This window comes from Prosthecobacter sp., assembly GCF_044236155.1.
Lineage (GTDB): Bacteria > Verrucomicrobiota > Verrucomicrobiia > Verrucomicrobiales > Verrucomicrobiaceae > Prosthecobacter.
Genome location: NZ_JBIIHA010000016.1, coordinates 1 through 115,343, shown reverse-complemented (window position 1 = coordinate 115,343; position 115,343 = coordinate 1). Strand labels below are relative to the sequence as shown.

Genomic DNA, 115,343 nt, shown 5'->3' with positions numbered 1-115,343 from the left:
CTCCAGTTTCACATCCGGCGCATGCATGAGGAAGCCCTTCGCGGCGGGTGGCACATGCACGCGCACGCGACCGCTCACACAACGCGCTTCCCAAGCCGAGAGGATTTCGATCTGCGTGGCCCCCTCGATCAACACCGTCGCGCCACTGAAGAACTCGATCTGCGCCAGGCCTTTGTTCAAGGTCAGTATTCCCGGCGCAATGGTATCTCCACTGCGCACTGCAGTTTCAGCAAAGTCAGCATCCAAGGTGTCACTGACCATCGCGACTCCATTGGACGTCGCCTCTTGATCCACCGCCGCGCGAGGCCAGACGATGAATGCCAGCAGGACAATCGCCGCCGCCGAAGCAATGAGCGCAGATGTCCGCCACCGCACCGTTCGACTGATGAGCGATGGCTGCTTGAGCCTGCCGGTGTTCACCACTGGCTGCTGGAGCAAACGCGCATGTTGATCGGCGAGTTCCAAATAAAGGCGTCGCGCCTGCCAGTCATCGCGCAGCAGAGCTTCGAGTTGCGCGTGTTGCTCCGGCGTAATTTCGCCGTCGAGCTTGGCGTGGATGAGTGATTCAAGATTCATGAGAGTCCCTCCGATTGAAGCTGGCGTGTCACGCACTCGTGCAGCCGCTGGCGTAGTAGTTCCAGGTTGCGAAACAACGTGCGGCGGCTCATCGCAAACCGCTGCATCATCTCCTCTGCGCCCTGACGCATCGCGTATCGGCTGGTGACCAGTTCCTTGTCCTGCGGCGTCAGTTTGGCCAGACACCCGTCCAACAACTGAAGCCGCTGATCGAGTTCCGGCTCCATCCGTTCCCGATCATGCGCCAGCAAATCCATGACATCCTCGCCAAACAAGAGTGGCGACCGCGCTGCCTTCTCGCGATGCTTCTGCACCTGCAAATAGGCAAACCGATAGGCCCACGGCAAAAACGGCCGCGATGCATCATACGCATCGAACTTCCGATACAGCGCCAAACTGGTCTCCTGCAGAATATCCCGCGCATCCGCCTCGCAAGCCACGAGGCTGAAGATGTAACGAAACAACGGCTCCTGATGCTGGGTCAGCAGTAGGACAAGCTGTTCGGTGCGTGGGACAGATTCAGAACTCATGAGCGTGGATCACCTGTAATCCCGCGCATCTCGCTCTGAGTGCCAAAATTGTTTTCAGATGATGAGCTTTTTCATGGGTGAATGAAGTTGCTGATGGTTCACGGCACCACACGCACACTCAAAGCGGTGACCGTGACACTGGCTGCTGACGTGAAGGTGAAGTCGTTGGTGCCGCGCTTGAGTGATGGCTTCAGAGCGGCAGAGGAAAGCGTGAGGGTGAAGCCCTCTTTGACGCGTGTGGATTTCATTTCTTGGAGCGGTTGACCGTTGAGGGTGATGGCGGGTGCTGCGGTCTCGCCTTCGCTTTTGAAAAGGATCTCCAAGCTGGCTTCCTTGGCCTTCGCAGGATCGTCGGCGATGACCAGATGCACGGTGGCGGGAGTGCCGGGCTTTAATGCCAGCGGGAGCGGGCCGCCGCTCTTGGTCAGGTCGCCGTCGCCGCCGGATTCGAGGAAATATTCCTTCGGCAATCCCGCCAGCAGCGCACGGTCAGCGAACTCGTCGAGCAGTGGCATCTCGTCGCGGATGTAGAAGTTGAAGAAGTAGAGCCCGTCTGCGCCTTTCTCCCAGAGCGTGGCGATGGCGGCCCGCAATGTTTCGGGGCTGCCGTAGCGAGGAACGTTATTCCGGTTCTGCCGCTCCATCGATCCATAGACGGGAACGCCATGCCGGTGTGCGAGGTCAACCCAGCGCTCCAACGGGCACGAGGAAAAACTCGTGCCGGGACCGGCGATGACGGCGTCCAGCCAGCCCGCCTTCAGCCAGGCCTCCACGTCCAGACCGATGGAGAGCGCCTGCTCTGGCGTCACGGGCACACGGGCCAGCAGTCGCAGGGGATGCCCGCGCCGCTTGGCCGTTTCATCGAGAACGGCCCGCACATCGCGAACGAAGGCAGTCATGATTGCCACATCGACCTCACCCTTGCGGAAGAGGTCGGGAAAGCGCAGCCAGTCGAGTTCAACGCCGTCCAGATCATAGCGACGGCAGGCTTCGCGCAGCGTTTCGAGGTAATACGTCCGCACCTCGGCCCGCGAGTAGTCGAAGGCCACCGATGAAGTGCTGATGGCTGGCCTCTTGCTGGTCTTGCCTTCGAACCATGGCAGAAACTCGGTCTCCCACTCCTTGCCCGTTGGCGGCTTGAGAAACAGATGCCGCTGCGACCTGTGGAAGTCAGACCACAGGTGCGCCCAGTTGAACCACGCATGATGGATGTCATTCATGCGCATCGAGAAGAAGAAGGTGCGACCATCACGCTTCCAAAACTGAAGGATCGGCTGCAGCGGATCATCCCCAAGCGCGGCGATGTGATCACGCTTCAGTTCCCAGATGGGCAGGCCGAAGTTGCCGCAATACGAGAGGCCCTGCGTTTTTGTTTTGGCCAGCGGCCCGATGCGCGGCGCGAGCGCATCGTCGAGCGAGTGGATCTTCGGGAGCGGCAGGTATTTGCCCGCAGGCACCCAGAGACCATTGGCATGATGCTCCGGGTAGGCAGGCCACTTCAAGTCATCGCTGTCGTTGTTGAACAGGATGCGCGGCAGGCCGCGACTTTCGAGCGAGGCACCTGGGCTTGCTTCCGCAGCTACGGACAGGCTGGCGACTGGAATCACTGCCAGCTCCGCGCTGTTATTGTTCCAGAGTTCGCGACCGGTGCCGACTCGGGTGGACTTGTCGCCGCTGTTCGAGTAGCCGACGTAAAGCTTGCCGTCATGCTCAACCGCATACGGGTAGGAGAGCGCGGCACCTTTGTTTGACTCGCCGGGGCCGCCGGGAAACTCGGCGTGGCGGATGACGAACACTTTGCTGAACAAGGTCTCGCCAGGCCTGCTGACAGCGATGGTCAAAGGCGAGCGCCGTTTGCCGCTGTCCGCGGTGGTGGTGCAGACGAGGTAGCGCTGACCGGTGCTCAAGGTGCCAGCGATGGGCTTGCTCGTGGCCATCGGCAGATTGCTGGGGCGCATCTCGCTCCAGGTGCGACCGTAGTCCTCGCTGGTGGCGATGAGGGCCTCCGCTCCGCCGCCGTAGCGCGAGAGGCTCGTGACCCGCTTGCCATTCACAATGACGGTGGACTCGCCCCACATCTTCTTGAGGTCCTTCGACTGCGGGATCGGCACCACCTCCCAGTGGGTGAAATCTTCGCCGTGACTGATGGCGACGACGGCAGGATTACCCGCGCCGACCTTCAGCCCGGCCATGATCCAATTGCCGTCCTCCATCTTCTGCGGCTCCTGCATGGGCCAGAAGCCGCCTTCGATCACCGTGCCCTTCGACTGCCATTGCTGCGTGGTTTCATCGAGCACATAAGCTCGCGTGTGAACGCCCTTCATCGTGCCCGTGTAGGCTCCGTGAAAGGCCCAGAGCGTTCCCTTGTGCGAAAGGAAGGCACCATGGCTCACCCCGACGGGGCCTTCCCCAGCGTCCATCGTGCGCACCTCGCCCCAGGTCTTGCCATCGTCTTGGCTCACACAAAACCGCGCCTCCTCCGTGTCAGTGTTTTCGCCGCCTTGGTTATGGCCGAAGGAGGCGTAGAGCCGCCCCTTGTGAAAACCAAGCGCCACGCCATGCAGGAAGCGGTAGCCGTCCTTGTTGAACTCGTAGGGCTTGATGACGGAGAACCGCGCATCCTGAAGCACCGGGAGTTCAGCGGTTTTGAGCAAAGGCACACGCTCATCCCAGAGCGGCGCGGCAGGTTCTGCAGCCATCAATGAGGTGGCAGCGAGGAAGAGTGTGAGGGCGAGTTTCATGATTGAGGACATAAGAGAGAGTTACTTGCCGCTGGAGCCGTGATTCATCCCCAGCTTGCTTTTGACGAGGTTCTTCAGCGCGGCGTGTTGGCTGATGAGTTTCCCGGCCTGCACGTCTTCCTCGCGGAAGCGGGCGAAGAGGATCTCTGCTGCGCCGGTGCGCTCGCGATCATAATGGACGTAGATGTCGCCGTTCGGAGACTGCGCGATGTCGGGGTAGGAGACGTTGGCGCGTTCGTCGAGCAGCAGCTTGCCGGACCAGGTCTTGCCATCGTCGGTGGAGAGGAAGGCGGTGAGTTCTTTGCGACCATCGGTGGCCTTTGTCATGTCCTGGCCGTGACGAATGACGAGCAGGTTACCCGATTGCAGGCGGCGGATGACGGCCTTGCTGTTCACATGCGGAAAGGCGATGGACTGCGGCTCCCAGGTCTTGCCGCCATCGGCGGAGAAGCTCTGGAAGGTTTCCTTCATGCCGCGCGAGAGCATCCAGAGACGTCCGTCGTTCAACTCGGCCACGGTGTGCTCGTTGAAGCAACTGTCCTTGTAGATGATCCCACCGCGATAGCGCCAGTGGCCGCCTTCGTCATCGGAGACGAAGACGTTTGAGCCGCGCACGGCATCGAGTTCGTGGTAGCAATCCGCGAAGGGCTTGTCGATGTGCCAGCGCTCCCACAACGACACGGGCAGAATCCATTCGCCGTTCTTGCGCACGATGGGTTTGTTGATGGACGCGCCGAAGCCGATGTAAACCGGCTGCGTCCACACGGGCTTATCCGCATCGGGATCATCGCAGCGGACGAACCAGTTGCTGCAACTGCCATCGAACATGCCGACGGACTGATGGAAAAACAGCCAGAGCCGACCCTTCGGATCACACCAGAAGGAGCCGAGCCGCGTGCCCATCTTCAACCCCTGCGCCTGCGGGTCGATGACGAACACGGGATCACGCCACGATTTGCCCTGGTCATCGCTGTAGCTCGCCAGCAGGTAGGCATTCGGTCCGTCTTGCCCGCCCGCCCAACAGGTCCAGAGGCGGCCTTTCTTCGTGGACTCCATGCTCGCCGCCATCGCGAAGGGCAGATACTTTTGCCCATAGGCGGGCATCGGATCGAAGATGAGCTTCGGCGTGACGTGGATGCTGTTGAGAAGCTCCTGAGTAACTTTGACGGCGGGCTTTAAAGCATCAGCAGCATGCAGTGCAGCGAGTGGTGCAAGGAGCACGGCGGTGAGGAGGGAGAGAGTGTGTTTCATGTTAGTTTTTGAGCGTCAGCTTCCCAAAGCGAATCGAGCGGCGGTGACGCTTCTCGTCACAGCTGTCCCACACGGCGCGGAACTCGCCGGGCTCTGTTTCAATGAGCGTGGGATAGGAGTTGTGGATGCCAGAGTCGAAGAACGTTCGCTCGTCGCTCCAGGTTCTGCTCGCGGGCTTCACCTTGTAGCGCAGCGCCATGCGGCTGAAGGCGGGTCCGTCGTTGTAGATGTAGAGCTGAGTGCCGGTGCGCGACTGGCCGAACCATGCTTCCGATACGGTGTTCCAAAGCTCCGGCTCCTCCTGGGCGATGCTCCACGTCTTGCCGCCATCGGTGCTGGTGCTGGACCAGGCGCTGGGAGGATTTAGCGCACCGCCATCGAGCAGATCGCCCTCCTTTCGCCCCACAGAGGTCCGCATGACCATCTTGAGATGCTGCTGCTCGTTGATGACTGCGATCTGGCCTTCGTGCAGGAAGATTTTCCCCGGCTCGGGCTGCGGCACATAACCGCCGAGATGCCAATCAAGCAGGCTGGTGCTGCGCAGCACAAAATGCTCGCGCTGTCCGAGCGGATCGGCGCGCTTCGTGTTGCGATGCGCGGGCAGCAAATAGACCGGCTGGCCGTTTTCGATGATGCGCTGGATTTCACCGAGAATGACGAGCGGCCCCGTGTAGTGCATGGCCAGTTCGACGGGATTCCACGAGCGGCCACCATCGCCACTGTAGGCAGCGGCGAGATGCGAGTCCTCGCTGTCGGCATAGTTCAACGGGCAGCGCATGGCAAAGCACCACAGCACCTCCTGCCCGGGCGGATGGTAGAGCACCGCATTGCAATAGCCGAACTGCATCGCGCCATGCCGTTGCTCGTGGTCGAAGATCGTGCTCGGGATGCTCCAGGAGTCGCCGTCGTTGCTGGAAACGATGGCGTCGATGCTTCCCATATCGGTCTTGCCCGCGATGCCTTTTTGATAAGCCACAACGAGGTGCTTCTCCTTCCACAAGGCGATGCTCGGCTGCCCAAGCAAGGATGCACGTGGCTCTTGGTCGGCAGTGCGGACAACGCGCACGTCACGGACATCGCCAGTGGTGGCGGCGTTGGCGACTTGGTCTTTGGCGTGCAGCCCGGCCAGCGGCGCGAGCAGCAGAGCGCTGATGAGTGTGAGGGCGAGTTTCATTCAGGTTGGGTGGTTTGATCTTCGTGATTGGCGGGGCGCTTCCTCCACCATGAGGCGAGCGCGGAACTGGTGATGGCGCTCCATGGGCCGAACACCGCAGCTCCGAGCGCTGCGGCGGGACTTTGCAGGACATTGAAGGCGAGGCCGGTGGCCATGCCGCCGTTTTGGATGCCGACTTCGAGGGCGCAGGTGCGGGCATCGGTTTCATTGAGTCCGCTCAAGCGCCCGCCCCAGTAGCCGAGCAGGTAGCCGGTGGCGTTGTGACAAGCGGCGGCGGCGAAGACGGCGAGGCCGACGGAGAGGAGTTGCTCACGCGATAGCGCGATAGTGACGCCGATGATGGTGCAGATGGCAAACATCGCCACATACGGCAGCACGCGCACGAGTCTCTTCGCCACGCCGGGCAGGAGGCGTTGCACACTGAGTCCGATGAGCAACGGCACGATGACCATTTTCAAAATGGAAAACATCATCGCTCCGGCATCGATGGGCACTTCCGCGCCAGCGAGCCACTTCATCGCAAACGGCGTGATCAGCGGCGAGATGAGCGTGGACACGGCCGTGACCGTGACGGAGAGCGGCACATTCACACGGGCGAGCAGTGAGATGACATTCGACGACGTGCCGCTGGGCACCGAGCCGATGAGGATCAACCCCGTTGCCACTGCGCCGTGCAGACCAAACAGATGCGCAAAGCACCAACCGCCAAGCGGCATGATGGTGTAATGCAGCACGCAGCAGAGAATGACTCCGCGCGGCATGGTGAACACGCGGCCAAAGTCATCCAGCGTGAGCGTGAGTCCCATGCCGAGCAGGATGACCTGCACGAGCGGTGTGATGGCGGACTTCAACTCAAAATCTCCCCATGAGATGAAGGCCGCAGGAAACGTCATCGCCGCCGCCCCCGTCGCCAGCACCACGAACGTGAACCCTAGCCCCTTCATCACGCCCACCGAGCGCGAGGCCACGGCGAGCGCGATGAACAGCAGGATGAGCGTGATGCCGACGAGGGGTGACATGAGTGGCGAATCCGAAACGGGTTAGCTGAGCGAGTCAGCAAGCTTCAGCACCGCCTCCAGCGCGGGCTTGATCTTTGCCTGTTGTGCCTCAGTGGCTGGGCGCATCGGCATGCGCGGGAAGCCAGCATCCACTCCTTGCAACGACTGCGCATAACGGATGCACGCGGGCAGATTGTAATGATCGGTAGCATTCCAGAAGCGCAGGATCGCCTCGTGAAGCAGCCGCGCATTGGCGTGATCGCCCTTCGCCACCGCATCACGCAGCAGGGCCGTCGCACGCGGAATGCCGGAAGGCGTGGCCGCAATCACGCCCGGCGTGCCGAGGCAGAACGAGGGATACATCAGCGCATCCACCGCGCTGTAAATTTTGCGATCCTTCGGCGCATTGATCATGAGATCGGCGAAGAGCTTCAAGTCGCCCGCGCTTTGTTTGATGCCCATCACACCCGGCACCTCATTCATCAGGCGCACCGTCAGTTCCGGCGAGAGATAGCACCAGTGCACCACATTGTAGATGATGAGCGGCATGCCCGTCTCCTCGTGGATCACGCGGAAGTGCTCGATCATCATCTCATCATCCGGACGGAAGAGGTAATGCACCGGCGTGAGCTGAATGGCGTCCACGCCGAGACCTGCCACCGCCTTGATGCTGCGAATCGCCTGGCGAGTGCTGTCGCAAATAGTGCTGGCGACGAGCGGCATGTCCGCTGGCATTGCCTCGCGCACCTCGCTCACGCAGGCGCGGAGTTCATCGGCGTCCAAGGTCTGGCCTTCGCCAGTCGAACCACCGACCGCGAGGCTGTCGGCCCGCTCACGAACGAGGAACTCCACCTGGCTGCGGATGGACTTCGGCATCAGTTCGCCGGAGGAAGAAAAGGGCGTCGTCATCGGAGCGATGACACCAAAGGGGACTTTGTCGGGCATGATCATGGGTGGTTGCGGTGAGATGTTTGATTTGGCATAAGTAGGCGCCATCGGAATGATCAAACGTGTCGAGAATCACGTTTTCAATTCATACAGACAGCGCTGCCTACCTTTGACCTCTGCCGCATACCCAGAAGCCCGATTTCGCATATTGTAGCCATGACCACCACTGAACAGCGCCGACTCTCCGAACTCCGTTCCTTGCTGGAAGGCTTCGCCGCCCGCCATGCGGCCACTCACGCCGCCACCTCTCCCGAGAAGCTCAAGCAACTGCGCTCCATCTTGAAACGGCTCACCAAAGCCCTGCGTGCCCGCGACTACAGCGGCTTTCGTCACGCGGACCTCGAACTTCACGAAACCATCGTCAGCCTCGCCGACGTTCCCATGCTCAAAGAAACGTGGCGCATCGTCTGGGACAGCCTCCGAGCCCTTCACAAGCAGGGTTTTGACGATTGCTTCCCGGACTCCCGAACCATCGCAGAGGAACACGAGCATCTCGTCGAAACGATTGCCCTCGGTGATCCCGCCGCCGCCGAAGATGCAGCCCGCACCCACGTCGAAGCCGTGTGGTTCCGCCTCGCCGAGCAAACCAAGTCCACCACCGAACCCGAAGGCGATCCACTCCAACGCGCCGTCGCGCATCTCGTCTTCCGTCTGCATTGCCCGCTGAAGCTCACCCACGTCGCCAGCAAGATCGCCTTTACCAGCCCCGGCAATCTCTCCCGACTCTTCCGCCAACAGCACGGCCTCAGCTTCCAAGCCTACCTGCAAAGACTCCGCCTCGAAAAAGCAGCCGAACTCCTCCGCACCACCCGACTCCCCATCGCCCGCATCGCCAAACGCGTCGGCTACCGCGACGTCTCCCGCTTCGGCCAGCACTTCAAACGCCTGTTTGGAGCAACGCCCGCTGCGTATCGAGTTGCCGAACAACGGTGACGAACGGCTGAGCACGTGCGCGTGTCGGATTGGTCGTGGTTGCCCGGCGTGGTGGGCATAGTGGGTCACTCGCGGAGAAGTAGCAGATGCTTGGGCAGGTCAGCCACACGCTCGCAGCCAATCTGCTCCATGACCTGGCGAAGCTGTCGCTTGAGCATGATCAAGGTGTGATCACCTCCTCGGGGTCCCAGAGCGCCCACGCCATACATGAAGCTGCGGCCCATGAAGACAAACTTGGCCCCTGAGGCGAGGGCGCAGGCGACATCCGGGCCGCTACGAACGCCGCTGTCGAGCATCAAAGTGGTGCGGCAGCCAAACTCGCGCTGCAAGCCTGCGAGGGACCGGATGGTGGAGTCCCCGGCGTCGAGCTGGCGGCCGCCGTGGTTGGAGACGATGAGCCCATCGGCACCGAGTTGGAGAGCCAGTTCCGCATCCTCGGGTGTGACGATGCCTTTGACGACCAGTTTACCCGGCCAGCGCTCGCGGATGGCTTTGATCTTGTCCGCGCTGAGGCGGCCTGAGAAGGTTCGGTTCATGAACAGACCCAGATGCTTCATGTTCAGCCCTTTCGGGATGTAGGGCTTCATGGTCTGGAACTGCGGTGCGCCTGCCGCGAGCTGACCAAGGCACCAACTCGGGCGCATCATCATCTGGACGATATTGCGCAAGGACATGCGCGGCGGGATGGAGAGTCCGTTGCGGATTTCTTTGGGCCGGTAGGCAAAGGTGGGAGTATCCGCGAGGATGACGAGCACCGGAAAGCCCGCCTCGCGCGCACGGTCGAGGAGCTTGTCCCGCAACTCGGGCTCGGCCGGATGATAGAGCTGAAACCAGGCCTTGCCGCCTGTGATCTCAGCCACAGTCTCGATGCTGGCGGTAGCCACGGTGCTGAGGATGAAGGGCACCTGATGCTGGGATGTTGCCTTGGCGAGAATCTCCGTGGCGCGCGGCCAGACGAGCCCCTGCAGGCCGATGGGGGCAACGCCAAACGGAGCCTCATAAGTTTGGCCAAAAATCTCGGTCCGCAAATCAGCGCCTGCGTAGTCGCGGAGATACCACGGGTGCAGACGCACCTCGCGGATTTCCTCGGTGTTGCGGCGGAGATTCACCTCTGAGAAGCAACCGCCTTCCAGATACTCAAACGCAAAGCGCGGCACCCGCCGCCGCGCCCGCTCGCGCAGGTGCTCGATGGAGGGATACTGGGAATGGAAGGCTGAGGAATCAGGCTCAGGCAGGGATTTTTGGCTCATGAAGGAGTGAGGGAGCACCGGAGCGCAAACGCCATCGGTCTGCAATGATCAGCGCGTGCTGAACGGAATCGGGCACTGAGATTGTTTGGTTTCAGGCTTAAAAATCACGGCTGTAGCCCGCGAGCCAGCCACCATCGACGGGGATGATGGCGCCGTTGAGGTAGGAGCTTTCGGGGGCGGCGAGGAAGAGGACGGCGTGGGCGATTTCCTCGGGCTGGCCGGGGCGGCCGAGGGGGACGTGGGCGAGCATGGCCTGGACGCGGTCGTTGAACTGGCCGTTCTCGCCGTAGAAGAGCTGCTTCGTGCCTTCGCTGAGGATGGAGCCGGGGGCGATGCAGTTGGTGAGGATGCCCTGCGAGCCGAGTTCGATGGCCATGGTGCGGGTGAGGTTGACGACGCCTGCCTTGGCGGCGGTGTAGGCGCATTGGAGGCGCGCGGGCACAAGGCCCATGACGGAGGAGATGTTGATGATGCGTCCGGATTTGCGCTGGAGCATGCGGCGCGAGGCGGCTTTGCTGACGAGGAAGAGGCCGGTGAGGTCCACGCGGAGGATGCGGTCCCACTCCTCAGTGGGAAAGGAGTCGATGTTCACGCGGTGGGCCATGGTGTTGATGCCGGCGTTGTTGACGAGGATGTCGAGGCGACCGTGCGCGGCGATGATTTCGCTGATGGCTGATTCGATCTGTTTTTCATCGGTGACATCCATGCGTAGCGCCATGGCTCCGGGCGTGGCAGCAGCGAGCTGGCGGGCACCTTCGAGGTTGATGTCGGCATAGACGACTTTGGCACCGTTGGCGGCGAGCGATGCGCAGATGGCTTGGCCGATGGCTCCGGCGGCTCCGGTGACGAGGGCGACTTGGTCTTTGAGTTGGACTTTCATGAGTGAGGATAGGTTTATACGAGCCCGAGGAGAGGGTGTTCGATGAGGTGGCGGAGGGTTTGCAGAAAGCGCGCGGCGGCGGCACCGTCATTCACGCGATGATCAAAGGTGAGGCTGAGCGTGAGGCGGTCACGCGCGGTGAAGGTGCCGTCATCGAGCGGCACGGCCTCGCGCACGATGGCGCCGATGCCGAGGATGGCGGACTCGGGGGGATTGATGACCGGGGTGAAGGCTTCGACGCCGAGGCTGCCGAGATTGCTGAGCGTGAAGCAAGCGCCCTCCATGTCTGCGACAGCGAGCTGACCGGAGCTGGCGGCGGCGATAAGTCTCTGCGATTGTGCGGCGATCTGGGTGAGCGTGGAAGTGCCTACGTCGCGGATGACGGGGACGAGCAGGCCTGCCTCGGTGTCCACAGCGATGCCGAGATGGATGCTTTCAGGGAGCAGGAGATGATCCTCCGCCCAAGTGGCGGCGAGCATGGGATGCTGTCGCAAGGCGGCGGCGGTGAGTTTGACGAGGATGTCGTTGATGGTGGGGACGACCGGGATGGAGTGTTGGAGTGAGGGAGTGATGGATTTGAGCTGCTGACGAAAGTCGAGCAGCGCGGTGGCATCGCAGCGGGCGGTGATGGTGACTGGAACAGTGGTCTGGCGGCTGTGCATGAGCCGTGCGGCGATGGTGCGCCGCATTTGCGTGAGCGGCACCTGTTTCATACCGGAGGTCGAGGTAGAAGTGGCTGCGGCGAGGACATCGCGCTCGCGGATGCGGCCGCCTTTGCCGGTGGGTGCGAGTGTGGCGAGATCAACGCGGTGCTCTTTGGCGGCTCGGCGTGCGCGGGGACTGGCGGGTGTCTCAGCGGTGGATTTTGTCGGTAGGAGAATGGCAGCAGGAGAATGAATGAGTTTTTTCTCCTCCAATTGGGGCGGCTCGATCAACTGGCAGGTCCTGATCTCAGGTTGACTGGAAACCGGTGCGCTCTCGCCTTCGGCGAGCAAGTAGCCGAGCACGTGCCCAACTTTGATGGTGTCGCCAGGCTTGGGGCCATCAAGCGGGATGCGCAAAATCCCGCAGTCGATAGCTTCGACTTCTTGCGCGGCTTTGTCGCTTTCGAGGGTAAAGATGGGATCTCCCTCTTTGATGAAGTCGCCATCCTGCTTCAGCCATGCCAGGAACTTGCCTTCCTCCATGGACCAGCCAAGCCGGGGTAATGTGATGTTAATGGGCATGGCGTTGTCTATTCAGCGCAAAGTTCGCGGATGGCCTGCGCAATGGATTCGACATTCGGCACTACCGCTGCCTCAAGTGTGGGACTGTAGGGCGTGGGTGAGGGTTTGCCGTTGAGACGGCGGATGGGCGCGTCGAGTTCGTCGAAGCCGCGGTCGGCGAGTTGCGCGGCGATCTCTGCTCCGATGCCGCAGTGGGCGAAGTCTTCGTCCACAATGATAAGTCGGCCTGTCTTTGATACGGACTGAATGATGGTTTCCACATCAAGTGGCGCGACGGTGCGCGGATCAATGAGTTCAACGGAGATGCCTTCCTTTGCAAGGGTCTCACACGCCGCGAAAGTCTTGTGAACCATGAGTGCGAGCGCAACGACGGTGATGTCGCTGCCTTCGCGCACGATGGCGGCTTTACCGAAGTCGATGAAGTATTCTTCTTCGGGCACGGGGCCTTTCACGGTCATGAGTTCGCGATGTTCGAGGAAGAGGACGGGATCATCGCAAGTAAGCGCGGTTTTGAGCAGGCCTTTCGCATCGCGTGGTGACGAAGGCACAACGACGCGCAGGCCGGGGAAATGCGCATACATCGAGTAGTAGCTGCCGCTGTGATGGGTGGCAGCGTTGTGCCCAATGCCGATGCAGCCGCGCATCAGCACGGGCATCTTCAAGCGTCCGCTGCTCATGTATTGCATCTTGGCGATCTGATTGATGATCTCGCCAACGGAATCGAGCACGAAGTCGGCGAACATGAAGTCCACCACGGGTCGCGTGCCGGTCATCGCTGCGCCACCCGCGAGTCCTACAAAGCCACGCTCGCAGATCGGAGTATCGCGCAATCGTTCGGGGCCATGGATGGCAAACAAGCCACTGGTGGTGGCGAAGTTTCCGCCGCGCACGCCGATGCCTTCACCCATGACGAAGATCTTCGAATCACGCGCCATCTCCTCGGTCAGCGCTTCGAGCGTGGCCTTCATGAAGGTCAACTCGCGAGTGCTGGCGCTTGAGGCAGGCACATCACGTAGTGGTCCACTGCGTGGGGCTGCATAGACGTGCGTGGTGGCGCTCTCTGCGGTTGGGTAGGCGCTCTTTTCGGCAAACTCATGCGCTGACTCCGTGAGCGTGGCGACTTCCTGCTCGATGGCGCTGAGTTCAGCATCGCTGGCGATTTTTTGATCGAGCAAATGCTTCTTCAGTCGAGCAATTGGGCAACGTGTTTTCCACTGCTCCACGTCTTCACGCGTGCGGTAAGTGAAGTCACCCATACCTTCGGCGTGCGCGCGAGTGCGGTAGGTTTTGCACTCGATGAGTGTCGGGCCTTCAACGTTGCGGGCACGCTTCACGGCCTCGCGGGCCACGGCTTCCACCGCCATCACATCGTTGCCATCCACTTCAAAGCTTGCGATGCCATAAGCTGCTCCACGCGCTGCTACGCTAGGATTGCCCGCAACGCTGGAAAACGGAACCTCGGTGGCGAACTGGTTGTTCTCGCACACGAACAACACCGGCAGCTTCCAGATGGTCGCCATGTTCAGGCCTTCGTGAAACGCGCCGTTGTTCGCCGCCCCATCGCCGAAGAAGGCGACCCCGATATTGCCTGTCTTCATGATCAAAGAACTGTAGCCCGCGCCGGTCGCTTGCAGGATGCAGGGACCGACGATGCCGCTGGTGCCCATCATGCCAATCTCGGGCGCAAAGAGATGCATGGAGCCGCCACGACCGCGCGAGCATCCTGTCTCGCGACCATAGAGTTCTGCCATGAGTTGGCGTGGCTCCATGCCTTTGGCGAGGGCGTGACCGTGACCGCGATGTGTGCTGAAGACAGCATCCGCTTCATGCAAATGAGCGCACACACCCGTGGCGATGGCTTCCTCGCCAACATAGGTGTGGCAGGCTCCGGGGATGAGCCCGCGCTGATGCGACTTTGCGAGCCGCTCCTCCACCATGCGGATCGTGAGCATGGTGCGGTAAAGTTGAAGGGGGGATGATTGGTTCGTGATGGAACTCATGCTGATTTAGGTTTGAGACGCAGAAAGCTGATGATGATGCCGCCGACGATGAAGCAGGCGGCGAGGAAGTGGAGGCACTGCATTTCGCCGTAGCCGTGTGTGCGCAGCCAGCCGGTGACGTGGTTGCCTGCGTAGCCGGCGAGGTTCGCACCCATGTTGATCAAACCGGTGGCCACTGCAGCGGCTGAGGCGGTGAGCGTGAGCGATGGCAGCGTCCAAAACGGTGCGATCCAGAAGAACGCGCCCAGCGCGGTGAGGCAAAGCCAGATCATCTGTGTGCCGAAGCCTTGCCCCGGAATCGTGCTGCACAGGAGGAAGATGCCGGTGGCGACCATGCCGCCCGCCGCGTGCCATTTGCGATCTCCCGTGCGATCCGCCGTCTGGCCGGAGATGAGCACGCTGAGGATACCGCAACTGTAGTAGAGGCCGCTGTAGAGCAGTGTCATTTGATCAGAGCCGCCAGAAAGATTCTTCACTGTGGTCGGCAACCAAAAACTGAGTGCATAGCCACCGCTGTTGCCCACCAGCACACCGATCACGAGCAGCCACACCGCAGGCAATCGCAGCGTCTGCCAGACGGATATCTTGCCAGTCGCTTCTTTTGCCGCCGCTTCAGCAGCGAGCACACCTTCGAGATGATCGCGCTCTGCTTGAGTGAGCCACGTTGCATTTCGAGGTCGATCCGTGAGAAAGGCAAGAACAACAAAGCCCAGCACCACCGCAGGCAGTCCCTCCACGATGAAAAGCCACTGCCAGCCATCGAGTCCGAACCATTTCACATCCAGCAGCATCGACGACACCGGCGCACCGAGCGCCAGACTGAACGGCACGGCCACGAGCAAGCCCGACAGTGCCCGCGAGCGATCATTCTGCGCAAACCAGTGTGTGAAATACACGATGATGCCGGGAAAAAATCCAGCCTCCGCCACGCCGAGGAAGAACCGCGCGCAGTAGAACTGCGACGGCGTTTTCACGAAGGCCATCGCCGCCGAAATGAAGCCCCAAGTAATCAGAATGCGCGCGAACCACTTCCGCGCACTCCATCGCTCCACCAGCAATGCACCGGGAATCTCCAGGAACAGATAACCGATGAAGAAAACGCCAATGCCGAAGCCGAACACATCTTCCGAAAATCCCAGCGTCTCGCCCATGCGCAGTTTGGCAAAGGCCACGTTCGCACGGTCGAGGTAAGAGATGATGTAGAGCAGGATGACCAAAGGCAGAACACGCCACGCGACCTTGCGGCGAAGAGCGATGGGATCGATGGCGGAAGAGTCGGTCATAGAGTGGTGGGCGGTTGGCGTGATGCCTCTCAGGACTATGCGTTCGACTCGGCCACGACGGGATTGGTGAGCGCACCAATCTTTTCGATGTCGATGGTGACGGTGTCTCCGGGTTGGAGGAAGACAGGTGGCTTCATCGCAGCACCGACGCCTTGAGGCGTGCCGGTGAGGATGACAGTGCCGGGCAGCAGCGTGGTGCTGCCGCTGAGGAACTCGATGAGTGTGGGCACGTCAAAGATCATGTCGTTCGTGTTCCAGTCTTGCATCGTTTTGCCATTGAGGATGGTCTGGATGCGCAGCACGTTCGGATCAGCGATCTCGTCCTTGAGCACCAGACATGGGCCAAGCGGCGCGAAGGTGTCGAAGGTCTTGCCACGGCACCATTGGCTGCCACCGCGCTTGATCTGCCAATCGCGGGCGCTCACGTCGTTGGCGCAGGTGTAGCCGAGCACATAATCAAGCGCGTTCGCTTTCGAGACGTTTTTGCAGGCCTTTCCGATGACGACAGCCAACTCGCACTCGTAGTCCACTTCATCGCTCTGCAAATGACGCGGCAGCACGATGGCATCGCCGGGATGCTGCACCGCACCCGGCGATTTCATGAAGAGCACCGGAAACTGCGGGATGGCAGCGTTGCTCTCCTCCGCGTGCTTGCGGTAGTTCAGGCCGATGCAAAAGATGGCCGTAGGCTGAAGCGGCGCGAGGAGTTTGCCCGGCGTGATGATTTCATCAGTGACGCGGAAGTCGCCGAAAAGATCGCCCTCGATGCGGCGGGCGGTGCCGTCGGGTTGAAGGTCTGCGTGCTGGATGGTGCCATTGTTGGCTTGGTGGCGGATGAGTTTCATTAGAGGATGGGGAGATTCGTTTAGTGCTTGGTTTGAACGTTGTAGCCGAGGTCGCGGAGCAGTGTGGCGAGGGTCTCGTGGAACTCTGCGGGCAAAGGAAGCACCGGGGGCGATGGGTCGCCGACTTCGGGGCCTATCATGTTGAGTCCTGCCTTCATGACACTGAACCAATGGGCTCCGTCGCCTCCGTTGTGGTAGGCGCTGAACTGCAAGCGCATGAGTGGCGCAAGCTTAGCCCATATCTGCCTAGCGGAGACCAGATCCCCCTTCACCGAGATCGCTTGATAAAGCTTCACCGCAGCGGCTGGCACCATACTTGGGATACCGGAGATCCATCCATGGGCTCCATGGCAAAGCCCCTCAAAAGCTACCGAATCGATGCCCGCATAGACAGAGAGCTGCCCATCGGTCTCTTGCAGCAGCGAGCAAATGCGGTCGGGCTCGGCATTGGACATCTTGACGCCTTTGATGGCACCCTCGCGGAAAAGCTGGGCAAGGTGCGAAGTGCGAAGATTAACCCCGGTCAGCGGAATATTGTGATAGAGGACCACCGGGATGGAAACGGCCTCTGCGATTCGCCGAAAGTGGTCCATGGTCTGGGCCGGTGTGGGTGCCATGTAATAAGGCGGCACGATGAGCAACGCATCCGCCCCCACGCTCTCCGCGTGCTTGGAGAGTTCGATGGTCAAACGCGTGGAGACATGATGGGTGCCTGCGACGGTCGGCACCCTGCCTGCGCAGGCTTCAATGGATGCTTCCATCACGCGCTTGCGGTCGTCTGATTCCATGCCGGCAAACTCTCCCGAACTGCCAAGCGGGGAAATGGCGCTGACGCCTTCGTCAATCAACCAGTCGATGTGTGGCTTGAGCCGGGCAAGGGCGAACGTGCCGTCCGCATTGAATGGAGTGATGGAAGAAGCGCAAACGCCGCGAAAGAGTGGCTTGTGCTTGGCTGGAGTGAGGGTGTCAGGGTTGCTCATGGTGGTGTGTAGTTGACGGAATGATTGGTTGGTTAGTTTGGGGATGGAGTTGCAGCCGTTCTGTGGCTTCACGACTGGTTTTCTCGAACAGGGCAGCATGACCGGACTGCTTCAGGTCTTGGTCAAAGGTGGGGATCATCCGCCTCATGCGCTCCCGGCCCTCAGCGCTGGCAAGCAGATGCGGCAGGCAGGTCTGGACGACTTCGAGGGCGATGTTCACCGAGACCGATGCACCCGGCGAAGCGCCCAGCAGCGCAGCGATCGAATGGTCTTTGGACGGGAACACTTCGGTGCCGAAATGCACCGCGCCGCGGTCCGCTTTCTTGATGGCCTGCACACGGATGCCCGCCTGCACAAGCCTCCAGTGCTCCGAGCGGGCATTGGGGTAAAACTCGCGCACGGCGTCCATGCGGCTCTCCATGCTTTGCAGACCCTGGGTGACGAGATACTTCACCAGCGAGAGGTTGCGCATGCCGGTCTGCAGCAGCGCGCCGAGATTGTTCGCGCGAATCGAGAGCGGCAGGTCGCTCCAGTGTCCGTGTTTAAGGAAACGCGTCGTCCATGAAGCAAACGGGCCGAAGAGAAGCTGGCGCTGGCCATTGAGCCTTCGCACATCGAGGTGTCCCGCGCCGAGGCTGGGTGATGAGGGCGGCGTGGCACCATAAACCTTCGCTTCATGCCTTGCGCAGATCGAAGGCTCGTCGCACACAAGCCACTGACCGCCGATGGGAAATCCGCCAAGTCCAGCGACTTCGGCGAGACCGGTGGATTGCAGCAAAGGCAAGCTGCCGCCGCCCGCTCCAACGAAGACGAACTTCGCACGTTGCTTGCGCTCTTCACCGGAAGCCATGCATCGAAGGTCGAGATGCCACTCCCCTGCCCCACGCTGGAGTTTCGTCACCTTCCATCCGGCGGCGATGCCGCAATGCTCCTGCTCCGCCAGCCAACCGCAAAGACGGCGGGCCAGCAGGCCGTAGTCCACTTCCGTGCCGTTGCCGGAGGTGGCCGCGACCGGACCAGGGCCGCGACCCTCCATCACCAGCGGGGCCCACTGCTGGATCATCGACGGATCGGTCGTGAACGTCATGCTGCGGAAGAAATGATGCTCCGCCATCGCGGTGTGGCGTGCGCGCAAGAAGTCCACATCTTCCCGACCCTTCACGAAGCAGACATGCGGCACCGCATGGATGAAATCCGCAGCAGCTCCCACCATGCCTTCAGCAGTCGCGGAGCCCCAGAACTGCTTCGAGTGCTCGAACTGCTCAAAGATGCGCAACGCCCTTGTGATCGGCACGCCACCGCATTGATCGCGTGCCGGGGTATAGCTGAGTTCGCAAATACCGGCGTGACCCGTGCCTGCGTTGTTCCAACCATTCGAGGCTTCCTGCGCGAGTTCACTCGTGATTTCGACCATCTGGATGCGGAGATGCGGATCGAGCCGCTTGAGCATCACTGCCAGCGTCGCGGACATGATCCCACTGCCGACAAGCACGATGTCGGGGGCTTCGAGGATGCGGGCATCCATGTCCGGTGGCGTTGGCATCAGTTCAGGGGGCGATTATCAGCACCAATGAGCGCCGATGGCCTCGACATGCACGGCATACAGACTGCGGCTCGCAGTCATGAAGAGGCGATTGCGGCGCGGGCCGCCGAAGCACACATTGCTGCACACTTCCGGCAGCACGATCTGGCCGATGCGTTTGCCCTCGGGTGAGAAGATCTGCACGCCATCGTAGCCTTCGCCCACCCAACCGGATCCGGCCCAGATGTTGCCGTCTTTGTCGCAACGAATGCCGTCAGCAAGTCCGGCGACTTCCTTGCCATTGAGGTCCATTTTCATGGAGGCAAACTCGCGGCCGTTCTTCAGCTTCGCACCATCGATGTCCCAGACCTTGATGTTCTTCGGTGCCTCGGGGTAATGCGTCGCGCCGGTGTCGGCCACAAACACCTTCTTGTAGTCGGGCGAGAAACAGAGGCCGTTGGGCTTGAATATTTCATCCGTGACCTTTTCCACCTTGCCGCTTGGGTCGATGCGATAGACCGCTTCTTTGAGCAAGAGGTCGCCTTTGTTGCCCTCGTAGTTGCCGAGGCTGCCGTAGCCGGGATCGGTGAACCACACGCTGCCATCGGGATGCACCGCACCGTCGTTCGGTGCGTTGAAGGGTTTGCCGTCGAACTTGTCGGCCAGCACGGTGAGGCTGTTGTCGGCCTCGTAGCGCACCACGCGACGGTTGCCGTGCTCGAAGGAAATCTGCCGACCCTCGCGGTCAAAGGTGTTGCCATTGCTGTGACCGGCGGGCTTGTGAATCGTTGTGACTTCGCCGTCGTCTTGCAACCAGCGATGCTGCACGTTGTTCGGGATGTCGCTCCACACGAGATACTGCCCCCAACCGCTCCACGCAGGCCCTTCGGCCCAATACATGCCGGTGTGCAGTCGCTCGATGGGCGCGGAGCCGATCTTGTATTTCTCGAATGCCTTATCGAGCGCGATGACATCCGGCTCGGGATAACGCACTGGCGCGGCACCGGGGCCGAAATCACGCGCCAGCAACGGCGTGGCCGCGAGTGAACTGATGGAAGTGAGGAAGGAACGACGAGTAGTCATGGTGTTGTGAATGGTTGGAGTGTTGGAGATCAAAGTATTCATGCCGTGGTCACGCCATTGACGATGTTCGGCAGCGGCTCACCGCGCACGGCCATCAGAGCGATGCGTGCGGCCGTTTCTCGCAGGGTCTTCACCGCTGGCGGACTCGCGGAGGCGATGTGCGCGGCGAGAATAACATTCGGCATTGAGCGGATCGGATGGTCGGCGGGAATCGGCTCAGGATCGAAGACATCGAGTGCGGCACCGGCGAGATGACCAGATTGCAGTGCGTCCGTGATGGCGGCGCTGTCGGCGAGATCGCCACGGCCTACGTTGATAAAGATGGAGCCTGCTTTCATCTTCGCGAACGCAGCAGCATTGAAGAGTTGCTTCGTCTTCGGTGTGGATGGGCAATGCGGTGTGACGATGTCGCTCTGCGCAAGCAGTTCATCGAACGACGCCGCGGCCACCGCTCCTGCTTTGGCGATCTCATCCGCTGCCACGACGGGATCAAACACCAGCACACGAGCCTTGAACGCGAGCAATCGTTTCACCACCTCGCGTCCGATGCGTCCAAAGCCGACGATGCCAATCGTGAGATGCTTCAGCGATGCCATCGCGGTCAACGGCGTGGCGAGGCCCCACTTGCCCGCGCGGATGTCGAGAGCGTTCGGCACCACCTGCCGCTTGATGGCGAGGATGAAGGCCAGCGTGTGATCCGCGACTTCATCAATGCAGTAGTCAGGAATGTTGCACACCGGGATGCCGCGCTCACGGGCGGCGGCGAAATCCACATTGTCGTAGCCGATGCCGTAGCGCACGATGGCTTTCGCTTTGGTCATCGCTGCGACGACTTCGGCGTTCACGGGAGCAAACTGCGCGATCACGGCATCGGCATCTCGCACGAGTTCGGCGAGTTCCGCAGGTGAACGCTTTTCTTTGAAGGAGACGATCTCGATCCCTGCGGGACGAAGCACAGCTTCCTCCAAGCTGAGGTCAGGAAAGGTGTAGTCGGTGATGGCTATTTTGGGCATGGTCGTTTGTGTGAGGTTATTCACCGATGACGCGGACGGTGGTGAGTGACTTGATGAGGCTGTGGTCGTCCCATTTCCAGACGACGCGCTTCTCCTTGTCGTGCGTGACTTCGATGGCGTGCGCGCCCTGGCCTTCCTTGCCGCGCATGAAGTTGCCGATGAGCAGGTTTCCATTCTTGAGCTGCTGAAGACTGGAGACCCAGGTTATGTTCAAATCAGGCGCGTCCTTGTCACTGAACTCCCACACGATCTGCTTGTCTGGCGTGACCTCGATCAACCGCTTCTGCGTGCCGCAGCAGATGAGTGTGTTGCCATTGGCGAGCCTTTGCGCTTCACCGGTGTTGGTGACGCCCGTATATTCCCACACCACCTTGCCGTCCGGGTCCACCTCACGCACCGCGCCCTCGCCTTCATGGGCGGCGAGGATGTTGCCGTTCGCCAGCTTGTGGACATTGCGCACCTGAAGGTGAGTTCCTTCAATGTTCGTCGTCAACGGCGTGACATGCACGATCTCACCCTTCGGATTCACTTCGACAGCCTGACACGGCCCCTGCTCTGCGACCAGCGTGTTGCCGTTCGCGAGTCGCTCACTGCCGAAGACCTGATGCGACTTGCTGACGTAATCGAAGACTGTCTCACCACGCGAAGTGATCTCGCGCACGCCCGTGGGCTGGCCACCGTAGCCAAAAAGGATGTTCCCATTCGGCAGCACATGGAAGATCACCGTGGTGCTCGGCGGCTTGAATTCCCAAACCAGCTTCCCATCGGCATCGAGTTCAACGAAACGATTGGGTCCCTTGCCATACTCCGTGAAGAGAAGGCGATGTTTGATAGGCGCGTCAGCGGCATAGCTTCGCATGCTGAATGGCAGAGCGAAGGCAAGGAAGGCTATGAAGAGGCGGGTGGTGGTGTTCATGGTTGGAGTTGAGGTTGGATTTCAGGACTCGAGAAAAGCTCAGCGCACAGGCTTCGGCAGGTGCGGCAGCAGCTTGTCGAAGAGACTCTGCTGCTCTTTCAGCACGGCGGCGTGCTCGGTCTTGCCTGCGAGATTTTCGCGTTCGAGTGGATCAGTCTGGTAGTCGTAGAGTTCGACGGACTCGACTTGATCGGTGATGCGTGGATTGTCGGTGCTGAGGTCGGCGCGGCGCCATTCGATGTAGCGGTAGCGTGGCGTGCGCAGTGTCCAACCCATCACGCCATCCTTGCTGGCGTTGGGAGTCATCTGGCTGATCGCAGCTTCGTGTAGCGTTGTCCGCACCTCGCCAAGCAAAGGCGTGAGGCTGGTGCCTTGCAAATGCGCTGGCTTCGGGAGACCGGCGAGCTCGCAGAGCGTCGGATAAACATCGAGGAACTCCGTGATGGCTTTCACCTCGGCACCCTGTCTATGGCCCGGTGCAGCGATGATGAGTGGCGCGCGGGTCGCGTCCTCGTAGTTGGTGACCTTGCCCCAATGACCGTGCTCCCCGAGGTGCCAGCCGTGGTCGCCCCAGAGGCAGACGATGGTGTTCTCAAGCGCGCCAGATTCCTCCAACGCGGCCATCAACAGGCCGACATTGGCATCGCTGTAGGATACCGAGGCGGCGTATCCGTGGATGAGTTCGCGCTGGAGCGCCTCGGGGATCGGGCCGGTCTTCGGCACATCCGACCAGGCTCGCAGCTCGCCGGAGTTGCTGTAAAAGGCGAGGTCGTGCGGGCTTCCGGTCGGCATCGTTTGAAGGGGAGCGAGCGGTAGCTTTGCCCGGTCGTAGAGGTCCCAATATTTCTTCGGCGCAATGAATGGCAGATGCGGTCGCAAGAAGCCAACCGCGAGGAAGAACGGTTGCTTTGCCTTCGCAAACTCCCGGATCTTCGCTGCTCCGGTGCGCGCCATCGCACCGTCGTAGTAGGCGTTGTCGGGAACGTCCTCGCTCTCCACCGGCGGGCCTTGCGTGCCGGGTGCGGCAGCGGTGAGGAGTTTCTGCGTGATTTTGTTTTGATAACCGGGCGGCTTACCGAGACCGCTGGGCGCTTCATCAAACCGACGCACATACGGCACCGACCACGAAGCGGTGTCATGGCCGTCGTCCACGGTTCGACCATCGAAGACCTTGCCCATGGCGCAGGTGAGGAAGCCGTTGTTTTTGAAGTGCTGCGGCAGCGTAACGATGTCCGGGAAGCGCTTGCGCAGGAGGTCGTCCTGCTTCGCGGGATTGACCACGATGTGCGTGGTATCCGGCCGCAAACCTGTGAGCAGACTAAAGCGCGAAGGCGCGCAGAATGAGACCTGGCAGTAGTTTGCCGTAAACCGCGTGCCGCGCGATGCAAGGCGATCGATGTTTGGCGACTTGATCCACGATGCGCCATAACAGCCGAGCAGAGGCTTCAGATCATCGATGGCGATGAAAAGGACGTTTGGCTTCTTCGATGATGCATCAGCGTGCACTCCAGCCATCGGAGCAAGCAGAAGCAGCGCGATGAAGACGGTGCGACAAAAAGATGGGAGACAGAAAAATGGATTTCTGTTCCTCATCTTTTTGTCTCCCATCTTTTTGTCGTTATTGATCGGAGTTGCTCAGCAAGCGCGGGGATCTGTGCTGTGGCCTCGACGGTGCCGGCGAGGTTCACCGTTTCGAGGGGGTCCGCCTGTTCGTTGTAGAGTTCCTGACCGACGACGTGGCCAGTCTTGAAGTCGCGCCACTCATGATAGCTCCAGCGGTCGGTTTTGAGCGCATAGCCCATCACTTGTGGCAAGGCCTGCGGTCCGCCTCCCCAGTAAAGTGCGGGGCGTGGATGCTGCGTGAGCGCGGCAGTTTTCACGGAGGCGCTGGCGTCCTTGAGCACAGGCACGAGGCTGGTGCCGTCCAGCTGACCTGGAGAGGGAAGACCGCTGAGGTCCGTGAGCGTGGGAAAGATGTCGATCAACTCGCTGATGGAGGTCGTCTTCGCGCCGCCCTTTCCGATGCCGGGAGCGCTGATGATCAGCGGCACTCGAGCGTCCCACCCGAACAAGGTCATCTTGCCCCAAACATCGTGCTCGCCCAGATGGAAGCCGTTGTCGCCGATGATGACGACGATGGTGTTGTCACGGAGCTTCAGTTCATCGAGCGCATCCAGCACGCGGCCAAACTGCGCGTCGGCGAAACTCATCGCCGCATAGTAGCCATGGCGGATCTCTCGCTTGGCTTCCTCATCGAGCGTGCGGTGGGCAGTCGGTTCGCCGAGGATTTCGTGGTTCGCGTGAAAGGCGATCTCGGGCGCGTTGCGAGGCCGTGCGGGCGTCTTGATGGCCGGGATGTCCTCGCGGCGATACATGTCCCAGTAGCGCTTCGGCACCTTGTAAGGCGAGTGCGGCTTGAAGATGCCCAGCGCGAGAAAGAACGGCTCCGGCTTCTTCGCGAGCGCCCGCAACTCGCAGATCGCGAGACTGGCCGACACGTTGTCAAAGCACGCTTCGTCCGGCACATCGCGATTCTCACAGAGCAGATCCTTCGCGAGGTTCGGCGGCAAAGCAGCCCCATCTGGCATCGCGAACTCATCCTTCGTTTTGCCGCCGGTGCGACGATCTGGCACGCTCAGTGTCTTGAAGTCCGCTTCCTTGCCATAACCGCCGAGGACTTTGCCAATGCTCATGGACGTGTAGCCGTGCTGCATGAACCACTGCGGCATCGTGACCGCATCTGGATGCAGATCGTAGAGATACTTCGTCATGCTCCAGATGCCCAGCGAGTCCGGCCTGCGCCCACTCATGAACGAAGCGCGTGATGGACCACAGATCGGCTGCTGACAAAAGTTCCGCGTGAATACCGTGCCACGAGCAGCAAGTCGATCAAGGTTCGGCGACTTCGCCACCGGATCGCCGTAGCAGCCAAGGCGGTTGTTCAGATCGTCGAAGACGACGAAGAGAACGTTGGGCTTTTTCGATGAAGCAGCATCGGCGGCTGGAGCGGCTTGGCACGCCAGAGCGAGAAGAATAAGGGCGCGCGTGACGGTCGACATGATCACACTTCCTCAAGCATGAGTTTCGCATCGCCGAAGGTCTTCGGGCGCACTTCCATCTTGTCCATCATCGACATAAACAGGCGGCAGAGCTGGCGGTCGGGCTTGTCTTTATAGTCGAGTGCACGTCCGCCTTTGAGTCGTCCGCCTGCGCCACCAAGGACGATGATGGGGAGCTGATCGTTGTCGTGTTTCGCCCCGGCCATCATGCTGGAGCAGTGCATGAGCATGGTGTTGTCGAGAAGCGTGCGCGGGCCTTCCTGGACGGCGTCGAGCTTGCGCGCAAGGTAGGCGAGCTGCTCCATGAAGAGCTGGTTCACCTTGAGGAAGTCCTCTCCGTCGCTGTGGCTGAGGAGGTGATGGATCATGTAGTCGATGCCGTGGCCTGGCTGCTGGATGCTGGGCAAGTTCGGAAAGCGCAGGGCGCTGTGGTCGTTATTGAGCTTCAGTGTAGTGATGCGGGTGGTGTCGGTCTGAAAGCCGAGCACAAGGATGTCGCACATGAGCTTCATGTGCTCCGCGATGTCCTGCGGGATGCCGTCGGCAGGGCGTTTGATATTTGGCTTGTCGAGCGTGGGTCGCCAGCCTTGCAGTTCGCCGCGTTTACCGGCGTTCTCGATGCGCTTCTCCACGTCACGCACGCTGTCGAGATACTCGTCGAGTTTCCGTTGGTCGCTGGCGCTGATGTCGCGGCGCAAGTCCTGCGCATCGGCGAGCACGGCATCAAGCACGCTCTTGTCGGCTGGCGAAGCTTCGTCTTTGAAGAGACGATCAAATGCGAGTGCGGGGTAAAGCTCAAGCGGTGTAGGCGTGGTCGGCGAACTCCACGAGATGTGCGAGCTGTAGAGCATCGAGTAGTTCTTGTGCACCGACGGATTCGATTTCTCGCAGGCCAGCACAAGGCTCGGCACCTTCGTGCTGCGCCCATACGTTTGTGCGAGCAACTGATCGAAGCTTGTTCCCGAACGAATCTCCCCACCGCTGGCGATGGGCGCGCCGGAGAGTATGTTGCCGGTCTGCGACGAGTGAATGTTCCCTTTGCGCGCTTCCTCATGATACAAGCCGCGCACGAAGAGCAGCTTCTCTTTGAACTCGTTCAAAGGCGCGAGCACGCGACCAAGCTCCATCGCCTTGCCTTCGCCTTTGGCCCACCACTCCTTCGATTGGAAGCCGTTGCCGGAGAAGGTCACGCAAAGACGCACCGGTGCCTCGCTGGCAGGCTTGTTCTTCTTCGGCTCATCGCCCCAAACATTGTATGACTCCAGCCAGGGCAAGGCCATGGTGACGCCTGTCCCGCGAAGGAAGGCTCGACGGTTGAATTGATGGGTTTTCATAAGCTTGAGGTTGGTTAGTTATGGACGACGAAATCTTTACCGCGCACTTCGCGGAACTGCGGGCTGCGAACGATCAACTCCATGGCGGCACCGACATTGTGATCGCCGGTTTTGAGTTGGGTGAGCATGGAAGCGATCAGTGGCTTATCTGAGAGTTGCACGCCGCGTCCGAGGGCGTAGCCGACCAGCTTGCGGCAGAACTGACGCAGGAAATCATCGCTGCGGTTGTCGAGCAGGTAACTGCGCAAGCCGTCGAGACCATCGACACGGGAGCCGTCTGGCAAAATGACTTTCGTGTCGGCTTTGCGAGCGCGTCCGATGGCGTCGAAGCCTTCGAGAGCGAAGCCGAAGGGATCAATGCGGCGGTGGCAGGCAGCGCAGTTCGCATCCGAGCTGTGCTTCTCGACGAGTTGGCGTTCGGTGAGACCTTCGGGCGGTTGCTCGGGGAGAATGGGCACACCTTTGGGTGGAACGGGAAGCTTCTCGCCGAGCACGACCTCGCAGAGCCACGCGCCGCGCAAGATGCCGCTGGTGCGCGAGGCTCCGGCTTGCTTCGCAAGTGTGGCAGCGAAGCCGAGGATGCCGCCGCGGCCTTGAGCGTGGAGACCGTCGATACGTTTCCAATCAGACGGGGAATTCGACAGGAGAATGGGGACAGGAGAATTTTTCAGAGGATTCTTTTGTCCCCATTCTTCTGTCGATAATCCGTAGTGTCGTGCCAACTCCGCATTCACGAACGTGTAATCCGCATCGAGCAGCGAGAGGATGCTGCGGTTGTTTTGGAAGAGGTCGATGAAAAAGCGGGTCACTTCTTCCTGCATCGACTCGCGCACATTCACGAAGGTGGGGAAGTGGCGCTCGCTCTTTTCATCCAACTCGGCGACTTCGCGGACGTGGAGGTATTGGCAGCCAAACTCGGTAGCGAGGCGGCGAATGCGCTCGTCCTTCATCATGCGTTTCACTTGCGCGGCGAGCACATCGGGCTCGTGGAGTTTGCCGATGGTGGCGAGTTGCGTGAGTTCGGCATCGGGCGCGGAGGACCAGAGGAAGTAGCTCAGACGTGTCGCGATCTCCCAATCGTTCACTGCCGTGGCTTTTGGTCCCGGCGCGGCTTTTTCGCCGCGATAGAGAAATGCCGGCGCCACGAGCACTCGCGCAAGCATCATACGCACGGCTTTGGCGTGCGGCATCTCCTGCGTGCGCAGCTTTTGATAAAGGGTGCGTAGTTCCTTCTGCTCAGCGTCTCTGAGCGGGCGACGCCATGCCTGTGTGGCGAAGTCGAGCACGGCTTGCACGTGTCGTGGTTCGACTTCGACTTGCAGCTTCTTGAAGGCCTCGGCTCCGCGCATGATCGGCTCACGCATCGGTTCCAGTCGTTTATCGCCATTGGGCGCGTCTGGCCCATCTTGCGAGGAGAACTGCCAGATCTGCTCAAAGGCATCCACCAGCGTGAGAGCATCCTGACTGACGAAATGCAGTTCGTCCCAGAGGCGGTCGAGCGCCGCACTTTGCGCATCATCGAGGATCAATCGCCTGAGTTGCTCGTCCTCGCGATGGAACAGGGTCAGCGTCACCACCTCATCGGCAGGCACGATCTTGGTGTAGCACAGCGCGGCGGGGAACAGGGTGCGGAAGTCATCGAAGGCCCTTTCGAACCGATGACGTGCGGCGCTTCCATCTTGCACCAGGATCGGCGAATCGAAAATCACCGGGGACTTGCTGGAGTTCCATGCGCCGCCTTCCTTGGCCGAACTCGCCACCGTAGCTTGCAATCCTGATGACGCGGCTGGCTTCGTGGTGAGCACCTGCATTTGCACACTGCCTTCCCCGCCACTGGTGGGATGCAAGCGGCCAGTGGTCACCAGTTCAGCGCCCGCCAGCAGCGATGCGGGGAGTCGCAATTCAATGACTGACGGTGCGTGCACGCAGAGGCTCGTTGCAGCAACCTCGCCGCCTTTGGGATGCTTGCCGAACATCGCGGGATCGAGTCCGTAAGGCGACGCTGGGCCATCTCCGGCCTGCGCTTTCACCGAGCGCCATGCGTCGGCGAGCAGCGGACAGTTGAACGAGAGAAGCTGGTTGCGCAGTTCGCGATCAGTCGGGCTCGCCTTCGCGGCTGCGGCGTCTTGCTGGAGCACCTGCTGCACTTGTGCAGCGATTCGTGCCCGCTCGTCGGCGTCCTTCGCTTTCCGCCATTTTGACAACAGCGAATCACTGGGGATGACGGACGATGCCGCTCCCGCTGCTGGTTGACTCAGGAAATGCCACACCGCTTTGTTGCCGTGTCGGTCGGCGTGCGGATTGCCAGCCAGGATGTCCGGCGAAACATCCTTCGCGAGATCCCACTCGGTTTTGCCATCGTTCAGGGTCAGATTCACCGGCGTGTGATCGCAGGTGTGGTCGCCATCGCGCGGATCGATGACCAGCGCAATGACATCGCCAGTCATCACGTTCACGTTTTGAAACGGTCCCATCGGAATCACCGTGGAGCCCTTGCTTTCACCGGCGGCGAGCACCTCGCGCGTCTGGCCGCGCCGCAGTTCCAGCGCATAGGTGATGCCGTTGCCACCCACCGTGTGCCCGTCCTGAACTTTGCCGCTTACTCGCAGCGTGCCGGTGACCGGACTGCGCCACGCGATGACCGATGCAAGCTTCGGCGAGGGATGTGTGGCAACGCTGTGCGGCGGCATCGTGCCAGGAATTTTCACCGTGGCATCGGAGGAGTTCGCCAGCACGCTGAGAGCATTGTCGCCGGTCCAGCCTTTGATGAACTCATAGGCCGTAGAGCGCTCCGATTTCTTCACGAGCAGCGGTTCCAATTTCACTTCGCCCGCAGTGCCAATGCCGAGATAGTTCAGCCAACCCGCGAGCACTTTGCCATCGACGTTGTGCTTCTGCGCAAGCGCGGCGAGGTCAGGACGGCCATCCGCACTCGTCGCCTCGTTCGCTGCCGCGAGACATCTCACCACGCTTTCTGTCACTGCATCGCGATGTCGCATCATCTGTTGCACGACCGAGCGCACATCGCGCAGGAGCAGTTCGCCATGTCCCGGCGTGATGAGTCGCGCTTTTTCCCAGAGGGCGAAATCGTTCGCGTTTCCATCCCCCGCATCGCTAGTGGTGAGATACAGCGTGAGATCGCCGCCGTCCGATGGAGGCTGCAACTTCATCCGCAACTCATGCTGCGCTGCGAGCGGTGTCACCGGTTCCAGCCAGGATTTCGGGCCGCCGACCTTACCCAGATGTCCAATATTGGTGAAGCGCCACAGCGCCTGCTGCCAAGCTTCGATGTCAGCCACTGCCAGACTGCCTTCGCGCCATTTCGCGCGCAGCGGATCGAGTAGCGCAGAGGGTTTGTTGTCCTGCAACATGTCCCACAGCAGCCCGAGATACTTCGCGCTCAAGCGACGTTCACGCGCGACATCGGCGATCTTCTTCGAGCCACTGGCGAGGGCTGAACGCTCCTGCAAAGTGGCCGCCAGATACTTGTCGATCGGCAGCCGACCTCCCTTGTTACTGACTTTTTCAGCACCATTGACCGCGACGGATTGCTCGGTCGTGTCACTGAACTCAGCATAGAACTCGCGAATCCTCGCCAGTGTCTCATCGGTCCAGTCACGCGATGACGTGCCAGCGGAAAACTGAATGCCTGTCGGCGTGAGCACCGCGTGGCTCGCGACATCCTTCGCCGCATCGAGATACTTCGTGAGCAACGCAGGCGACATCACCAGAGCTGCGCCCACATTGGTAAAGCCTTCACCTGCCGCACCATCAACCGGGAACTCCTTCGCCGGATCGAGCGACGGGACGCCGGTGAGATCACGGATCGAGTAAGTGTATTCCATGTTCGACAGACGCCGCAGCACCACCGGCCCCGGATCGCCCGCGCTGGCGAGCGCGATGTCATCCAGCGTGCCCTGCATCCAGTCCGTGAGCATCTTAATCTGCTCGGGTGACGGCTTGGGTTTGCCCTTCGGCGGCATCTCCTTGTCGCGGATCTGATCCAGCGAATGCTCCCACACGACGGGATCACGTTTCACGAGGTCGAGCGAAGTAAAGCGCTCCAAATCGAGATCGCCCTTCTGCTTCTTCGTCGAGTGACAGTCCAGGCAATACTGTTTCAGCACAGGCTGAATGGTTTGCTCGAAGACCTGCTTTTGATCGGCAAAGGCTGGCGCGGCCATTAACGCGACGCAGATGAGTGCGCTGAATGAAATATTCATTTTCATGCTTCCACCTCCGTCGTTGGCAGCCATTCACGCCAGCTCAGGATGTGCTGGCGCATGAGGCGTTCGCACTCGGTGGGAGACTTGGTTTTGAAAGCCTCCACCACACCGTGGTGACTGCTCACGGTCTCTGCCCGCGTGCCGCGCGTCTGGAGTTGCTTCGAGCGATGCAGCCGCCCCAGCCAAAGCTCCAATTCACTGCGTAGCGAGTGCCAAAGCTTGAGCAGTCGTGCATTCCCCGATGCCTCCAGAATGATCTCGTGGAAATCCAGATCCAATTGCGTGACTTGGAGCAAGGTGGTGGCTTTGCTGGTGGCCTTGATATTCTTCTCCAGACGCGAGCAGTCTTCGCGCAAGGCCGGCGCAGCCAATCGCGCTGCCACGGGTTCCAGTGCGAGACGCAGCACATACAGCTCTTCAAAATCATGCGGCGTCAGGTCTTTGACATAGGCCCGACCCGTGTCGCTGAACTCCACCAACCCTTCGCGTTCGAGAGTGAACAACGCCTCCCGCACTGGCACGCGACTGACGCCAAGCCGTTGCGCAACGGCAGACTCAGCGAGGAGATGGCCGGGGGAGATCTCTCCATCGAGGATTTCTTGTCGAAGACGAGAGACGGTGATGTCGGAGCGGGTAGTTGTAGGTGAAGGTAAGCTCATGCGGTATACCGTTTAAATACGGTATACTGTTAGAGCTCTTTCAATCCGGAACAAAAATCATTGATCGCTAGGGTGCAGACGTTCGTCGAACTCGAGAATGATAGCGCTGCGACTAGGCCACCGATGTTCCGACTTATTTGGGCCAATCCTGTTTCACAAAACGCAACGATCAGCGCGAGCTGAACTGATGAATGGTCGTGGTGCGATACGTCTCGCCGGGACGGAGGATGGTCGTTGGGAACTCCGCGTGATGAACGGAATCGGGATGATGCTGGGTCTCCAGGCAGAGGCCGTGGAAGCGGTCGTAGCCCGCGCCGTTTTTACCTTTGAGCGGTGTGGTGTAGGTGGCGGTGTAGAGCTGGATACCGGGTTGGTCGGTGAGGATTCGCATCACGCGTCCGCTCTTTGGCTCATGCACTTCGGCGGCGAGCGCGGGCTTGGTTTGCGGCTTGTCGGCGAGAACGAAGGCGTGGTCGTAGCCGCCGATGGAGATTTGATCAAAGCGGCTGCCAATGACCTCGCTCTTGGTGAAATCAAACGCGGTGCCCGCGACGGGTAGCAGCTTTCCCGTGGGCAAGAGGTCGGCATCGGTTTCAAGATAACGCTGCGACTGCAAGGTGAGCCGATGGTCGAGCACGGTGCCGCTGCCTGCTCCAGCGAGGTTGAAGTAAGTGTGGTTGGTGAGGTTGATGGGCGTGGCTTTGTCAGTCGCGGCCTCATACTCGATGACGAGCGCATCCTCCTCCGTGAGCACGTAGGTGACGCTGGTTTTGAGATTGCCGGGGAATCCCTGGTCGCCGTCCTTGCTGAGGTAGGTCAGGCGCAAAGCGGGTCCGCGTGGGTCGGTGACGACTTCCGCTTTCCAAATGACCTTGCTGAAACCCTTCAAGCCACCGTGCAGGTGAAAGTTGGTCTTCGGATGCAGATCCAGCGTGTAGGACTTGCCGTCGAGGTCGAACTTACCGCCCGCGATGCGATTGGCCACGCGCCCGGTGATGCAGCCGAAAAAGACGCCGCCGTTGTGCTCTTCGTATTCGGCCAAGGTGTCGAATCCGAGTGCGATGTCGGCGGTCTTGCCCGCACGGTCGGGCACATGCAGTTCGTTGATGATGCCGCCCAAGGTGATGACCTTCGCGACAAGGCCATGCTTGTTCTTCAAGGTATAGCGCTCGACGGATTCGCCATCGCGAGTGATGCCAAAGTTGTCTTTGGTGACTTCAGCATGAGCGGAAATGAGGCCGACGGATAGTAGGGTGAGGATGAGGTGTTTCATGGAGCAGTGGAATGGTGGATTATTCGTGTAGACGTTCGTCGGAGTTGATGAAGGCCCAGCAGATGGCGCCCAGGAAGTAGCTGACGGCGAAGAGACCCATGTTGATGGTCCAGTTGTTGTTCGTGGCGGCGAGCACGAGTGGCACGGCCATAGGTGCGATGGCTCCGCCGACTTGGCCCATCATGTTCATGCTGCCGGAGAGTGCGCCGGTGTGGCGTCCGCCGACGTCCATGCACGCGCCCCAGGCACCGGGCATGGCGAGATCGCTGAACAAAGCTGCGAGACCAATAGCCAGCACGGAGGCCACGGGTGTTTGAAGTTGCATTGAGATGCTCAGCATGAGACCCGCAGCGCCCATGCCGAGCACCCCAAGCCAGCGGCGCGTGCGGGCGATGCTGCCGAGCCACACATCCAACCGCGCCGAAAGCAGACCCGCGAGGATGGAGCCGATGCCTCCAAAAAACAGCGGCACACAGGCCAGCAAGGCTCGCTGCATGTCGCCCATGCCGGTGAACTGTTCCTTCAGGTAAGTGGGGAACCAGGTGATGTAAAAATACCAGGCGTAAGACATAAAGAAATACTGCGCCCAGAGCATCCAGACCGTGCGGGAGGCCAGCAGCTTGCCCCAAGGCATGGAATGGTCACCGCTGTGCAGCGTTTCCCCGATGACAGCCAACTCGGCGGCACTGACGCTGGGATGATTCTTCGGATAATCGCGGAACCAGCGGTAGAACGACAGCGCCCAGACCACGCCCAGCAGACCAAAGATCAGAAACACCCAGCGGTAATGCAGCCCGAGCCCGAACTTGCCCTCGCCACCACTCGCCAGCATCCAGCCGACTAGCAGCGGCGTGAAGGCACCACCCCAACGAGCGCTCAGCCATAAGATGCCCTGGGCTTTGACACGTTCGGCCGAGGGGAACCAATTGGTAAACGCCTTCGTGATGTTCGGAAAACAACCCGCCTCGCCCATGCCAAAGAAGAATCGACTGACCACCAGCGACCAGAGATTCCAGGCCCAACCCGTGGCCACCGTGAAGAGAGACCACATGCCCACCACCCGCATCAGCACCTTGCGCGGCCCGATACGATCTCCGAGCCAGCCACCGGGGATTTCAAACAGCGCATAAGCCCAACCAAATGCCGTGAAGGCATAACCCATCTGGATCTTCGTCAAACCCAGTTCCGCCTGCATCGCGGGAGCCGCCTGCGAAATGCAGACGCGGTCCACATAAGTGATGATCGCCAACGTCACGGCGAAGAAAAGCACGACGCGGCGTGCTTGAGAGGTAGGGGGACTAGTCATGAAAAAAGAGTGCGGTCGTGCTGTAAAGGACATACATCATCGAATCCAAATGCCTTTCCCCGTGCCGCCTTTCGGTGTGGTCTTGGGGTAGTCGGCATTGGGCTTTTGCTCGATGACTTTGACGACTTGCTCGATGGGCAAGTCTGCCTGCGAGTCACGAACACGGACCCCGGAGATGCTGACGTTGCGCGCAATGCAGTCGAGGTCAGGTGAGAAGATTTCCGTCCACTTCTCTGGCTTGCTCGGACCTCCGCTCTGGTAGGTCATGGACTTCGGGCCGATAGCGAGGAGGTGCCATTCAGGAGTGATGGGGTGATTCACGCGGACGTTGTGGATCGAGAGGGCGTCGGTGTTTGCGTGGAGTTCAATCTTGCCTGGGTGATTGAAGGTGAGGTCTTCGAGGCGGAGGTTTTTCACGGTGCCAACTCCGATGCTGAAGTCGTTGTCGCGGCCGAGTTCGAGGTTCGGCTGGTCATAGAGCTTGAACTCACGAATGTTCGTGATGCGGCGCAGCATGATGTCGCTGATGGGGCAATCGAGCGTGGTGCCATCGTCAAAACGTTTCACGCCGGGAAGGATGCGGATGGAATTGGCCGCAGGCAGACTTTCGGGCGCTCCGGTGATGTCTTCGATGACGATGCGCTCGATGGGGCCGTAGCTTGGCGCGTAGTGTTTCCATTCCCAAGCATTGAGCGCGACGTTGTCGTCATGCGAATCGCCGCGCACGCCACGAATGACGCCATCACTTGCGGGGCCGTTCACATGCACGCCGTCGCGGCAATGCTCTTCGAGGGTGATGTTTTCGACGGTGAACTCATGCGCGTTCGCCAGATGCACGCCGAAGGGCCGACTCTGGCGAATGGTGACATTCTTCACCGAGACGCGGCGCACGTTTTGCAAAAGGATGACGCCATGCGTGCCGAAAGCCGGATTCTCCTTCGCTGAATGGCCGCGCAAATTGCCGTTGGATTCAGCTCGGGACACGGCCAGTGTCGTCCAGATGCCGCCCTCAATGGTGATGTCCGAATCGAGCGGTAGGTCAGTGGGCAACGGATTGGTGTTCAAGGTGACGACATGCTCGTTGCGCACCATGCAGGTGTTGGTGCCGGGCTTTAGGCGAATCTCGGCGGTCGGATCGGCGCTGAGTTTTTGACCGGATTTCACGACGAGCGGGCCGTCCAAGTAATAGGGCTGCGCTCGCGCGGCAATGTGCAGCGTTCCCTGTGCGTCTAGTGTCGCTTGCATGGCCTGCGTCCACGCTTCGGCGGTGACGTTGCGCGTTTCGGCTTTGCCGGAAGCGTCCGGCCATTTCTCAGTCCAGGTCTCGGTGCGGACGAGTGGCTGAAAATCGGACAGCTTCTTGGCGGCCAGTATTGGCGGCTTGTCCGACGGCTTGAGATAGCCCAGCGATACGAAGAAGGTGTCCAACTCGCGGATGGTGCGGTGGAAGCATCGAGTGGCTTCCTCGCGTGGCTCGCCCTTGCCGCGCCCGGGATTGAAGAAGCCGTGCGGCTGGCCTTCGTAGGCTTTCAGTTCGCAGCGATTGCCTGCGGCGGTCATGGCCTTGGCAAAGAGTTCCACCGTGGGGAATGGCACCGCCTCATCCTTCGTGCCGTGGAAGAGGATGCTCGGAGGCAGCCCAGCACGGACGAAGTGATAAGGCGAGATCTCCTGCGGTCGTCCATCGGCGCGGGCGCGGATGTCGGCGATTTTTTCGTCAGAAAGCAGCCCAGGTTGGCCGTCCACCGGCGACAGCACCACGGCTGGATTAAACAACGCGAGAGCGTTCGGCATGGAGCTGACCTCGGTGTGATCTCCGTCCTCGAAACCCGGCACCAGCGCCACTGCAGCAGCGAGATGACCACCAGCGGATTCACCTCCGGCCACGATGCGGTCGGGGTCGATGCCGAGACGAGCGGCATTGGCACGTGCCCAACGAATCGCCGCCTTCGCATCGCGCAGGCAATCCTGCGGGAGGACCCCGTGGCGGCTCAGCACCCGGTAGTCGCACGGGATGGCGACCATGCCGCGCTGCGCGAGGTAAAGCGACTGCGGCAGGAACTGCCCCGGCGATCCGCCTTTCCATCCGCCACCAAAGAAGAACAACACCGCAGGGCGTCGATCCGAGGCTCGATGATTAGGTGGGGTGAAGATGTAGGCATTGAGCTTCACACCGTTCACCTCCCGATACACCTCCACACTCGCCCCCGGCATCTCAGGCGGGTATTTCCAACTCACGGGCGGCTCAGGAAGATCATCAGCGGCGAGCAGCGCGGCGAGCGGCGCGAGCAGCAGGGCGGTGATGAGGGAGAAGATTGGTTTCATGGCGATCTCTTGCTTTGGATGGTCCATTGACTGTTCACGGCGCGGGTGATGATGACTGCTAGGAAAATGCTTTTGGGTGCCGGAGCGAGTTGGCTCTGGATGAGGAGCAGTGACTGGGGTGAGGGGCTCGCCAGACAAGATGCATTCGGTTACTTGGCCACAAAATCGAGCATGTCCCGGTAGAGCGCGTCGAGCTCCCGGCACTGCAACGGTGTCAGTTCTACCTTCTCCAGCTTCCAGGCTTTGCCGACGCTGAAGCTTCCTCCATCAGTGACGCGTGAGTTGGTGTATTGACGCGAAACTCGATTCCTGAAAACGCCCTCTTTCTCGAGGAAATAGAGCGGGTAGCCGCGCAAGCCGGAAGGGAAGTTTCGCTGATCGCACAGGAGACGGAACATGGCGTAAGACTCGGTGAGGGGAAGACCGCGGTCGCCGCTTTCGTGGATGCGCCAGAGTTTGGCGAGCACCGGTGCAAAGGCGCAGCGCTCGGTGACGAGCCCCTCGCACCCGCAATGCCGGAGTTGGATGAGCCACTGCCAGCCGCCCCACCCCGCCATCGCGGTCTTGATGACGGGCTTGGCTGCCGAGAGCTCCGACATCCGCTCGACCGCCGCATAACCTTCGGCCTCTTCCTTCACATAGCCGTAAATCGCCGGATGTTTCTCCGCCAACCGCACGAGCAGCGCGACAGAGGGCGTCGGGGTGGCGGGCGTGCCGTAGGTCTGGAAGATGACCGGCCGCTTCGCGACCTTCGCAAGTTTGTTCCACGCCTGTTCGATGTCCGCCTCGGTGCGGACATCGTCCGGCGGACGCGAGATGATCGCCATCCTGACGCCGGGGTGCCGCTCGGCGACGCGTTCAATTTCCGCGGCGATCTCAAGCATCTGCGCGGTGTTGGTGCCGTTGGCCCCGAGCGTGAGGACGACCTTGCGCCCTTCTGCCGCCTCGGCACACGCCTCAAACCCCCGAAACTTCTCCTCGGTCGTCAACAGGTCGATGGCGTCGTTCGACTGACACCAAATGACGCCCGGACAGCCCGACTCGTCCACCCATCTTAGTTCGCGCTTGAGACCATCGTAATCGATCGATCCGTCCTCGAAATAGGGCGTGGACATGATCGGGAAGGGGCCGCGCATCTCCTTCGGCGTTGGCGCGGCACCAAGCACAGCCCCATCCGTCAGCATGAGCAGGGAAATCAAGCTGCCGAGCGCCTTGAGCGCATGGCGGCGGTCGATGAGCCAGGATTGGGTTTGGATGTTCATGTTTTTGTCAGCGATCTTTTTGTCGAGAAACCTCACGGCTGGAACTCGATCCAGTTCAGGCCGAGTTCGGTGTTATTGTCGGCGCAGCGGGCCACGACGCAGATGTCGGTGAGGCCGTTGGCGTTCGTGAGCGTGGCGGGGATGGAGAGGAACTCGCCTGCGTCAGCTTGACCGGAGGACTTCACTTCGACGCTGGCCAGCACGGGGCCGGTGGGTGAGCCGCGGCGGAGTTCGAGGGTGCCGCCCTTGGTATCGAAGCAACCGGCGCGGACGGTGAGGCGCGAGATGCCGGTGAGGTTCAGGTCGCGCCAGAGGATGTGGGTGCCGTCCTTGAAGTGGCCGACGATGGCCTTCTCCCCGTAGGCGTGCTCGACGTAGGCCATGCCGTGGTTCTTATCATAGAGCGCGGCTTTTTTGCGGCGGGAATGCAGCACGACGGTGCCTTCACCACGCAGGCGCGGCAGGGTGGCTTGCTTACCATCATCGGTGTAGGCGGCGGTGAGGATGAGCACGCCTTCGTCCACGCGTGTGCCTTTCTCGGGCTTCTTCGGCGCGGTGAAGGTGCCGCTGGCACCGGACTGCGGTGGGCTGGCGGGATCGTCCTTGAGCGAGAGCACCCAGGCGACCATGCGGCGGAGTTGCTCGATGCTGTGCTGCGGATGTGGCGGCATGGGAAGCTGCCCCCACACGCCAGTGCCACCGCTGAGGACTTTCTGTGCGAGACGTTCGGCCGCAGCGGGGTCGTCCTTGTATTTCAAGGCGACGGTTTTGTAAGGCGGACCGGCGGAGGGTGTATCGGCCATGTGGCAGGCGAAGCAGGTGCTGGCGCGCATCATGGCGAGTCCGGGATCGAGCACATCCTTGTCACCCTCGCTGGCAAAACGGCGTCCGCGAAACTCGCCCTGCACGGTGGTGAGATTCGTTTGCACCGCGTCGCCATCGGTTTCGGTGACGGACACCTGGTAAGGAATCTTGGAATCCCAATCAAAGAACGAACCATGTGCTGGTGACTCGAAGTGCACGACGGGCCGACCATTGCCGACGTGAATCATCTCCTTCGCCGTGCTCTTCGCGCCGCTGGCATCGAGCGCGGTGACGCTGACCTCATAACTGCCGGGTTGATCAAAGGTGTGCGCGAACTTCGCTTCGCCGCCGGTCTGTTCTTTGCCCGCGATGCTCCAGAGAAACTTCAGTGCATCGCCATCGGGATCGCTAGATGCAGCCGCATCAAAGGTGAGCGCGAGCGGTTGTTTACCCGCTGTTTCACTCGCGCTGATCCGTGCCACCGGCGCGCGATTGCCGCGACGATACACGACGCGCACGATGCGGCTGTCGTTGTTCTCCCACCACTGGTCGCCATACTCGATCATGTAGAGTGCGCCATCAGAGCCGATCTTCATGTCGATGGGACGGCGCAGATTCCACGTCGGCACAAAGGGCTCGATCTCCGGCCCTGGGGTGCCGAGCTTCACCGTCTGAATCCAGTTGCGCATCCACTCGTAGATGAAGAGGCGGCCATCGAGTGCTTCGGGAAGCTTGATGGGAGAAGGATTCGCGGATTCGTAGTGATACACCGGTCCGGCCATGATGGAGCGGCCTCCGCTTCCGACCGTGGGGAAGTCCTTCGAAGGCAGGCTCGAATACCAGATGAGCGCGGGCCTGGCCGGGGGCAGTTTTTGAATGCCCGTGTTGCGCGGCGAGAGATTCTCCGAGGACTGCGGGTCGTAGCGCTTCACCTCCTTGTTCGCGGCGAAATCATAGAGCGGCAGCGCTTCATTTGGCCCGACAAAGAGCGGCCAGCCGAAGTTCCCTGCGGTCTGCGTGGCATTGAGTTCTTCGTAGCCATCCGGCTTCACGCCGAGCACTGGCATGATGTTCGGGCCGACATCGCCAAAGTAGAGCGTGCCCGTCTTGTCATCCACGGACATGCGAAACGGATTGCGCACGCCCATGGCGAATACCTCCGGCCTGCCGTCCTTGCCATCGGCAAAAAGATTGCCCTCGGGGATGGAGTAGCCGCCCTCCGGCTTCGGATGAATGCGCAGCACCTTGCCGCGCAGGTCGCGCGAGTTGGCGGCGGAGCGGAAGGCGTCCCAGTTTTTGCGATCCGGCCGCGTGTCCTGAGGCAAGCCCGGATCATAGTGACAATTGTCGCCATTGCCGATGTAGAGATCGCCTTTCCCATCCATCCACATCGCGCCGCCCATGTGGAAGACATGCTCGGTATCATAAGGCCATGAAAGCAGTTCCAACTCCGATTCCGCCGGCATCCTGCCGTCCTTCACCGTGAAGCGGCTCACCCGCACGGTGCCGAGTTTCGCCGTCGGCGCGAACAAGGCATACACATGCCCGCTCTGCTCAAAATCCCGCGCCACCGCCGTGCCGAGCAGTCCGATCTCGCCCTTCGCATACGTCGGCACCGTGCCCAGAATGCTCACGCCGCCTGACTTCGCGTCCCAACGTTTGATCGTGCCCCAGAACTCGGCAAAGATGACATCGCCTCCGGGCAGCACTTCCATCTGGATCGCATCACGCGCCGCCGGCACGAGGATTTCCTTTTCAAAGCGAGCTGATTCAATTGGCTCGGCAGCGTGGAGTGCTGATAGCGAAGCGAGAACTAGGGCAGTGATGAAAAGGCAAAAAGATTGAGGCAAAAAAATTGGCCTGAATCTTTTTGCCATCATCTTTTTGCCATTGCTCAGGGTGAGGTCGTTGTGGTTCATGGCTGTGGTGAGTTGGAAGGGATGCTGAACTTCTCGCCGGGATCGAGGAGTTGGATGATGTGTCTCACCTCGTAGGGGCGGGAGACGAGTCCGGTGGCTCCGGCGCTGTGCCATTGCATCATGCAGACGTGGTTGGAGGTGCCGAGGATGACGGGTGCGCCTTCGGCTTCGTTGAGGAAGGTGGATTTGTCGGCGAGGATCTGCTGTGCGTTCTCGGGCTTCTGGATGTTGTAAACGCCACCGGAGCCACAGCAGTCCTTGGCCTTGGGCGCGAGTTCCCAGCTGTAACCAGTAGCATCGAGCACATTCGCGGGAATGCCTGCGGCCTTCTGTCCATGCACCAGATGGCAGGGCAGATCCACATAGAGTCGCGTGCCATCATCGCGGGCACGCTGGCGGCGCACGGGGCCGAGTTCGCCGAGGAAGCCGAGCACATCACGCACTTGTTTGCCGGGCTGCAATGTCTTGCCCAAAGCATAACCGCAGCCGGACGAGTTGCTGACGATGGCATCGACATCAAGCGATCCAAACGCTCGCCGGTTCTGCTCGCGAAGCGCTTCCACACCATCAAGTCCGGTATGCTCCTGGAACGCGCCGCAGCAGCCTTGACCGTCAGGGATGATGACTTGCACGTTGTTCTCAATGAGCACGCGCACCGTGGCGAAGTTGATTTCTCGGAACATGGCTTCCATCAAACAACCGGTGAGAAAGGCCACACGCGGTCCGGTGGGACGATGTCGTTGCATGAGTTCGTCTGCATACGCAGCGGTGCTTTTCAGAGCCGCCGGACGGCCAGGAAAAAGAAAGCGATGAAGGCTGAGCCCCGCGCTTCGCAGGAGCCGCGCGGGCAGCAGGGCGAGATTGAACAACAGCGGCCGAGTGACCGCTGCGGCTGCCAATCGGAGCGCGAGCTTTGGTTTGAAGCGATGCGAGGTGACGTGCTCGTGACGAACATGCTCGAAGATTTCACCATACGGCACCGTCGCAGGGCAGGCCGTCTCACAGGCGAGGCAACCCACACATTCAGCGGTGTAAAAGTCCGTCCACTCGTCTTGCGGCAGCCGTCCTGCCGCTTCTTCACTCCACAGACGCAATCGCCCACGCGGTGAGTTATTTTCATCGCCGGTGAGCTTGTAAGTCGGGCACACGGCGAGGCAGAAACCGCAGTGCGTGCAATTGGAGAAATAGTCTGGAGGCATTGCTTCAGTGCTCATGAATGGCTTCCTCCAGCGTGTTGAGCCACGCAGACTCAGTGATGGTCGGCGGCGTGGAAGGCAGCCAGCGGGAGTGCCAGTCGCCCCCGAGAGTGTGGAGTTCTGCTGTGTAAGGTTGGATGAGAGCTTGCGTGCGCTCGGTGAGGTCTTCGCTCTCGTTCATATAGACGTGGACAACACCGCTGTAGCACAGCGCCACACAACGCCGCGCAGCGTGCGCGAGTTCCGCAGAGAGACCGATGACACGATCAGGCGTCGTCTTGATCACGAGATCGGGAAGGCCATCGAGGGGCGGTGGCACGTTGCTTTGCAGCGTAAGCTGCGTGCTCGTCGATGCAGCGACGTGTTCAAGTTGTTGGGCGAAGATGGGCGCTTGCTCGGGCACACAATGGATCATCACACGCACGAACGATGCCCTGCCTTCCGTGACGTAATCCACCGCATCCCACCAGTGCATCCAGCCGCTGTGAAGTAGTTTTGATACACAGGAGCGCAAAGCCTTGGTGTCTCCATCGAAGCGGCCGATGGCCGTGAATCCGTAATCAGGTCGCAACCGCAAAACGTAATCCACAGGCTCGCCATAACGCGACCCGCTGTGCAGCAGGAAGCGGAGCCAGTCATAGCCGGTCGTGGTCTTGACCACACGCTCGCCGATGCGGGCGATGCGTCCACTAGGCAGCCGCCAGTTTATTCCCAGAATGTTGTCACAATAAGGTCCGAAGCGGCACGAGACTGGCGCATGAGTCGTGGCGGCGATTTGTTCGCGCAATGTCGTCGCTTCATCCAAGAGAAGCGGAAAGCGCAGGCGATGCGCGTGAGCTTGCGAATGAATGTCAGCCGCTATCGCATTCGCGGGCAGGCACAGCGTGCCATCCACTTCATCCAGGAAGGGAACAAAGAGCCGTTCGTGCTGCATGGGAGGGAAGACGTTCATGCGATGAAGTGGCGATTGTCGAAGACCTTGAGCGGATTCATTTGATGCGCAGGATTGAATGCGGCTGGCACGGAGAGTTGGAGACGCATGGAGTCCGGCCCGAACACCAGTGGCATGTAGGCGGACTTGTCATTGCCGATGCCATGCTCACCGCTGAGCGTGCCGCCGACTTCGATGACGCGCTGCATGAGTCGCTTGCTGATGAGTTCCACCTTCTCCAGTTCGCCGGGCACACGCGAATCGAAGAGGAAGTTCGGATGCAGATTGCCATCACCTGCGTGGAAGACATTTACCGCGCGGATGTTCGCGGCATCGGCTTCATCATAGACAAGCTGAAGCACCTCGGCCAAGGCACGCTTCGGTATCACCGCGTCTTGCACGACGTAACTGGGGCTCAACTGGCCGAGCAGACCACCGGAGGCTTTGCGGGCTTTCCAGAGCTTTTGGCGAAGGGCATCCTCATCGCTAAACATCACGTCCTGCGATCCTGCATGACGCAAAATCTCAGCCACGGATTCCACACGAGCATTGACCAGCGCCTCTGGGCCATCAATCTCCACCAGCAGCATGAACGAACCCTCGGGCAATCCACAAGCCATCTGACTGCTCTCCACCATCGCCACGCCACGCGGATCAAGCATCTCGATAGCCGCTGGATACGACGAGTGCGCCACCAAAGCATGGATGGCCGCTTCCGTGGTTTTCATATCGGGATAGGTCGCACGGAAGGTCCACACTTTCTCCGGCAATGGCAGCAGTCGCAGCCAGAAGCGAGTGAAAGCCGCCAGCGTGCCTTCGGAGCCGATCATGAAGCGTTTCCAATCCTCACGCCAAGGTCCGCGACCACCCGCAGGCCCACCAAAACGATGCACGCTTCCATCGAGCATAATCGCCTCGACACCGAGAACATAATTGCTCGTCACCCCGTAACGAAAGCAATGTGCGCCACCCGCGTTCGACGCCACATTACCCCCGAGTGTGCAGACCGGACCACTCGATGGATCAGGCGGATAAAACACGCCGTGCGGCTTCAACGCGGCATCGAGGTCATTGAGCCCCACACCGCATTCGACCTCACACCAGAAGCCCTCCACATTGATTTCGCGGATGCATTTCAGAGCTGAGGTATGAACAACCACACCACCCTGAACCGCCACCGGTCCACCCGAAAGCGAAGTCCCCGCCCCACGCATCACCACCGGCACCCCCAGCGCCCTAGCCCCGCACATGAAACCCGCGAGTTCCTCCGCATCCGCCGGAATCACTACGGAATCGGGAAGGAAGTTCTTATAGCCCAGGCCATCGGCACCATAGCCTGCCAGCTGAGCTGCCGAAGTCAGCACACGCCCGCGAGGCAGCAGCGCTTTGAGTTGGTGTTCGAGAGAATCTTTCACAGGTGATGTCATTGAATCTTCATGCCACCCCCGGGAACGCCCGTGCCACCTGTTGTGATTCACCGAGGCCTGAGATACCCAGTTCCACCACATCACCGGGTTTCAGGAAGACGGGTTCAGGCTTCAAACCAAGTCCCACACCTGGCGGGGTGCCCGTGCTGATCACATCGCCTGGGAGCAGGGTCATGAACTGGCTGATGTAACTCACCAGTTTCGGCACTCCGAAGATCATCTGCGCCGTGCTGCTGTTCTGACGTGTCACCCCATTCACCTTCAGCCATAGCGGCAGGCTATGTGGATCAGGAATCTCATCCGCCGTTGCCAGGAACGGCCCAAGAGGTGCAAAGGTATCGCAGCTCTTGCCTTTCACCCATTGGCCGCCGCGTTCAAGCTGCCACTCGCGTTCACTGTAATCGTTGTGCAGCGCGTCGCCAGCCACATGCTGCATGGCATCTGCTTCGCTGACATACTGTGCCTTTTTGCCGATGATGATCGCCAATTCCACCTCCCAGTCTGTTTTACGCGAGCCCCTCGGTATCACCACATCATCATTCGGTCCAACGATGGAAGTGGTGCTCTTGAAAAAGAGAATGGGCTCCGCGGGGATCGGCATCCCAGATTCCTTCGCATGATCCGTGTAGTTCAAGCCTACACACACGATCTTGCTCGGACGCGCGATACACGGCCCCAGCCGCACGCTCTCATCCACCGTCGGAGCCATGGCCGCATTCACCTTCACCCAAGCCGCCAGCCGCTCCAGCCCATCACCGCCAAAGAATCCCTCATCGTAATCCGAGCCAAACCCCGAGACATCGATGCGGCGTCCATCGTCGAGGAGGACACCGGGTTTTTCGTGATCAGGTGAGCCGAAGCGGATGAGTTTCATAGACGGGCAAAATGGTTAGAGGTAGGAGGTCATACCAGTTACGCTTTGAAGCAAGAACATCTGTCTGATTTTCTGCACGGGTATGGCGAAGCTCAAGGATACGGTGCTTGGGAGCCAGGACGCGATGCTTTCGGGAAAAACGCCACGCTCCAGCAGTAGCACGAGTGCGTGCGTGAGCATGCCGGGGGCGTGGGCTCCGATGCTTTTTCGGGGTTGTCGTCGGTCACCACCAAGGGTGCATGTTCGACGGACTATAACTCCCGACGAAAGAGAAGAGTCCCGTCAGTGCAGCAGAGCTCTTTTGTGCGCGGACAGGCAAATGTGAGTGTCCCGAGGATCGAGAAGGGCTTCGGTGCGTTTGGGCAGTTCGGCGAGGTTTCCGTCTTTCAGGGACTCGGTGAACGCGTTGAACAGGCTCCAGACGCTACGGGCCTCAAAGCCATCACGACGAGGTTCTCGCCATTTTTGAGGCTCCTCCATCATCAAACGGTTGGAGCACAAGTTCTCCTCCGAACCCGTGCCCCCGCGTGGCCGGTGACGGAGACTGGGCCAGTCCTCGTGGAAAGGCGGGGAGGAACTGGCCCTGCATCCGGCATTGGTGACGCGGCCAAGGGAGGCCGGGGCAACGGCTGGTCTGCCATTCGGACGACGCAGGAGCCGATGCCAGACGGGCCGTTGGCGGCGGGGGAGGATTCACGTGCATGGGTGAACGCTGCCAGAGAGGCCTGGAAGGCGAAACCTGCGGTGGGCTGGCAGCGATCACTGATGCACCTCGGAAAGTGGCGGAGTGAGCTTGGTCGAAGATCGAGCGAGCTGAGGCGGGTCGAAAGCGAGGGGCGTTGCGGGGAAACCTCCCCGCTTGAACGGGTAGCGGCCCACGCAGTCGCCGTGAGGGGAAGCCTTTCCCCAGCTACTTCACCAGTTTGAAAGTGGTGCCAGTGTTCGACTCGATCATCCCGTTCTGGGTAAACTGAAAAATGAACTCCCTGCCGACCAAAGCAGCCGCGCTTCGCTCGCACAGACGAACAAATGCCGGGGTGCCCATGGTTCTATGCCAGCCTTGGGAGCCGACATAGATGCGAGCACCCTGCCGGTTGGGAAGCACGCCTCCATTGCCTTCATAGATGGCACGGCAAACATTAAGGACTTTCCCATCTGGTGAGAGTTCACGATACGTCCGATGCCAGGTGACGGCTCCTGCGAAACTGATCTGATCGGTGAACTCGATTTGTCCGAGGTCCTTGGCACGAGTGACTGCAACGAAGCAAGGCTTGGGAACGCTGATTGGCACGGCCTGTGGTTGCTGCACGGCACCCGCAGCCGGAGCCTTCGGTGGCTGCTTACTGTTCGTCACATCATAGACCTTGGCCCGCTGCGACATGATGGAGAGCGTTTTTTCAGCTTCTTTCAGCCGCAGCGTCAGGTCTGCTTGCCCCTTGTGCCATTCACCAGCTCCGTTCTCGTTGTAGAACTCGATCGTGTATTCCGCCTGCCAAAGTCTGCCCTCCTGGACAATGCGGATCTCACCAACGATCTTTTCGCTGCCGACCGGCCACTTGGCTCGATGCGCTTGCTCGTCGGCACCTATCGCATCTCTCGTCAGCAAGCCCTTGTCGAGGAAGTCCACCACCGTTTCATAGTCTGCGATCATGCCTTGAAGATCGCCTTTTGAGGCTTTGGCATGATGCTCAGCGACAAACGCCTTCACATCACTCGCCGAGATGGCTGGGGGAGGAGGCGGCGCGGGAGGCTGAGGTGGCGGTGCGACCTCTGTCACTTTCTGAGGAGGGGGCGCGTGAGGCTTCTCGATGGCCTTGGTCACAACCATCACCGAAGTGCCTTGGGTTAAGTCCAAAAGTTGCGGAGTATGAAGTTCGGGAAGTTTGTCCGGGAGCGGTGAGCTTGCCGGTTTGATCGTGGCCCACCATTGACGCGTGCTGTCAGGTTTCCACTCGGACATCTTGCCCGGTTCCCAATAGTGAAGGCTTGAGGCCACATCACTTGGCTGGACGTTGCCATCGTGGGTCTGAAAGACGAAAACACCCCGGCGTCCTTTCCATTCCAGCAAGCGGGCGAGCGCACGCAAATGATCGTAGTCCGGCCCCACGACTCGATCATTGAGCGGATTTTTCAGGGGGGCGTAGATCATCAGACAGAGCTGCTTTTCTTTGACTTGAGTGCTCCACCCCGTGTTTTCAATCTCATCGACTGGCAAAGGCATCTCCACCTCAAACACGAGGTCAGGGCAGGTTGTAAGCTTCATGAAAGTCACGTCGACCTTTCCATTCATGAGGCGCATCAGCTTCGATCCATCATTTGAGCAAAGAATTTTGTCACCTTCATCCACGCCGAAAGACTTGAGACCAAAGGCGAGGGGCAGGCTGGGGTGAGTGAAGGCACAAACGCTCTGGCCGGACAACTGCCAGGGGCCGTCCGGTTCGCGGCGCGACGGCGGAACCGCCGATGTGATCAGGGTGCGCACTCCGAGCTTCCAATGTGTCTGTCCCGGCCAAGGCTCCCTCCGGCCTTCCTTCCAAAGCCGTTTGCTGATGTCGTCGAGCTTCTTGTATGCCGCCGATTCTTCCAAGGGCAGCAGCACGAGCTTGACGAGATCGAAAGCCAGAGGTGACTCATCAGAAGGGAAGAAGGCGAGTTCTCCATCCTGCCACCAGTGGAGATCACCTCCCGGCATGTCTCTTCCAGGCGGACGCGGTAACTCGATGGCCTTGCTTTCGCCAATGCGCACAATCCACACACGGCGCGACTTTCCTTCGCCAATGGTGCAGGCGATGGATTTTTGGTCTGGAGCCCAGGCTAGATTCCCATGTGGAAATGAAGGGACCGGAATGGAAGCAGTTTTGGTGAATCGATGAAGGTCGAAAATGCCTATCGCAGGCTGCGATCCAGCCGCATCTCCAAAGGCGAGCATCACGTCGTCCGGCGAGAGGGCAACGGGGCAATCCCTCTGAACTTGAGGGATGACTTTGGTGAAGTCCGGTTGGATTTCGCCTATCTTGGCGGATTTGATGCCTTTAGGCGGATCATACCGAAACGGCGGAGGAGCAGGCGGCGCTGGAGCTATGGAAGGCGCTGCTACCACAGGAGGCGGGTCAACCACGAGTGCCCGCCCAAGGAATGAGGCGGGAGACGCCAAAAGCAGGACAGCAAGCCCGGTGACGGCTACCTTGACCCATCACAGCCAAGGAAATGTCGCTGGCACCTCGTCAGACGGGGCCGTTTCCCAATTCTGGAGCGCCACCTGACCTCCGAACAAACCTCCGACAAAACCACACAGCACACTCGGAAGCAGGGATGCGACGCTGACTGCACAGACTAGCCACATACGCGAGCGTAGCGCCCGATCCATCGCGGCAGTGCTCGCTCCGCTGGCGTCCCACGTAGCCATCGCAGTCAGGACGGCTCCAGCCGAGAGAGCACAAAAGACACCTGCCTGGATGCCGAGACGGCCCGCTTCGCCCGGCGCATGAAACCGAGACGTGAATTGCTTTCGTGCAAGAATCACAGTCACCAGCGCCGCCAATACCGACAACGCCAAAACTAAAACGAGTTGAAGCTGAGTGCCGGCCAAGAACTCTGGAATGGACACGATAAAACGTCTCCAGAGTGCCACTGATAGCCCAATGGCTGATCCTGCGATGAGGGCCACCAGGGAGGCTTTGTCCGTGATGAGAGAGGTGCCTGAATCCTTCACGGGCCGATCCCTATCACACAGGCGCGCGACCGACAAGCGTAGTGTCTGTCACCAGTTGCTGCACTTTTGCGAGCAAGCGAGGAGGCGGCTCGGATGCTCCATGCTCCCATTCCCGCACCTTCTCGGCAATGACTCGAATCTTCCGGCCAAAGGCAAATTGGCTCAGCCCAAGCAGCCTACGGGCTTTCAGAACCCAATCCGCAGGTGTCTGGACATCCCCCGGATACATTCCGAGAAAGCCAATCAATCGAGGCCAAAAGGAGGCTGTCGGGGCCACCTCGTCACGCTCCCAACGCTCATAATGCTCCCGGAGGGTGTTCAAACGCTTCGCCGTCTGCGCCTGGGTGAGATTCAAGACCAGCCTGCGGGAGCGAAGGTGCTGCCCCAGAGTTTCTGGCTTCAGAATGAACCCTTTATGGACGAGGTTTCGGAACCGGAGAGCCGTTCGGGAAGCCTTGAGGGTGAAGTAGCAAAATGGCAAAATAGGGTGATACCTATTTTTCACGCGATTAGGGTGACCGTTATCGGCTCTCTAGTTTGAGGCGGATCACTGACCACGTCTCCCACGCCACCGCTTCAAGGTAGCGAGCCGTTTCCTCATCCAGCGTGGCGGTGGCGTTCGTGCTCATGTGCTTGAACATCCACTTCGCCATCTTTGCCTGATAGGCATCTGGCTTGAACGCGGCGAGCTTGGCTTCATCGGCCTCATACTTGCCGTGGGGCCAGACGTGGAAGGTGCGCGGCAGTTTGCCGACAGGGGATTCGCCGGTGAGCGCGGCGTAGAAGCAGGCGAGATTCAAAAAGTGGCCTGCATCGCCGGGATGCGCGTTGTCCTGCGGATGCTGGAGCGCAAGATCGGGCTTCTCGGCATACACGCGAGCCCACGCGGTCGAGCACGGCGCGAAGAGCTTGATCTTATTTTGCTTCGCGAGCTCCAAAATGCGCTTCCGGCCTTCGATGTGCTTATCATCCTTTCCCCAGCCCATTTCATAAAACATCGGTTCGCCGCCTGCGGCGCGGATGGCCTTGCAGTAGGTCGTGACGGCCGTGGCGTGATTGGGCTGGCCTTCATTCGGCGCGTCATCGCCCATGATGAAACGGCACACGACCATCATCGCGACGATGTCCGGCTTCTCGGCGGCGATTTTGTCCAAAAACGTCTGCCCGGGCTTCACGCCGTATTCGTAGCTGCTAAAGCCAGGTTCCAGATACACGCGGATGTCGCTGCCACTGCGACCCACCGCCTCCGGAATGACCTGCTGGCCGATACGGCCGGCAATTTTGCCATCCACGACCTTTGCGACCTCGCGCGGCAGATCGTTCCAATACATGCTGCTGCTGCCCGCGAAGAGAAAAGTAGTTTGGGATTTAGCCCAACTCTGAGTCATAAGCAGCAACGCAAAGGCAAAGAGAACGCGAAGAGACATGGCGGAATGGTTTTCAAATCATTGGGCTAAAGCCCAAGCTACTTTTTTGGCTACTTTTGCTCATAGCCCTTCTTCTTCGGCAAGGCCTCACGATCCGGCGGCGGAGGTGGCTCGATGCCGTTTGCCTTCATGATGTCGCCGATCGCCGCGATGGTGGGCACGCTGGGCTTGAAGTTCCCGGGACGAAAACCCTGCGCGATGAGCAGCGGCGTCCAGCCGCGATCGTTCTTGCGGTTCCACGTGTCGATCTTCGCGCCTTTGGCTGCGAGCAGTTGCGCGACCTTTGGCAGGCTCTTGTATGCCGCGCCGTGCATGGCGGTTTGATTCTTCTTGTCCACGACGTTCACATTCGCGCCGAGGCCGATGAGATACTCGCAAGCGGCCACGCATTCGTCCTCGGTGCCTGCTTCCTCATCCGGCGCATAGCAACCGAGACCCGCGGCGGCCATCAGCGGCGTAGAGCCATCGGCGTTCGGCTTGTGCGGGTCCGCGCCGAGCTCGAAGAGCAGCTTCATCATCTCCAGATCGGCATTTCGACAGGCGAGCAGAAAAGGAGTCGCCCCGTTGAAGTTGATCGCGCCAAAAGCCTTTGCCCTCGCGTCGGGGCCGAGCGTGGCATCGACCTTTGCGCCCGCCTTCACGATCTCGCGGAGGAAGTCAAGGCTGCTCAGCTTGCCATGCGTGTCCGGCGGAGGCTGGCCTGCCTCGTCGTCGCCGTGAGGCGGTTTGCGCACCCAGGTGAGCGTGTGCAGCGCGGTGAAGCCGTTGCCCTGATCATTCGGATCGGCTCCGGCGCGGATGAGATCCATCGCCAGCTCGAAGTGACCATTCTCCACGGCCAAAAGCACCGCGCTGGTGCCATTCGGCGCGTCACGGCCGCCGGTTTTCTCTTTCGTGTCGATCGCGTCATGCACGTCCGCACCGAGTTGAAGCAGTTTCTTCACCGCCGCCGTCTTTCCCTCGCGTGCGGCGAACAAAAACGCGGTGAAGCCCGAGTCGAGACGCTGATTGATCTTCGCCCCGCTCTTGACCAGCAACTCGATCACGTCCGCATGACCTTCCGCCGCGGCCCACATCAGCGCCGTCTGCCCTTTGCGATCATGCAAGTCAGTTCGCGCTCCGTTTTCCAGCAAGGCCTTGACCACGCCGACGCGCCCCGTGCGTGAAGCAACCATGATCGCCTCCTCGCCACCGCGTTGACTCACGTCCGCCTTCGCTCCGGCCTTCAAAAGCGCCCGCACGATGCGCTCGTTGCCGTTTTCGCAAGCGATCAGCAAGGGCGTGATGCCATAGCGATTCTTCTCGTCCGGATTGGCACCGGCGGAGAGGAGTTTTTCGATCACCTCGGCCTTTTCGTGATACGCCGCCCAATGCATCGCCGTGGCGCCATCGGCTTGCGTGGCATTCACATCGGCTTTGGCGGTGAGTTGAGCGGAAACCGCGGACCATTCCTGCTTTTCGGCGGCGGTGGGAAGATCCGCGAGCAGCGATGTGGTGACGCAGAGGCATGCGAAAGTAGCTTGGGCTTTAGCCCAAAGGGTTCGGGGAAGTTGGGCTGAAGCCCAAGCTACTTTTGGTCGCGTCTTCACAGCACCTCGATGATTCCGCTGCTGTCGCCGAACTTGTCCAGCTTCACGTCGGCCTTGTCGAGCAGCGTGAGGTGCAGGTTGGCGAGCGGGATGGTTTTCTCGTTTCGCAGGTGGCGGTTGCCTTTCACGCCAGCACTCGCGCCACCGGCAACGATGATCGGGAGGTTCGTATGGTCATGCACGTTCGGATTGCCCATGCCGCTGCCGTAAAGCAGCAGCGTGTGGTCGAGCAGCGTGCCATCGCCTTCCTTCACGGCCGCGAGCTTGGCGAGGTATTCGGCGAAGAGGCTCACGTGGAAGGCGTTGATCTTTGACATGCGTTCGATCTTCGCGGGATCGTTGCCGTGATGGCTGAGCGGATGATGCGGATCGCTGACGCCGATCTCGGTATAGGTGCGATTGCTGGTCTCGCGAGCGAGCTGGAAGGTGATGACGCGCGTGACATCGCTCTGCATGGCGAGGAGCTGGAGGTCAAACATGAGCCGCGCATGCTCCGCGTAACTCGCGGGCACGCCGCTGGGTCGCGAGAGATCGGGTAGCTCGTTCTCCGCGACCGCCGCCTGCGCCTTTTCGATGCGACGCTCGACTTCGCGGATGCTTTCGAGGTAATGATTCACGCGATCGCGATCCTGCGGGCCGAGCTGCTTCGCGAGCCGCTGCATGTCGTCCTTGATGAAGTCGAGCAAACTCGCGCGACGCTTCAAAGCGGCCTCGCGGTCGGCTTTGCTGCCGCCATCGCCAAAGAGCTGCTCAAACACGAGCCGCGGATGCGCCTCGGCGGGCAGCGGCGTGGTGGGCGAGGACCAGGAGAGGTTGTTTTGATACACGCAGGCGTAGCCGTTATCGCACTGGCCGACGACCTGCATCAAATCCATCGCGAGCTCCAGCGACGGCAACTGCGTCTGCTGCCCGATGGCCTTCGCGGCGATCTGATCCGCCGTGGTGCCGTTGTAGTAGTCGCTGCTCTCCGTGTGCTTCACGCGGGCGGCGCTGAGGAAGGAGGCATTCGACGTGGCATGCGTGCCGGGATAAGCGGGCTCGAGTTCGAGATTGGAAACGACTGTGCAATGCTGCCTCACCGGCTGCAGCGATTTCAAAATGGGCGAGAGCTGATCGAGCGTGTCCGTCTTGCCGAGATTCCAACGCGACTGATCGCAACCCATCGGGATGTAGATGTAGCTGAGACGTTTCGCGGGTTGTGTGAGGCGATTGGCGGCCGTGGCGGCGGGCACCATCGCATCCAAAAACGGCAGCGAGAGCGTCGCTCCCACGCCCCGCAGCAAGGTGCGGCGGGAAAGGGCTTTGCGGGTGGTGAAAGTGCTCATGCGGGGTGAAACGGCGTGATGGGTGAGAAACTGACAGAGTAGGCAGAAGAATCCGGATTGGATCATTCTTTTGCCCCCATTCTTTTGCCTTCATCTCCGGCGAATACAGGACTGGTGACGATACCGACAATGATCTCGCTGAACTTCCAATCGTTCGCTTTCGCGCGGCGGACGATCTTTCTCACCGTTGGACGATCACTTGCTTCAAGGCCGCGACCGAGGGCATAGACCAAGAGCTTCTCAGTCAAAGCGGTGACGAAGAGCTCGGGGCGCTTCAGCAGCGCCTCTTCAAGTCCGGCCACGCCATCGAACTCGCTGCCATCGGCGAAGCCGCCGCGGGCATCGGCTTCGGCGCGCCAGCGGCCGATGGCGTCGTAGTTTTCCAAGGCGAAGCCGACAGGATCCATGAGGTTATGACAACTGGCGCACGCGGCCATCTCGCGATGTTTGGCGAGGCGTTCGCGAATTGGGAGGCTCTCGGAGATTACGCCATCGAGCGCGGGCACGTTCGGCGGCGGAGGCTCGGTGGCGAGCAGGTTCTTCAAGATCCAATGCCCGCGAATCACCGGCGAGGTTCGCGTGGCATAGCTGGTGACGGTTTGAATGCTGCCTTGCCGCAAGAGGCCGCCGCGTTGCCACTCGGGCGTGAGTTTGACCTCGCGAAAACGGCTGCCGTGAACATGCGGGATGCCGTAGTGAGCGGCGAGACGTTCATCGAGCCAGGTGCGATCCGTGCGCAGCAGCGCGAGCACGCTGCGGTCGTTTTGGATCACATCGGTGAGGAGCAGGCTCGTCTCGGTGCGCAGGGACTCGCGCAGGTTGTGATCGAAGTCGGGGAATAGCCGCGCATCCGGCGTGATGGCCTCCAGATTGCGCAAGTAGAGCCATTGATCGGCGAAATTGGTCACCAACGACCTCGACCGCGGATCACGCAGCATGCTGCGAGCCTGCGCCTCGACATCGAGTGGATGCTGCGAGAGCAGTTCATCGTCCGGAAGGCTACTCCAGAGGAAAAAAGCCAGTTTCGAGGCCAAAGCGGCATCGTCGCCTTTTTCCTCGGTGCGGAACAAAAACTCGCGACTGACCAAAAGGGCCGCCAGAGCCGATTCGATGCCTTTTTCGAGCGAAGCGGCCTCGCGCACGAAAGGCATCAATCGCTCCAGATCAGCCTCCGTGACCTCACGACGCCATGCACGACGCAGAATAGGCTTCAAGATGGCCGCCGCATCGGTTTTGCCCTCGCCGAAGATCAATCGACGACTCGGCGTGTCGCCCGCGCCTTCGGCCTTCAGCGGGCCGGTGATGGTTACTTGATACACGGCCGGGCTGAGCCGCGGATGACGATGCAGGTTGTAGCTCGACTTGTAGGGCTGGCGCAGCCGCTCCAGCACCGGCGATCCATTCGGCAAAAACGTCACGCCGAGGTCATGCTGACCACCTGGCACATGAAACCGCGCTTTGAGATGCGCGTCGATCTTCTCGTAGTTCTTGTCTTTGGCTGGTTGGACCGTGAACTCGCCCTTCACCTCGCGGTCGAGCAGAATTTGCAGCTGATGCTGGCCATTCATGCCCTCGACCTGCTCGTTGCGGTCGCGTTGCAGCCGCACCTGCACTTCGTATTCGCCACTTTGCGCGAAGACTTGCTTCACCAGCACGCCTCCACGCGTGCCGAGCGGCAATCCCGGCACATGATACTCTTGCGTGATGTCCGGCCGCACCCGCACCGCCGTGATCTCCGGCTCGGTTGATGTGCCCACCGCCTGCCGCGCGATCTTCTGCGCTGCCGCGATGTAGCGATCCAGCAAGGCCGGTGGCAAATCGCCGACCGTCACGTTGTCAAAGCCATGGCTGATCTCGTCCGTCGGAAACGCCGCCTTCGCATCAAACTCGACCGCCAGCAGATCACGCACCGCGTTCTGATAGTCCGTCCGCGTCAAACGCCGAAACGTCGGCCCCGCGATGCGTTGGGTCGGTTGAGCATCGAGTTCCTTCGTCAAGGTAGCGATGAGTTCATCGTAGCCCTGCTCATCCGGCCGCTTCTTGCCGATTGGCGGCATGTGGCGGGCATTGAGCTGCTTCACGACTGCTTCCCAAGTCTCCGCGTGCTTGCCGATGTCCTCCGAGAGGATCGCATCGAGGTTCACGCCACCTTTTTTCGCATCCGCATCGTGGCAGTTGATGCAGTAACGCTCGATGGCAGAGAAAGTAGTTTGGGCTTTAGCCCAATCTGGAAAGCAAAGGAGAATGAAAAGAAGATAGCGCATTAGCTGCCTTGCTGGTTGAGTTGGTCGATGTGGGCTTTGAAGACTTGGGCTGAAGCCCAAACTACTTTTCCCAACCCGCAGGCGTATTCGCCCTCGCGCAAGCCCGCCTTGATGGGATTCTCCGCGATGTAACGCCGATAATGATGCATCTGTGCTTCGCTGCGCACGAGGTGATCGTAAGGTTCCGCCTGCCAGAGCGTGCCACTGCGTCCCAGATGCTTGTTGATGGCGCTGGCGCTGCCGCCTTTCCAATGACGCACGACCTCGCCCAGAGTTTTGCCCGTTGGCGTGACCAAGGCATGGAGGTGATTCGGCATGACGGTCCAGGCATCGAGCTCGCACGACTCAGCGTCGAGCGAATGCAGGCGATGGATCAAATGCTCACGCAGCTCAGGGCGGCGCAGATGGCATTCGCCATGGCCATGGTCCAGCCAGGTGTGCCAGCGGGCGGTGAACGTGGTGTGAAACTCGTGACGCTCGGCCTCGGGCAGGGAGTCCAGTTCAGTCATGTCGTTCAGACCATGGTTTTGCAGCCAGATTTGACGTTCTTGGTGCCATTGCTTTAGCTTTTCCTGCGGCATCGAGTCCGCCAGCCGCGAGGTGATGAAATACATCTTCCCCTCCTGACGCCAATGCGGCAGATGGCCGTGATGAGCGTGGATGTCTTCGCTGGGGTTGAAGTATTTCGGCATGGGAAAAGTAGTTTGGGCTTCGGCCCAATGGTTTCAGAAAATTGGGCTGAAGCCCAAACTACATTTTTAGAGGCCCCGTGCTGTCCGCAAACCGCTCCTGCTTCACGCCGGCCTGCTGCGCCATGGTGAGCCAGAGATCGGCGAGGGGGCGTTTGCCTTCGTAGTGGAAGTGGCCGCGCTGCCAGCCGCCGCCGGCGATGAGGACCTGGAGGTCGGCGTAGTTGTGCTGATCGCCATCGCTGATGCCGCTGCCCATGACGAGCGTGGTGCTGTCGAGCAGATTGGTGGCTTTCAGACGCTCGATGACATGCGCGTAGAACTCCACGTGGAAGCGGTCGATCTTCGCCACGGCGGCTTTGGCTTCGTCGCCTTTCGTGTGGGTGAGCACGTGGTGGTTTTGCGGCTTGTCGAAGAGGCCGTGAAACAGGCGCGGGCTGTCCCATCGCTCCGGATCAATGACGAGCGTGGCCACACGGGTGAGATCATTTTGAAAGGCGAGCACGAAAAGCTCCGCCTGCAGCCTCAGGTAGTCGCCACGCGTCTCCGGAATGCCCGCAGGCTCCGCGATGGGTGGCTGGCGCATCTGTTTGGCGATTTTCTCTGCACGCTGGATGCGGCTCTCCGTGGCGCGGACACTTTCGAGATACTCACCGAGCTTTTCCTGGTCATCGCGGCCGAGACGAGCATTCAGAGCCTTCGCATCGGCGAGCACGGCATCGAGCACGCTGCGTGTCGCATCGCCATCCGGCTTGCCAAAGAGGCGCTGAAAGACGGCACGCGGATTCTTCTCCACATTAGCGGCGTAACCCGGCGCATACCACGAGATGCATTCGTGATAGCGCGTCTCCTTGTTGTCGGTGTGGTCGTTCGTGCTGAGTTCCAGCGAGGGCAAAAGCGTGTCCGTCCCGATTTGCCGCGCGATGACTTGATCGAGCGTCGTGTTCGTCGGGAAACCACCATCCAGCGTTTCCTGCGGCGCGGAGGAGGTGAGCCAGCACGATCCGCACTGCGCATGCACGCCCGTGCCGCCGACAAACTGCCGGTCGAGGCCCGTGACAAGCGTGACGTGATCCTTCACGCCCGCCAGCGGCTGCAAGCTGGGTGTGAGTTCCCAATCGAACCCCGTCTTCTTCGGCAGGAACGCCGCTTGGTTGTAGCCGTTTGGCGTGTAGATGAAGGCAAAACGTCGCGGCTCGACGGCTGCGGCGCGTGCGAGGCTTTCAAAGAACGGCAGGCCAAAGGTCACGCCAGCGGCGCGGAGAAAGTGACGGCGATTCATGTTACGGGCGGACATGGGTGAAGGGATAAGATTTGGCAATCTCGACCACCACGCGGCTGAGCTTCCAGCCATCGGCTTTCGCGGCGTTTTCGATCTGTTCGACGACCGGCATGTCGTAGATCCGCAGCTCGCGACCTAGCGCGTAGCTGAGCAGGTGCTCGATGAAGCCGCGCGTGAACTCATGCGGCTGTTTCGCGAGGATGGCCTTGTATTCTGCGGGTCCATCGAAGGCCGTGCCATGCCACTCCGCACGCGCATCGACTGGCTGCGAGCCATCTCGATCACGCCACGCGCCGATGGCATCGAATCGCTCCAAAGCGAAGCCCGGAGGATCGAGCCGCACATGGCAGGAGAAGCACGCGGGTTTGTCGCGATGCTGCTCAAAGCGCTCGCGCACGGTCTGCGGCGTGGATTGCGTGCCGGGCTCGTCTTTGAGCGCGAAGGCCACCTTTGGCTCTTGCGGAGGTCGATTGAAAAGCGTCTCGAGCAGCCAGGCGCCGCGTTTCACCGGACTCGTCCGCACCGGCAGCGAAGTGACCGTGAGCGGCCCGGCCATGGTCATGTAGCCGCCGCGGCGCGAGTCCTTCAACGGCACGCGGAGCCACTTCGCGTTCTGTTTGGCGTCGATGAGCACGTTGCTGTTGGTGGTTTTGGCGAGTGTGGCCGTGTCGATCTCGTAAAGCTTCGCGAGGCGTCCATTGAGCCAGGTGTAGTCGGCGGCGAGCAGGTCGAGGATGGCGCGATCTTCGACGAGCACGGTTTCAAAGAGCAGCAGCGCCTCCACGAGCATCGAGGCATGCAGCGTGACCTTGCCCTGGGGACCGCTGTAGAAGCCTTTGAAGAGCTTGGGGTCCGGTTTCGCGGTCATGAGCTGGTCCAGGCGCAACCACTGCGTGGCAAAGGACTCGCTTAACTCACGCACGCGCCCATCGCGAAGCATGCGACGCGTCTGCGCCTCCAGCACAGCCTCATCGCTGAGGTCCGTATGCAGCAGTTCATCATCCGGCGGTGCCGACCACAAAAAGTAAGCGAGGCGTGAGGCAAGCTCGTGATTGGCCAGTGGCTTCACCGCGCCGCGACCCACACCGGCCTCGCTGAGATACAAAAACTCCGGCGAGGCCAAAACGGCAGCTACCGCGGCCTTCATCGCCTCTTCAAAGGGCAGATCGCGATCCAGCGCATCGTCAAAGACCTCGACGTAGCGTTCGACGGTCTTTTCATCCAGCGGGCGACGAAACGCACGCGTCATGAAGCCTGCGAGACGCTCGCGTGCCGCGGCGCGTTTGGCACGCGTGGACATTTTTTTCTCCGGTTCGGCCACCGGTGCCGTGGCGACGGCGGTGGCCCCATTCGTGAGAAAAGCGAGATCATCGAAGAGCACGTAGTTTCCACTGAACTTCGAGCCATCGAGCGTCAGACGCATGATGTGCTCGTTCCTCGGTGCCCGGAAGGCAAAGAAGGTATTCCCCACGCCCTCGCCCGTGATGAGCGTATGCGCGAGCGCCGAACTACCGCCGCCGGTGAAGTGCGCGGTCAGCGTGACCTTGCCGGATTCCTTCGCGCGACTCAACGCGCAGACCGCCAGTTCGGTGATGCCTTCATTCGCGGCACCGTTTTCGATCGCCAAATCGAGTGTGAGCACTTTCTGCTGCTTTTCGTGGTTCGTGAAGAGCGATTCGCCCGAGGTCTCGCCAGCGGTCGAAAAGCCCGCGACCCACAAATCCTGCGGCGAGGTGATGCGCAGCGATTTGGAGCCAAAACGCACGCGAATCGGCTCCCCAGCCTTCACCACGGTGCTGCGGCCGGATGCATCCCACACGCCGCCGGTGCCCTCTGCGACCGCCGTCTGCATCGCGAAGCGAAATTGGTAATCCAGCGTCGAAACCGCGCCGTCCTTGGCTTGAAACGGCAGATTCAAATTCGGCGCGAACTCCTTCGAGGCCGTCCATGTGTTCGGCTCCTGCTCGTCGGCCACCGGCTCGGCTTTCATCGGCGTGGATGGATCATGAATGAGCGCTCGGAAAACGGCACTGAGCTGCGGCAGCTTCGGGCTGCTGACAATGTCTCGCGCCGCGCTCAAATACTGCTCCAGCAGCATCGGCGAGAGGTTCATCGCCTCGCCGCGATTGCGAAAGCCATGCTCCGCGCGGTTTTCACCCGGCAAACCCAGCTCCGGCAGCAGAACGGGATACTTCAGCCCATACTCACGCACCGACACCTCGACGACTTCGCCGAGCGAGCCCTTTTGCGGCTGAAAGTAGGCTTTTCCCGAAAGCGGCAACCGCTCTGGAAACATGAACACATCCATCGGCAGCTCAAAGAGGTCCCGCACCGTGTTGTTATACTCCAGCCGCGTCAGCCGCCGCAGCACCGGATTCCCCGGATCAGCCACACCCAGCTCCGCATCAGGCCGCGACGCGATGTCCATGATCCACGCCATGAGTTCGAGACGCTGCGCCTCCGTCGGCTGCGACTTGTCCTTCGGCGGCGGCATCTGGTGCGACTCCACCTTTTCATAAACCGCCCGCCACACCTCCCGATCCCCCATCACCGCCGCCTCATCCGTGAAGAGCGAGAGATCGAGACCGCCTTTCTTCGCTTCGCTGTCATGGCAATCGAGACAGTGCGTGTCAAGAAAGCCGCGGAAGTCAGCCGCGCTGCTCCAAACAGGGATCAAAATTGCGACCGCTAGCAGGTGCCTCATGGAAGCGTGGAAAGCTCGAAATGTGCGACCGTCAGGCCGGTGTCCCGCTTGAACGAGGACAGCAAAAACGACGTGACGATGTTCCCGACTGGCGAGGGATGACGCAATCGCAAATGCGGGCGATGATCCACCGCTTGGAACCGGGAAATGGGAATCTCGACGTCACACCAGCCATCCGCATCCGGGCGGAGCTCATCGCGGCCGATCTTGCACTCGAAGTTACCGCCAAAGCCCCCTGCGGGTTGGTTCGTGAGCAGCATGAGCTGCAGCGGTGCGATGTCGTCTTGCCTCAGGCGGTAGCGGATGATGCTTTTCTCCGTCACGGCCAGTGCGAGCGGCGGACTGAGATAACTGGTGCGCACGGACACGCCGAAATGGCTTACGACAGCGCCGTCCTTTGTTTTTTGAGCCACATACGGGCTGGCGAGAATGCGACCACCCTCGGGAGTGTCATGCCAGATGCCGCGCCAGATCTGCGGAGGCACAGTGGAGGAGAAGTCAAAACGCCAGCGCGTCAGCGGCTCCGGCGTGACGGCGGGATTAAGCTTCAGGCTGCTGTTCAGCGAAGCCACGGCGCACGACTGTGCGGGCACGTCGATGGATGTGCCGTCCGCAAGGCGCTTCAACTTCACGAGGCCTTCATCGACCTTCAGCAGCGTGTCATCCGGCCGCGCCGACAGATTGAACGTCGTGCCGATGACCTCCGCCTCCGCGCTGGGCGTGCGAACGAGCATCGGATGTCCATTCGGCTGGGGCTCCACTTGCGCGGAGAGCGAGCCTTTGCGCAGGACGAGGAGTTTTTGTCTCTCCTCGGAAAACGAGAGCTCGGACTCGCCCGTCAGCGACAGGAGGGTGCCGTCGGCGAATTGAAGCTGGGCGCTGGTGGTCTCACCGAGCGTTTCCAGCGTGCCCTCCGGGAGCTTTTCGCCCGCGCTGACATTCACGCGCATTTCGCCGCCATGATTCCACACGACCGTGCCGGAGGAATCGATAAGCGTCAGCACTGGAGCATCGCGGCGTGCCATCCACAGCCATCCGCTTGCCGCCAGTAGCGCGATCGAGGCCGAGAGAGCGAGCCAGGACGTGGACGCGCTACGTTTGGCTGGAAGGCGTGGTGAGGCAGCAGGCGGGCCGGTTTCACGCTGGCGCGCCATGTCGCCCATGGTCACTGCCTGCTCGGCGATCTCGCGCAGATGCCCGCGCAGGTCCGCGTCATCGCGCAGGCGCTGATTGAGCTCCATGTGCTCCGCGGTCGTGAGAGTGCCGTCGAGCAGGCGTTGAATGAGAAGATCGTCGTTCATGCGGGGGAGAGGCGTTCATCGACACACTTTTTCAACTGGCGGTGCAGGCGCGAGAGGCGCTGATAAATGGCATCGATGCCCGCGCCCACACGCTCGGCCACTTCCTGGCAGGAGCGGCCTTCAAAGTAGCGCAGTTCGAGAAGTTCACGCGACTTGGCCGGAACACCGGCCAGGCAATCGCGCAACGCCTCCATGCGCGCGCCTTCCGGCTGCGCGGTCTTTGTCTGCCAGTCGTGATCGAGCAGGTCCAGCACATCCGGCTCCAGGCCCAGGGTCTCGTTTTTGCGCTTCCGCAGCCAGTCGATCGCTTCCCGCTTCGCCGAAACGGTCGCCCAGGACAGCAGCGCTCCCACATGTTCAAATGTGGCGCCGCGCGTGACCGACTTCAGAGCGATATTTTGGAAAATGTCCTCCGCCGCCTGCGCATCCCGCACGATCAGCCACGCCGCAGCGCTGAGACGCTGACGCGCCGCAAAGAGCTGACGGAGGATGGTTTCGTGGTCGAGAGGCATGAACCATTCCGCAACGTTTCAAGGGTGGGATTCCTGACAGCGCGATGGATGAATGCTGCGGGCTGCCCCGATGCGTGCATGGGGCGCACGGGATTGTCACCTGTCGGAGGCCTGGAAATGGCAAACATTGGCTGGCTTGGGAAACAAGGGTGCAATCATCTTGAAACAGAGGATGTCCTGCGGCATGAGCTTCGCTCCCCACTTCCAACCATGTCCGCCGAACGCAAGACCCTCGAAGAACGCGCCCAGATGTCTGATATTGACCGTCTGCGGCACTCCTGTGCCCACGTGATGGCCACCGCCATTCTGCGCCTGTGGCCGAACGCCCAGTTTGCCTACGGTCCGCCGGTGGAAAACGGTTTCTACTACGACTTCGACCTGCCGGATCACCGCATCACGCCGGATGACTTCGAGAAGATCGAGGCGGAGATGAAAAAGATCGCCAAGGAGAACCAGAAGTTCGAGTGGAAGGGCGTCACCCGTGAGGAAGCCATCGCGCTGGCAAAAAGTGGCCGTCTCGGCGGCCTGAGCGAGCGTCCGGGCAATCCGAGCACCTTCAAACTCGACCTTTTGGAAAAGATTCCCGAAGGCGAGCAGATCAGCACCTTCACCAACGGCGACTTCATCGACCTCTGCGCCGGACCGCACGTCGGCTACACCTCGAAGTGCAAGAACGTGAAGCTCATGTCGGTCAGCTCGTCGTTCTACATGGGCGACGAGACGAAACCGCAGCTCCAGCGCCTCTACGGCACCGCGTTCCCGAGCAAGGAAGAACTCGACGCTCACCTCGTGCAGCTCGAAGAGGCCAAAAAACGCGATCACCGCAAGCTGGGCCGCGAATTGAAGCTCTTCCACATCGACGAGGACGTGGGCCAGGGCCTCATCCTCTGGACGCCGAATGGCGCGACGCTGCGCCAGGAGCTGCAAAACTTCATCAGCGAGGAATTGCGCAAGCAGGGCTACTCGCAGGTCTTCACGCCGCACATCGGCAAGACGGTGCTCTACAAGACCAGCGGCCACTTCCCTTATTACAAGGACAGCCAGTTTAGCCCCGTCATCGAAAACGACGACCTCAGCAAGATCATCAAAGAAGGCTGCGGCTGCTGCGAGATGATGGAGCGCCTCGGCGCCGTCTCCGCGAAACTGCGCAGCCAGCTCAACGAGCGTGCCGGCACCGAAGTCGTGACCGAGGACCGCGTGTTGCCCGACGACAAATTGCTCGATGGCTTCCTCCTGAAGCCGATGAATTGCCCGCACCACATCAAGATCTTCGACAGCCAGCCGCGCAGCTATCGCGACCTGCCGGTGCGCCTCGCCGAATTCGGCACGGTGTATCGCTGGGAGCAAAGCGGCGAGCTCAATGGCATGACCCGCGTCCGCGGCTTCACGCAGGATGACGCGCACCTTTTCTGCACCGAGGAACAGGTCGCCGCCGAAGTACTCGGCTGCCTCTCGCTCGTGAAAATCGTGCTCAACACCCTCGGCATGCACGATTACCGCGTCCGCGTCGGCCTTCGCAATCCCGACAGCAGCAAGTTCACCGGCGATCCCGCCAAGTGGGACGCAGCTGAAGATGCCTGCCGCAAAGCCGCCGCCACCCTCGGCGTGCCCTTCACCGAAGAACCCGGCGAGGCCGCCTTCTACGGCCCGAAGATCGACTTCGTCATCAAAGACGTCATCGGCCGCGAATGGCAGCTCGGCACCGTGCAGGTCGATTACGTCCTGCCCGTGCGCTTTGACCTCAGCTACATCGGCCCGGACAACAAGCCGCACCGCCCCGTCATGATCCACCGTGCGCCGTTTGGCAGCATGGAGCGCTTCTGCGGCGTGCTCATCGAGCACTTCGCCGGTCACTTCCCCGCCTGGCTCGCCCCTGAGCAGGTCCGCGTGCTCACCATCAGCGAAAAGAGCGACGAATTCGCCAGCGAAGCCCTCAACCAGCTCAAAGCCGCCGGCCTCCGCGTCACCCTCGACAACGCCGCCGATAAAATCGGTGCCAAGATCCGCAACGCCCAGCTCGACAAGATCCCCTACATGCTCGTCATCGGCGAAAAAGAAGCCGCCGCTCAATCCGTGGCCGTCCGCCACGCGAAACGCGGCGATCTCGGCGTGAAGCCGCTCGCGGATTTCGTGACTGAGATCACAGCTGAGGTGAAGGAGCGCAGGCTGTAGCCGCAGCCGGGGTGCAAAATCAAGAAACCTCACTCACCACGCCACCAGGAGCGCCACGTCGGACGGGCGCGCTGTTCGCGTGGTGTCACCTGGGGCGCGGGCGGAAGTCCTGGAGTTGAAGGGGGCGAAGTTGTTTCTCCGTCGGGCGAAGAGGGCGCGGAATGAACTGAGGGGAAGTGCGGCGTGAGGGGACGGCTTTTGGCGACGACGGACGCCTGAGTGGGGGCCCGCGGGCGCAGCACGATTTCAGCCTCAATCACGGCCTTGGATGAAGCTTCCTGAGCGGCGACGGGCATGGCGACTGCCAGTGGTGGGTCCGCAGTCGCAGGAGGCGGCTGCCAAGGATTGTGCGTCGTTGCGGTGAGCGGCGGATCAAAGGATGCCTCGCCAAGCTCTGCGAGCTGAACTTCGATTTCCTGGACAGGCTCGTGCACCACCTCTTCCACTGGAGCCTTGATCGAATCCGGAGGCTCGATCTCGACCACGGGCATTGAGGGTGTGAGATGCACGACGGGCGCGGGCGGAGGAGCCGGGACTTCGATTTCGTCTGGAAGCACGGCGCCTTGGAACACCGGAGCGGTGAAAACGAGCGGTGCCGGGGATTCGCCAATGCTGGGAAGGGGATCAATGCCCAGAATCCATCCCGAATCGGCGGCTGGGGAGGGCACGGGTTCTTCAAGAGCCTGCAACGTGAGAGAATGAGGCTCCTGAGCTATGGGCGAGGCCTGGCGTGGCGCAGGCTCCGCCAGAAGCGCGACATCCGGGGGAAGGACAGGAGATGCCGCCTCCTCATCATCGAGCAGAAACGCGGGCGGCACGTAGGTTTCCTCGGGAGGAGGAAGGTGGACTGCGGCAGGAGTGGGAAGATCAACGATGGCCTCCTCCGCCTCACGATGGATTTGCTGTTCGAGCCACTGCCGGACTTTTGCCCGAGAGGGGGCTTCTACTGAGGGCGGCTCCGCAGGCACATCAGCGACTTCCCGGGTAGTGGAGCGGGGTGCGGAGTTGACGTGGATGCCTTTTCTCTGCTTCAGCAAAGCCAGCGCGGTGGCTCCAGCCGCGAGGACGAGAGGTGCTTTGGGCAGGCGCGAGGCAAGCACTCCACCCAGCGCCGTGGCGGTGAGAATGGCGAGCGCACTGGGCGGTTGGCCGGGGCGCGGTGCGGAATCGGTGGGAATGCCCTCTGAAGCCGTGCTCATCCGTGAATTGATGATGCTAGTTCATCACGCGGAACACGGCAAGATGCATCTGACCGCGGAAGCCAGATCAGCATTACGCGCTTCATTTGTTGGCATCGCCACCGCTGGCGGCCGCGAGCGCGGCCTCCTCGGGAGGGAGGAAGGCTTTGAAGCGGTTTTTGTCGATGGCCTTCATGTAGGCCTCCATCGGGGTGACATAACCGTCACGAAGCTTCTGCCAGATGGCCTCGTCCATGAACTGCATGCCCTGGGCTTTGCCACCGATGATGACATCGTAGAGTTTTTGTGTGGCACCCTCACGAATGATCGCGCCGACAGCGGGGTTGGAGACCATGATCTCGTTCACGGCGGCGCGGCCTTTGCCGTCGGCCTTTTTCATGAGGAGCTGGGCGACGACGCCCTTCAGCGAAGCGGCCAGCATGGTGCGCACCTGGCTCTGCTGGTCGGAGGGGAAGACGTCGATGATACGGTCAACGGTTTTGCGCGCGTTGTTCGTGTGGAGCGTGCCGAACACGAGCAATCCCGTCTCCGCTGCTGTCAGGGCGAGCGAGATGGTTTCCAAATCGCGCATTTCACCCACGAGCACGATGTCCGCGTCCTCGCGCAACGCGGCGCGGAGACCGTCGGCAAAGCTTGGCGTCTGGATGGGCACCTCACGCTGGGTGATGATGCTCTTCTTGTTCCGATGCACGAACTCGATCGGCTCCTCGATCGTGATGATGTGGCGGCGGAAGTTGGTGTTGATGTAGTCGAGCAGGGCGGCGAGCGTGGTGGATTTGCCTGATCCGGTGGGGCCGGTGACGAGGACGAGGCCGCTGCGCATGTGGCCAAACTCCTTCACCACAGGCGGAATGCCAAGCTGTTCAAGGCTGGCGATCTTGGTGGGAATGATACGAAAAACGCAGCCGTAGCCGTGCTGCTGGCGCAGGTAGTTGCAGCGGAAGCGGTTGTCCGCGTCCATCTCGTAGGCGAAGTCGAGATCGCCTTTTTCCGCGTAGCGCTCCCAGGCGCGCGTGTCGCAAATCTCGCGCATCATGGTTTCCATAAGGTGCTTGTCGAGAATGTTGTCGGCGATGGGTTTGATGCTGCCGTGGACACGCACTTTGGGCGGCTGCCCCTGGCTGAGGTGCAGGTCGGAGCCACCGAGCTCGATGAGCTTGTGAAAGTATTGATCGATGATTGGCATGTGAAGTTTGCGGTTCGCTGTTCTCTCAGTTCGTCGCTGTCGCGGCGGAGGGCGCTTAGGATTCGAAGAATTTGCGCATGATGATCTTGTCCTCGGCGCGGGATTCGCACTCTTCGCGGCTGATCTGCCCGCTGGCGTAAAGATTCCGCAGCGCGTCGTCCATGGTGACCATGCCGACGCCTTTGCCGGTCTGCATGACGCCGGCGAGCATGAAGGTTTTGCCCTCACGGATGCAGTTGCCGACGGCGGGCGTGTTCACGAGCACCTCCAGCGCCATGACGCGTCCATTGCCGTCGATTCTGGGCACGAGCTGCTGGGAAAGAATACCACGGAGCGACTCGGACACCATGATGCGGATCTGGTCGCGCTGGTCGATGGGGAACACATCGAGCACGCGGTCGAGCGTGCGTGCGGCGCTGCCGGTGTGCAGCGTGCCCAGAACCAAGTGGCCCGTTTCCGCTGCCGTGATGGCGAGCTGGATCGTCTCCAGGTCGCGCATTTCACCGACCATGATCACATCCGGGTCCTCACGCAGGGCTCCGCGCAGGGCGGCGGCGAAGGATGCGGTGTGGGTGTGAACTTCACGCTGGTTCACATGGCAGCCCTTTGGCTCGATGATGTACTCGATCGGGTCTTCGAGCGTGATGATGTGGTCCTGGCGTTCCGCATTGATGGAGTCCACGAGCGCTGCGAGCGTTGTCGATTTACCGCAGCCGACCGGGCCTGTGACGAGGATGAGGCCGTTGTGGAAGCGGGTGAGCGTTTTGACGGTGTCAGGCAGGCCAAGTTCTTCGACGGACTTGATCTGCGTCTTGATGACACGGAAGACCATGTCGATGCCGAGGCGCTGTTGCACGACAGAGGAACGAAAACGTCCAAATTCTGGCGAGTATGCGAAATCGACGTCTCCACGGGCTTCGAGCTGTTTGATCTGCGCCTCGCCAAGAAAGCCATACGCCAGCCGGCGGGCATCCTCAGGTGTGATGATGGCGGCGTTGTCCCAGATTGGTTGGAGATTCCCGTAGCGGCGCCAGACAGGTTGAGCACCGGTGGCGAGATGCAGATCTGACGCGTCATACTGCATGCAAAAACGCAGGTAGTCGTCAACAGAACCTAAAACGGGAAGAAGATCTTGAGGAGGAGGGTTGGTGTCTGACATGAAGAGAGAGGAGCGCTAGACTGTTCCCGCATCCGGGTCGTTCGGAGAAATTTTCTGACGGAGGAAGGACTCAAACATCTGCGCGCCATAATCGAGCAGAGTTTTGCGACCAAGGGACAAAAAGGGCGCCAGCAGCAACGCGAAAAAGCCGCGATTCTTAGCGGCGGCGGCGAAGTTGCCACGTCTGCCGCTGGAACGGAAAAGCTGGGTCAGGGTCAGGCCGGCCAGAGCCATCCCGCCGATCCAGAGCGAGCGATGTTTCTCGAAACTGCGCGTGAGGATGGCGCGCGGCGTCCACTCCTCGGCCGCCTGCGTGGCATGATGCGCCATGGAGGCGCGCGCGGCCTCCAGATCCCGCAAGACCTGCTGCTTCGGGGTCAGTTGTTCTTGTTGCTGGCGAGCCATTCGCGATCGCGTTGGAATTGATTGAAGGTCTCCTCGAAAAGCCGCAGGCCGCGCAGCCTGGATTTCAGTCCGGCGAGGAAAAGCAGGCCGAGAAAGAGATGAATGGCCCCTCCGGCCAGCGCCACACGGGTCCAATGCCAGCCATTAGACTCGGCGATGATCCAGACCAGCGCCGGCGCTGCGAGCATCCAGCCGATGATCAAGGCGGTGAGAGCCGCCATGAACATGCCGGTCAGGTTTGAAAGCCGTGCTCCTGCCTCCTGGCCCTCGATGTGAAGCAGTCTCCCGCGAGCTTCGAGGTACAGGCCCACGGCGCGCAATAATCCTGATGCGCTGGCGCGTTCCTCGGAGGCGGGCGGCTTGCCTGGAGTCATGGGGCGGATGCGCGGAGGTGCGCTCAACGGCGCAGGATGGAGCCGACCACAAAACCGATCCCAAAAGCTGTCAGCAGGGCCTGCAGCGGTTTTTCACGCGCAAATTTTTCCGCTTCAGCCCGCAGGTCGGCGTAACGCTCGCGTGCCTCGGTGAAGGTATGGTCGGCAAACTCGCCGGCCTTTTCCTTGAGGTCCGTGGCTTTCTGCTCGGCGGTGGTGCGGAACTGCTGGGCGCGGGTCTCGGCGGCTGCGCGAAATTCCGTGGCCTTTTGCGCGGCGGCGGCACGCAGTTCCTCGGCTGCTTTCATGGCGCTGGCCTTGGCCGCTTGAAAGGGATCATGCGGGGACACGGCGCCAAAGGCGGATTCTGCGGCTGGGTTCTCAGTCATGGTGCGAAAAGGATGGGTTCTTTGCCGTAACGTCATCGCGCATGAATGCGCACGACCTTGCGGCTTTGAATAAAGACGGTTCCGCGATTATTGGCGAGGGGAAAAAAGCGGTCCGCTGATTTCTCTTTCAGAGCGGCCGGACGGGTGTTCGGGCGGTGATTTTGCGCATGGCGGGCTGGTGTCTCCGCCGGGCCATCAACAGCGCCTGCTGAAGAGTCGCGTTCTGTCTTTTTGCGGCGGCGATTTCCGCCCTGGCGGCGCTTAGTTCATTTTCAAGAGCCTGCACGCGCAGCGTTTCCATCGCGGGGAGGGCCGGGAGCGAGGGCGTCGGCACTTTGGTCATTCCCGCAGGCTTCTGGGCGGCGTCGATGTCCGGCACGGATGCAACCGGTACGGGCGTGGCGGCCAGCTTCGCCTCCAGCTCCTTGATTTTGGCCAGGGCATTGATCAAACCTGCTTCCTGGACGCTTTCGAGCTGTTTCTGGGCATGCTGGCGGCTCTGCTCGGCCTGGAGCAAACGGTGGGAGAGGTCGGAGCGGAACGCGTCAAACTGCCGCTGAATTTTCGCGCGCCATGACATCGCGTCATGGTGGATGGCGGTGATCTCGACCTGCTGTTCCAGCGATTGCTTCTCCATCTTCACGAGTTCGCCGCGCATGCGGCGGTTGGAACCCGCCAGCACCCAGACACGGATCAACGCGATGATCAGCAATCCTCCAATGATGCAGAGACCCAGGAGCATTAGCTGAACATCATGAGGCAAATCCTTGTGCATAGCGCCTGTATGCAGCAGATGTTGTTCCAAATCAAACATCCGCGCGGTGCTTCGCTTTCGCGAAATTTTAACGAGGGTGGTTCGAATGCCCTCCCACGATCAAGAAAGAGAAATAGACGGCACTGGAAGCACGGTTTTCTCTGCTGATGGCTCTGGTTTGGGAGGTGCCGGCGCGTCTTTTTCGATCTGTTGCTGCTTTTGCTGAATGTCCTGGTAGCGCTGCTCGGATTCAGCGAGGCGCTTGGAAAACTCGGCGCGGAATGCGTCAAACATCCGCTGGATCTCGCCGCGCCAGGCGTTGGAATCCTGCCGCACCGCCAGAATTTCCTGATGCTGGGTGAGAACCTGTTTCTCCATTTTGGAGGTGCTCTCTCGCAGGCGACTGTTGGTGCGCAGGAGAAAGATAATCCTGACCATCGCGATGACCAGCAGGCCGCCGACGATGCAGAGCATGAGTTTCAGCGTCGGTGGGTCGAGCGAAATTTGGGGAAGAGTCATAAAAGAGAACTGAGCAGTTATCATTCCATAAATCAATGCTCCTTTGGGCCTGCTATTCCCCGCGATGGTCGGCCTCAGAGACGGATCACGATCTTGCCGAAGTGTTTGCCGCTCCCGAGGTGCTCGAAGGCCGCCCGGGCGTCGGCAAACTCAAAAGTCGAGTCGATGACCGGCTGCATTTTCACCCGCTCTATCTCGGCGAGCATTTGGGCAAACATTTCACGGGAGCCGACGTAGATGCCGTCCAGCCGGATGCCTTTGCGCAGAATCTGCACGGTTTGAATTTCCCCGCTTGTGCCGGTCAGAACGCCGATGAGGGCGATGTGCCCGCCAAAGCGCACCGCCCTGATCGAACGATTCAAAGTTTCCGCGCCGCCGATCTCGACAACTTTGTCCACGCCGAGGCCGCCGGTCTGCGACAATACCCATTTGTCCCAGTCTGGATCGGATGTGTAGTTGTGAACAGCTTCCGCGCCCAGTTCGCGCAGGCGTCCGGACTTCTCGTCACTGCTCGTGATCGCCAGCACGCGGGCGCCGGCTAGTTTGGCAAATTGCAGGGCAAAAACCGACACGCCGCCGGTGCCAAGGACGAGCACGGTCTCGCCGGCTTTGAGTCCGCCACGCACATTCAGAGCATCCCAGGCCGTGACGGCCGCGCAGGGCAGCGTGGAGGCTTCTTCAAAGGAAAGATGGGCCGGAACCGGCAGCAGGCTCTCCGCCCGCATCGTCGCAAACTCACGCAGTAGGCCGTCCACCATGCCACCGAGGGCCTGGGAAGCATGTGTCTGGCTGAATTCCCCATCCAGCCAGCTCGGCATGAACGGCACCACGACACGATCTCCCGGTTTCCACATCGGGACGCCTTCTCCAACGGCGGCTACCTCGCCCGAGCCATCAGAGCAGGGAATGCGCGGCACCGGCCCGGTCACGCCTTTGATGCCCAAGACGTTCATATAATCACGATAATTGAGGCTGACAGCACGGAGGCGGATCAGAACCTCGCCAGGCCCTGGCTTTGGCTCGGGTAAGTCGACAGTCTTGAGCGAGTTCAAGCCGTCGGTTCCGGTGATCTGGCAGGCTTTCATGGGGTCAAAAGATAGGCGCGGCTCAAGGCGTTGAAAAAGGGGAAAGTTCTCGCTTGATCCATGGATTCACGAAAACATTGTGAACAAGCTCTCGGGAAACGGACGGGATCTTTTGATTTTGCGGTCATTAAGTTCCCTGTGTGTCGGAAATGATAATGTTGCCATCCTTCGTGTCAGCGTAGTGTTTGTCGTGCTGGCGTAGGTAATATGCGGATGTGGCGGAATGGTGTGCGCCAAATACATGAGCCTGTTTTGGCGAGGTCTAAGGCATGCAGGTTCGCGTTTTTGGACGGGAATGAGTCTGTTTTCATATTTTGAGTTTTATGTCCAACTATCACTTAAAGCATTGAAAAACAGTTTTTTGGATGGTTTTTTTACCTCTCGTCGCCTGAACTTCAAAGTTTGGATTGGGTGCTGCTGGCGTGTGAGATCGCGCATCAAGGGCGCAGTGGGTATTTATTTGCCAAGTGTTCCACTATTCAAAAACAAGTGTTCCACACTTGGCGCTTTCCACCTAATGGGAACGGGGTGTATTTCGCGTCGGCCGGGTGCCAGGCGGGTAAGTAATGCCAGAAATGAGAATTCGCAGTGCCTTGTGAACAACCTGTCAAAAACTGTGTTTTGCGCAGGGGGAAAGTGCGAAAAACTTGTTTGTCTTGGCGCGTGCTGTGGAGGCCTTGGGAGGCTGTGTCCGGATGCTCAGGAGGGAGGGGGAGTTGGTTCCGCTTTTTCGACGATTGAATGGCTGATTAAGCAACTATCCCTAGCGGGCCTCGGCGGCGAGTTTTTCGATCCATTTGCCCAGATCCGGCGGACGGAAAGTCCGCATGCGTTCGAGGAGTCTGGAAGGATCGGCATCGACGAGAACACAGGCGGCATGTTCCGGTTTGAGGAAGCCTTGGCGGCTCATGTGGTGGATGAATTCGATGAGTCCGTCGAAAAAGCCGCCGACATTCAGCAGTCCCACCGGTTTGTCGTGGAACGAAAGTTGCAGCCAGGTCAGCGTCTCAAAGAGCTCGTCCAGAGTGCCAAAGCCGCCCGGCAGCGCGATGAAGCCGTCGCTCAGATCGACCATCATTTGCTTCCGCTCGTGCATGCTGGCGACGACGTGCAGCTTGGTGACAGCGCCGTGCCCCAGTTCTTTGTCCATCAGCGACTTTGGGATGACGCCAACGACTTCGCCGCCTTTTGACAGCGCCCCGTCCGCCACCGCGCCCATCAGCCCGACATGCCCGCCTCCATAGACCAGCACGATGTCTGAACTGGCGAGAAAAACGCCGAGATCATGGGCTGCGGCGCGATGGGCGGGGTTGTTTCCAGGATTGGAACCGCAATAGACACAGATTCGGTTCAGTCGGGGCATGGGCGCGCATGATGGATGTTTTCGGCGGGAGTGCAAAGGCTTGCGCTGATCGCGTCGTATTCGCTAACCTCTGAACGCATGAAACGATCCCGTCGCTCCTTCCTCGCCTCCGCCGCCGCGCTCAGCGGTTGTTCACTGTTGCCCTCCTTCAAAAAGGGGGATTGGATCGACGCGCATGTGCATGTGTGGACGCCTGATGTGGAGAAATATCCGCTGGCACGTGGCTACGCGGTCAGTGACATGCGTCCGCCGAGTTTCATGCCGGAGCAATTGTTCGCGCACTGTCGCCCCGAAGGCGTGCGGCGCATCGTGCTGATCCAGATGAGCTATTATCAAACCGACAACAGCTACATGCTCGATGTCATGCGTGCGCATCCGGGAACCTTCAGCGGCGTGGCGATCGTGGATGAAAACGCGCCTGATGTGGCCGCCACGATGACCAAATTGGTCAAACAAGGCGTGCGTGGCTTTCGCATCAGTGCCGGAAGGGAAAAGAACCTCTCCGCCTGGATCGGGTCGCAAGGCATGGCGACTCTTTGGAAGGCGGCGGCCGAACTGAAAGCGAGCGTCTGTCCGCTGATCAATCCCGACACGCTGCCTCTCATCGACAAAATGTGCGAATGGTATCCCGACACGAGCGTGGTCATCGATCACTGTGCCCGCATCGGCATGGCGGGGGGCTTTAAAGAAGGCGATGTGAAGAATCTGCTCCGGCTCTCTCGCCATGCGAAGACCCATGTGAAGGCTTCGGCCTTCTACGCGCTCGGTGCCAAGAAGGCGCCTTATCTCGACATGGGGCCTCTGATTCGCCAAGTGCGGGACGCTTTCGGCTCCCAGCGTGTGATGTGGGCCAGCGATTGCCCTTTCCAGGTCGATCCGGGACACAATTACCGCGACTCCATCGCGTTGATCCGCGACCGGCTCGATTTTCTGAGCGAGCAGGACAGAGCGTGGATGCTGCGCGGCACGGCGGAGAAGGTGTTTTTCTCGTGAGGCAGGTCGGCATCTCTTTCCTCGTGAAAGCACGAAAAAGCCCCGTCAGGAATGCTGACGGGGCTCGGCTCGGGAGAGATGGTTGTTTGCGACGGAAGATCAGGCGGCGGCTTCAGCACCTTTGTGGCCGAGCTGCTTCACGGCGAGATTGAGCTGATCGTATTCGATCGGCTTCTTGATGACCGTGACGGGTCCATGGCCGAGGATCCGGCTGAGAATTTCACTGTCCGGATAGCCAGTGATGACCACGATGGGCAGATCCGGGTAAAGAGCCTTCAACTGCGAATACACTTCGTCGCCAGGAACATCGGGAAGTTTGAGGTCGAGGAAGACGAAATCGAACTTCTGCTTCTTCGCCATCGCGATGGCTTCCGCGCCGGTGCCCACCACAAGGCGGCCGAAACCGGCTTTCTTGAGGAACTGTTTGAAGAGGGCCTGCAAAGCGGGGTCATCATCGACAACCATGACAGTGGGCTGACCGGCTTCGTCTTCTTTGCGCAGCACATCGCGATCCAGCAGGCTGCGCTTGATGCGCCAGCGGCCTCCAATCTGCACAGCTGGCAACTGCCCGCGCTGCACGAGGTAATAAACAGTGGGAAGGGGGATGCGGAGGTATTCCGCAGTTTCCTTCACTGTCATGAGTTCCGGCGCATTGAGGTCAGCCATATATATTTATGAAAAAGTTTCCGAGAGTTGGTTGTTGAAAAAGCTCAGTTGATAATTTCCATCGTTACAAAGGATTTATCAGCATTTAGGAGAGAGTGCCCGTTCAGATAATTGGTAGATTTGCGAAGTTTAGTCACATTTGCAAACCAAAAATGAGTGTGGTTGAAAAACTTCGGAAATCCTGAAGAATTTCATACAAATGCCCTCAAGCCAGACTGGAGAGAATAAAAGTGCATAGATAGAGCCAGTCGAGATATTCATGCAATGCCTCTGCATTTCGGGTTCGAAGTGGCTCGTCTAGATTTGGGTGTAACGGGCATCGCATTTGCCAAAAACGGTCCTTTCGCCTAGATGCACGCCCCCATGTCTGACTCCATCCCCAACGTCCTCGCCGAACGCTACGCCACCGCCCCCATGCGCGCCCTTTGGTCGCCGGAGGGCAAAGTGAGGCTCGAACGCGATTACTGGATCGCCGTGCTCAAAGGCCAGCGTGACCTCGGCATCCCCGTGCCGGATGGCGTGATCGAGGCCTACGAAAAGGTGAAGGACCAGATCAACGTGGCCTCCATCATGGAGCGTGAGCGCGTGACGCGTCACGATGTGAAGGCACGCATCGAGGAGTTTTGCGATCTCGCCGGTCACGAGCACATCCACAAGGGCATGACCAGCCGCGACCTCACGGAGAATGTGGAGCAGCTCCAGGTCTTCCGCGCCTTGCTGGAGATCCGCCGCAAGACGGTGGCCGTGCTCGCAGGCATCGCCCGCCGTGCCGCGCAGACGCGTGACATCCCGCTCACCGCCCGCACGCACAACGTTGCCGCGCAGGCCACCACGCTCGGCAAACGCCTCGCCATGTTTGGCGAAGAAACGCTGCTGGCCTTTGGCGATCTCCAAAACGTCATCGCCACCTATCCCGCTCGCGGCCTGAAAGGCGCGGTCGGCACTCGCCTGGACCAAATCACCCTCTTCAACGGCGACGCGAAAAAGGCCTCCGAACTCGAGAACCGCATCCTGCACCATCTCGGCATGCCCGCCGCCTTTGGTGCCGTCGGCCAGGTGTATCCGCGCAGCCTCGACATGCAGGTCGTCGCCTCGCTTTGCCAAGTCGCCAGTGGCCCCGGCAGCTTTGCTCGCACGCTGCGCCTCATGGCCGGCCATGAACTTTCCTCCGAAGGCTTCGCCAAAGGCCAGGTCGGTTCCTCCGCCATGCCGCACAAGATGAACAGCCGCTCCTGCGAGCGTGTGAACGGCCTCCACGTCATCCTCAAAGGCTATCTCGCCATGGCCGCCGGTCTCGCCGGCGATCAGTGGAACGAGGGCGATGTTTCCTGCTCCGTCGTGCGCCGCGTCATGCTGCCCGATGCCTTCCTCGCTCTCGATGGCCTGCTAGAGACCTTCCTCACCATCCTGAACCAAATGGAGGTCTTCGAATCCGTCATCGAGCAGGAACTCATGCGCTACCTGCCCTTCCTTCTCACCACCACCGTCATGATGGAGGCTGTGAAAGCCGGAGCCGGACGCGAAACCGCCCACGAAGTCATCAAGGAGCACGCCGTCCAAGTCGCCAAAGACATGCGCACCGGCAAAGTGCGCGAAAACGATCTCCTCAGCCGCCTCGTCGCCGATGAACGCCTCACCCTCACTGCCGAGGACATGCAGCGCCTCGTTGCGGCCGGCAAAAACAACACGGGAGATGCTCCCGAGCAGGTCGATGCCTTCTGCGCCCGCGTGGATGCCATCGCGAAGGAATATCCCGAAGGTGCCAAGTATGAGCCGGGCGTGATCCTGTGAGGATCACGCCTCCCCCGCCTTCGGCTCCCGCACGACGCGATCGACACTGTGCTTGGTGATGATGTTACCCTGCGACTCGCGGTTTTTGATGGCGATGGAGTTGAAGGGGAACTTGATCTGGAGATTGCGCAGGTAGAGCGCGGGCTTCAGGTGCACCACGGCGTTGAAGGCATTGCTCTCCTCCTCCGTCTCGTGGCGGATGAGGTAGAGCACCGTCGATCCAGGCGTCCCCTTGGTCAGCACGTATTCCTTGTCGCGGGTGATGCCGCCGACGCGGAAGCGCTTCGCCATGACATTGCCCTGGCGGCCGTCACGATAGACCAGGCTGTAAACAGCCTGGTCGTCCTTCTTGAACAGGCCGATGTAGGGCGGGTTCTTGCCCACGAAGAACTTCTCGCCCGCCTTCGTCACGCTCATCGTGCCGTCCTTCGTGAAGAAGATCACGTCATCCAGCGGCGAGCACTTGCACACCGGCTCGCCCTCGCGCTTCAGGCCCGTGCCGGCAAAGCCGTCCTTGGCGTTCAGGTACAGCGTCTCGTTCTGCATGATCACCTCTGCGGCGGCCACGCGTTCAAAGCTGCTCACCACCGTGCGGCGCTCACGGCCGGGGCCGTAGGTCTTCTTTAGCTCTTCAAAGTGACGGATCGTGTACTTCGTGAGGCCTTTGAGAAACTTCTCCGCCTGCTCGATCTCCTCCTCCAGTTCCTTGATGTGGTTGTCCGCCTCGAAGCTGTTGAACTTGGAGATGCGCTTGATCTTGATCTCCGTCAGTCGGGCCACGTCGTCATCGTTCACCTCGCGCTTGAGCTGGCCTAGGAAAGGCTTCAGTCCTTTCCAGATCGCAGCGATCACGGCTTCCCAGGTCTCGCACTCCTCGATTTTACGGTAGATCCGGTTCTCGATGAAAATCTTCTCCAGGGAGCTGAAATGCCATTTCTCGTTCAGCTCGCCCAGCAGGATCTCCAGTTCATGGCCCAGGATCTTCTTCGTATTCTCCGCGCTGGCCTTCAACAGCTCGTTCACGCTCATGAAGCGCGGCTTGTCGTCCTGGATCACCACGGCGTTTGGTGACAGGCTCACTTCGCAATCCGTAAAGGCGTAGAGCGCCTGGATCGTCTGCTCCACGTCCGTGCCGGAGGGCAGTTGCACCACGATCTCCACCTTTTCCGCCGTGTTGTCGTCCACGCGGGCGATTTTGATTTTTCCCTTCTCATTCGCGGCGACGATGCTGTCCATCAGCCCGCCCGTCGTCGTGCCGAAGGGGATCTCGGTGATGACGAGCGTGTTCTTCTTCGGTCCTTCCTCGATCTTTGCCCGCACGCGCACCCGGCCTCCTCGCAGGCCGCCGTTGTAATCCTTCGCGTCCATGATGCCGCCCGTGGCGAAGTCCGGCAGCAGGTTCACCTCCTCGCCACGCAGTGCGGCGATGCTTGCGTCGCACAGTTCGATGAAATTGTGCGGCAAAATGCGGCAGGACAGGCCAACGGCGATGCCTTCCACGCCCTGCGCCAGCAGCAGCGGAAACTTCACCGGCAGCGTCACCGGCTCCTTGTTACGACCGTCGTAGCTGGCCACCCACTCGGTCACCTTCGGGCTGTAAACCACGTCCAGGGCGAATTTCGACAGCCTTGCCTCGATGTATCGCGGTGCCGCCGCGTTGTCGCCCGTCAGCGTGTTGCCCCAATTCCCCTGCGTGTCGATGAGCAGGTCCTTCTGACCCAGTTGCACCATCGCGTCACCGATGGAGGCGTCGCCGTGCGGGTGGTATTTCATCGTGTTGCCCACCACGTTAGCCACCTTGTTGTAACGGCCGTCCTCCAGTTCGTCCATGGAGTGCAAAATGCGCCTCTGTACCGGCTTCAAGCCGTCATGGATGTGCGGCACGGCGCGCTCGAGGATCACATAGCTCGCGTAGTCGAGGAACCAGTCGCTATACAGATCGTCCACTGGCTTGTGCTCCACGGGGGCGGCGGAGGGCAGGATGGGGGAGTTGTCGTCAGCGGAGGTTTTTTTGGAGGACTTTTTGGCCACGGCGGGAATCGGTTCAGGGGAAGGGGCGGCGAGAATAGACGCTCACGACCTCAGCGCAAGGGTTCCGTGCCCTCTGGACGATGGTCGTTGCTACAAGCCGGTGTCCCAAAGGGTAGCGTGGGCACTACTGGTTGAGCGCCGAAGAGTCTTTGCCACTCCGAAAGGAAGCAGCCACTGCCCGAGGGATCATTCTACCGGTATCTCATTTTGTGCGTGAAGAATTGGCCCGGAACATTCTAATGTCGTCTGCGCCCGCTCATGAAATCACACATCGTTCTCCTCCTAGCCCTCGGCTCCTGCCTCACGTTTCCCTCCTGTGAGACGCCCGTGCAGCGGGCCCGGCGGGTGAAGGACGAGAAGCTCCTCGTTATCAAGAGACCAGCCATGGCGGAGAAGATCATCGAGGACGTCGTGAAGCTGCCGGAGGACAAGGAGCCCACCATGTGGGACATCGCTCAGACTTTCCCGGCCTACGACTGGTCCATCAATGCCTTCCACCGCGACGGACTGACGGAGGTGTGCGAGGATCGTTTCCTGCTGAAGGGCGACAGCTCCCAGATGCCGGTCGAGATCAAGCAGGTCTCCGAAAAGCCGCCGCTCAAAGTCGAACTGGCCATCGGTCCGATCCATGACGGCTACGGCTTCCGCATGCCGAAGCTGCATTACACCTTCAAACGTGTCGATGGCGGCTGGAGGCGCACAGCCTGGCATGTGAGCTACCACGGCCGCAAAAACAAGGATGGAGAGGAAGAACCGCCGCTGACCGAGGTGGAGAACAAGGAGAAAATCGAGAACCTCACCGGAGAGCCTTACATTGATGAAGTCGCCGCTGCCGAGGCGGCTGCGGCAGGCATGCCCCTCTAACCGCCTCTCTCCTTTGCTTTTGCTCCTCAATGCGCCTGCAGCCAGTTCGTGCCGGTGCCGGCCTCGACTTCTGCCTGGACGCCGTGGGGGAGCTGGAGGGCGTTTTTCATCGCATCGACGATGATCGCACGGGCCTGATCGGCTTCGCTGGCGGGCATTTCGAAGAGCAGTTCGTCGTGCACCTGGAGGAGCATGCGGGCTTGCAGGCCAGCTTTCGTGAGAGCGGTATCGACGTGGATCATGGCGAGCTTGATCATGTCGGCTGCGGTGCCCTGGATGGGCGTGTTCATGGCGACTCGCTCGGCCTGGCCGCGCACGGTGGCGTTGGCGCTGGTGATGTCGCGGATCGTGCGGCGGCGTTTGGTGAGCGTTTCGGTGTAGCCGTGCTTTTTGGTGTCGGCGACGATTTGATCCATGAAGCGTTTGATGCCGGGGAACTGCTGGAAGTAGTTCTCGATGATCGTGGCGGCTTCGGCGCGTGGAATGCCGAGCCGCTGGCTGAGGCCGAAGGCGCTGATGCCGTAGATGATGCCGAAATTCACCATCTTCGCCGTGCGGCGCATCTCGGGCAGCACGCCGTCGAGTTCGACGCCATACACGCGGGCGGCCGTGGCCTGGTGAATGTCGTGGCCTTGCGCGAAGGCTTCGATCATGGCCTCATCGCCGCTGAGCGCGGCCATGACGCGGAGTTCGATCTGCGAGTAGTCGGCGCTCATCAAAATCCAGCCGTCGTGGCCGGGGACGAAGGCTTTGCGGATCTCGCGGCCGAGATCGCTGCGAATCGGGATGTTTTGCAGATTCGGATTGCTGCTCGCCATACGGCCGGTGGCAGCCATGAGCTGGTGGAAGGTCGTGTGGACGCGACCGGTGACTTTGGAAACAGCATGCGGCAGTGCTTCGACGTAGGTGCTGTTGAGCTTCGTGACCTCGCGATAATCGAGGATGTCCTGAATGATGGGATGCAGGCCGAGGAGTGACTGCAGCACCTGCTCGTTTGTTTGATACTGGCCGGTGGCGGTCTTCTTCGGCTTGTCGATGAGCTTGAGGCGGTCGAAGAGCACTTCGCCGAGCTGCTTGGGGCTGTTGAGGTTGAAGGGCCCGCCTGCATTCTCCTGGATGCGTTTTTGCAACTCCTGCGCCTTCTTTTCGAGTTCGATGCCGTATTCGCGAAGCGCCTGCACGTCGATCTTCACGCCAAAGTTCTCCATCTTGGTGAGCACCGGCAGCAGTGGCGATTCGATGGACTCGAAGACGTAAACCTGCTCCTTCAACTCAGGCCTCATCTTCGCGGCGAGCTGCCAGGTCACATCCGCGTCCTCCGCGGCATAGTCGGCGACCTTGCGAGCGTCCTGCGCCGCGACATCGGCCATGGTGGCCTGGCTGAAGAGATCGTCCTTCTCGGTGCCGATGAGGCTGGTGATCGGGACCGGCGTGTAGCGCAGATACGTTTCCGAGAGATAATCCATGCCGTGGCGCTGATCGGGATCGATCAAGGAGTGCGCCAGCATGGTGTCAAAGAACGGCCCGCGGACCTCGATGCCATGGGCGAGCAGCACGCTGAGGTCGAATTTGAGGTTGTGGCCGATTTTCTCAGTTCCTTCGCGAGTGAGCAGATCGCGAAATTCTTCGAGCACGGCCTTCGCGGCGGCTTTTTCACGGGGGAAGTGCACGAACCAGCCTTCATGCGCTTTCCATGAGAAGGCGATGCCGACGATCTGCGTGTCGCGTGGATCGAGTCCGGTCGTTTCGAGGTCGAAGCAGTAGCTGGGTTGCTTGGCGAGCAGTTGGAGCAGCTTTTGGCGTTCCTCGGCGCTTTGGACGAGGTGATAAACGTGTGGCGTGTCGGCGATGGTGGTGAGTTTTGCGGAGACCGATGGTGAAAACAGGTCGTCTTGCGCGGATGGAGCGTCAGGTGACAGGCTGGCAGCCTGTTTCACGGCCTGATCTGTTTTGCGACCGCGACCCGCTTTGAAGTCATCGCCAAAGAGACGGCGACCGAGGGCGTTGAACTCGAACTCGGTGAGGAAGGCCTTCAGCGCCTCGTCGTCATGCGGTTTGACGACGAGATCGGCAAGCTCTGCCTCAAACGGCATGTCGGTGAAGATGGTGGCGAGCTTTTTGGAGAGGATCGCGTCATCGCGGCTGGCTTCGAGTTTCTCCTTCTGCTTGCCTTTGAGCTGGTCGGTATTGGCGAGGAGGTTTTCCACGCTGCCGAACTGCTGGATTAGCGCGGTGGCGGTCTTTTCGCCAAAGCCTTTGACGCCGGGAATGTTGTCCACGGCATCTCCCATGAGCCCGAGGATGTCGATGACCTGCGACGGGCGCTCGATGCCCCAGCGCTCACAGACTTCCTTCACGCCGAGGATTTCCACGTCGCTGCCCTGGCGGCCGGGCTTGTAGATTTTGACGTGCTCGGTCACGAGCTGGCCGAAGTCCTTGTCCGGCGTGACCATGAAGGTCTCCATGCCCGCTTTGTCCGCCCGTGCGGCCATGATGCCGATGATGTCGTCCGCCTCGTAGCCATCCCGCACGAGCAGCGGCACGTTCATGGCCTGGAGCAGCCGTTTCACCTGCGGGATGGCCATCGCGATGTCCTCGGGGATCTCCTCGCGCTGCGCCTTGTAGTCCGGGAACATCTCATGGCGCGGCGTGGGTGCGGAGGTGTCGATGGCCACGCCGAGGTGGGTGGGCTTCTGGTTGTGCAGGATGTCCAGCAGCGTGTTCGCAAAGCCGTATAGCGCGGAGGTGTTCACGCCATCGCTCGTGCGGATGGGATTTTTGATGAAGGCGAAGTGGGCGCGGTAGATCAGCGCCATCGCGTCGAGGAGGAAAAGCCGGTCGGACATGTGACCGCGAGGGTAGGCGGGCATGCCTGCCGCTCAAGCACCATGCAGCATGCGTGCGTTTTCGACGATGGCGCGGCTGGCCTCGGTCTCGTCGTTGACGACGAGCGTGGCGCCGAGACGTTTGAGACGCTCGACATCAGAACTGAAGCGTGCGCGGGCGAGCACGGGGATGTCGGGACGCTGCTGGCGCACGATGGCGAGCGCCTGCACGTTGACGGTGGCGTCAGGGAAGGTAAGGGCGACCATGCGGGCGTTCTTCAATTGAGTGAGCTCCCACGTCTCCTCATGGCTGGCATCGGCGAATAGCACGGCCTGACCCTGGCGCTGGAGTTTGCGCACGGTTTCGGCGTTGAGCTCGAGCACCAGCGTGCGGATGCCGGCATCAAGCAGCGCCTTGTTGAGTTTTTCACCGACGGGACCATGGCCGCAGACGATGGCATGGTCGGTGATCGCTGAAATGCGCTGGCGGAGGCTACCGGCGTCGAATTTGGCTGGTTTGCCACGGCCCCAGCCGCGTTTGACCAGCCAATCACCAAGTGGCTGACCCATTTTGAGCAGCGCGGGAAGCAATCCCATCGAGAGGGCGCTGGCAACGAGGAGGGTTTGCTGCGTTGCCTCATTCCAAAGGCCCGCCGTCCCCGCGTTTTGCAGCAGCACGAGTGAAAACTCGCCCGCGCTGCACAAGCCGATGCCTGCCATCAACGCCTGACGATGCACGAGACCGAGTCTGCGCGCGATGAAGGTGATGACCACGGCCTTGGCGAGCATCAATATGATGGTGAGCGAAAAAATGGGCAGCCAGAGATGAATCGCGGCCTTGAGGTCGATCATTAGGCCGACGGAGACGAAGAAGAGCGTGAGGAAGAGATCCTTCAGCGGCATCACATCGGATAGAATGCGGTGCTTGAAGATCGACTCGCTTACCGCCAGACCGGCGATGAACGCGCCGAGCGCGAGTCCGAGGCCGAGCAATCCGCCGATGAACGCCAGACCCACGCAGCAGCCTATGACCGAGAGCGTGAACAGCTCGCGGCTGCGGGTGTGGGTGACCGCGTTCAACACCCACGGGATGATCCAGCGCGCCGCGACACCCGCGAGAACGACGAACATGCCGCCACGCAACGCGAGCGAGCCCAGGCGAGGCAGCAAAGCCTCTTGTGATTCTTCCTGTGGCATGAGCAGTGGCATGAACAGGAAGAAGACGATGATGAACAGGTCCTGGAAGATCGCGACCGCGAGCGCCATGCGCGCGCCTGGGCTCGCCTCCAGCCCCAGATCCTGAAAACTCTTCAGGCTGACCGCGGTTGAACTCATGGCGAGCGCGACGGATGCCAGAACCGCGCTCTGCCATGAAAAACTCAGCGCCATGCATGCTGCGGCGGCGATGAGCACGCACAGCCCCATCTGCCAGCCGCCACCGCCAAATGCGAGACGCCGCAGGAAACGCAGCTCACCAAGCGAGAACTCCAATCCCAGTGTGAACATGAGCAGAATCACGCCGAACTCGGCCATCTGCGAGACACGCTCATGCGATTCGCCGCCGCCGAGCAGGTCGAGCACGCCCGAGTTCGCGATCAAGACGCCGCAGATGAAGTAACCGGCAAGCATTGACTGCTGAAGTCGCAACAGCAGCAACGAAACCAACACCACCCCGGCCAGCATGAGCGCCAGCAGGGCGAACAACGGGGGGATGGTGTCGGAAGCGGCGAGCATGGCTGTCACGCGGCCGTTTTATCCTCGCTGCTGTGTTGGAGCTGGTAGAGCTTCTGGTAAAGCGGGCAGCGTGTCAGCAATTCACTGTGCGTGCCACGATCGAGGATGCGCCCCTGGTCCATGACGACAATTTGGTCCGCCTCAAGAATGGTGGAGAGGCGGTGGGCGATGGCCACGACGGTCTTGCCTTCAGAGAGCATGTGGATGGCCTCCTGGATGATTTTTTCACTTTCCGTGTCGAGCGCGGAGGTGGCCTCGTCGAGCAGCAGGACCGGCGCGTCGCGTAAAATGGCGCGGGCGATGGAGATGCGCTGCTTCTGGCCGCCGGAGAGGTTGCAGCCGCCTTCGCCGGCGATGGCATCGTAGCCGGCGGGAATTTTTTCGATGAACTCGTGCGCGTGCGCTTTTTTCGCGGCGGCGATGATCTCCTCCTCCGTGGCGTCAAGGCGGCCGTAGCGGATGTTTTCGCGCAGCGTGTCATGGAACAGGAAGGTGTCCTGGCTGACGACGCCGATGTTCTCGCGCAACGACGCCTGCGTGAGGGAGCGGATGTCGCGGCCGTCGAGCAGCACCGCGCCCTCGTCAGGATCATAAAAACGCAGCAGTAACGAGTAGAGCGTGCTTTTGCCAGCGCCGCTCGGGCCGACGAAGGCGTAAAATTTCCCCGGTTCGAGCTGCAGATCGATTTTGGTGACGGCAGGCACGTCTTTTTTCACGCCATGTGCATCACGGTAATGAAAGGTGACGTTCTGGAAGCTGACGGCCCCACGAGCGCGTGCGGCGGCGACGGCGTCCGGGGCGTCCTTGATGTCCGGCGAGCGTTCGAGCAGCTCAAAGACCATGCCTGCGGCAACGGTGGTCTTTTGCAGCATCATCTGCACACGGCTCAGCTCTTTGACCGGCGGATAGATTTGTGTGAGCGCCATGACGAGGAGGAAGAAGTTCTCCGCCTCCAGGCCGCGGTCCCAAGCATAGACGAGGCCGGCGGCGATGCCAAGCGAGGCGACGGTCTCGACGATCGGGCCGACCAGCTCGACCGCCTTGGTCCAGCGCACCTGGTTGCGGGTCATGCTGGCGTTGGTGGTGGCAAAGCGTTCCTCGGCGTGCGACTCGCGTGCGTAAGCCTTGACGAGACGGATGCCGGCGAAGGACTCCTGCATGGCGACCATGAGGGAGCGCGAGTCGTATTCCTCCCGCGCGCCGCTCTTGCGCACGCGCTTGCCGATGCGCACGATGGGCACGAGGCAGGCAGGAAAAACGACCAGCGACATCAGTGTGAAGAACCAGTCCTGCGCGAAGAGCACGACGAGGATGGAGATGATGGTCAGCGGCCGTTGTGCGAGGGTCTGGACGAGCTGCATGGCATTGCGCTGCACGGACGCGGTCTGGACGGTGACGGTCTGCATTAGCTCCCCGGTGCGGGCGCTGTTGAAAAAGCCCGGCGACTGGCGCATGACGCTGTGGAAGGCGTCGTTGCGGAGCTGGTAGGCGACCTTGCTGGTGACCCAGGCCTGCATGTAGCTGGAAAGGTAGGCGAAAAAACCGCGCAGGAAGATGAGCACGGGGATGAAGGCGCACGCGATCATGACACCTGAGAATCCCACCGGCGTGTCAGCGTCCAGGCCGAGCATTTTTGCGAGGTTGATCTCGCCGAGCAGCGGCAGGTCCACGGCTTCGCCGAGCGTACGGGTCTTGCCTTTCAGAACGAGAGAAAAGATGAGCTGGAAGCCGATAAGCATGACGCCGTTGAAGACGGCGCTGAGCATGCCGAGCACGATGCTGAGGGCGAAACGGCCGCGGTAGGGAAGCACATACTTCCAGATGGTGCGGAGCGTCTGTTTCGCGAGATCGGCGACGCGGGGATCGGAGAGTTTGAAGGAGGCTGGGGACTGGCCGGGCATGGGAGGGCCGCATTAACCGCCGCATCGCGACGCACACAACCGCGAAGTGCCAAGGCGGCGGTCATCCTTGGTTGACGGCGGGCTGTGGCTCGGCTTAACAAGCGGTTCCGTCCCGCCTGCCGGCGGACAATTTCATTTCCCCGCCGCATGTCCTTTCTGTCCTGGCAATACGCCTTTTTTCTGCCGCTGGTGGTCGTGCTCTACTGGTGGCTGGGGCTGCGGGCGCGGATGGTGCTGCTGCTGGCGGGGAGCTATGTGTTTTACGGCATGTGGGACATGCGCTTTCTGGCGCTGCTGATGGGATCGACATGCGTGGATTACTTCTGCGGGCGGGCGATCACCGGACATCGCGCGCCGCTGCCGCGAGTGATCGCGGCGGCGCTGCTGCCGCTGGCGTGGTTGATGGCCTACCGCGTCATCCCGCATGGGCAAGGTGAGGTGCGGACGGCGATGCTGGAGTTCGGAGCGATCTTCGCGGTGATTTTTTCCGCCGGTTATCCGCTGCTATGGCTTCTGGCTGAGGAAAAGCGGCGGAAGGGCTTCCTGCTGCTGAGCATTGGCTCGAACCTCGCCGTGCTATGCATTTTCAAGTACTTTGGTTTCTTTGCGGAGACACTGATGGCACTGCTGCGGCACGCGGGCGTGGAATGCGGCTGGGTGCTGCCGCATGTGGTGCTGCCGGTGGCGGTGTCGTTCTACACTTTTCAATCGATCGCTTATGCGGTGGACGTCTACAAAGGCAAGGCGCGGCCGGCGGAGGATCTGCTCACGTTTGGCGCGTATCTCGCCTTCTTCCCGCAGCTCGTGGCGGGGCCGATCGAGCGTCCTGCGCATTTTCTCACGCAGTTTCAGAACGCTGCGCGCTGGGACTGGGCGCATGTTCACACGGGGCTGCGCATGCTGCTGGTGGGCGCGTTCAAAAAAGCTTTTGTGGCGGACCAGTGCGCGATTCTGGCGAATCATGTCTTCACATCAGGGGCCACGCTGAACGCACCATGGGCGGTGCTGGGCGTGCTGGCGTTCGCCTTCCAGATCTATGGGGATTTCTCCGGCTACACCGACATGGCGCGCGGGTCGGCGCGGCTGCTGGGCATCGAGTTGAGCCAGAACTTTCGCCTGCCCTACGCGGCGCGCGGGCCCAGCGATTTCTGGCAGCGCTGGCACATCACGCTCTCGCGCTGGTTCCGCGACTACGTTTACATTCCGCTGGGCGGCAACCGACGCGGGTCATTCATCACATTGCGAAACCTGTGGGTGACGATGCTGCTGGCGGGGCTGTGGCACGGGGCGAGCTGGACCTTTGTGCTGTGGGGGGCTTATCATGCGGCCTTGCTGACGCTCTATCGCATGGTGCCGGCGCTCGGACGTCTGGAGGAGAGCAAGGCTGCCCGCGGATTCGCGCGGCATGGTGCGGTGGTGTTGATGTTTGCGCTAACGCTTGTTGGCTGGGCGGTCTTCCGCGCGCCGAATCTGGCGGCGCTGGGAGCCTGGTTCGCGGCGCTGGGGAATTTTCACGCCACGCTGCCGTGGTTGAAGCCCGCGGCCTGGCTGGTGATCCACGCCGTGCCGTTGTTGCTGCTGCAATGGGCCACGCGGGGCAGGCAGGACGAATCCGACCTCGACCACCTGTCATGGCCCGTGCGCGGCGTTGTCTTCATCTTCATGTTCATGCTCTTCGCCAGCGCTTCTTCAGGCGAGCAGGAGTTCATCTATTTCCAGTTCTGATGCGTGCGCTCTCGAAATCCTTCGTGCTGATGGTGGTTGTGCTCCTTGGGGCAGAACTCGTGGGACGGCTGCTTTTTGCGCAGACGTTGAGCGGTCGTTTTGACTACGGCTATGATGCGACCGCAGGCTTTGTCGAAAATGCGGACGGCACGGTCGATCTGGTTCGCGCGGGCGGACGGAAGTTTTTTCCACAGTCGTTTGCCCTGAAACGCGAACCCGGCGCGACGCGCATCATGGTCATCGGTGACTCGGTGGCGCGTGGTCGTGATGTGGCATCCAGTTACGCCGGTCAGCTCGGGGAAATTTTGCGCAAGTCGGGCGTGAAGGCGGAGTCGTTTAACTTGGGCCTGCCCGGTTACGGGGCGCGGCGGAAGCAAGTGGTGCTGCAGCAGGCGCTGCGCTATGACCCCACACTGCTGGTGCTGCATGTGAATCTCTCGAACGAGTTCGAGGACGAGCGCGAATGGCGGCGGCGGGAGGAGTTCCGCTCCGCGCATCCGCGCAACTGGCTAATGAAATCTGTCCTGATCCGCCGCCTGTTCGAGGCGCGCACGGAAAAAGTCTTCTGGGAGTTGCTGCCGCAGGAGGTTCGTCTCCAGGGCGCGGCGAGTGACGCGGACGCCGAAATCGCCGCCGGGATGAACGCGGCCACCCTGTCGCGCTGGAACGACCTGGTACGCGAGCAGACGATTCTCTCGGTGGAAACGGCGAAAAAAGCAGGCGTGCCGTTGCTGCTGGTCATCCAGGCGGATCTGCATCAAGGCGCCGATGGCGGCGCTGCGGCCGATGAAAAAGGCCAGTATGACTGGGTGACCAAGCTGGCCGGTCCTGATGTGGCAATCGTACGCATGCAGGAGCTGTTCAAAGGCCGGAATGTGAAGGCGATTTACGCCGACGCCGCGCATGTGCGGGCCGAAGGTCACGAAATCATCGCGTCCGCGCTCGCGGAGCGCGTGCGGACCGGATTTGGCGCGCCGCGCGCGCAACAGTGAATTTTTTTCACGCGCCGAGATGCTGCCGGTAGATGGCGTCCAGGCGGTCCAGCATGACCTCCAGGCTGTGCTGTGATTCGATGAGTTTTCTGCCTTCGGCGCAAAGCGCCTGCGTTTTTTCCCGCTGTTCGAGCGTGTCACGAATGGCGGCGGCGAGGGCAGGGGCGTTTTGCATCGGCACGAGACGGCCGGTGATGCCGTTTTGAATGATGCTGGGTATTCCTCCCACATCACTGGCCACCACGGGCACGCCGGTGGCCAAGGCCTGGAGTCCGGACTGCGGGATCGCCTCGTGAAACGATGGAATGGCGACGATGTCGAGCGCGCGCATGATGTCCGGCACATCCTCGCGATGTCCGGTGAGGGTGAACTGGTCCTCCACACCGAGCGCGGCCAGCGTGACCTCCAGACGCGGACGATGCGGCCCCTCGCCGACGATGACGCAGTGGATGCGCAGCTTGTGCTCGTCCCGCAGGATGCGCACGGCCTCGGCGAGCACCTGCGTGCCTTTGGCAAAGCGCAGCACGGTGATCATGCCGATCAAAGGCGTGCCTTCAGGCAGTTCCGGCAATGGCAGCACGGCACGCGGGCCGTCCTGCCCGAAACGCTGCAAATCGACGCCGGTGGGGATCGTGGTGATCTCCGCTGGATCGAGGTCAAAAGTGGCGGTGAGCGTCTCGGTGATCTTCGGGCTGGTGGTGATGATGTGATGGCTCCATTCCTTGTACATCAGTCGGCTGAGCGACTTGTTGGGAATAGGCACGTCGAAATGACGGCTGCGGATGATGAGCGGCACGCGGGCGATGCGCGCGGCGATGGTGAGCAGCCAGCCGTCCCGCGAGCTGTGCGGGTTGGCGATCTGGATGCGATGCCGGTGCAGCCACCAGGCGAGGCGCAGCGCATGCACGGGCAGCAGGGCGCGCTGGTTGAACGGCTGCGCCACGACCGGCACACCGGCGCGTTCAGCGCGTTGAAAAAGCTGCGCCTGCGGCGGCGCGATGAGCCACACCTGACTGCCACGACGCTGAAAGCCTTGCATTTCCGCCAGGATGCGATGCTCCTGGCCGCCCCAGCCGAGGGAGGCCTCGGAGTGGGCGATGCGCCATGAAACTGCGGGAGGTGATGAGGTGACGTTCATCAGCGATTTGCTCCATGGCGTGAGCGCCGGATGAAATAAAGCCCCTTTTTGACAAAAACTTCTGGCATGTCGGTGCCCTTGCTTTCATATGACGTTTCAACCGTTCTGTCTCTGTAGCAATGTCGTCATCCACCATCGGTATCATCGGCCTGGGCTATGTTGGGCTGCCTCTGAGCCTCCAATTCGCCCGGACGGGCAGCGTGGTGCTGGGATTCGACATCGACGCCTTAAAAACGGATGCACTCATGGCCGGGCAGAGCTACATCCTGCACATTTCCTCCGCGGCCGTGCAGGCGCAGCGTAACGCGGGACGTTTCGCCGCGACGACTGATTTTTCCCGCGTGCGCGAGTGCGAGGCCATTATCATCTGCGTGCCTACGCCGCTTGCTAGGCATCGCGATCCTGATCTAACGTATGTATTGAACACCGGCCGCGCCATCGCGCCGCATTTGCAGCGCGGGCAGTTGGTGGTGCTGGAATCGACCACTTATCCCGGCACGACGGACACCGAACTGCGCGAGGTGCTTGAGGCAGGATCAGGTCTCAAGGCGGGCGAGGATTTTCATCTCGCCTTCTCACCCGAGCGCGAGGATCCGGGCAATCCGCAGAGCGATGTCGCCGTGATTCCGAAAATCGTCGGCGGGCTGACGCCCGCGTGCCGCGAGCATGCGCTGGCCGTTTACGGACGCGCGATCAAAACACTCGTGCCGGTGGAGTCCTGCCGTGTGGCGGAGGCGGTGAAGCTGACGGAGAACATTTTCCGCGCCGTGAACATCGCGATGGTGAACGAGTTGAAGGTCGTCTATGCCGCGATGGGCATCGACATCTGGGATGTGATCGATGCCGCGAAGACCAAGCCCTTCGGCTTCATGCCGTTTTATCCCGGCCCCGGCCTCGGCGGCCACTGCATTCCGATCGATCCGTTTTACCTCACCTGGAAGGCGCGCCAATACGGCCAGGAGACACGTTTCATCGAACTGGCGGGCGAGGTGAACACCGCCATGCCAGCATACGTCATCCAGCGCTGCGGCGAGGCGCTCGCCAGCGTGCAAAGAACGATCAAAGGCAGCCGCGTCTTGATGATCGGCATCGCCTACAAGAGCAACGTCGATGATGACCGCGAAAGTCCGGCCTATGTGCTCTGGGAGATGCTGGAGCACGAGGGAGCGCAGGTCGATTACCACGATCCGCATGTGCCGGTCATCCGTCCCTCGCGCGAGCACGCGCACTTCGCAGGTCGCAAAAGCGTGCCGCTTAGCACGGCGGAAATCCAGGGCTATGACCTTGTGCTCATCGCCACGAATCACAAGGCCGTGGACGCGGAGTTAATCGCCGCGAATGCACGGCTGGTGGTGGACTCTCGCAACGTGCTCGGCACGCGCATGAAAGGACAATCTCACTATTTCAAAGCATGAAGGCACTCGTCACAGGCGGAGCAGGATTCATCGGTTCGCACATCACCCAAGAACTCTGCCGCCGCGGTGCTTCCGTGGTGGTGCTGGACAATCTCAGCCTTGGCAACGTGAAAAATCTCGACTGGAAACAGCCGGGGGACCAGGTGGAGTTCGTCGAGGGCGACATTCGTGACAACGCGCTGCTTGCGAAGCTCATGCCCGGTGTTGAATGGGTGTTCCACCAGGGCGCGCTGCCCTCCGTGCCGCGCTCCATCGGCGCACCGCAGGAGAGCAATGCGCACAATCTGGAAGGCACGCTCAACGTGCTCGTGGCCGCGCGTGACGCGGGCGTGAAACGGCTGATGTTTGCCTCTTCATCCTCCATCTACGGCAATGCAGACGCGCGCATGAAACATGAGGGGCTGCCGCCGCAGCCGCTCTCTCCCTACGCGTTGCAGAAATACGGCGGAGAGCGCTACGCGCAGTTGTTTCACCAGCTCTACGGCTTTGAAACCGTCTCTCTGCGCTATTTCAACGTCTTCGGGCCGCGCCAGGCATTCGACTCGCCCTACTCGGGCGTGATCGCCAAATTCTGCACCGCCATGCTGGCCGGTCAGCCGCCAGTGATCTTCGGTGATGGCAGCCAGGCGCGCGATTTCACGTTTGTGGACAACGCCGTGGCCGCCAATCTCCGCGCCGCTGAGGCCCCGGCGGAAAAAGCGGCCGGGAAATTCTTCAACGTGGCCTGTGGCGAATCGATCGACCTGCTGAAGCTCGTGAAGGACCTCAACCATCTCACCGGGCAGCATCTTCGGCCAAAGTTTGAGCCGCGTCGCGCGGGGGACATTCTCCACTCGCTCGCGGACATCAGCGCCGCGCGCGAATGCCTCGGCTACGATCCGAAGGTCTCTTGGGAGGAAGGGCTGCGGCGGACGCTGGAGTTTTACCGCGCCGAGGCGTAAGGCGCGCAGGGAACTTTGCGCTTGCAATGACCCCGCGAGGCTGGACAGGTCTACTACTTTTCTCCCATGGCCCAATCCCGTCTGATCCTTCGTCTTGCCCGCTTTCTCCGCGTCAAACTGATCTGCCACGCGGTCTTCAAGCTGCGCTTCTGGTGGTTTGTTTACATCAAGAAGCGGCTTCGCTCCTGCGAAGACCAGGTGGGAGTGGACGGACACCAGCACAATCTGCGCGCGCTCAAGCTAGCGCGCCCGAGCGACCGCATTCTCTGGCTGATCCAGCCGCTCACAGCCATCGACAAGATGATGAAGGCTGACGTCAAGGTGCTGGCCATCGGCGTGCGTCTTGAGACGGATCTTCTTTATCTTGTGGCCTATGGATTCAACCCGCAGAATGTTCGCGGCATGGATCTGCTCTCATATTCACCGTGGGTGGACTTGGGCAACATGCACCAGATGCCATACGCCAATGATTCATGGGATGCGATCATGCTCGGCTGGGTTCTTACCTACAGCACGGAGCCGCAAAAGGCGGCGGACGAGCTGGTGCGCGTGGTTAAAAACGGCGGCGTCATCGCCATCGGACTTACCTATTACCCGGAACATGTGCTTGAGGAGTATCGGAAGAGCCAGGGCAGCCTGATGGGCACCACTGGCCAGATTCAGACCGTCGCCGATGTGCTGAAGCTCTTTGAGGGCAAGGTGGACCGCGTGTATTTCAACCACGATGTGTCTGATCCTTCACGACAGGGACCGACGATGGTGATCTTTTCGGTTAAGAAGTGATCTCCGAACTGTGCCAGTGATCAATCCACCAGTTCGTGCTTCGGGTTTAAGGTCACGACCTGTTTGAATGGCTCTTGGAGCGCCTCGACTTCGGCGCGGCGGAACTTCTGCGGTTTCCAATGGCGCACGCTGACGTAGCAGAAGGTGACCTGGTCGCGACCGCCGTTGTTGTTGCGATTGCCGCTGTGCAGGCCGTTTGCGTCGAAAATGGCCACGGTGCCCGCAGGCCCGGCGACTTCGACGATGCGATCCTTGTACTCGGGATGTTCGCGCAGGTCGGTATCAAAGCGCGATCCTTGGCCGCGTCCGCGCAGGTAGCTGTAATAAGTCTGGTGCGACTTTGACAGGTAGGACATGCGCTGGCCATCTTCTGCAAGATCGCGCAGCAGTACCATGAGGTGAATCTGGCGACCGCGGGTGTCGTGATGCCACTGGTAGGAGCCGTAGCGGCCGGTTTCCGCCGGGAGCAGGCGTTGAGCACAGGAGCGGCCGAGCGCGAACTTTTTCTTGTAGTACCGGCCGATGATGTCCAGCAGCACTGGATCAAGCGCGGCGCGCAGAAAGGCCGGATCCTTGACGAAGAACTCGTCGCACTGGAGCGAGTTGGGGTTCAGCTTGCACCACTGGTCCGCGACGGATTTGTCAAAAGCGGCCTGCAGCTCCTGCAGCATGGTTCCTTGGAAATAACCCGGCAGCATGACGATGCCGTCCTCTTCGAGCTTTTGATAGCCTTCCTGGGCCTTGGTTGCGTCCTCTCCGGAGCAGAAATGCCAGTCAAACTTCGGGTCGGGTCTCCGATGGAAATACTCCTTCAGGCGGAACTCGGGTGTTTTGATCAAGGACCAGATTTGTTGCGCGATCATGTGCAACCACTAAGGAGGCCATCTTGGGAAATCAAGATCGAAGTATGCGCCGGTTCAGGCGGCGGCGAGCACTCTTTTGGCCTCCTCAACCACGCGTTCCGGTGGAATGAGCGCGGTGGGTGGCAGCGGATCGTTGGCGAACTCGCTGGCCTGAATGGCGCGGTTGCGCGGCGTGTCGTGATGCCACATCTGTGTCTTGGAAGGACCAAAAAGCACCACGGTCGGCCGCCCGAATGCCTGTGTGATGTGCGAGGCCGCACCATCGACGGTGAGCGTGATGGCCGCTTGTGAAAGCAGGGCGAGGAAGCCGCGCAGCGTGGTCTGTCCTGCGAGATTGCGAACCTGGGACACAGGAAAACCGTCGCAAATCTCGTCCCCCATCCGCAAATGCCAGTCGGCGCTGCCACTGGCAACAAACACGGGGCCGAGGCCCATGTCGAGCATGGCGCGGATCACTTTGCGCCAGCCTGCGACGGTCCAAGATTTGCGCTCCCAACCCGACGCGGGATTGATGACGACGGCATTGGCGGCGGATTGCTGCATCCAGTCCGCAGGAGGCGGCTGAAGCCGTGGCGGCCTGAAGGTGTCTGATTCTCCGCCGCCGACCACGTCGAAATAATAGCGCGCCACATAGATGTCGTTCAGATTCTCCGAACAGCAGGCGTGGAAGAGCAGGCGATGATACCAGCGGATGTAAACCGCCGCGCGTGTGAGCAACTGCTTTTGCCGCGCATGCAAGCGCAGGCTCTTCATAAGTGATTGCGAGCCCTGGTCGAGGGCGAAAACGCGATCGAAAGTGCCTGCGTGATGATTGGCCTTTGCGCCCCAGCTCACGCCGGGCATCAGTTCCACCAGCGGTTGATGACCGGGCAGCGTATAGAGCGTTACTGCCTCGCGATCCTGCGTCGCCAGCCTTTCGAGGGCGGGTTGCAGGAGCAATGTGTCTCCAAGCTGTTTGTGGTAGGCGACGGCGGTTCTCACGGATGGTGTTGTTTCCACAGAGACGTCGCTCTGGCGAGTTCCTCTTTGAATTTATCGATCGGATAGCTCCAATGTTCGCGCTTTTGAATCGGACGGTCTGCAAACAACCGCGAGGCCAGATTGCCATGCAGCAGGCCGAGGTCGCGGAAGGTTTGTGAGAAATAGGACTCGCCCCACTTCACCTCGGTGTCGAGGATCAGGCACAGTGCGTTGCTGGAGACGAGTAGGTTGGCGAAGCCCTGGCCCAGAGCGCCGACAATTAGCGGCGCTGCGGCGAATTTGCGCACTTGCGTCGCGAAATCGAGTTTGCTCAGTTCGAGCACCTCGCATGCACCCCACTGGCGTTCCATTTCGGCGGCAATGTCGCGCTCGTTGAGAAGCCGGCGGTCGGGAGCGTCCGCGCGCGATACAAGGACGGGTGGCTGTGCATCTGGCAGCGGTCCGGCGCAAGCTAGGAACGTGGTGCGTATGCGCAGGAGAATCTCCGGCGCGGCGAGCGCGGTGTCTGTCCACATCTGCGGTGTGTAAAACAGCCGCTTTACCAAGGTGGTGCCGCTACCGGCGCGTCGCACCTGCTCCGGCGGTGTGCCCACAGCGGCGAGGTAACGGGTCTGCCAGCGTTTTTCACGGTTCCCCAAGAGGATTCGCGGATTTCCCATCGCGGCGAGATCGTTATGCGCGGCCAGAAGGCGTGGCAGATGATGCAATAGGAAGTGGCCGTGGTTCTCGTAATTCCGTCCGGCGAGGTGAAAGCAGGGTTCCGCTATTTTTTGCGCGAGCAGACGTAGCGGTCGGCGGATTTTGCGGTCAGGGTGACGCGCGAGGCTGGGACAATCTTTGAGATGCAGGCCGCTGCTGAGGAAAACAGCCCCGTCATCGCCGGTGAGGCAGGCGTTGGCAAATTCGTGGCAGACCACTTCCTTCCAATGCATATCGATCTGCGCCGGGCAAACGTCATATAGCGTGTGTTCGAGCTTGTTGTCCAGCGTGCGGGTGCCAGCGGTCTGCAACGTCCAGCTTTTCAGAGCAGCGGCCCGCGCCTCCTCCGTGGTGGCATGACGCAGGCCGCGCCCGAGCAGCACGGCGGCGCGGGTGTGGAAGTCATGGGCAAGCCGGATAAGTTTGTTCATCGTTGAGCAAGGTGGCGAAGTTCCTCAACCACATGACGCGAGGCATCAGGCGTGCGCAAAGCACCGCCAGCAGGCGGGATATCCACACGTGCAATGCCACGCCATTGATCCAGCCAGTGACGAATGGCGGGACGGATGTCTTTATCGATGCAGGCCGTGCCAATGCGCAGCCGGTCGAGCGGCAGCGGGCTGGGACCCGTCTCGCCGGGCTGCAAGCTCAGCACCGGCTTCCCGATGAGCGCCGCCTCCAGCAAAAACACCGAACACATTCCCGCCACGCCCTCGGCTGCGTGTTGTGCGAGCGCGGAATCCCCGGCCATGCCCGCAAACACGGACGGCGAGGCATGCTGCCTGAACTTCCCAGACATTTCACGCGGATGCGGGCGAATCCACAGAAACAATTCGTTTGCGGCCGGGTGAGCTAGGAATTCTTCACAGAATGTTTGCACAATGTCGCGCTCGTCATACGGCAGCACGGCATAGCCGGCCTTGGTGGCGATCTCCGAGCAGGGTTGCGAGGCGAACAGGATCAGGTGGCGTTCCGACGGGCAGCCGATCTGTACGCGCAACTCGGCCAGTTTCGACATCGGCGGCGCTTCAGCGTGCAGACGGTCAAACGCGGGCTGTCCGGTGATGTGGATGGACTGCGCGTCGATGCCGATGCCGCGCAAATCGTCGGCGGCACATTCATCCATCACGGCGATGACATCCGGCAGTGCGTCAAAGGGGCCGTCCGGCGGCCGTGTGGTGAAACGGGCCGCGTAATTCGACCAGAAGTCGAGCACTGCGATGGAGGGCATGCCGAGCTGCCGGGCGGCATTGATGAAGGTTTTTTCGTCGTCGCGGCCGTTCACCGAGGTGCCGCAGAGAAGCGCATCAGGACGAATCTTTTTCAACAGGTGGACCGCGTCGTCTAATGTGGTCGCCTCTTCGAAAACGTGGTCGGCGGGTGCGAAAATATACGCCGCGGCGTTGTAGCCGGCTGTGACGACGGTTTCCTGTTGCTTGCGCAGTTCCTGCACCACTGCCATCACGGCCTGCGCTCCTCCGGGATCACCTGCGATGGCAAACACTTTCATGCGACGGCAAGAATGGCGGTGGCGGTTTCTAGGCAGGCCACGGCATCGGCGCCCGTGCAGGCGGGCTGCGGGGCGCGACCATCGAGGCAGGCCAGCAGGTCGTTCACAGCATGCACGATGGCATCTTTGAGGCAACGTTCTTCAATCTGCTCGTCGCCGAGATTCACATAACCGGCATACAAAGGGCTTTCCACGGTGCACGCGCGCAGGATGCGATGTCCGCCGTCGAGAATGCGCACGCGGCCGGCGGTGCCGATGATGTCCATCTCAAACAAAGTGAAGGCGGTGTGGTCGAGGGCGCTGAGCGTGGCTGGAATACCTCCGGCGCAGATGATTTGCGCAGATGGCGTGTGTTCATCCGGCTTCAACGCCGTGGGCACGATGACGCGTTCGATGTCGCTGATCAAATAGCGCAGCAGATCAATCCAATGCGTGCCGTTGTGGATGATGCCTTTGCCGTAATAGCCGTGAACTTGCTGCACACGCCCGAAGACGCCTTGTTGAAGTTCATCGCGCAAGTGTCGAAAAGCCGGACAGAAACGGCGCGAGTAATTCACCGAGAGAACCACGCCCTGTTGTGAAGCCGTCTGCACCAAGGCATGTGCTTCAGCCACCGTGACAGCCAGCGGTTTTTCCATCAACACCGCACGGGTGGATGATTTTGCGAGCGCAAGCCGCAGCATGGCCGCGTGGCTTTCATCCGGCGTGCAGATGCTCACGATCTCAGGCCGCAGCTTTTCCAGCATCACCGCCGGATCGTCAAACACCTCGCAAGGGCCGAAAGCTGTCGCAGCAGTCTTGGCGCGTGTCAGATCATAATCTGCGAGTCCAGCAAGGGTGATGCGTGGATGGCGTGCATACGCTTCTGCGTGGGACTGCACACCCACCGTGGCAGGATCAAGCGCAGTGCCTGCACCGATCCAGCCGCAGCCGATCACCACGGCCCGCAACGGGACGTCAGGCTCAGGGCTGGGAGTCGCTGTGCTAGCGGACATTGGTATCCATGGCTGCAGCCACCGGGGTGAACAGATTGGCGGAGTCCGGCACGCTGCGGGCGATTTCAGCGGCATGTTCTAGCACTTGCTCCATCGCGCTGGCGACGTCGTCCATGTCCGCCGTGGTCAGCGGCTCGCGTACCACCGGGCAGAGCAGCAGTTCGTTTTTATACATGTGTTCGGTCACGGGGCAGATGCCTTCGCTGTAGTCCGGCCAGCCTGCGGGAGCCAGATTGAAGGGGAAGCCTTTGGAGCCGATGGCGATGCGCTTTTGGTAAACCGGGCTCAAATAAAGCGGCTTCACATACCCTTCGGTGAGCGCCGTGCCTTCAAAGCCTTCGGGCTTCGGCAGCTCCGCGAGCACGGCCTTGACGAATTGATGACGGCTGAGGCCCGCCTTCGCGGCGTCGAAATGCACCGGCAGCAGGTAGTAGGCGTGCGTGCAGTCCACGGGATGCGGCTGGGCGCGCAGGCCGGGCAGTTTGTCGATGCGCTGGCGCAGATGCGCGACCAGCGTGGTGCGGGTGGTGAGGCATGCGTCGAGCTTGTTCATCTGCGCGCTGCCGATCGCCGCCTGAACTTCGGTGAGGCGGTAGTTGCTGCCGATGCAGTTCACAAGTTCCGCCGGATCATCGCCGGTGACGACGTTTTCACCGTGGTTGCGGATCAAACGGCAGCGCTGAGCGAGATCATCGTTGTTCGTCACGATCACGCCGCCTTCACCCGTGTGAATGTGCTTGTGGAAGTTGAGGCTGAAGCCGCCGAGATCACCGATCGCGCCAACGGGCCGGCCTTTGTAGAGCACGCCTGGTGACTGGGCCGCGTCCTCGATGACTTTGAGGTTGTGCCGGCGTGCCAGGGCGAGGATTTCATCCATGTCCGCCGGATGGCCAAACAAATGCACGACCATGATGGCCTTCGTTCGCGGTGTGATCCTCTGCGCGATGGATTTTGCCGAGATGCAGAAGGTTTCGGGGTCGATGTCGGCGAAGACTGGGATGCCGCCGTAAAACAGACAGCAGGTGGCCGAGGCTGACATCGTGTAAGGCGGACAGATGATTTCATCTCCCGGCTCGATGCCGATGGCACCGATGGCGGTGACGAGGCCCGTGGTCCATGAGTTCACGCTGATGGCATGTTTGAAGCCGTAGCGCTGGCACCAGACAGCCTCGAAATCAGTGACGCGTTTGCCGCCGTTGAAAAACTTGCCGCTGGCACCGATGAAGGCGGAGAGCACGTCGCTCTCGATCACCTCGCGCACCGCCTGCTGCTCGGCCTGGCTCATCGTGACGCGGGGTGCGAAGGGGCGGGTGCGGACCGGGGTTCCGCCGAGAATGGCTGGCTTGCTGGAGGTGGAGGACATGAGTAAAATGCGGCTTGCGTCTGGATGACGGACGCCTAACAGACACAAGCGTGCCGCGAATGCAACTGGCGCGCCATCGAGGTTTACTCCTGCTTCCGCACAATGCCGATCCCAATCATGTTTCCCATCGAGGTCACCAGTCGCGAACTGGACGCCCGGCTGCTGATGGCGGCGCATTGCGCGGCGCCGGAACGCTCGGTGTTTCTCGGCCAGGACCGTGGTGTTTATCGCCTCGCAAGGCGCTGGCGCGGCGGCATCTATGTGGGCAAGCAGGTGCTCGTGGGCGGCATGAAGCCCAACTTGGCGAAATACCGCGTGCTCAAGGGGCGCGGCTATCGCGTGCTGTTTCTCGCCGAGGAGGAGCCGGTGTTTGGCGAGGAGGGCGAGCTCGACCGCGAGCAGTTTTTGCAGATGTTTCATCCGAACTGGCTGGATGGCGACGACGTGGTCTGCGCGTGGGGCGACTTTTCCGCCGAGGTGTTCCGTTCAGTGGCGGGTCCGGACGCGCCCGCGATCCACGTGACCGGCCATCCGCGTTTTGACATCATCAAGCCCGAACTGGCCTGTTTGTATGAAACGGAGACGCTGGCGATCCGGCAGCGCTTTGGCAAGTTCATCCTGTTGAATACCAAGTTCGCCCTGGCGAGCAACCTGCCCGCGTTTCTCAGCGTGAAGAACGCCTTTACCGGCCAGAACGAAAAAGGCGACACTGCGGAGTACTGGCTGAACTTCCATTGCTACCACGCCAGATTGCAAACGGCCTACATCGAGCTGGCCAACCGGCTGCGAAAGGAGTTTCCCGACCATCACATCGTGCTGCGTCCGCATCCCGGTGAAGATCCGGCGTGCTACAACGCGGTGCTCGGCGGCATCAAGAATCTCAGCGTGCTCACGGAGGGCAGCGTGCTGCCATGGCTTGCGGCGGCGGATGTTTTGGTGCACACCGGCTGCACCACCGGCCTGGAGGCATGCCATCTCACGCCGCGCATCATCCAGTACGCGCCGGATGTGGGCTATGTCTTCGAGCAGCATCTGCCCTCGCTCGTAGGCGCGGTTTGCAAAACACTCGATGAGGTCGTGCAGGAGATTCGCGGCGGCACGCGCGCCGTGGTGGAGCCCGAGGCCGAGCGGCGTATCTCCCGCATCATCGCCAATTTCTCCCCGCAGGTGATGTCCTCGGAACGCATCGGTGCGCTGGTGGCCGCAGCTGCGGCAAAAATAACCACCACTGTGATGCGCGGCCGTCTGGCCGAACTGGAGCATCTCGCCCGCAGCTTGGTGCAGCCGCGCAACCAGCGGCGGCGCAAGGCTGGCGGTGTGCCGAAAAAGTTCGAGCTCTTCGACCGTGACGCTATCACCGCCAAACTGCGCGTGCTTGAGCAGCTCGTGAACAAGAAGCTGCATTGCCGCTTCATCAGCCGCTATCTGGTGGAGATCAGCGCCGCATGAGTATGAAACTCGACATGTCCGAGGGTGATCTGGTGACGTTGGTGTGCCGCCAGCTTGAATCCTTGTTTCTGCCATTGTCACCGGAGGAGAAAGCGTGCCTCGCCGACATGATCCGCCTTGCGCTGCCACGCTGCGAGCGCTGTTTCCTGCACACACGCATCAAGCGCTACACCGAAGACGGTGCGGCGCGGTTCAATCCATATCACTCCGGCCAGTATGCCGTGTTTCTCTATTTCCTAGCCAACACGCTGTGCCGGCAGGCCGCGCCGGAGCGGCGCAGCCTCGCGGACCGGTTGTACTTTCTGAACAAGACGCTCAACGGGCTGGAGTTGTATTACGAGGTGGAGATGCCCTCCATCTTCATGCTCGATCATCCCGTGGGCACCGTCATCGGACGCGCGGAGTTCGGTGATTACTTTTCGTTCGCGCAGAACTGCACCGTTGGCAACAACTGGGACAAGTATCCGCGTCTCGGCCACCATGTGGCCATGCTGGCCGGCTCCAAGCTCATCGGGAACTGCCGCGTGGGCGATCATGTGATCCTCGCCGCAAACACCTGCGTGATCGACACGGACATCCCGGACGGCACGATTGTTTTCGGCAGCTCGCCAAACCTGATCTTCAAATCAAGACCTGTGTCCTATTTCGAGTCATGGTTTGCTACCGCAGGCAGCATGAAGCCAAGGTCCGATTGAATTCAGCGACATGGCGTGCCTTTGCCGATGCAGATATAATGATCGTCGGAGTAGTCGGGGCGTTTCGACGGCGTGGTGATGTGGGCGAGATTGTGGGAAGAAGGTAGCGCTTGCTTCTGCTGCTGCTTGGCGGAAACCGGCAGGTCGAGGAGATCGATTTGCTGTTGCCACTGCCAGTTCGTGTCGCGCTGCCATAAGGCGGGGCTGCGATGCTGGTCGGTGATCCACTGGAAGGAACTCCGGGTGATGCCGAGCCAGTCGAGGAAGGCGTCGAGGTGCTGTGGCGGATGATTCTGCCATTCGCGGGCGGTTTGCGCGGCCTCCGCGCGGCTGAGGCGGCCCCACCGTAGCTCGCGCACGGCGTGGTCGGTGGCCTTGCCGTAGCCGTGTTTCAAGAACTTGAGGTGGTCATGCACGTCAGAGTAGTTGAAGCAGTCCACGTCGTTGTAGAGGTCGAAGGTGCGCGTCTGTGCCGCGCTCTCATAACCGTACGCGGCAAGCATCTGCTCATGCTGGCGACGGGTGTCCCACGGGATGAAGTTGCCGAGGTAGATGCCTCGCACGCCGACACGTTGCAACTCATCATACGAGGGGTAGGTCCACGGCAGCACGTCGCGCGGCAGGATGTGGTCGAACTCGCTCACAAGGTCCTCGGCCTCCAGGCCCATGAGATCGTGATCCTTGCGGTAGCGGCGGGTCATTTCGACCTGATGTTCGTGCGAGAACATGCCGACCTGGTCGAGCCCCTGATGCGCGCCCCAGATGATGAGCGGGATCTGAAAACGCACGGCGGTCTGCACGGGAAACACCGTCTGTCCGGCGAGGCAGTGCCAGTAGATGCTGCCTAGACGGCGCAGCGTGGCGCGGGTGATCCTGCGCACGGTGTCGGGGTTCGCGGTGAAGGTGAGGATGTCCGCGTCGAACACGGTGCGCAGCCGCGCAAGGTTGCGGATGCCGAGGTCGGTGTTGTAGAGCTTGTTGTAAGTGACGAGCAGCGGATTGAGACCGAGCTGTTTGACGGTGTGGACGATGAAGAAGGAATCACGCGCGCCGCTGACGGGCACGATGCAGTCATAGTTCTGGCCGTTCTTGGAGCGATACGGCTCCACCAGAGTTTCAAGCGCCTTCCAGCGCCGCTCCCAGTCGAAGGTCTGCTTTTCCTCATGTACGCGGCAGCCGGAGCACACACCTTCCTCATCCAGCACGAGGCCCAGAGGATGCCAGGTGGTGTAAAGGCAGCGCGCACAGGCGCGGGGCGGCTGGCGGTGAAGCGGGTTCATGCGGCGGAATGCAGGGAGCGGATGGCTGGCGTGGTGGCGAGCACGCCACGCTTCACGGTGGTGATGGCGCACTCGCTGTGGGAGAAAAGATTGCCCGCGCAGGCGCCGGCGACCTCGCTGGCGCGGAAGACCGTCGCAAAATGGCCTGTGTTTCCCGCGCCGCCGCTGATGATGACAGGAACGGCCACGTCGGCCGCATAAGCGGCAAGTCCGAGGTCGAAGCCCTGCATCTGACCGTCGGCATGCACGGCATGCAGGATGATTTCGCCGATGCCTCGCTGCTCCAGCTCGCGCATCCAGCTCTCCAGGGGCGTGTCGAGGGTGGAGCGCGTGAGATGATCGTAAACGCGAAGCGTGTCATCAACCGCGAGCACATCTATCCATGCGACAATGCACTGCGAGCCGAAGAAACGGGCCGCTTCTCCCACGAACTTGTCGTTCTTTCGGGCCGTGGTGTTGATGAAGACACGATCCGCGCCGCTGCGCAGCAGGTCTTCCACCTGCTCGATGGTCTGAATGCCGCCACCGACCGTCAGTGGCGTGCGGAGATATTGGGTGGCACGCGTGATGAGTTCCTTCGAGACAAGACGGCCCTCGGCGGAGGCGGTGATGTCGGCCAGCACGATCTCGTCCGCCTGCCAGCGGTCAAAGGCCTCGGCGATGACCACGGGATCACCGATGGGCAGATGGCGTTTGAACGCGATGCTCTGCACGGCCAGCGGACCGCGGGTGAAGATGGAGCCGATGATGCGTCGCAGGGCCATGAGTCAGGGCAGGGGATGACGGGAGCGCACACCATGGAGAAACCAGTCCAGGAAGTGCTCGCCGCTGGTCTGGCTTTTTTCGGGATGAAACTGGCAGCCGATGATATTCTTCCAACGCAGGCAGGCAGGGAAGCGCCGCTGGCCGGCGGTCAGCGCGATGACCTGGTCGGGCGGACTGTCGTAGTAGTAGCTGTGGGAGAAATAGTAGCAGCCGTCGATGCCGCTGCGGTTCGTGGCCTGCACGTCCATCCAGCCGGTGTTGGGCACGGTGCCTTCACCGGCAGGCAGACGTTTTACCGCGCCTTCCAGCAGGTCGAGCCCCTGCACGCCGGGAGATTCCTCGGAGGTGGCGGCGAACAACTGCATGCCCAGACAGATGCCGAGCACGGGCTTCTCCTCCTCGCGGATAGCGGTGCGCAGCGCCTCGGTGATGCCGGCGCCGTTCAACGCGTTCATCGCAGTGGAAAACTCGCCCACGCCGGGCAGCACGAGAAAATCTGCGCGCGCGATGTCCTGCGCGGAGCAGGTGATGCGCGGCTTCACCCCGGCGCGCAGCAGCGCCTGCGACACGCTGCCGACATTGCCCACGCCGTAGTCGATGATGGCGGCGCGTAGTTTCACAGCCCCACCCCCACTTTGAATTTTCTCTGCCAGCTTCGCGGCCCGGTGCGCTCGAATAGCTTCGGATTCACACAGGTGCTGATGATGCTCCAGAATTCCTCGACGGTGATGCCGATGAAATCGCAGAACGAGGCGATGTATGCGTCCGAGCAGCAGCCGTCGTAACGCTCCACGAGATCAATGCCCTGCTCGCGTGTGAGGCGGCCGCGGCGCAGATCCTCGTTCACATAATCGGTGATGCGGCCGAAGCCGAACTTAAAATATTTGATCATCTGGTTCATGCCCACCCAGTCTTCGTCCAGCGAGGTGACGCCGTGCGGGTCGCCGATGTCGGAGGGCGGCTCGTCGCGAATGTCCAGGCCGCGGAGCGTGGAAAACTGGCCGTTTTCGAGCAGCGACCACTCTTTCCAGAAATAGCCGAGGTAGATGATCTGAATCTGATGCTGGTCGAACTCCTGCGGATGCGGATAACGATACGGCAGCAGATGCGTGGCGGGCACGACCTTCTCCATCCATGAGATGTCACCGCCGGCCAGCGTGTTCATGTAGCGCAGGTTGTTACCATCCCAGCCGGCGCGGCCCGCGGTGCCGAGATCGCCGAGCTGCAGCGCTGGATTTTCCCCCCAGATGATGAGCGGAATCTGATAGGCGATCGCGGTGCGCGGCACGCCGGAGAACAGCGCCATCTCGGTGGACTTACACCAGTTCTGAAACATCAAAAAACTGTGGCGCATCAGCTTGCGCCAGGATTCCGGCGCGGGATTGACGATGAGCGTGTCGAAGCCCTGGTAGATCAGCGCGGAGATGTTGTTTACGCCGCGTCGTGACACCTGCTCCGGCGGATAGCCGACACACACGAGCAGCGGATTGAGGCCGAGTACTTCTTTGATGAACAGCGCCTGCCGTGTGCTGTCCTTGCCGCCGCTGACACCGATGATGCAGTCGTAGCCGTCCTTCGTGCGACGGCCGAAGTTCTTGATGATCGTGTCCAGCTCCGCGCGGCGCTCCTCCCAGTCCACATCCGCGAGCGTATCATAATAGCGGCACGCGGGGCAGACGCCCGCGTCGTCAAAGCGCGTGTTGGGCCGCGTGTCAGGTTGCAGGCAGGAGCGGCAGTAGATCATCGCGCGTTGAAGGACTCGGCCAGCAGGCCATAGAGGATGACATCGACGTAACGGCCGTTTTTGAACACGGCCTGCCGCAAAACACCTTCCTGTTGAAAACCGAGCTTCGCTGCGATGCCGCGCATGCCTGAATTGTCCTCAAAGGTGCCAAAGCTGACACGCCGGAGGTTCAGCGTTCGAAAGCCGTGCCGAATGATTGCTTCGCTCGCTTCTAGACCGATGCCTTTGCCCCGGCATGCCGCGTCACCGATGAGGATGGCCAGCTCCGCGCTGCGATGAATGGGATGAATCTGCTGCAAGGAGACATTGCCGACGTGACGACCGTCTTCTTTGAGAGTGACCGCCAGCACCAGGCTGCTTTTGCTGCCGCGCACAGAGGCGATGTATTCGAGCGCCTGCTCGCGCGTGTAGGGATAAACGTGATGGCTGTTGCCCGCGCAGGTCTCCGCATCGTTGAACCAGCCGGGATACGGCCCGTCCGCGTCCGCCGCCGTCAGCGGGCGGAAGATCAGGCGGGGAGTTTCCAAAAATCGGGACATGTGGTTGGAGTATCCGCCGGAACCACGGCGGTTGCAAGATTCAGCGTGCCTGGGAGCGGGTCTGATGCTTCACCTCCGCCAGCAGCCAGTCCACCTCGTTGTCGATGTCCTGCGCGTCCATCTCCGAAATCACCACCGGGGCCGAGGTAGGGGCCAGCAGGCGCAACTGGCCGGAAATCTTGTCCGCGCGCATCCAATACCACTGACCGGCGTCATGGTAGGCCTTTTCCATGTCCTGCGATCGCACGAAGTAGTTTTCCGGCTGGAACATGTGCAGGCGCGTCTCGTGGATTTTGAGGGCACGCTGGACCGGGTAGCCAAACTGCAGCACCGGCACCACGGCGTAGAGAGCAGGGTCGGCCTGCAGCTTCTCCCAGCCTTCTTTGAGATGCGCCGCTTTCGTCAGTGCGGCGGTCGGGAAGATGCAGCAGCAGTATTCAAAGACCTTTCCACGCGCCTCATAGCAGCGCAGCACCTCCGCCAGCGCGTCGGTGAAGTTGGAATGATCATCCGCGGTTTCCTTCGAGCGCATGAACGGTACCGACGCGCCGTGTTCCCGCGCGATGGCGGCGATCTCTTCGTCATCGGTCGAAACCATGATCTCGTCGAAGCAGCCGGACTCCTTCGCCGCGTCAATGGCATAGGCGATGATCGGACGTCCGAGAAACGGGCGGATGTTTTTGCGCGGGATGCGTTTGGAGCCGCCGCGGGCTGGAATGATGCAGAGTGTCGGTTGGGCTTGGGACATGGGAGGATCAGGAAAGATGAGATTCAGCCAAGGGCGTGCCGCGCTCGATGGCGGTGGCGGCTTTGCAGCGCAAAACACGCCCGAGCTCACGCGGCGGCAGCCCGTGGCCGGGACGGATGCTGCGCACGTTCTCGTTCGTGAAGGCTTCACCGGCCTGAATGTCCTGCACGGCGAAGAGGGAGCGACGGAAGGCCTTGCTGCTGGCTTCCTTTTTTGAAATCGCATAGTTGTCCGGCTTGCCCAGCGCGGCCTCGGTCACGCGGATGGCATCCACCATCGCGCGGAACTCTGCCGGCTCCATGCTGAAGGTCGAGTCCGGGCCGCCTTGCTTGCGGTCGAGGATGAAATGCTTCTCCACCACGCAGGCGCCCAGCGCCACGGCGGCCACGGGCACGGTGTGGCCCATCGTGTGGTCGCTCAGGCCGACCGGCACGCCGAAACGCCGCCGCATGTCTTGAATCGTGAGCAGGTTCATCTCCGCCGGATCGGCCGGATAGGCGCTGGTGCATTTCAGCAACGCCACCGGGCCGCTGCCGGCCGATTTGAGCACTGCGAGCGATTCCTCGATTTCCTCCAGCGAGGCCATGCCGGTGGACATGATGATTGGTTTGCCCGTGGCAGCGACTCTGCGCAGCAGGCCGTGATCCGTCATTTCAAAGGAGGCGATCTTGTGAGCGGGCACGTCCAGGCCTTCGAGAAAAACCACCGCGCTGTCATCAAAGGGGGTGGAAAAGAGATCGATGCCGGTCTCGCGGGCCACCGCCATCAACTTCGGCTGCCAGTCCCAGGGCATGTAGGCTTCCTGGTAAAGCTCGTGCAGCGTCCTGCCGTCCCAGAGCGTGCCGCCTCCGATTTTAAAGGGCGGCTTGTCACAGGCGATGGTCAGCGTGTCGGCGGTGTAGGTTTGCAGCTTCACCGCGTCCGCGCCGGACTCCTTCATGGCGCGAATGCTGTCGGCGGCGATCTGAAAGTCTCCGCCGTGGTTCGCGGACAGCTCGGCGATGATGTAGCAGGGATGGCCGTGGCCGATGGAATGGTTGCCGATCTTCATCATTTGGACAGGGAGGTGGCGAGACTAGCGGCTGTGGCGGTGAATTCAACGGACTCCGTGTCCTGCGTCCGTTTCCCGAAGCCTGCGCGCTCAAACGCCCGCAGGGAAGGTGTGTTCGTATGTTTGACGCGGCCGCGCACCTCATCACAGAAGCCTTCGTCAAAGACCGTGAAGGTCGCGAAGCGGATCAACTTGGGGCCGAAACCGCGCCCGCGTGCGGCGGGAGCCAGACTCAATGAAATTTCGGCCACCGCGGCTTCACGACGATCAAAGCGCACGGTTCCCACGGCCTGGGTGCCATCTTCGACAATGAAAAACGCGCAGTTCTCATCCGCGAGCCGTCGCTGGAACCACGCGACATGCGTTTCCCATGGAATCGGCTCCGTGTTAAACGATGCCTGCCGTGTGGTGGGATCGTTGGCCCAGCCGTGCAGTTGTTTCGCGTCGTCCGGAACGGCCCGGCGCAACAACAGTGGATGCGCCATCAATGATTCCGCCACGCGTCCCGCACCGCTGCCATCCACAAGCGCGCGGGCGTTTCGGGCGAGCCGCTGGCGCAGATCCGTCCGCGAGATCATTTCGTGAAGCGCATCCGGCGTGAAGGTTGCCGCGGCGTCGTGAGTGGTCAAAAACGCGGCGATGCCGGCTTGATTGTCCGCGATGACGTTGACGAGCATCGGCACCCCGAGTGTAGCGAGTTCCCAGCAGGTGCTGCCTGCGGCGGTGATCGCAAAATCCGCCTGCCGCATGATCGCGGGAACATCCGGCGGATTGATGTGCAGTTCGATCCCCGGAATGCCGCGGAGCGACTCCACGTGTGGATTTGCCGCTCCGGCGAGCACGATTTTGCGCAATCCAGTGACGACGGCGAGCTGGTGCAGCACGGCGAGCGTGTCGTTGCGCGGATCGCCGCCGCCCATGGTGATAAGCACGCTTTGCGCAACGCCTTCGACGATGATTTTCGGCGCGCACGCGGTGAATTCGCGACGCAGCAGCGTGAACCGGCCGCCATACAAGCCGCGCCGCCCCGGATACATCGACGGCCCGGCATAGGCGTTGTGATTGAGCACCAGATCGGCAGCGGAGAGGTTCGAATCAGCGAGATCATCGACGATCAGCAGCTTGTGGCCCGCTTGTTTGACAGCCTGGTGGTCTGCGGCGCTGAAATGATAGCCGTCGAACACCACGAAGGCGGTGGTGGCCGGGATTTCGCTCTGAATCGCGACGTTTTCAGCCGCCAGCCGTTGCCGCAATGCTTCGGGCAGGTTTTGGCTCGCCAGCACCACGTCGCCACCGCGATCCTGCCATGCCTGGGCGAGCGCGAGGCAGCGCATGACGTGGCCGACACCGATTTTTTCACCGGCATCCGCACGGATGCAGAGCGTGCCGGGCTTGCTCATCACAGGACGAGTCGTTGCAGGGCGTCGATCACGCGGTCCTGGTCGCTTTCACTGAGGCTGGAGAACATCGGCAGGCTGATGGCACGCGAGTAGTAGCGCTCGGCCTCGGGAAAGTCACCGCGCTTGAAGCCTAGAGCCTGATACCAAGGCTGGGTGTGAACCGGGATATAGTGAATCTGCGCGAAGATGCCCGCCGCCTTCAACCCCTCGAAAATAGCGAGGCGTTTTTCTGCCGGCACTTGGACGACGTAGAGATGCCAGGCCGAAAGCGTGTCCGGGTGCTGCCAGGGCGTGGTGAGCGACAGCCCGGCGAACTTTTCATCGTAGCGTGCCGCGAGCGCGCGACGGCTGGTGAGGAATTTCGGCAGCTTCTTGAGCTGGTTCTCGCCGAGCGCGGCCTGGATGTCGGTAATGCGGTAATTGAAGCCGAGATCGACCTGCTCGTAGCTCCACGGGCCGTCGGGCGTGTTCTGCGTGAAGCGCGGGTCGCGTGTGATGCCGTGGCTGCGCAGGCGGATGAGCTTTTGATAAAGCTCGTCGTCGTTGGTCAAAATCATGCCGCCTTCGCCGGTGGTCATGATCTTGACCGGATGGAAAGAAAAAACCGTCAGATCAGCATGCGAGCCATCGCCGATTTTCCGGCCGAGGTATTCGCCGCCAACCGCATGTGATGCATCCTCCATGATTTTGCAGCCATACTGTTTCGCCAGCGCGCGAATCGCAGCCATTTCGCAGCTTTGGCCGGAGAAATCGACCGGGACGATGATTTTCGGCAGCGTGCCGTTGTTTGCAGCGGCCTCCAATTTCACACGAAGCGCGTCCACGCTCATGTTGTAGGTTCTCGGGTCGACATCGACGAAATCCACCGTCGCTCCGCAGTAAAGTCCGCAATTCGCGGAGGCGACGAAAGTGTTGGGCGAGGTCCAAAGGCGCTCGCCAGGCTTCAGGCCGAGGGCCAGCGCGCCGATGTGCAGAGCGGCGGTGGCATTGCAGACGGCCACGGCATGCTTTGCGCCGCAAAAAGCGGCCATGGCCTTCTCGAAACGGTCGATCGCCGGACCTTGCGTGATCCAGCCGGACTTCAGCGTGGCGGCGACGGCGGCGATGTCGTCATCGTCGATCGACTGCCTGCCGTAAGGGATGGGGGCGGGCGGGCTCACTCGGTTCAGACGAGATCAAACGTGGGATCGCAGAATTCGCGGATGAGCTTGCGGAGCTGCGGGACAGTCAGCCACTCGGTGTTATTGCCGGAACTGTAGCGGAAGCCCTCGGCCACCTGCTTCGCGCCGTGGTGGGCCGAGTATTGCTTCATGAGTTCGCTGATGGAGCAGCCGTAGAGCATCGGCACGATGACGTAGTTTGTGGGTGTCTCGATTGTCTGGTGCGAATCAGTCTCCGTGATCATTTCCTCGTGGATTTTTTCTCCGGGGCGGATGCCGATGACCGGTTTTTCACAATCCGGGCCGATTGCCTCAGCCACGTCGGTGATGCGGTAAGAGGGGATTTTCGGCACGAAGATTTCGCCACCCAGCGCGTGCTGCAGCGCGTGCTCGACCAGCGCCACGCCTTCCTCCAGCGTGATGTTGAAACGCGTCATCGCGGTGTCCGTGATCGGCAGCACGCCGGTGTTGCGCTTGTCGAGGAAGAAGGGGATCACGGAGCCGCGGGAGCCCATGACATTGCCATAGCGCACTACGGAGAAGCGGATATTCCGATTACCGTGGATGTTGTTGGCAGCGATGAAGAGTTTGTCGGAGCAGAGCTTTGTGGCGCCGTAGAGATTGATTGGCGCGGCGGCCTTGTCGGTCGACAGGGCGACGACATTGGTGACGGTGGGCGTGGCGAGGCAGGCCTCGACGACGTTTTGTGCTCCGAGCACGTTGGTCTTGATGCACTCGAAGGGGTTGTACTCCGCTGTGGGCACCTGTTTGAGCGCGGCGGCGTGGATAACTGTGTCCATGCCTTCCAAGGCGTGGGTCAGACGGGTGAGGTCACGCACATCGCCGATGAAAAAGCGCAGGCGCTTGTCCTGAAATTTCTGCGCCATCTCGAACTGCTTGAGCTCGTCACGGGAATAAACAACGATGCGCTCGACCGCCGGATTCTTCAACAGGGCGCGGATGCATTTCTGGCCAAAGGAACCGGTTCCACCGGTGATCAAAATGGATTTTGGGGCTTGCACGGGAGACATCGAGGTGACGGATGACGCCGGGAGGCGGGGGCTGCCGGCGGGCTGATTGTTTGTCCGGGGCGGTGGTGTAATCAACCCGGAATTCATGCTTCACGCCCGCGGAACGTGTTCTGCGTTGCGCGGTAACGCGGGCGGCGCTTGATTGGGCAGATGCTCCCCGACGACCATGCCACCACCGATAGTTCCTGGGCGGTGCTCATCTCTAGCTTTGACGGCAACAGCGACCTCTGGCCGATCTTCTTCCATTACTTCTTCCAGCAATGGCCTGACGCTCCTGCACCGGTCTATCTGGTGACCAACTTCAAACGCTACGACGATCCTCGCGTGTTGAGCCTGTGTGTGGGGCGGGACACCGACTGGGGCAGTGTGATCACTGCATCTCTGGCCTCGATCCAGGCCCGTTATGTCTGGATGCTGCTGGATGACTTCTTTCTTGACCGTCCCGTGCTGACCGGCCGTGTTGAAGAGGTGGTGGGCCAGATTGCCAGTCGCAATGGTGTTTATCTCGAAACAGGACGCCAGAGTGATGATGGGCCGCTGGTCGAAAGCACGGATTTGCGGCGCATTCCCGCCTCGAATCCCATCGCCGGCATCAACTCGGCCATCTATTCCAGGCAACTCCTCCTGGAGCTTGCAAAACCGGGGAACAGCATCTGGGACGGCAATAGGGTCATGAACGCGATGAATGTCGCCGGTTCGCCGGACTTGTACTACCTTCGTGAGGGCGTGCCGCCGCTCATCTCGTTCGTCGAGGCGGTGAAGGGCAGGTTCTGGAAGCCAGTCGCGATCGAATTCATGAAGAGAACGGGTGTCACGCCGGATCTGAATTGGCGGCCGTTTCCTCCGCAAGGACAGGACCCGTTCTCCAAGATGGTGCGCAGCTTTCACAAGCGCCGCATGGACTGGCGCAAGAGCCGCGAGGAAAAACATTTCGCCGCTGGCCGCGTGCATGAGGTGGTGCGTCCTCTGGAAAAAAACTCATGAGCTACACTGCGGACCATCTCCACGAACTGCTCGATAGCGGCGGCGGACGCGTGCTGGAGAAAATCGGCGACATCATCACCTCGCGCGCGTGTCATGCGGCGTGGTGGAAAAGGAAGCTTCCGGGCGCGGAGTGGCGGAGGTCGGTGGACCTCAAGCAAGCGGTGAGGCAGCCGCTGCGTGTGCAGATCGGTCCGGTGCGGTTTCAACTCGCTCCCGGTGGCAGTCTGCGCGCGCTCGCGCCCGAACTGCGGGAGCATTGGGAGCGCACGCAGGCGTTGTGCGCAGCATTCACGCAGCAGCAGCGCCGTCCGGCGCGTGTGCTGCATCTGTTTGGAGGCGCGGGCGGCTTCACGTTCGCTGCCGCACAAAGCGGGGCGGCGGTGGCGCATGTGGATGTTTCCGCAGAGGCGATTAAACGCGCCCGCGAGCATGCAGGGGGCAATGTGCTGGCGAACCGCGACATCCGCTGGGTGGTGGATGATCCGGTGAAGTTCGCGCAGCGCGAACGCGCCCAGAACAGCCGCCACGATCTCATCGTGCTCGATCCCTTCACGCCGAAGGACGCGAACCGCGTTGCTTTCGAGATCGAGCGCGATCTGGGGCCGCTGCTGGGCACGGTCAGCGGGCTGCTGACTGACACGCCGGTAGGCGTGCTGCTGTTTTGCCGGCAGGGCGCGGTCTCGCCCACGACGCTGCTGCATCTGATGCGCCAGGAGTTCGGCGTCTTCGGAGGGCGCGTGGAAAGCGGTGAGATTTTGCTGCGCGGCGCGGAGGGCGTGCCTGCGGTGCCGTCCGGGGCGCATGCTGGCTGGTTAAAAGCCGTGTGATTTCGCGTTGTAGTCGTGTCCTCATGAAATCCGTCCCTCTTTTGCTCCTCTGGGCCACCGTCGCTCACGCACAACTCAGCCCGAACGGTGCCACCGCGTCCTTCAAAGGCAGCCTGCCACCGAAGCCCACCGCCGCGCTTTCCGTCGATCAGGAGGCAGGCATCGAGGCGCGCTTGAAGAGCCTCACGGGCGATTTTGTCGCGGTGAAGAAGCACGAGCGTGCTGCGGACGCGGAGATCTTCCTCAAAGCCGTGCGCTATGCGCTCGAGTTCGACGAATGGTATGACAAGAAGCCCGAAGACAGCCTCAAGAAAGCGAACGCGCTGCTCGACGAGGCCGCGAAGCGCATCGACGGCCTGAAAAAGAACCAGACGCCCTGGCTCGATGGCAGCGGGCAAAAAGTGCTCGGATTTTACTCGAAGCTCGATGACTCCGCGCAGCCCTACGGCGTCGAAATTCCCGAGGGTCTGGACTTCAAAGCAAAGACGACACCGATGTGGATCTGGCTCCACGGCCGCGGTGATACCGCCACGGACCTGAACTTTGTTTACAGCCGTCTCATGGCAAAAAAGCCCGGCCAGTTTCAGCCTGCGGGCACGATCGTGATCCATCCCTTCGGCCGCTACTGCAACGGCTGGAAGTCCGCTGGCGAGGTGGATGTGTTTGAAAGCCGCGATGATGCGATGAAGCGCTTCAACATCGACTCGAACCGCGTCGCCATCGCCGGCTTCAGCATGGGCGGCGCGGGTGCGTGGCATCTCGGCGCACATTATCCCGACCAGTGGGCCTGCGTGCATACCGGCGCCGGTTTCGCCGATGTGAAACGCTATCAGAAGCTCACGCCGGACAAATATCCCTCGTGGTATGAGCAGACGCTTTGGGGCTTTTACGATGTGCCGGACTATGCGCGAAATTTCCTCAACGTGCCGCTCATCAGCTACAGCGGAGAGCAGGATGCGCAGCGTGACAGCGCCGAATACATGATGGAAGTGCTGGCGAAGGAAGGCCTGAAGCCGCCGCACCTCATCGGCCCTGGCATGGGTCACAAGTATCATCCCGAGACGATCAAGGAAGTGCAGGCCTGGATCGAAAAAGCCGTCGCGAAAGGTCGCGAGCTCTTTCCCGATGAAGTTCACATCCAGACAAAGACACCGCTCTATGGCCGCGTGAAGTGGGTGAACCTCCATGGGCTCGACGAGAGCTGGAAGGACGCCCGCATCGACGCGAAGGTGCTCGACGGCCAGACCATCGAGATCAAGACGAGCAACGTGTGCCGCATCGTGCTCTACCCGCCGCCGCAGGCTCGTAACGGCGGTGGCAAGGTGAAGGTCATTGTCGATGGCACCGCGCTCGATCTCGCCGTCGGCCCCGAGTTGCCGCAGTTTGAGAATTTCCTCAGCGCCGGCCCTCGCGTGCCGAATTCGCTTTGCCGTCTCATCAAAGAAAACGGCCAGTGGCGTGATTTTGGCAATGCCACACCCTTCCAGCACGAAGGCCCGGAAGGCGGCAAGCCCACCTCGCATCCTGGTTTGATCGACACCGCGTTTATGAAACGCTTCCTCGTCGTGCTGCCGGATGGCAAATCCTCGTCCCAGGCTGTCGATGCCTGGGTGAAGACCGAGTCGGAGCACTTCCTCACCCGCTGGCGCAGCCTCATGCGTGGCGATGTGCGTGTCGTGAAGGCTTCCGAGGTGAAGGACATCTTCGCCGAGGGCAAAACGCAGGGCCTCATCCTCTGGGGAACGCCCGAGTCGAATTCCTGCATCAAAGCGGTGCTCGGTGGCCTGCCGCTCACTTGGGACGCGAAGAAGGTCGGCATGAAGACGAAGGACAGCTTCGATGCAGCCACGCACGTGCCCGTTTTGACCTATCCGGCACTGAAATCGCCTGGTTTCGAGGTCGTCATCAATTCCGGACTCACCTTCCGCGAGGCCCACGATAAGACGAATTCCCTGCAAAACCCCAAACTGCCCGATTGGGCCATTTTGGACATCACGCAGGCTCCGAACGCCGAAACGGCCGGCAAAGTCGTCGCCGCGGACTTTTTCGATGATCGCTGGCAGGTGCGGAAGGAGTGATTCACTTCGACATTCATTCGCCATTCGTTCATTCTGGCTTCGTCATTCCATGAACCTCCCCATCCGCCCACGCCGCAATCGTCAGTCTCCCGCCATGCGCGATCTTGTGCGCGAGACGGAGCTGACGCCGGGGCATTTGATCTACCCGTTGTTTTTTCAGGAAGGGCAGGAGAGCACGCCGATCGCTTCGATGCCGGGCTGCACGCGCTGGAGCATCGACGGACTCGTGCAGGAGGCAGGGGAGGCGCACGCGCTGGGGGTTCCGGCGGTGGTGCTGTTTCCACGCATCCCGGATGAGCTCAAAACTCGCGGTGCGGAGGCATGCCACACGGATGACGGTCTCGTGCCGCGTGCGATCCGCGCTTTGAAGATCGCGCATCCGACGCTCACCGTGATCACCGACGTGGCGCTCGATCCTTACAACAGCGACGGCCACGACGGCCTCGTCTCGGACGACGGACGCATCTTGAATGACGAAACCGTGGCCGTGCTGCAACAGCAGGCGCTCTGCCATGCGCGTGCGGGCACGGACATCGTGGCCCCGAGCGACATGATGGACGGTCGCGTGGCGGCGATCCGCGCGGCGCTCGATTCCGCCGGTTTTCAGGCCGTTTCGATCATGAGTTACACCGCGAAGTATGCCAGCGCCTACTACGGCCCGTTTCGCGGTGCCTTGGACTCCGCGCCGAAGGCTGGCGACAAGAAAACCTATCAGATGGACCCGGCGAACGCCCGCGAAGCACTGCGCGAGGCCGCGCTCGATGAAGCGGAAGGCGCGGACATCCTCATGGTGAAGCCGGCGGGCCCGTATCTCGACATCATCGCGAAAATTCGTGCCGCCACTCAGCTTCCCATCGCCGCCTATCAGGTGAGCGGCGAGTATCTCATGATCAAATCCGCCTCCGCCGCCGGATGGCTCGACGAATCGAAGATCGTTCACGAATCCCTCATCGGCATTCGCCGCGCCGGTGCCGACATGATCCTCACTTATTTCGCGAAGCAGTGGGCGAAGGCTTGGCGGGGGTAAAAGGGCAGGGCGAAACCTGCTGCGCCTAGTTTGGGCTCGCACTCGCTGTGATTGCGTATGAGCAGAACCAGTCCAGAAACGACTCAATATCTAGGGCGTGTTTTAAAATTGTACAGATAGAGCAACTGGTGTAGCGAGAAGAATGGAATTACATCCAAGCTATCAGTTGGCGGTGCCCAAGCTGGCCCGTGTTATAAGAGC

General features: G+C 60.9%; 91 protein-coding genes (1 of these 91 running past the window's edge). 16 read left to right on the top strand and 75 right to left on the bottom strand.

Annotation, left to right across the window (positions count from 1 at the left end; translation table 11 throughout):
• The 7 genes from ACILSE_RS14810 to ACILSE_RS14780 all read right to left on the bottom strand — a co-directional run.
• Positions 1-576: the start of a LamG-like jellyroll fold domain-containing protein gene (locus ACILSE_RS14810; RefSeq protein ID WP_395718186.1), read on the bottom strand. 966 nt of this gene lie to the left of the window's left edge; only the first 576 of its 1,542 coding nucleotides appear in the window; the start codon lies at positions 574-576; the stop codon falls past the left edge of the window.
• Positions 573-1,106, bottom strand: coding sequence for a sigma-70 family RNA polymerase sigma factor (locus ACILSE_RS14805; RefSeq protein WP_395718185.1), 534 nt, complete (start codon positions 1,104-1,106; stop codon positions 573-575). Before ACILSE_RS14805 ends, ACILSE_RS14810 begins: the two co-directional genes overlap by 4 nt.
• A 98-nt stretch (positions 1,107-1,204) precedes the next feature.
• Positions 1,205-3,847 carry an exo-alpha-sialidase gene (locus ACILSE_RS14800; RefSeq protein WP_395718184.1) on the bottom strand — a complete coding sequence of 881 codons (2,643 nt, stop codon included), beginning with the start codon at positions 3,845-3,847 and terminating at the stop codon, positions 1,205-1,207.
• A 21-nt stretch (positions 3,848-3,868) separates the two neighbouring features.
• Positions 3,869-5,098: a sialidase family protein gene (locus tag ACILSE_RS14795; protein ID WP_395718183.1), complete on the bottom strand. Its 1,230-nt coding sequence runs from the start codon at positions 5,096-5,098 to the stop codon at positions 3,869-3,871.
• A gap of 1 nt (position 5,099) precedes the next feature.
• On the bottom strand, positions 5,100-6,272 hold the full coding sequence (locus ACILSE_RS14790) for a sialidase family protein (RefSeq protein WP_395718182.1): 1,173 nt from the start codon (positions 6,270-6,272) through the stop codon (positions 5,100-5,102).
• A complete protein-coding gene (locus ACILSE_RS14785; protein WP_395718181.1) occupies positions 6,269-7,291 on the bottom strand; it encodes a bile acid:sodium symporter family protein in 1,023 nt (340 codons plus the stop codon). Before ACILSE_RS14785 ends, ACILSE_RS14790 begins: the two co-directional genes overlap by 4 nt.
• Positions 7,292-7,312: 21 nt before the next feature.
• Entirely contained in the window at positions 7,313-8,215 is a 903-nt protein-coding gene (locus tag ACILSE_RS14780) for a dihydrodipicolinate synthase family protein (RefSeq protein ID WP_395718180.1), read from the bottom strand.
• Positions 8,216-8,374: 159 nt separating this feature from the next.
• Between ACILSE_RS14780 and ACILSE_RS14775 the strand changes: the two genes are divergently transcribed.
• The gene (locus ACILSE_RS14775; protein WP_395718179.1) at positions 8,375-9,151 is read left to right on the top strand and encodes a helix-turn-helix domain-containing protein; all 777 of its coding nucleotides are present in this window, start codon (positions 8,375-8,377) and stop codon (positions 9,149-9,151) included.
• Between the two features lie 65 nt (positions 9,152-9,216).
• Here ACILSE_RS14775 and ACILSE_RS14770 read toward each other — a convergent pair whose 3' ends face one another.
• From ACILSE_RS14770 to ACILSE_RS14595, 36 genes are all read right to left on the bottom strand, one after another.
• Complete coding sequence (locus ACILSE_RS14770) at positions 9,217-10,401, bottom strand: alpha-hydroxy-acid oxidizing protein (RefSeq protein WP_395718178.1); 1,185 nt, start codon at positions 10,399-10,401, stop codon at positions 9,217-9,219.
• Positions 10,402-10,498: 97 nt separating this feature from the next.
• Positions 10,499-11,281 (bottom strand): SDR family NAD(P)-dependent oxidoreductase, encoded by a 783-nt coding sequence (locus ACILSE_RS14765; RefSeq protein ID WP_395718177.1) that lies wholly within the window; start codon positions 11,279-11,281, stop codon positions 10,499-10,501.
• A gap of 14 nt (positions 11,282-11,295) precedes the next feature.
• Positions 11,296-12,507, bottom strand: a complete 1,212-nt coding sequence (locus ACILSE_RS14760) for a dihydrolipoamide acetyltransferase family protein (protein ID WP_395718176.1) — start codon at positions 12,505-12,507, stop codon at positions 11,296-11,298.
• Between the two features lie 8 nt (positions 12,508-12,515).
• Positions 12,516-14,459, bottom strand: a complete 1,944-nt coding sequence (locus tag ACILSE_RS14755; protein WP_395718175.1) for a pyruvate dehydrogenase complex E1 component subunit beta — start codon at positions 14,457-14,459, stop codon at positions 12,516-12,518.
• A gap of 44 nt (positions 14,460-14,503) precedes the next feature.
• The gene (locus ACILSE_RS14750) at positions 14,504-15,790 is read right to left on the bottom strand and encodes an MFS transporter (protein WP_395718174.1); all 1,287 of its coding nucleotides are present in this window, start codon (positions 15,788-15,790) and stop codon (positions 14,504-14,506) included.
• Positions 15,791-15,825: 35 nt separating this feature from the next.
• Positions 15,826-16,635, bottom strand: coding sequence for a fumarylacetoacetate hydrolase family protein (locus ACILSE_RS14745; protein ID WP_395718173.1), 810 nt, complete (start codon positions 16,633-16,635; stop codon positions 15,826-15,828).
• A gap of 20 nt (positions 16,636-16,655) precedes the next feature.
• Positions 16,656-17,615, bottom strand: a complete 960-nt coding sequence (locus ACILSE_RS14740; RefSeq protein WP_395718172.1) for a dihydrodipicolinate synthase family protein — start codon at positions 17,613-17,615, stop codon at positions 16,656-16,658.
• Positions 17,602-19,158 carry a malate:quinone oxidoreductase gene (locus ACILSE_RS14735; protein ID WP_395718171.1) on the bottom strand — a complete coding sequence of 519 codons (1,557 nt, stop codon included), beginning with the start codon at positions 19,156-19,158 and terminating at the stop codon, positions 17,602-17,604. Before ACILSE_RS14735 ends, ACILSE_RS14740 begins: the two co-directional genes overlap by 14 nt.
• An 18-nt stretch (positions 19,159-19,176) precedes the next feature.
• Entirely contained in the window at positions 19,177-20,262 is a 1,086-nt protein-coding gene (locus ACILSE_RS14730; protein ID WP_395718170.1) for an SMP-30/gluconolactonase/LRE family protein, read from the bottom strand.
• Positions 20,259-21,233 carry a C-terminal binding protein gene (locus ACILSE_RS14725; protein WP_395718169.1) on the bottom strand — a complete coding sequence of 325 codons (975 nt, stop codon included), beginning with the start codon at positions 21,231-21,233 and terminating at the stop codon, positions 20,259-20,261. The genes ACILSE_RS14730 and ACILSE_RS14725 overlap by 4 nt, the downstream gene beginning before the upstream one ends.
• 16 nt (positions 21,234-21,249) lie before the next feature.
• Positions 21,250-22,149, bottom strand: coding sequence for a hypothetical protein (locus tag ACILSE_RS14720; protein ID WP_395718168.1), 900 nt, complete (start codon positions 22,147-22,149; stop codon positions 21,250-21,252).
• Positions 22,150-22,188: 39 nt separating this feature from the next.
• Positions 22,189-23,664 carry a sulfatase gene (locus ACILSE_RS14715; RefSeq protein WP_395718167.1) on the bottom strand — a complete coding sequence of 492 codons (1,476 nt, stop codon included), beginning with the start codon at positions 23,662-23,664 and terminating at the stop codon, positions 22,189-22,191.
• Between the two features lie 74 nt (positions 23,665-23,738).
• Positions 23,739-25,208, bottom strand: a complete 1,470-nt coding sequence (locus tag ACILSE_RS14710) for a sulfatase (protein WP_395718166.1) — start codon at positions 25,206-25,208, stop codon at positions 23,739-23,741.
• Between the two features lie 2 nt (positions 25,209-25,210).
• The gene (locus tag ACILSE_RS14705) at positions 25,211-26,542 is read right to left on the bottom strand and encodes a DUF1552 domain-containing protein (protein WP_395718165.1); all 1,332 of its coding nucleotides are present in this window, start codon (positions 26,540-26,542) and stop codon (positions 25,211-25,213) included.
• 14 nt (positions 26,543-26,556) lie between these two features.
• Positions 26,557-30,726 (bottom strand): DUF1592 domain-containing protein, encoded by a 4,170-nt coding sequence (locus ACILSE_RS14700; RefSeq protein ID WP_395718164.1) that lies wholly within the window; start codon positions 30,724-30,726, stop codon positions 26,557-26,559.
• Between the two features lie 41 nt (positions 30,727-30,767).
• The gene (locus tag ACILSE_RS14695; RefSeq protein ID WP_395718163.1) at positions 30,768-31,427 is read right to left on the bottom strand and encodes a GntR family transcriptional regulator; all 660 of its coding nucleotides are present in this window, start codon (positions 31,425-31,427) and stop codon (positions 30,768-30,770) included.
• A gap of 169 nt (positions 31,428-31,596) precedes the next feature.
• A complete protein-coding gene (locus ACILSE_RS14690) occupies positions 31,597-32,700 on the bottom strand; it encodes an aldose epimerase family protein (RefSeq protein WP_395718162.1) in 1,104 nt (367 codons plus the stop codon).
• 19 nt (positions 32,701-32,719) lie between these two features.
• Entirely contained in the window at positions 32,720-34,006 is a 1,287-nt protein-coding gene (locus tag ACILSE_RS14685) for an MFS transporter (RefSeq protein WP_395718161.1), read from the bottom strand.
• Positions 34,007-34,042: 36 nt separating this feature from the next.
• Positions 34,043-36,331, bottom strand: a complete 2,289-nt coding sequence (locus ACILSE_RS14680) for an alpha/beta hydrolase fold domain-containing protein (protein ID WP_395718160.1) — start codon at positions 36,329-36,331, stop codon at positions 34,043-34,045.
• A gap of 149 nt (positions 36,332-36,480) precedes the next feature.
• On the bottom strand, positions 36,481-37,629 hold the full coding sequence (locus ACILSE_RS14675) for a dihydrodipicolinate synthase family protein (protein ID WP_395718159.1): 1,149 nt from the start codon (positions 37,627-37,629) through the stop codon (positions 36,481-36,483).
• On the bottom strand, positions 37,626-40,139 hold the full coding sequence (locus ACILSE_RS14670; RefSeq protein ID WP_395718158.1) for a PQQ-dependent sugar dehydrogenase: 2,514 nt from the start codon (positions 40,137-40,139) through the stop codon (positions 37,626-37,628). The genes ACILSE_RS14675 and ACILSE_RS14670 overlap by 4 nt, the downstream gene beginning before the upstream one ends.
• Before the next feature lie 173 nt (positions 40,140-40,312).
• Entirely contained in the window at positions 40,313-41,530 is a 1,218-nt protein-coding gene (locus ACILSE_RS14665; RefSeq protein ID WP_395718157.1) for a (Fe-S)-binding protein, read from the bottom strand.
• Positions 41,520-42,464: a hypothetical protein gene (locus tag ACILSE_RS14660; RefSeq protein WP_395718156.1), complete on the bottom strand. Its 945-nt coding sequence runs from the start codon at positions 42,462-42,464 to the stop codon at positions 41,520-41,522. The genes ACILSE_RS14665 and ACILSE_RS14660 overlap by 11 nt, the downstream gene beginning before the upstream one ends.
• Positions 42,461-43,858, bottom strand: coding sequence for an FAD-binding oxidoreductase (locus tag ACILSE_RS14655; protein ID WP_395718155.1), 1,398 nt, complete (start codon positions 43,856-43,858; stop codon positions 42,461-42,463). Before ACILSE_RS14655 ends, ACILSE_RS14660 begins: the two co-directional genes overlap by 4 nt.
• A 19-nt stretch (positions 43,859-43,877) precedes the next feature.
• On the bottom strand, positions 43,878-44,744 hold the full coding sequence (locus ACILSE_RS14650; protein WP_395718154.1) for a fumarylacetoacetate hydrolase family protein: 867 nt from the start codon (positions 44,742-44,744) through the stop codon (positions 43,878-43,880).
• A gap of 910 nt (positions 44,745-45,654) precedes the next feature.
• A complete protein-coding gene (locus ACILSE_RS14645) occupies positions 45,655-47,676 on the bottom strand; it encodes a hypothetical protein (RefSeq protein ID WP_395718153.1) in 2,022 nt (673 codons plus the stop codon).
• A gap of 793 nt (positions 47,677-48,469) precedes the next feature.
• Positions 48,470-48,961: a helix-turn-helix domain-containing protein gene (locus tag ACILSE_RS14640; RefSeq protein ID WP_395718152.1), complete on the bottom strand. Its 492-nt coding sequence runs from the start codon at positions 48,959-48,961 to the stop codon at positions 48,470-48,472.
• A gap of 16 nt (positions 48,962-48,977) precedes the next feature.
• Entirely contained in the window at positions 48,978-49,883 is a 906-nt protein-coding gene (locus ACILSE_RS14635) for a hypothetical protein (RefSeq protein WP_395718151.1), read from the bottom strand.
• Positions 49,884-49,933: 50 nt separating this feature from the next.
• Complete coding sequence (locus ACILSE_RS14630) at positions 49,934-51,472, bottom strand: ankyrin repeat domain-containing protein (RefSeq protein ID WP_395718150.1); 1,539 nt, start codon at positions 51,470-51,472, stop codon at positions 49,934-49,936.
• Positions 51,469-52,797 (bottom strand): DUF1552 domain-containing protein, encoded by a 1,329-nt coding sequence (locus ACILSE_RS14625; RefSeq protein ID WP_395718149.1) that lies wholly within the window; start codon positions 52,795-52,797, stop codon positions 51,469-51,471. Before ACILSE_RS14625 ends, ACILSE_RS14630 begins: the two co-directional genes overlap by 4 nt.
• A 62-nt stretch (positions 52,798-52,859) precedes the next feature.
• Positions 52,860-55,061: a DUF1592 domain-containing protein gene (locus ACILSE_RS14620; RefSeq protein WP_395718148.1), complete on the bottom strand. Its 2,202-nt coding sequence runs from the start codon at positions 55,059-55,061 to the stop codon at positions 52,860-52,862.
• Positions 55,061-55,753 carry a transposase gene (locus tag ACILSE_RS14615; protein ID WP_395718147.1) on the bottom strand — a complete coding sequence of 231 codons (693 nt, stop codon included), beginning with the start codon at positions 55,751-55,753 and terminating at the stop codon, positions 55,061-55,063. The genes ACILSE_RS14620 and ACILSE_RS14615 overlap by 1 nt, the downstream gene beginning before the upstream one ends.
• Positions 55,754-55,811: 58 nt before the next feature.
• Entirely contained in the window at positions 55,812-57,047 is a 1,236-nt protein-coding gene (locus ACILSE_RS14610) for a DUF1552 domain-containing protein (RefSeq protein ID WP_395718146.1), read from the bottom strand.
• Positions 57,034-59,736 carry a DUF1592 domain-containing protein gene (locus tag ACILSE_RS14605; protein ID WP_395718145.1) on the bottom strand — a complete coding sequence of 901 codons (2,703 nt, stop codon included), beginning with the start codon at positions 59,734-59,736 and terminating at the stop codon, positions 57,034-57,036. Before ACILSE_RS14605 ends, ACILSE_RS14610 begins: the two co-directional genes overlap by 14 nt.
• Positions 59,733-61,037: a FecR domain-containing protein gene (locus ACILSE_RS14600; protein ID WP_395718144.1), complete on the bottom strand. Its 1,305-nt coding sequence runs from the start codon at positions 61,035-61,037 to the stop codon at positions 59,733-59,735. The genes ACILSE_RS14605 and ACILSE_RS14600 overlap by 4 nt, the downstream gene beginning before the upstream one ends.
• The gene (locus ACILSE_RS14595) at positions 61,034-61,549 is read right to left on the bottom strand and encodes an RNA polymerase sigma factor (protein WP_395718143.1); all 516 of its coding nucleotides are present in this window, start codon (positions 61,547-61,549) and stop codon (positions 61,034-61,036) included. Before ACILSE_RS14595 ends, ACILSE_RS14600 begins: the two co-directional genes overlap by 4 nt.
• A 210-nt stretch (positions 61,550-61,759) precedes the next feature.
• On the opposite strand from ACILSE_RS14595, the gene thrS reads away from it, so the two are divergent.
• Positions 61,760-63,721: a threonine--tRNA ligase gene (thrS, locus tag ACILSE_RS14590; RefSeq protein WP_395718142.1), complete on the top strand. Its 1,962-nt coding sequence runs from the start codon at positions 61,760-61,762 to the stop codon at positions 63,719-63,721.
• Between the two features lie 29 nt (positions 63,722-63,750).
• Here thrS and ACILSE_RS14585 read toward each other — a convergent pair whose 3' ends face one another.
• From ACILSE_RS14585 to ACILSE_RS14540, 10 genes are all read right to left on the bottom strand, one after another.
• Positions 63,751-64,920, bottom strand: coding sequence for a hypothetical protein (locus ACILSE_RS14585; RefSeq protein WP_395718141.1), 1,170 nt, complete (start codon positions 64,918-64,920; stop codon positions 63,751-63,753).
• 82 nt (positions 64,921-65,002) lie between these two features.
• Positions 65,003-66,106 (bottom strand): type IV pilus twitching motility protein PilT, encoded by a 1,104-nt coding sequence (locus ACILSE_RS14580; protein WP_395718140.1) that lies wholly within the window; start codon positions 66,104-66,106, stop codon positions 65,003-65,005.
• Between the two features lie 55 nt (positions 66,107-66,161).
• Complete coding sequence (locus tag ACILSE_RS14575) at positions 66,162-67,265, bottom strand: type IV pilus twitching motility protein PilT (RefSeq protein WP_395718139.1); 1,104 nt, start codon at positions 67,263-67,265, stop codon at positions 66,162-66,164.
• Between the two features lie 15 nt (positions 67,266-67,280).
• The gene (locus ACILSE_RS14570) at positions 67,281-67,670 is read right to left on the bottom strand and encodes a hypothetical protein (protein ID WP_395718138.1); all 390 of its coding nucleotides are present in this window, start codon (positions 67,668-67,670) and stop codon (positions 67,281-67,283) included.
• Positions 67,643-68,044: a phage holin family protein gene (locus ACILSE_RS14565; RefSeq protein WP_395718137.1), complete on the bottom strand. Its 402-nt coding sequence runs from the start codon at positions 68,042-68,044 to the stop codon at positions 67,643-67,645. The genes ACILSE_RS14570 and ACILSE_RS14565 overlap by 28 nt, the downstream gene beginning before the upstream one ends.
• A gap of 23 nt (positions 68,045-68,067) precedes the next feature.
• On the bottom strand, positions 68,068-68,433 hold the full coding sequence (locus tag ACILSE_RS14560) for a hypothetical protein (protein WP_395718136.1): 366 nt from the start codon (positions 68,431-68,433) through the stop codon (positions 68,068-68,070).
• Between the two features lie 127 nt (positions 68,434-68,560).
• Positions 68,561-69,175, bottom strand: a complete 615-nt coding sequence (locus ACILSE_RS14555) for a hypothetical protein (RefSeq protein ID WP_395718135.1) — start codon at positions 69,173-69,175, stop codon at positions 68,561-68,563.
• Between the two features lie 132 nt (positions 69,176-69,307).
• Positions 69,308-69,661, bottom strand: a complete 354-nt coding sequence (locus ACILSE_RS14550) for a hypothetical protein (RefSeq protein ID WP_395718134.1) — start codon at positions 69,659-69,661, stop codon at positions 69,308-69,310.
• A gap of 119 nt (positions 69,662-69,780) precedes the next feature.
• Positions 69,781-70,791: an NAD(P)-dependent alcohol dehydrogenase gene (locus tag ACILSE_RS14545; protein ID WP_395718133.1), complete on the bottom strand. Its 1,011-nt coding sequence runs from the start codon at positions 70,789-70,791 to the stop codon at positions 69,781-69,783.
• Between the two features lie 763 nt (positions 70,792-71,554).
• A complete protein-coding gene (locus ACILSE_RS14540) occupies positions 71,555-72,154 on the bottom strand; it encodes a TIGR00730 family Rossman fold protein (protein WP_395718132.1) in 600 nt (199 codons plus the stop codon).
• A 78-nt stretch (positions 72,155-72,232) separates the two neighbouring features.
• On the opposite strand from ACILSE_RS14540, the gene ACILSE_RS14535 reads away from it, so the two are divergent.
• Positions 72,233-73,147, top strand: a complete 915-nt coding sequence (locus tag ACILSE_RS14535; protein ID WP_395718131.1) for an amidohydrolase family protein — start codon at positions 72,233-72,235, stop codon at positions 73,145-73,147.
• Positions 73,148-73,246: 99 nt separating this feature from the next.
• On the opposite strand, the gene ACILSE_RS14530 is transcribed toward ACILSE_RS14535, so the two are convergent.
• Positions 73,247-73,813, bottom strand: a complete 567-nt coding sequence (locus ACILSE_RS14530; protein WP_294233581.1) for a response regulator — start codon at positions 73,811-73,813, stop codon at positions 73,247-73,249.
• Between the two features lie 363 nt (positions 73,814-74,176).
• Between ACILSE_RS14530 and purB the strand changes: the two genes are divergently transcribed.
• A complete protein-coding gene (gene purB, locus ACILSE_RS14525; RefSeq protein WP_395718130.1) occupies positions 74,177-75,604 on the top strand; it encodes an adenylosuccinate lyase in 1,428 nt (475 codons plus the stop codon).
• 3 nt (positions 75,605-75,607) lie between these two features.
• On the opposite strand, the gene ACILSE_RS14520 is transcribed toward purB, so the two are convergent.
• Complete coding sequence (locus ACILSE_RS14520; RefSeq protein ID WP_395718129.1) at positions 75,608-77,635, bottom strand: DNA gyrase/topoisomerase IV subunit A; 2,028 nt, start codon at positions 77,633-77,635, stop codon at positions 75,608-75,610.
• Positions 77,636-77,893: 258 nt separating this feature from the next.
• On the opposite strand from ACILSE_RS14520, the gene ACILSE_RS14515 reads away from it, so the two are divergent.
• Positions 77,894-78,499, top strand: coding sequence for a hypothetical protein (locus tag ACILSE_RS14515; RefSeq protein ID WP_395718128.1), 606 nt, complete (start codon positions 77,894-77,896; stop codon positions 78,497-78,499).
• 26 nt (positions 78,500-78,525) lie between these two features.
• On the opposite strand, the gene polA is transcribed toward ACILSE_RS14515, so the two are convergent.
• Genes polA through ACILSE_RS14500 form a run of 3 tightly spaced genes read right to left on the bottom strand, consistent with a single transcriptional unit; the run spans position 78,526 to position 84,959 of the window.
• Entirely contained in the window at positions 78,526-81,345 is a 2,820-nt protein-coding gene (gene polA / locus ACILSE_RS14510) for a DNA polymerase I (RefSeq protein WP_395718127.1), read from the bottom strand.
• 33 nt (positions 81,346-81,378) lie between these two features.
• Positions 81,379-83,058, bottom strand: a complete 1,680-nt coding sequence (locus ACILSE_RS14505) for a cation:proton antiporter (RefSeq protein ID WP_395718126.1) — start codon at positions 83,056-83,058, stop codon at positions 81,379-81,381.
• A gap of 5 nt (positions 83,059-83,063) precedes the next feature.
• Positions 83,064-84,959, bottom strand: a complete 1,896-nt coding sequence (locus tag ACILSE_RS14500) for an ABC transporter ATP-binding protein (protein WP_395718125.1) — start codon at positions 84,957-84,959, stop codon at positions 83,064-83,066.
• 147 nt (positions 84,960-85,106) lie between these two features.
• Between ACILSE_RS14500 and ACILSE_RS14495 the strand changes: the two genes are divergently transcribed.
• Positions 85,107-86,684 (top strand): MBOAT family O-acyltransferase, encoded by a 1,578-nt coding sequence (locus tag ACILSE_RS14495; protein ID WP_395718124.1) that lies wholly within the window; start codon positions 85,107-85,109, stop codon positions 86,682-86,684.
• Positions 86,591-87,676 carry a hypothetical protein gene (locus tag ACILSE_RS14490; RefSeq protein ID WP_395718123.1) on the top strand — a complete coding sequence of 362 codons (1,086 nt, stop codon included), beginning with the start codon at positions 86,591-86,593 and terminating at the stop codon, positions 87,674-87,676. The genes ACILSE_RS14495 and ACILSE_RS14490 overlap by 94 nt, the downstream gene beginning before the upstream one ends.
• A gap of 7 nt (positions 87,677-87,683) precedes the next feature.
• Here ACILSE_RS14490 and ACILSE_RS14485 read toward each other — a convergent pair whose 3' ends face one another.
• A complete protein-coding gene (locus ACILSE_RS14485) occupies positions 87,684-88,814 on the bottom strand; it encodes a glycosyltransferase (RefSeq protein WP_395718122.1) in 1,131 nt (376 codons plus the stop codon).
• A gap of 119 nt (positions 88,815-88,933) precedes the next feature.
• On the opposite strand from ACILSE_RS14485, the gene ACILSE_RS14480 reads away from it, so the two are divergent.
• The 3 genes from ACILSE_RS14480 (at position 88,934) to ACILSE_RS14470 (ending at position 91,953) form a co-directional block, all read left to right on the top strand.
• The gene (locus tag ACILSE_RS14480; protein ID WP_395718121.1) at positions 88,934-90,229 is read left to right on the top strand and encodes a nucleotide sugar dehydrogenase; all 1,296 of its coding nucleotides are present in this window, start codon (positions 88,934-88,936) and stop codon (positions 90,227-90,229) included.
• The gene (locus ACILSE_RS14475; RefSeq protein WP_395718120.1) at positions 90,226-91,170 is read left to right on the top strand and encodes an SDR family oxidoreductase; all 945 of its coding nucleotides are present in this window, start codon (positions 90,226-90,228) and stop codon (positions 91,168-91,170) included. The genes ACILSE_RS14480 and ACILSE_RS14475 overlap by 4 nt, the downstream gene beginning before the upstream one ends.
• Before the next feature lie 66 nt (positions 91,171-91,236).
• The gene (locus ACILSE_RS14470) at positions 91,237-91,953 is read left to right on the top strand and encodes a class I SAM-dependent methyltransferase (RefSeq protein WP_395718119.1); all 717 of its coding nucleotides are present in this window, start codon (positions 91,237-91,239) and stop codon (positions 91,951-91,953) included.
• A gap of 20 nt (positions 91,954-91,973) precedes the next feature.
• Here ACILSE_RS14470 and ACILSE_RS14465 read toward each other — a convergent pair whose 3' ends face one another.
• Genes ACILSE_RS14465 through ACILSE_RS14440 form a run of 6 tightly spaced genes read right to left on the bottom strand, consistent with a single transcriptional unit; the run spans position 91,974 to position 98,364 of the window.
• Entirely contained in the window at positions 91,974-92,816 is an 843-nt protein-coding gene (locus ACILSE_RS14465) for a hypothetical protein (RefSeq protein ID WP_395718118.1), read from the bottom strand.
• Between the two features lie 54 nt (positions 92,817-92,870).
• Positions 92,871-93,797 (bottom strand): glycosyltransferase family 9 protein, encoded by a 927-nt coding sequence (locus ACILSE_RS14460; protein WP_395718117.1) that lies wholly within the window; start codon positions 93,795-93,797, stop codon positions 92,871-92,873.
• Complete coding sequence (locus ACILSE_RS14455; RefSeq protein ID WP_395718116.1) at positions 93,794-94,927, bottom strand: glycosyltransferase family 61 protein; 1,134 nt, start codon at positions 94,925-94,927, stop codon at positions 93,794-93,796. The genes ACILSE_RS14460 and ACILSE_RS14455 overlap by 4 nt, the downstream gene beginning before the upstream one ends.
• Positions 94,924-96,006, bottom strand: coding sequence for a hypothetical protein (locus tag ACILSE_RS14450; RefSeq protein ID WP_395718115.1), 1,083 nt, complete (start codon positions 96,004-96,006; stop codon positions 94,924-94,926). Before ACILSE_RS14450 ends, ACILSE_RS14455 begins: the two co-directional genes overlap by 4 nt.
• A complete protein-coding gene (locus ACILSE_RS14445; protein WP_395718114.1) occupies positions 96,003-97,001 on the bottom strand; it encodes a Gfo/Idh/MocA family protein in 999 nt (332 codons plus the stop codon). The genes ACILSE_RS14450 and ACILSE_RS14445 overlap by 4 nt, the downstream gene beginning before the upstream one ends.
• A complete protein-coding gene (locus ACILSE_RS14440; RefSeq protein WP_395718113.1) occupies positions 96,991-98,364 on the bottom strand; it encodes a DegT/DnrJ/EryC1/StrS family aminotransferase in 1,374 nt (457 codons plus the stop codon). Before ACILSE_RS14440 ends, ACILSE_RS14445 begins: the two co-directional genes overlap by 11 nt.
• Positions 98,365-98,466: 102 nt before the next feature.
• On the opposite strand from ACILSE_RS14440, the gene ACILSE_RS14435 reads away from it, so the two are divergent.
• Together ACILSE_RS14435 and ACILSE_RS14430 are read left to right on the top strand one after the other, a co-directional pair.
• The gene (locus ACILSE_RS14435) at positions 98,467-99,813 is read left to right on the top strand and encodes a surface carbohydrate biosynthesis protein (protein WP_395718112.1); all 1,347 of its coding nucleotides are present in this window, start codon (positions 98,467-98,469) and stop codon (positions 99,811-99,813) included.
• Positions 99,810-100,508, top strand: coding sequence for a transferase (locus tag ACILSE_RS14430; protein ID WP_395718111.1), 699 nt, complete (start codon positions 99,810-99,812; stop codon positions 100,506-100,508). The genes ACILSE_RS14435 and ACILSE_RS14430 overlap by 4 nt, the downstream gene beginning before the upstream one ends.
• A 2-nt stretch (positions 100,509-100,510) precedes the next feature.
• On the opposite strand, the gene ACILSE_RS14425 is transcribed toward ACILSE_RS14430, so the two are convergent.
• Genes ACILSE_RS14425 through pseB form a run of 10 tightly spaced genes read right to left on the bottom strand, consistent with a single transcriptional unit; the run spans position 100,511 to position 110,226 of the window.
• Entirely contained in the window at positions 100,511-101,788 is a 1,278-nt protein-coding gene (locus tag ACILSE_RS14425; RefSeq protein WP_395718110.1) for an N-acetyl sugar amidotransferase, read from the bottom strand.
• Positions 101,785-102,552, bottom strand: coding sequence for a HisA/HisF-related TIM barrel protein (locus ACILSE_RS14420; RefSeq protein ID WP_395718109.1), 768 nt, complete (start codon positions 102,550-102,552; stop codon positions 101,785-101,787). The genes ACILSE_RS14425 and ACILSE_RS14420 overlap by 4 nt, the downstream gene beginning before the upstream one ends.
• Before the next feature lie 3 nt (positions 102,553-102,555).
• Positions 102,556-103,173, bottom strand: a complete 618-nt coding sequence (gene hisH, locus ACILSE_RS14415; protein WP_395718108.1) for an imidazole glycerol phosphate synthase subunit HisH — start codon at positions 103,171-103,173, stop codon at positions 102,556-102,558.
• Positions 103,170-104,297, bottom strand: coding sequence for an N-acetyl sugar amidotransferase (locus ACILSE_RS14410; protein WP_395718107.1), 1,128 nt, complete (start codon positions 104,295-104,297; stop codon positions 103,170-103,172). Before ACILSE_RS14410 ends, hisH begins: the two co-directional genes overlap by 4 nt.
• A complete protein-coding gene (locus ACILSE_RS14405; protein WP_395718106.1) occupies positions 104,294-104,836 on the bottom strand; it encodes a GNAT family N-acetyltransferase in 543 nt (180 codons plus the stop codon). The genes ACILSE_RS14410 and ACILSE_RS14405 overlap by 4 nt, the downstream gene beginning before the upstream one ends.
• 40 nt (positions 104,837-104,876) lie before the next feature.
• Positions 104,877-105,584: a pseudaminic acid cytidylyltransferase gene (gene pseF / locus ACILSE_RS14400; protein ID WP_395718105.1), complete on the bottom strand. Its 708-nt coding sequence runs from the start codon at positions 105,582-105,584 to the stop codon at positions 104,877-104,879.
• Positions 105,585-105,591: 7 nt separating this feature from the next.
• The gene (pseI, locus tag ACILSE_RS14395; protein ID WP_395718104.1) at positions 105,592-106,638 is read right to left on the bottom strand and encodes a pseudaminic acid synthase; all 1,047 of its coding nucleotides are present in this window, start codon (positions 106,636-106,638) and stop codon (positions 105,592-105,594) included.
• Positions 106,635-108,035 carry a UDP-2,4-diacetamido-2,4,6-trideoxy-beta-L-altropyranose hydrolase gene (gene pseG / locus ACILSE_RS14390; protein ID WP_395718103.1) on the bottom strand — a complete coding sequence of 467 codons (1,401 nt, stop codon included), beginning with the start codon at positions 108,033-108,035 and terminating at the stop codon, positions 106,635-106,637. The genes pseI and pseG overlap by 4 nt, the downstream gene beginning before the upstream one ends.
• On the bottom strand, positions 108,035-109,195 hold the full coding sequence (pseC, locus tag ACILSE_RS14385; RefSeq protein WP_395718102.1) for a UDP-4-amino-4,6-dideoxy-N-acetyl-beta-L-altrosamine transaminase: 1,161 nt from the start codon (positions 109,193-109,195) through the stop codon (positions 108,035-108,037). The genes pseG and pseC overlap by 1 nt, the downstream gene beginning before the upstream one ends.
• 5 nt (positions 109,196-109,200) lie before the next feature.
• Entirely contained in the window at positions 109,201-110,226 is a 1,026-nt protein-coding gene (pseB, locus tag ACILSE_RS14380) for a UDP-N-acetylglucosamine 4,6-dehydratase (inverting) (RefSeq protein WP_395718101.1), read from the bottom strand.
• Positions 110,227-110,376: 150 nt separating this feature from the next.
• Here pseB and ACILSE_RS14375 point away from each other — a divergent pair, with 150 nt between their 5' ends.
• The 4 genes from ACILSE_RS14375 to hemB are packed head-to-tail and all read left to right on the top strand — an operon-like array spanning position 110,377 to position 115,142.
• Positions 110,377-111,210 carry a hypothetical protein gene (locus ACILSE_RS14375; protein ID WP_395718100.1) on the top strand — a complete coding sequence of 278 codons (834 nt, stop codon included), beginning with the start codon at positions 110,377-110,379 and terminating at the stop codon, positions 111,208-111,210.
• Entirely contained in the window at positions 111,207-112,037 is an 831-nt protein-coding gene (locus tag ACILSE_RS14370) for a hypothetical protein (RefSeq protein ID WP_395718099.1), read from the top strand. The genes ACILSE_RS14375 and ACILSE_RS14370 overlap by 4 nt, the downstream gene beginning before the upstream one ends.
• A gap of 23 nt (positions 112,038-112,060) precedes the next feature.
• The gene (locus tag ACILSE_RS14365; protein WP_395718098.1) at positions 112,061-114,115 is read left to right on the top strand and encodes a prolyl oligopeptidase family serine peptidase; all 2,055 of its coding nucleotides are present in this window, start codon (positions 112,061-112,063) and stop codon (positions 114,113-114,115) included.
• A gap of 49 nt (positions 114,116-114,164) precedes the next feature.
• Positions 114,165-115,142: a porphobilinogen synthase gene (gene hemB / locus ACILSE_RS14360; RefSeq protein ID WP_395718097.1), complete on the top strand. Its 978-nt coding sequence runs from the start codon at positions 114,165-114,167 to the stop codon at positions 115,140-115,142.
• Positions 115,143-115,343 lie beyond the last annotated feature (201 nt).

Coding starts and splice junctions, on each gene's coding strand:
- ACILSE_RS14725 (WP_395718169.1), bottom strand. CDS start 21,233: ATGCCCAAAATAGCCATCACCGACTACACCTTTCCTGACCTCAGCTTG.
- pseF (WP_395718105.1), bottom strand. CDS start 105,584: ATGTCCCAAGCCCAACCGACACTCTGCATCATTCCAGCCCGCGGCGGC.
- hemB (WP_395718097.1), top strand. CDS start 114,165: ATGAACCTCCCCATCCGCCCACGCCGCAATCGTCAGTCTCCCGCCATG.
- ACILSE_RS14585 (WP_395718141.1), bottom strand. CDS start 64,920: ATGAGCACGGCTTCAGAGGGCATTCCCACCGATTCCGCACCGCGCCCC.
- ACILSE_RS14420 (WP_395718109.1), bottom strand. CDS start 102,552: ATGGCCCTGCGACGCATCATCGGCTCCATCTTCACCCGCGGTCCGCTG.
- ACILSE_RS14635 (WP_395718151.1), bottom strand. CDS start 49,883: ATGTCTCTTCGCGTTCTCTTTGCCTTTGCGTTGCTGCTTATGACTCAG.
- ACILSE_RS14545 (WP_395718133.1), bottom strand. CDS start 70,791: ATGAAAGCCTGCCAGATCACCGGAACCGACGGCTTGAACTCGCTCAAG.
- ACILSE_RS14575 (WP_395718139.1), bottom strand. CDS start 67,265: ATGTCAGACACCAACCCTCCTCCTCAAGATCTTCTTCCCGTTTTAGGT.
- ACILSE_RS14425 (WP_395718110.1), bottom strand. CDS start 101,788: ATGAACCCGCTTCACCGCCAGCCGCCCCGCGCCTGTGCGCGCTGCCTT.
- ACILSE_RS14370 (WP_395718099.1), top strand. CDS start 111,207: ATGAGCTACACTGCGGACCATCTCCACGAACTGCTCGATAGCGGCGGC.
- ACILSE_RS14755 (WP_395718175.1), bottom strand. CDS start 14,459: ATGCTCACGATCCGCATGGTGGAGGAGCGGCTCGCAAAGTCGCATCAG.
- pseB (WP_395718101.1), bottom strand. CDS start 110,226: ATGTCTCCCGTGCAAGCCCCAAAATCCATTTTGATCACCGGTGGAACC.
- ACILSE_RS14620 (WP_395718148.1), bottom strand. CDS start 55,061: ATGCGCTATCTTCTTTTCATTCTCCTTTGCTTTCCAGATTGGGCTAAA.
- ACILSE_RS14650 (WP_395718154.1), bottom strand. CDS start 44,744: ATGAAACTCATCCGCTTCGGCTCACCTGATCACGAAAAACCCGGTGTC.
- ACILSE_RS14610 (WP_395718146.1), bottom strand. CDS start 57,047: ATGTCCGCCCGTAACATGAATCGCCGTCACTTTCTCCGCGCCGCTGGC.
- polA (WP_395718127.1), bottom strand. CDS start 81,345: ATGTCCGACCGGCTTTTCCTCCTCGACGCGATGGCGCTGATCTACCGC.
- pseI (WP_395718104.1), bottom strand. CDS start 106,638: ATGATGAAGATCGGCAACCATTCCATCGGCCACGGCCATCCCTGCTAC.
- ACILSE_RS14440 (WP_395718113.1), bottom strand. CDS start 98,364: ATGTCCTCCACCTCCAGCAAGCCAGCCATTCTCGGCGGAACCCCGGTC.
- ACILSE_RS14365 (WP_395718098.1), top strand. CDS start 112,061: ATGAAATCCGTCCCTCTTTTGCTCCTCTGGGCCACCGTCGCTCACGCA.
- ACILSE_RS14465 (WP_395718118.1), bottom strand. CDS start 92,816: ATGATCGCGCAACAAATCTGGTCCTTGATCAAAACACCCGAGTTCCGC.
- ACILSE_RS14680 (WP_395718160.1), bottom strand. CDS start 36,331: ATGAAACCAATCTTCTCCCTCATCACCGCCCTGCTGCTCGCGCCGCTC.
- ACILSE_RS14475 (WP_395718120.1), top strand. CDS start 90,226: ATGAAGGCACTCGTCACAGGCGGAGCAGGATTCATCGGTTCGCACATC.
- ACILSE_RS14705 (WP_395718165.1), bottom strand. CDS start 26,542: ATGAAAACCCATCAATTCAACCGTCGAGCCTTCCTTCGCGGGACAGGC.
- ACILSE_RS14790 (WP_395718182.1), bottom strand. CDS start 6,272: ATGAAACTCGCCCTCACACTCATCAGCGCTCTGCTGCTCGCGCCGCTG.
- ACILSE_RS14480 (WP_395718121.1), top strand. CDS start 88,934: ATGTCGTCATCCACCATCGGTATCATCGGCCTGGGCTATGTTGGGCTG.
- ACILSE_RS14695 (WP_395718163.1), bottom strand. CDS start 31,427: ATGAGCTTACCTTCACCTACAACTACCCGCTCCGACATCACCGTCTCT.
- ACILSE_RS14740 (WP_395718172.1), bottom strand. CDS start 17,615: ATGAGCAACCCTGACACCCTCACTCCAGCCAAGCACAAGCCACTCTTT.
- ACILSE_RS14535 (WP_395718131.1), top strand. CDS start 72,233: ATGAAACGATCCCGTCGCTCCTTCCTCGCCTCCGCCGCCGCGCTCAGC.
- ACILSE_RS14495 (WP_395718124.1), top strand. CDS start 85,107: ATGTCCTTTCTGTCCTGGCAATACGCCTTTTTTCTGCCGCTGGTGGTC.
- ACILSE_RS14435 (WP_395718112.1), top strand. CDS start 98,467: ATGCCGATCCCAATCATGTTTCCCATCGAGGTCACCAGTCGCGAACTG.
- ACILSE_RS14660 (WP_395718156.1), bottom strand. CDS start 42,464: ATGAACGTCTTCCCTCCCATGCAGCACGAACGGCTCTTTGTTCCCTTC.
- purB (WP_395718130.1), top strand. CDS start 74,177: ATGTCTGACTCCATCCCCAACGTCCTCGCCGAACGCTACGCCACCGCC.
- ACILSE_RS14805 (WP_395718185.1), bottom strand. CDS start 1,106: ATGAGTTCTGAATCTGTCCCACGCACCGAACAGCTTGTCCTACTGCTG.
- ACILSE_RS14555 (WP_395718135.1), bottom strand. CDS start 69,175: ATGCTCCTGGGTCTCTGCATCATTGGAGGATTGCTGATCATCGCGTTG.
- ACILSE_RS14745 (WP_395718173.1), bottom strand. CDS start 16,635: ATGAAACTCATCCGCCACCAAGCCAACAATGGCACCATCCAGCACGCA.
- ACILSE_RS14505 (WP_395718126.1), bottom strand. CDS start 83,058: ATGCTCGCCGCTTCCGACACCATCCCCCCGTTGTTCGCCCTGCTGGCG.
- ACILSE_RS14760 (WP_395718176.1), bottom strand. CDS start 12,507: ATGCCCATTAACATCACATTACCCCGGCTTGGCTGGTCCATGGAGGAA.
- ACILSE_RS14720 (WP_395718168.1), bottom strand. CDS start 22,149: ATGAACACCACCACCCGCCTCTTCATAGCCTTCCTTGCCTTCGCTCTG.
- ACILSE_RS14730 (WP_395718170.1), bottom strand. CDS start 20,262: ATGAATACTTTGATCTCCAACACTCCAACCATTCACAACACCATGACT.
- ACILSE_RS14735 (WP_395718171.1), bottom strand. CDS start 19,158: ATGCCAACGCCACCGGACATGGATGCCCGCATCCTCGAAGCCCCCGAC.
- ACILSE_RS14500 (WP_395718125.1), bottom strand. CDS start 84,959: ATGCCCGGCCAGTCCCCAGCCTCCTTCAAACTCTCCGATCCCCGCGTC.
- pseG (WP_395718103.1), bottom strand. CDS start 108,035: ATGAGCAAGCCCGGCACGCTCTGCATCCGTGCGGATGCCGGTGAAAAA.
- ACILSE_RS14580 (WP_395718140.1), bottom strand. CDS start 66,106: ATGCCAATCATCGATCAATACTTTCACAAGCTCATCGAGCTCGGTGGC.
- ACILSE_RS14785 (WP_395718181.1), bottom strand. CDS start 7,291: ATGTCACCCCTCGTCGGCATCACGCTCATCCTGCTGTTCATCGCGCTC.
- ACILSE_RS14700 (WP_395718164.1), bottom strand. CDS start 30,726: ATGGCCGCGCCAGCCTTTGCCGATCAAAAGCAGGTCTTCGAGCAAACC.
- ACILSE_RS14430 (WP_395718111.1), top strand. CDS start 99,810: ATGAGTATGAAACTCGACATGTCCGAGGGTGATCTGGTGACGTTGGTG.
- ACILSE_RS14410 (WP_395718107.1), bottom strand. CDS start 104,297: ATGATCTACTGCCGCTCCTGCCTGCAACCTGACACGCGGCCCAACACG.
- ACILSE_RS14595 (WP_395718143.1), bottom strand. CDS start 61,549: ATGCCTCTCGACCACGAAACCATCCTCCGTCAGCTCTTTGCGGCGCGT.
- ACILSE_RS14445 (WP_395718114.1), bottom strand. CDS start 97,001: ATGTCCGCTAGCACAGCGACTCCCAGCCCTGAGCCTGACGTCCCGTTG.
- ACILSE_RS14490 (WP_395718123.1), top strand. CDS start 86,591: ATGGCCCGTGCGCGGCGTTGTCTTCATCTTCATGTTCATGCTCTTCGC.
- ACILSE_RS14455 (WP_395718116.1), bottom strand. CDS start 94,927: ATGAACAAACTTATCCGGCTTGCCCATGACTTCCACACCCGCGCCGCC.
- ACILSE_RS14450 (WP_395718115.1), bottom strand. CDS start 96,006: ATGAAAGTGTTTGCCATCGCAGGTGATCCCGGAGGAGCGCAGGCCGTG.
- ACILSE_RS14625 (WP_395718149.1), bottom strand. CDS start 52,797: ATGAGCACTTTCACCACCCGCAAAGCCCTTTCCCGCCGCACCTTGCTG.
- ACILSE_RS14565 (WP_395718137.1), bottom strand. CDS start 68,044: ATGACTCCAGGCAAGCCGCCCGCCTCCGAGGAACGCGCCAGCGCATCA.
- ACILSE_RS14560 (WP_395718136.1), bottom strand. CDS start 68,433: ATGACTGAGAACCCAGCCGCAGAATCCGCCTTTGGCGCCGTGTCCCCG.
- ACILSE_RS14530 (WP_294233581.1), bottom strand. CDS start 73,813: ATGGCTGACCTCAATGCGCCGGAACTCATGACAGTGAAGGAAACTGCG.
- ACILSE_RS14715 (WP_395718167.1), bottom strand. CDS start 23,664: ATGGCTGGAGTGCACGCTGATGCATCATCGAAGAAGCCAAACGTCCTT.
- ACILSE_RS14550 (WP_395718134.1), bottom strand. CDS start 69,661: ATGCTCTGCATCGTCGGCGGCCTGCTGGTCATCGCGATGGTCAGGATT.
- ACILSE_RS14605 (WP_395718145.1), bottom strand. CDS start 59,736: ATGAGGCACCTGCTAGCGGTCGCAATTTTGATCCCTGTTTGGAGCAGC.
- ACILSE_RS14375 (WP_395718100.1), top strand. CDS start 110,377: ATGCTCCCCGACGACCATGCCACCACCGATAGTTCCTGGGCGGTGCTC.
- ACILSE_RS14665 (WP_395718157.1), bottom strand. CDS start 41,530: ATGAGCACTGAAGCAATGCCTCCAGACTATTTCTCCAATTGCACGCAC.
- ACILSE_RS14765 (WP_395718177.1), bottom strand. CDS start 11,281: ATGAAAGTCCAACTCAAAGACCAAGTCGCCCTCGTCACCGGAGCCGCC.
- thrS (WP_395718142.1), top strand. CDS start 61,760: ATGTCCGCCGAACGCAAGACCCTCGAAGAACGCGCCCAGATGTCTGAT.
- ACILSE_RS14780 (WP_395718180.1), bottom strand. CDS start 8,215: ATGCCCGACAAAGTCCCCTTTGGTGTCATCGCTCCGATGACGACGCCC.
- ACILSE_RS14775 (WP_395718179.1), top strand. CDS start 8,375: ATGACCACCACTGAACAGCGCCGACTCTCCGAACTCCGTTCCTTGCTG.
- ACILSE_RS14485 (WP_395718122.1), bottom strand. CDS start 88,814: ATGAACGTCACCTCATCACCTCCCGCAGTTTCATGGCGCATCGCCCAC.
- ACILSE_RS14800 (WP_395718184.1), bottom strand. CDS start 3,847: ATGAAACTCGCCCTCACACTCTTCCTCGCTGCCACCTCATTGATGGCT.
- ACILSE_RS14540 (WP_395718132.1), bottom strand. CDS start 72,154: ATGCCCCGACTGAACCGAATCTGTGTCTATTGCGGTTCCAATCCTGGA.
- ACILSE_RS14405 (WP_395718106.1), bottom strand. CDS start 104,836: ATGTCCCGATTTTTGGAAACTCCCCGCCTGATCTTCCGCCCGCTGACG.
- ACILSE_RS14750 (WP_395718174.1), bottom strand. CDS start 15,790: ATGACCGACTCTTCCGCCATCGATCCCATCGCTCTTCGCCGCAAGGTC.
- ACILSE_RS14600 (WP_395718144.1), bottom strand. CDS start 61,037: ATGAACGACGATCTTCTCATTCAACGCCTGCTCGACGGCACTCTCACG.
- ACILSE_RS14685 (WP_395718161.1), bottom strand. CDS start 34,006: ATGACTAGTCCCCCTACCTCTCAAGCACGCCGCGTCGTGCTTTTCTTC.
- ACILSE_RS14710 (WP_395718166.1), bottom strand. CDS start 25,208: ATGTCGACCGTCACGCGCGCCCTTATTCTTCTCGCTCTGGCGTGCCAA.
- ACILSE_RS14570 (WP_395718138.1), bottom strand. CDS start 67,670: ATGGCTCGCCAGCAACAAGAACAACTGACCCCGAAGCAGCAGGTCTTG.
- ACILSE_RS14795 (WP_395718183.1), bottom strand. CDS start 5,098: ATGAAACACACTCTCTCCCTCCTCACCGCCGTGCTCCTTGCACCACTC.
- ACILSE_RS14770 (WP_395718178.1), bottom strand. CDS start 10,401: ATGAGCCAAAAATCCCTGCCTGAGCCTGATTCCTCAGCCTTCCATTCC.
- ACILSE_RS14615 (WP_395718147.1), bottom strand. CDS start 55,753: ATGCCGAAATACTTCAACCCCAGCGAAGACATCCACGCTCATCACGGC.
- ACILSE_RS14690 (WP_395718162.1), bottom strand. CDS start 32,700: ATGAAACACCTCATCCTCACCCTACTATCCGTCGGCCTCATTTCCGCT.
- ACILSE_RS14515 (WP_395718128.1), top strand. CDS start 77,894: ATGAAATCACACATCGTTCTCCTCCTAGCCCTCGGCTCCTGCCTCACG.
- ACILSE_RS14470 (WP_395718119.1), top strand. CDS start 91,237: ATGGCCCAATCCCGTCTGATCCTTCGTCTTGCCCGCTTTCTCCGCGTC.